This is a genomic window from Arthrobacter sp. Z1-9, assembly GCF_054792695.1.
In genome coordinates, this window is the sequence record NZ_CP096457.1 from 57672 (window position 1) to 173014 (window position 115343).

The 115343-nt window shown below is 62.2% G+C and carries 99 protein-coding genes and 9 pseudogenes (1 of these 108 only partly in view); 57 read left to right on the forward strand and 51 right to left on the reverse strand.

Annotated features, from left to right (window positions below; translation table 11 throughout):
* Window positions 1–218: 218 nt before the first annotated feature.
* Complete coding sequence (locus M1D93_RS20275; RefSeq protein ID WP_461175270.1) at window positions 219–833, forward strand: hypothetical protein; 615 nt, start codon at window positions 219–221, stop codon at window positions 831–833.
* Window positions 834–1368: 535 nt separating this feature from the next.
* Here M1D93_RS20275 and M1D93_RS20280 read toward each other — a convergent pair.
* Complete coding sequence (locus M1D93_RS20280; protein WP_461175271.1) at window positions 1369–3147, reverse strand: hypothetical protein; 1779 nt, start codon at window positions 3145–3147, stop codon at window positions 1369–1371.
* A 309-nt stretch (window positions 3148–3456) separates the two neighbouring features.
* Window positions 3457–4635 carry an ATP-binding protein gene (locus M1D93_RS20285; RefSeq protein WP_461175272.1) on the reverse strand — a complete coding sequence of 393 codons (1179 nt, stop codon included), beginning with the start codon at window positions 4633–4635 and terminating at the stop codon, window positions 3457–3459.
* A gap of 831 nt (window positions 4636–5466) precedes the next feature.
* Between M1D93_RS20285 and M1D93_RS20290 the strand changes: the two genes are divergently transcribed.
* The 3 genes from M1D93_RS20290 to M1D93_RS20300 are packed head-to-tail and all read left to right on the forward strand — an operon-like array spanning window position 5467 to window position 7527.
* Window positions 5467–6159, forward strand: a complete 693-nt coding sequence (locus M1D93_RS20290) for a biotin transporter BioY (RefSeq protein ID WP_461175273.1) — start codon at window positions 5467–5469, stop codon at window positions 6157–6159.
* A gap of 34 nt (window positions 6160–6193) precedes the next feature.
* Window positions 6194–6895, forward strand: a complete 702-nt coding sequence (locus M1D93_RS20295) for an energy-coupling factor ABC transporter ATP-binding protein (RefSeq protein WP_461175274.1) — start codon at window positions 6194–6196, stop codon at window positions 6893–6895.
* Window positions 6892–7527, forward strand: a complete 636-nt coding sequence (locus tag M1D93_RS20300) for an energy-coupling factor transporter transmembrane component T family protein (protein ID WP_461175275.1) — start codon at window positions 6892–6894, stop codon at window positions 7525–7527. Before M1D93_RS20295 ends, M1D93_RS20300 begins: the two co-directional genes overlap by 4 nt.
* Here M1D93_RS20300 and M1D93_RS20305 read toward each other — a convergent pair.
* Together M1D93_RS20305 and M1D93_RS20310 are read right to left on the reverse strand one after the other, a co-directional pair.
* On the reverse strand, window positions 7491–7823 hold the full coding sequence (locus tag M1D93_RS20305; RefSeq protein WP_461175276.1) for a CHY zinc finger protein: 333 nt from the start codon (window positions 7821–7823) through the stop codon (window positions 7491–7493). The two genes, M1D93_RS20300 and M1D93_RS20305, sit on opposite strands and share 37 nt — an antisense overlap.
* A 278-nt stretch (window positions 7824–8101) precedes the next feature.
* The gene (locus tag M1D93_RS20310) at window positions 8102–8887 is read right to left on the reverse strand and encodes an SDR family oxidoreductase (RefSeq protein ID WP_461175277.1); all 786 of its coding nucleotides are present in this window, start codon (window positions 8885–8887) and stop codon (window positions 8102–8104) included.
* An 884-nt stretch (window positions 8888–9771) separates the two neighbouring features.
* Between M1D93_RS20310 and M1D93_RS20315 the strand changes: the two genes are divergently transcribed.
* The 4 genes from M1D93_RS20315 to M1D93_RS20330 all read left to right on the forward strand — a co-directional run bounded on the left by M1D93_RS20315 (window position 9772) and on the right by M1D93_RS20330 (window position 14406).
* Window positions 9772–11037, forward strand: coding sequence for a cytochrome P450 (locus M1D93_RS20315; RefSeq protein WP_461175278.1), 1266 nt, complete (start codon window positions 9772–9774; stop codon window positions 11035–11037).
* 240 nt (window positions 11038–11277) lie between these two features.
* Window positions 11278–12276: a PDR/VanB family oxidoreductase gene (locus M1D93_RS20320; protein ID WP_461175279.1), complete on the forward strand. Its 999-nt coding sequence runs from the start codon at window positions 11278–11280 to the stop codon at window positions 12274–12276.
* Window positions 12277–12784: 508 nt separating this feature from the next.
* The gene (locus tag M1D93_RS20325) at window positions 12785–13531 is read left to right on the forward strand and encodes an NADPH-dependent F420 reductase (protein WP_461175280.1); all 747 of its coding nucleotides are present in this window, start codon (window positions 12785–12787) and stop codon (window positions 13529–13531) included.
* Window positions 13532–13659: 128 nt separating this feature from the next.
* Complete coding sequence (locus M1D93_RS20330; RefSeq protein WP_461175329.1) at window positions 13660–14406, forward strand: glucose 1-dehydrogenase; 747 nt, start codon at window positions 13660–13662, stop codon at window positions 14404–14406.
* Between the two features lie 184 nt (window positions 14407–14590).
* Here the strand turns inward: M1D93_RS20330 and M1D93_RS20335 are convergent, their stop codons facing one another.
* From M1D93_RS20335 to M1D93_RS20345, 3 genes are all read right to left on the reverse strand, one after another.
* Complete coding sequence (locus tag M1D93_RS20335) at window positions 14591–14692, reverse strand: integrase core domain-containing protein (RefSeq protein ID WP_461175330.1); 102 nt, start codon at window positions 14690–14692, stop codon at window positions 14591–14593.
* A complete protein-coding gene (locus tag M1D93_RS20340; RefSeq protein WP_461175281.1) occupies window positions 14686–14982 on the reverse strand; it encodes a hypothetical protein in 297 nt (98 codons plus the stop codon). The genes M1D93_RS20335 and M1D93_RS20340 overlap by 7 nt, the downstream gene beginning before the upstream one ends.
* Window positions 14983–15759: 777 nt before the next feature.
* The gene (locus M1D93_RS20345; protein ID WP_461175282.1) at window positions 15760–16368 is read right to left on the reverse strand and encodes a pyridoxamine 5'-phosphate oxidase family protein; all 609 of its coding nucleotides are present in this window, start codon (window positions 16366–16368) and stop codon (window positions 15760–15762) included.
* A gap of 342 nt (window positions 16369–16710) precedes the next feature.
* Between M1D93_RS20345 and M1D93_RS20350 the strand changes: the two genes are divergently transcribed.
* From M1D93_RS20350 to M1D93_RS20375, 6 genes are all read left to right on the forward strand, one after another.
* The gene (locus M1D93_RS20350) at window positions 16711–17880 is read left to right on the forward strand and encodes a hypothetical protein (protein WP_461175283.1); all 1170 of its coding nucleotides are present in this window, start codon (window positions 16711–16713) and stop codon (window positions 17878–17880) included.
* 345 nt (window positions 17881–18225) lie between these two features.
* Window positions 18226–19395: a sugar ABC transporter substrate-binding protein gene (locus M1D93_RS20355; RefSeq protein ID WP_461175284.1), complete on the forward strand. Its 1170-nt coding sequence runs from the start codon at window positions 18226–18228 to the stop codon at window positions 19393–19395.
* 552 nt (window positions 19396–19947) lie between these two features.
* On the forward strand, window positions 19948–20613 hold the full coding sequence (npdG, locus tag M1D93_RS20360) for an NADPH-dependent F420 reductase (protein ID WP_461175285.1): 666 nt from the start codon (window positions 19948–19950) through the stop codon (window positions 20611–20613).
* A 266-nt stretch (window positions 20614–20879) separates the two neighbouring features.
* Window positions 20880–23258 (forward strand): 7,8-didemethyl-8-hydroxy-5-deazariboflavin synthase CofG, encoded by a 2379-nt coding sequence (gene cofG, locus M1D93_RS20365; protein WP_461175286.1) that lies wholly within the window; start codon window positions 20880–20882, stop codon window positions 23256–23258.
* A complete protein-coding gene (locus tag M1D93_RS20370; protein ID WP_461175287.1) occupies window positions 23255–23737 on the forward strand; it encodes a hypothetical protein in 483 nt (160 codons plus the stop codon). Before cofG ends, M1D93_RS20370 begins: the two co-directional genes overlap by 4 nt.
* Before the next feature lie 47 nt (window positions 23738–23784).
* Entirely contained in the window at window positions 23785–25290 is a 1506-nt protein-coding gene (locus M1D93_RS20375; protein ID WP_461175288.1) for a flavin-containing monooxygenase, read from the forward strand.
* On the opposite strand, the gene cofC is transcribed toward M1D93_RS20375, so the two are convergent.
* The 3 genes from cofC to cofE all read right to left on the reverse strand — a co-directional run bounded on the left by cofC (window position 25271) and on the right by cofE (window position 28158).
* On the reverse strand, window positions 25271–25867 hold the full coding sequence (cofC, locus tag M1D93_RS20380) for a 2-phospho-L-lactate guanylyltransferase (RefSeq protein WP_461175289.1): 597 nt from the start codon (window positions 25865–25867) through the stop codon (window positions 25271–25273). The genes M1D93_RS20375 and cofC overlap by 20 nt on opposite strands.
* Window positions 25868–26269: 402 nt before the next feature.
* Window positions 26270–27301: a 2-phospho-L-lactate transferase gene (gene cofD, locus M1D93_RS20385; protein ID WP_461175290.1), complete on the reverse strand. Its 1032-nt coding sequence runs from the start codon at window positions 27299–27301 to the stop codon at window positions 26270–26272.
* The gene (gene cofE, locus M1D93_RS20390; RefSeq protein ID WP_461175291.1) at window positions 27298–28158 is read right to left on the reverse strand and encodes a coenzyme F420-0:L-glutamate ligase; all 861 of its coding nucleotides are present in this window, start codon (window positions 28156–28158) and stop codon (window positions 27298–27300) included. Before cofE ends, cofD begins: the two co-directional genes overlap by 4 nt.
* A 242-nt stretch (window positions 28159–28400) precedes the next feature.
* Here cofE and M1D93_RS20395 point away from each other — a divergent pair, with 242 nt between their 5' ends.
* The 8 genes from M1D93_RS20395 (at window position 28401) to M1D93_RS20430 (ending at window position 36634) form a co-directional block, all read left to right on the forward strand.
* Window positions 28401–29393 (forward strand): amidohydrolase family protein, encoded by a 993-nt coding sequence (locus tag M1D93_RS20395; protein WP_461175292.1) that lies wholly within the window; start codon window positions 28401–28403, stop codon window positions 29391–29393.
* A 60-nt stretch (window positions 29394–29453) separates the two neighbouring features.
* Window positions 29454–31010 (forward strand): Re/Si-specific NAD(P)(+) transhydrogenase subunit alpha, encoded by a 1557-nt coding sequence (locus M1D93_RS20400; RefSeq protein ID WP_461175293.1) that lies wholly within the window; start codon window positions 29454–29456, stop codon window positions 31008–31010.
* Window positions 31007–32482, forward strand: coding sequence for a Re/Si-specific NAD(P)(+) transhydrogenase subunit beta (gene pntB / locus M1D93_RS20405; RefSeq protein WP_461175294.1), 1476 nt, complete (start codon window positions 31007–31009; stop codon window positions 32480–32482). The genes M1D93_RS20400 and pntB overlap by 4 nt, the downstream gene beginning before the upstream one ends.
* Window positions 32483–33071: 589 nt before the next feature.
* The gene (locus tag M1D93_RS20410) at window positions 33072–33491 is read left to right on the forward strand and encodes an organic hydroperoxide resistance protein (RefSeq protein ID WP_461175295.1); all 420 of its coding nucleotides are present in this window, start codon (window positions 33072–33074) and stop codon (window positions 33489–33491) included.
* Window positions 33492–33933: 442 nt separating this feature from the next.
* Window positions 33934–34986, forward strand: coding sequence for an MBL fold metallo-hydrolase (locus M1D93_RS20415; RefSeq protein WP_461175296.1), 1053 nt, complete (start codon window positions 33934–33936; stop codon window positions 34984–34986).
* A 509-nt stretch (window positions 34987–35495) separates the two neighbouring features.
* A complete protein-coding gene (locus tag M1D93_RS20420; RefSeq protein WP_461175297.1) occupies window positions 35496–35612 on the forward strand; it encodes an ATP-binding protein in 117 nt (38 codons plus the stop codon).
* Between the two features lie 59 nt (window positions 35613–35671).
* The gene (locus tag M1D93_RS20425) at window positions 35672–35902 is read left to right on the forward strand and encodes a hypothetical protein (RefSeq protein ID WP_461175298.1); all 231 of its coding nucleotides are present in this window, start codon (window positions 35672–35674) and stop codon (window positions 35900–35902) included.
* A gap of 297 nt (window positions 35903–36199) precedes the next feature.
* Window positions 36200–36634, forward strand: coding sequence for an acyl-CoA thioesterase (locus M1D93_RS20430; protein WP_461175299.1), 435 nt, complete (start codon window positions 36200–36202; stop codon window positions 36632–36634).
* Window positions 36635–36712: 78 nt separating this feature from the next.
* Here the strand turns inward: M1D93_RS20430 and M1D93_RS20435 are convergent, their stop codons facing one another.
* Complete coding sequence (locus M1D93_RS20435; RefSeq protein WP_461175300.1) at window positions 36713–36865, reverse strand: hypothetical protein; 153 nt, start codon at window positions 36863–36865, stop codon at window positions 36713–36715.
* 248 nt (window positions 36866–37113) lie between these two features.
* Between M1D93_RS20435 and M1D93_RS20440 the strand changes: the two genes are divergently transcribed.
* From M1D93_RS20440 to panD, 8 genes and pseudogenes are all read left to right on the forward strand, one after another.
* Complete coding sequence (locus M1D93_RS20440) at window positions 37114–38628, forward strand: sugar ABC transporter ATP-binding protein (protein WP_461175301.1); 1515 nt, start codon at window positions 37114–37116, stop codon at window positions 38626–38628.
* Entirely contained in the window at window positions 38625–39725 is a 1101-nt protein-coding gene (locus M1D93_RS20445; RefSeq protein ID WP_461175302.1) for an ABC transporter permease, read from the forward strand. Before M1D93_RS20440 ends, M1D93_RS20445 begins: the two co-directional genes overlap by 4 nt.
* Before the next feature lie 332 nt (window positions 39726–40057).
* Window positions 40058–40316, forward strand: a pseudogene (locus M1D93_RS20450) (FCD domain-containing protein); the annotation flags it as partial.
* Window positions 40312–41832, forward strand: coding sequence for an MmgE/PrpD family protein (locus tag M1D93_RS20455; protein WP_461175303.1), 1521 nt, complete (start codon window positions 40312–40314; stop codon window positions 41830–41832). The pseudogene M1D93_RS20450 and the gene M1D93_RS20455, both read left to right, overlap by 5 nt.
* On the forward strand, window positions 41832–42737 hold the full coding sequence (gene prpB, locus M1D93_RS20460; protein ID WP_461175304.1) for a methylisocitrate lyase: 906 nt from the start codon (window positions 41832–41834) through the stop codon (window positions 42735–42737). Before M1D93_RS20455 ends, prpB begins: the two co-directional genes overlap by 1 nt.
* A 27-nt stretch (window positions 42738–42764) precedes the next feature.
* Window positions 42765–43904: a bifunctional 2-methylcitrate synthase/citrate synthase gene (locus M1D93_RS20465; RefSeq protein WP_461175305.1), complete on the forward strand. Its 1140-nt coding sequence runs from the start codon at window positions 42765–42767 to the stop codon at window positions 43902–43904.
* 313 nt (window positions 43905–44217) lie between these two features.
* Entirely contained in the window at window positions 44218–44499 is a 282-nt protein-coding gene (locus tag M1D93_RS20470) for a hypothetical protein (RefSeq protein WP_461175306.1), read from the forward strand.
* A 6-nt stretch (window positions 44500–44505) separates the two neighbouring features.
* Window positions 44506–44949: an aspartate 1-decarboxylase gene (gene panD / locus M1D93_RS20475; RefSeq protein WP_461175307.1), complete on the forward strand. Its 444-nt coding sequence runs from the start codon at window positions 44506–44508 to the stop codon at window positions 44947–44949.
* A 345-nt stretch (window positions 44950–45294) separates the two neighbouring features.
* Here panD and M1D93_RS20480 read toward each other — a convergent pair whose 3' ends face one another.
* From M1D93_RS20480 to M1D93_RS20500, 5 genes and pseudogenes are all read right to left on the reverse strand, one after another.
* Window positions 45295–45780, reverse strand: coding sequence for a zinc-binding dehydrogenase (locus M1D93_RS20480; RefSeq protein WP_461175331.1), 486 nt, complete (start codon window positions 45778–45780; stop codon window positions 45295–45297).
* A gap of 162 nt (window positions 45781–45942) precedes the next feature.
* Window positions 45943–46299 (reverse strand): annotated as a pseudogene (locus M1D93_RS20485) (alcohol dehydrogenase catalytic domain-containing protein); the annotation flags it as partial.
* Between the two features lie 738 nt (window positions 46300–47037).
* Window positions 47038–48192 (reverse strand): serine hydrolase domain-containing protein, encoded by a 1155-nt coding sequence (locus M1D93_RS20490; RefSeq protein WP_461175308.1) that lies wholly within the window; start codon window positions 48190–48192, stop codon window positions 47038–47040.
* A gap of 97 nt (window positions 48193–48289) precedes the next feature.
* Window positions 48290–49027 carry an SDR family NAD(P)-dependent oxidoreductase gene (locus tag M1D93_RS20495; RefSeq protein ID WP_461175309.1) on the reverse strand — a complete coding sequence of 246 codons (738 nt, stop codon included), beginning with the start codon at window positions 49025–49027 and terminating at the stop codon, window positions 48290–48292.
* Window positions 49028–49238: 211 nt separating this feature from the next.
* Complete coding sequence (locus M1D93_RS20500) at window positions 49239–50027, reverse strand: enoyl-CoA hydratase/isomerase family protein (protein ID WP_461175310.1); 789 nt, start codon at window positions 50025–50027, stop codon at window positions 49239–49241.
* A 270-nt stretch (window positions 50028–50297) separates the two neighbouring features.
* Between M1D93_RS20500 and M1D93_RS20505 the strand changes: the two genes are divergently transcribed.
* Together M1D93_RS20505 and M1D93_RS20510 are read left to right on the forward strand one after the other, a co-directional pair.
* Entirely contained in the window at window positions 50298–50687 is a 390-nt protein-coding gene (locus tag M1D93_RS20505) for a nuclear transport factor 2 family protein (RefSeq protein WP_461175311.1), read from the forward strand.
* 384 nt (window positions 50688–51071) lie between these two features.
* A complete protein-coding gene (locus tag M1D93_RS20510) occupies window positions 51072–51722 on the forward strand; it encodes a TetR/AcrR family transcriptional regulator (RefSeq protein WP_461175312.1) in 651 nt (216 codons plus the stop codon).
* Between the two features lie 340 nt (window positions 51723–52062).
* Here the strand turns inward: M1D93_RS20510 and M1D93_RS20515 are convergent.
* The 12 genes and pseudogenes from M1D93_RS20515 to M1D93_RS20570 all read right to left on the reverse strand — a co-directional run bounded on the left by M1D93_RS20515 (window position 52063) and on the right by M1D93_RS20570 (window position 66030).
* Window positions 52063–53166, reverse strand: a pseudogene (locus tag M1D93_RS20515) (IS30 family transposase).
* Between the two features lie 261 nt (window positions 53167–53427).
* Window positions 53428–53595 (reverse strand): annotated as a pseudogene (locus tag M1D93_RS20520) (fatty acid--CoA ligase); the annotation flags it as partial.
* Between the two features lie 364 nt (window positions 53596–53959).
* Window positions 53960–55180, reverse strand: coding sequence for an acetyl-CoA C-acetyltransferase (locus tag M1D93_RS20525; protein ID WP_461175313.1), 1221 nt, complete (start codon window positions 55178–55180; stop codon window positions 53960–53962).
* A 21-nt stretch (window positions 55181–55201) separates the two neighbouring features.
* Window positions 55202–56089, reverse strand: coding sequence for an FAS1-like dehydratase domain-containing protein (locus tag M1D93_RS20530; RefSeq protein WP_461175314.1), 888 nt, complete (start codon window positions 56087–56089; stop codon window positions 55202–55204).
* A gap of 209 nt (window positions 56090–56298) precedes the next feature.
* The gene (fabG, locus tag M1D93_RS20535; RefSeq protein WP_461175315.1) at window positions 56299–57042 is read right to left on the reverse strand and encodes a 3-oxoacyl-ACP reductase FabG; all 744 of its coding nucleotides are present in this window, start codon (window positions 57040–57042) and stop codon (window positions 56299–56301) included.
* A 262-nt stretch (window positions 57043–57304) separates the two neighbouring features.
* Window positions 57305–58159: an HpcH/HpaI aldolase/citrate lyase family protein gene (locus M1D93_RS20540; RefSeq protein ID WP_461175316.1), complete on the reverse strand. Its 855-nt coding sequence runs from the start codon at window positions 58157–58159 to the stop codon at window positions 57305–57307.
* A gap of 1 nt (window position 58160) precedes the next feature.
* Window positions 58161–59342 (reverse strand): CoA transferase, encoded by a 1182-nt coding sequence (locus M1D93_RS20545; protein ID WP_461175317.1) that lies wholly within the window; start codon window positions 59340–59342, stop codon window positions 58161–58163.
* Between the two features lie 62 nt (window positions 59343–59404).
* Entirely contained in the window at window positions 59405–60220 is an 816-nt protein-coding gene (locus M1D93_RS20550) for a CoA-transferase subunit beta (protein ID WP_461175318.1), read from the reverse strand.
* On the reverse strand, window positions 60217–61134 hold the full coding sequence (locus M1D93_RS20555; RefSeq protein ID WP_461175319.1) for a CoA transferase subunit A: 918 nt from the start codon (window positions 61132–61134) through the stop codon (window positions 60217–60219). The genes M1D93_RS20550 and M1D93_RS20555 overlap by 4 nt, the downstream gene beginning before the upstream one ends.
* Before the next feature lie 281 nt (window positions 61135–61415).
* On the reverse strand, window positions 61416–62336 hold the full coding sequence (locus tag M1D93_RS20560) for a LysR family transcriptional regulator (protein WP_461175320.1): 921 nt from the start codon (window positions 62334–62336) through the stop codon (window positions 61416–61418).
* A 1220-nt stretch (window positions 62337–63556) separates the two neighbouring features.
* The gene (locus tag M1D93_RS20565) at window positions 63557–64264 is read right to left on the reverse strand and encodes an acetoacetate decarboxylase family protein (RefSeq protein WP_461175321.1); all 708 of its coding nucleotides are present in this window, start codon (window positions 64262–64264) and stop codon (window positions 63557–63559) included.
* A gap of 53 nt (window positions 64265–64317) precedes the next feature.
* Complete coding sequence (locus tag M1D93_RS20570; RefSeq protein WP_461175322.1) at window positions 64318–66030, reverse strand: flavin-containing monooxygenase; 1713 nt, start codon at window positions 66028–66030, stop codon at window positions 64318–64320.
* Window positions 66031–67102: 1072 nt separating this feature from the next.
* Here M1D93_RS20570 and M1D93_RS20575 point away from each other — a divergent pair.
* The 6 genes and pseudogenes from M1D93_RS20575 to M1D93_RS20600 all read left to right on the forward strand — a co-directional run.
* Window positions 67103–68689 carry a sugar ABC transporter ATP-binding protein gene (locus M1D93_RS20575; protein WP_461175323.1) on the forward strand — a complete coding sequence of 529 codons (1587 nt, stop codon included), beginning with the start codon at window positions 67103–67105 and terminating at the stop codon, window positions 68687–68689.
* Window positions 68690–68732: 43 nt separating this feature from the next.
* A complete protein-coding gene (locus M1D93_RS20580; protein WP_461175324.1) occupies window positions 68733–69737 on the forward strand; it encodes an ABC transporter permease in 1005 nt (334 codons plus the stop codon).
* A 184-nt stretch (window positions 69738–69921) separates the two neighbouring features.
* Window positions 69922–71007: a sugar ABC transporter substrate-binding protein gene (locus M1D93_RS20585; RefSeq protein WP_461175325.1), complete on the forward strand. Its 1086-nt coding sequence runs from the start codon at window positions 69922–69924 to the stop codon at window positions 71005–71007.
* 190 nt (window positions 71008–71197) lie between these two features.
* Window positions 71198–71695 (forward strand): annotated as a pseudogene (locus M1D93_RS20590) (aldehyde dehydrogenase family protein).
* Window positions 71696–71704: 9 nt separating this feature from the next.
* Complete coding sequence (gene ribA, locus M1D93_RS20595; RefSeq protein WP_461175112.1) at window positions 71705–72418, forward strand: GTP cyclohydrolase II; 714 nt, start codon at window positions 71705–71707, stop codon at window positions 72416–72418.
* 536 nt (window positions 72419–72954) lie between these two features.
* A pseudogene (locus tag M1D93_RS20600) lies at window positions 72955–73515 on the forward strand (helix-turn-helix domain-containing protein); the annotation flags it as partial.
* Here the strand turns inward: M1D93_RS20600 and M1D93_RS20605 are convergent.
* The 5 genes from M1D93_RS20605 to M1D93_RS20625 form a co-directional block, all read right to left on the reverse strand.
* Window positions 73512–73841 carry an MBL fold metallo-hydrolase gene (locus M1D93_RS20605; protein WP_461175332.1) on the reverse strand — a complete coding sequence of 110 codons (330 nt, stop codon included), beginning with the start codon at window positions 73839–73841 and terminating at the stop codon, window positions 73512–73514. The pseudogene M1D93_RS20600 and the gene M1D93_RS20605 sit on opposite strands and share 4 nt — an antisense overlap.
* Before the next feature lie 1197 nt (window positions 73842–75038).
* Window positions 75039–75293, reverse strand: a complete 255-nt coding sequence (locus M1D93_RS20610; RefSeq protein ID WP_461175333.1) for an SDR family NAD(P)-dependent oxidoreductase — start codon at window positions 75291–75293, stop codon at window positions 75039–75041.
* A 12-nt stretch (window positions 75294–75305) separates the two neighbouring features.
* Window positions 75306–76490: a thiolase family protein gene (locus M1D93_RS20615; protein ID WP_461175334.1), complete on the reverse strand. Its 1185-nt coding sequence runs from the start codon at window positions 76488–76490 to the stop codon at window positions 75306–75308.
* Between the two features lie 2 nt (window positions 76491–76492).
* Complete coding sequence (locus M1D93_RS20620) at window positions 76493–78202, reverse strand: long-chain-fatty-acid--CoA ligase (RefSeq protein ID WP_461175113.1); 1710 nt, start codon at window positions 78200–78202, stop codon at window positions 76493–76495.
* A 65-nt stretch (window positions 78203–78267) separates the two neighbouring features.
* Entirely contained in the window at window positions 78268–79374 is a 1107-nt protein-coding gene (locus M1D93_RS20625; protein ID WP_461175114.1) for a CaiB/BaiF CoA transferase family protein, read from the reverse strand.
* Window positions 79375–80031: 657 nt separating this feature from the next.
* Between M1D93_RS20625 and M1D93_RS20630 the strand changes: the two genes are divergently transcribed.
* Together M1D93_RS20630 and M1D93_RS20635 are read left to right on the forward strand one after the other, a co-directional pair.
* Complete coding sequence (locus tag M1D93_RS20630) at window positions 80032–80859, forward strand: enoyl-CoA hydratase/isomerase family protein (protein WP_461175115.1); 828 nt, start codon at window positions 80032–80034, stop codon at window positions 80857–80859.
* Window positions 80860–80934: 75 nt separating this feature from the next.
* Window positions 80935–81570, forward strand: coding sequence for a TetR/AcrR family transcriptional regulator (locus tag M1D93_RS20635; RefSeq protein WP_461175116.1), 636 nt, complete (start codon window positions 80935–80937; stop codon window positions 81568–81570).
* 287 nt (window positions 81571–81857) lie between these two features.
* Here the strand turns inward: M1D93_RS20635 and M1D93_RS20640 are convergent, their stop codons facing one another.
* Entirely contained in the window at window positions 81858–82058 is a 201-nt protein-coding gene (locus tag M1D93_RS20640; protein WP_461175117.1) for an SDR family NAD(P)-dependent oxidoreductase, read from the reverse strand.
* 115 nt (window positions 82059–82173) lie between these two features.
* A complete protein-coding gene (locus tag M1D93_RS20645) occupies window positions 82174–82899 on the reverse strand; it encodes a nitroreductase (RefSeq protein WP_461175118.1) in 726 nt (241 codons plus the stop codon).
* Between the two features lie 337 nt (window positions 82900–83236).
* Here M1D93_RS20645 and M1D93_RS20650 point away from each other — a divergent pair, with 337 nt between their 5' ends.
* The 3 genes from M1D93_RS20650 to M1D93_RS20660 all read left to right on the forward strand — a co-directional run bounded on the left by M1D93_RS20650 (window position 83237) and on the right by M1D93_RS20660 (window position 86216).
* Window positions 83237–83890, forward strand: a complete 654-nt coding sequence (locus M1D93_RS20650) for a TetR/AcrR family transcriptional regulator (RefSeq protein WP_461175119.1) — start codon at window positions 83237–83239, stop codon at window positions 83888–83890.
* Window positions 83891–83978: 88 nt separating this feature from the next.
* A complete protein-coding gene (locus tag M1D93_RS20655; RefSeq protein WP_461175335.1) occupies window positions 83979–84743 on the forward strand; it encodes an SDR family NAD(P)-dependent oxidoreductase in 765 nt (254 codons plus the stop codon).
* Window positions 84744–84773: 30 nt separating this feature from the next.
* On the forward strand, window positions 84774–86216 hold the full coding sequence (locus M1D93_RS20660; RefSeq protein WP_461175120.1) for an aldehyde dehydrogenase family protein: 1443 nt from the start codon (window positions 84774–84776) through the stop codon (window positions 86214–86216).
* On the opposite strand, the gene M1D93_RS20665 is transcribed toward M1D93_RS20660, so the two are convergent.
* From M1D93_RS20665 to M1D93_RS20675, 3 genes are all read right to left on the reverse strand, one after another.
* Window positions 86201–87508 carry an ISL3 family transposase gene (locus M1D93_RS20665; RefSeq protein ID WP_461175121.1) on the reverse strand — a complete coding sequence of 436 codons (1308 nt, stop codon included), beginning with the start codon at window positions 87506–87508 and terminating at the stop codon, window positions 86201–86203. The genes M1D93_RS20660 and M1D93_RS20665 overlap by 16 nt on opposite strands.
* Window positions 87509–87824: 316 nt before the next feature.
* Window positions 87825–88154 (reverse strand): integrase core domain-containing protein, encoded by a 330-nt coding sequence (locus tag M1D93_RS20670; RefSeq protein ID WP_461175122.1) that lies wholly within the window; start codon window positions 88152–88154, stop codon window positions 87825–87827.
* Between the two features lie 219 nt (window positions 88155–88373).
* Window positions 88374–88655 (reverse strand): helix-turn-helix domain-containing protein, encoded by a 282-nt coding sequence (locus M1D93_RS20675; RefSeq protein ID WP_461175123.1) that lies wholly within the window; start codon window positions 88653–88655, stop codon window positions 88374–88376.
* 4 nt (window positions 88656–88659) lie between these two features.
* Here M1D93_RS20675 and M1D93_RS20680 point away from each other — a divergent pair, with 4 nt between their 5' ends.
* The gene (locus M1D93_RS20680; protein ID WP_461175124.1) at window positions 88660–88911 is read left to right on the forward strand and encodes an MFS transporter; all 252 of its coding nucleotides are present in this window, start codon (window positions 88660–88662) and stop codon (window positions 88909–88911) included.
* A 212-nt stretch (window positions 88912–89123) separates the two neighbouring features.
* Here the strand turns inward: M1D93_RS20680 and M1D93_RS20685 are convergent, their stop codons facing one another.
* The 7 genes from M1D93_RS20685 to M1D93_RS20715 all read right to left on the reverse strand — a co-directional run bounded on the left by M1D93_RS20685 (window position 89124) and on the right by M1D93_RS20715 (window position 97364).
* A complete protein-coding gene (locus M1D93_RS20685) occupies window positions 89124–90515 on the reverse strand; it encodes a class I adenylate-forming enzyme family protein (RefSeq protein WP_461175125.1) in 1392 nt (463 codons plus the stop codon).
* A 502-nt stretch (window positions 90516–91017) separates the two neighbouring features.
* Window positions 91018–91692, reverse strand: coding sequence for a 3-oxoacid CoA-transferase subunit B (locus M1D93_RS20690; RefSeq protein WP_461175126.1), 675 nt, complete (start codon window positions 91690–91692; stop codon window positions 91018–91020).
* A gap of 1 nt (window position 91693) precedes the next feature.
* Window positions 91694–92377: a 3-oxoacid CoA-transferase subunit A gene (locus tag M1D93_RS20695; RefSeq protein WP_461175127.1), complete on the reverse strand. Its 684-nt coding sequence runs from the start codon at window positions 92375–92377 to the stop codon at window positions 91694–91696.
* A 4-nt stretch (window positions 92378–92381) separates the two neighbouring features.
* Window positions 92382–93596: a thiolase family protein gene (locus M1D93_RS20700; RefSeq protein WP_461175128.1), complete on the reverse strand. Its 1215-nt coding sequence runs from the start codon at window positions 93594–93596 to the stop codon at window positions 92382–92384.
* 349 nt (window positions 93597–93945) lie between these two features.
* The gene (gene accC / locus M1D93_RS20705) at window positions 93946–95319 is read right to left on the reverse strand and encodes an acetyl-CoA carboxylase biotin carboxylase subunit (RefSeq protein ID WP_461175129.1); all 1374 of its coding nucleotides are present in this window, start codon (window positions 95317–95319) and stop codon (window positions 93946–93948) included.
* Window positions 95312–95833 (reverse strand): acetyl-CoA carboxylase biotin carboxyl carrier protein, encoded by a 522-nt coding sequence (gene accB, locus M1D93_RS20710; RefSeq protein WP_461175130.1) that lies wholly within the window; start codon window positions 95831–95833, stop codon window positions 95312–95314. The genes accC and accB overlap by 8 nt, the downstream gene beginning before the upstream one ends.
* Window positions 95823–97364, reverse strand: coding sequence for a pyruvate carboxylase subunit B (locus M1D93_RS20715; protein WP_461175131.1), 1542 nt, complete (start codon window positions 97362–97364; stop codon window positions 95823–95825). Before M1D93_RS20715 ends, accB begins: the two co-directional genes overlap by 11 nt.
* A 159-nt stretch (window positions 97365–97523) precedes the next feature.
* Here M1D93_RS20715 and M1D93_RS20720 point away from each other — a divergent pair, with 159 nt between their 5' ends.
* From M1D93_RS20720 to M1D93_RS20730, 3 genes and pseudogenes are all read left to right on the forward strand, one after another.
* Window positions 97524–98252, forward strand: coding sequence for an IclR family transcriptional regulator (locus M1D93_RS20720; protein ID WP_461175132.1), 729 nt, complete (start codon window positions 97524–97526; stop codon window positions 98250–98252).
* 389 nt (window positions 98253–98641) lie between these two features.
* Window positions 98642–100629: pseudogene (locus tag M1D93_RS20725) on the forward strand (MFS transporter).
* Window positions 100532–101077, forward strand: coding sequence for a TetR/AcrR family transcriptional regulator (locus tag M1D93_RS20730; protein ID WP_461175133.1), 546 nt, complete (start codon window positions 100532–100534; stop codon window positions 101075–101077). Before M1D93_RS20725 ends, M1D93_RS20730 begins: the two are co-directional and overlap by 98 nt.
* Window positions 101078–101457: 380 nt before the next feature.
* On the opposite strand, the gene M1D93_RS20735 is transcribed toward M1D93_RS20730, so the two are convergent.
* Window positions 101458–101850, reverse strand: coding sequence for a MerR family transcriptional regulator (locus tag M1D93_RS20735; RefSeq protein ID WP_461175134.1), 393 nt, complete (start codon window positions 101848–101850; stop codon window positions 101458–101460).
* Window positions 101851–102009: 159 nt separating this feature from the next.
* Here M1D93_RS20735 and M1D93_RS20740 point away from each other — a divergent pair, with 159 nt between their 5' ends.
* The gene (locus M1D93_RS20740) at window positions 102010–102246 is read left to right on the forward strand and encodes a hypothetical protein (RefSeq protein WP_461175339.1); all 237 of its coding nucleotides are present in this window, start codon (window positions 102010–102012) and stop codon (window positions 102244–102246) included.
* Window positions 102134–102814: pseudogene (locus M1D93_RS20745) on the forward strand (LLM class flavin-dependent oxidoreductase); the annotation flags it as partial. The gene M1D93_RS20740 and the pseudogene M1D93_RS20745, both read left to right, overlap by 113 nt.
* Before the next feature lie 89 nt (window positions 102815–102903).
* Here M1D93_RS20745 and M1D93_RS20750 read toward each other — a convergent pair.
* Window positions 102904–103458, reverse strand: coding sequence for a hypothetical protein (locus tag M1D93_RS20750; protein ID WP_461175340.1), 555 nt, complete (start codon window positions 103456–103458; stop codon window positions 102904–102906).
* A 48-nt stretch (window positions 103459–103506) separates the two neighbouring features.
* On the opposite strand from M1D93_RS20750, the gene M1D93_RS20755 reads away from it, so the two are divergent.
* Both M1D93_RS20755 and M1D93_RS20760 read left to right on the forward strand, forming a co-directional pair.
* The gene (locus M1D93_RS20755) at window positions 103507–104703 is read left to right on the forward strand and encodes an MFS transporter (protein ID WP_461175135.1); all 1197 of its coding nucleotides are present in this window, start codon (window positions 103507–103509) and stop codon (window positions 104701–104703) included.
* 152 nt (window positions 104704–104855) lie between these two features.
* Window positions 104856–105289, forward strand: a pseudogene (locus tag M1D93_RS20760) (transposase); the annotation flags it as partial.
* Between the two features lie 686 nt (window positions 105290–105975).
* On the opposite strand, the gene M1D93_RS20765 reads toward M1D93_RS20760, so the two are convergent.
* The gene (locus M1D93_RS20765; protein ID WP_461175136.1) at window positions 105976–107490 is read right to left on the reverse strand and encodes an MFS transporter; all 1515 of its coding nucleotides are present in this window, start codon (window positions 107488–107490) and stop codon (window positions 105976–105978) included.
* A gap of 497 nt (window positions 107491–107987) precedes the next feature.
* On the opposite strand from M1D93_RS20765, the gene M1D93_RS20770 reads away from it, so the two are divergent.
* Window positions 107988–108227: a hypothetical protein gene (locus tag M1D93_RS20770; RefSeq protein WP_461175137.1), complete on the forward strand. Its 240-nt coding sequence runs from the start codon at window positions 107988–107990 to the stop codon at window positions 108225–108227.
* Window positions 108228–108383: 156 nt separating this feature from the next.
* On the opposite strand, the gene M1D93_RS20775 is transcribed toward M1D93_RS20770, so the two are convergent.
* The 3 genes from M1D93_RS20775 to M1D93_RS20785 all read right to left on the reverse strand — a co-directional run bounded on the left by M1D93_RS20775 (window position 108384) and on the right by M1D93_RS20785 (window position 110657).
* Window positions 108384–109142 carry an SDR family NAD(P)-dependent oxidoreductase gene (locus tag M1D93_RS20775; RefSeq protein WP_461175138.1) on the reverse strand — a complete coding sequence of 253 codons (759 nt, stop codon included), beginning with the start codon at window positions 109140–109142 and terminating at the stop codon, window positions 108384–108386.
* Entirely contained in the window at window positions 109143–110246 is a 1104-nt protein-coding gene (locus M1D93_RS20780; RefSeq protein ID WP_461175336.1) for an alcohol dehydrogenase family protein, read from the reverse strand. It lies immediately after the preceding gene.
* A 78-nt stretch (window positions 110247–110324) separates the two neighbouring features.
* Window positions 110325–110657 carry a CBU_0592 family membrane protein gene (locus tag M1D93_RS20785; protein ID WP_461175139.1) on the reverse strand — a complete coding sequence of 111 codons (333 nt, stop codon included), beginning with the start codon at window positions 110655–110657 and terminating at the stop codon, window positions 110325–110327.
* A gap of 178 nt (window positions 110658–110835) precedes the next feature.
* On the opposite strand from M1D93_RS20785, the gene M1D93_RS20790 reads away from it, so the two are divergent.
* The 5 genes from M1D93_RS20790 to M1D93_RS20810 form a co-directional block, all read left to right on the forward strand.
* Window positions 110836–112224, forward strand: a complete 1389-nt coding sequence (locus M1D93_RS20790) for an LLM class flavin-dependent oxidoreductase (RefSeq protein WP_461175337.1) — start codon at window positions 110836–110838, stop codon at window positions 112222–112224.
* Window positions 112221–112751 carry a flavin reductase family protein gene (locus tag M1D93_RS20795; protein WP_461175140.1) on the forward strand — a complete coding sequence of 177 codons (531 nt, stop codon included), beginning with the start codon at window positions 112221–112223 and terminating at the stop codon, window positions 112749–112751. The genes M1D93_RS20790 and M1D93_RS20795 overlap by 4 nt, the downstream gene beginning before the upstream one ends.
* Before the next feature lie 91 nt (window positions 112752–112842).
* A complete protein-coding gene (locus M1D93_RS20800) occupies window positions 112843–113913 on the forward strand; it encodes a quaternary amine ABC transporter ATP-binding protein (RefSeq protein ID WP_461175141.1) in 1071 nt (356 codons plus the stop codon).
* A complete protein-coding gene (locus M1D93_RS20805) occupies window positions 113910–114827 on the forward strand; it encodes an ABC transporter permease (RefSeq protein ID WP_461175142.1) in 918 nt (305 codons plus the stop codon). The genes M1D93_RS20800 and M1D93_RS20805 overlap by 4 nt, the downstream gene beginning before the upstream one ends.
* 27 nt (window positions 114828–114854) lie before the next feature.
* On the forward strand, window positions 114855–115343 hold the 5' portion of the coding sequence (locus tag M1D93_RS20810; RefSeq protein ID WP_461175143.1) for a glycine betaine ABC transporter substrate-binding protein. Its footprint extends 399 nt past the window's final position; 489 of the gene's 888 nt are visible here — the first part of the coding sequence; its start codon is at window positions 114855–114857; its stop codon lies off the right edge, out of view.

Consider the following 115343-nt stretch of genomic DNA (forward strand, 5'->3'; position numbering starts at 1 on the left):
TAGCGGCCAGAACCGTGAAGCTCGCAGGCCAAGGCGGGGGGCCCTCTCTCCTGTTTCAACTCGTCATACTCAAGAGCCGATAATGGAGATTATGTGAACCTAAATCGGTTGATGTTGCATCAGATGCAATATCCAGCTGCTTCAAAGACGCTATTGACGAAAAGCATGCATCGTCCGAAACCACTGACACCATTGGATTGGCTGTCTAAGCTTTGGACATGACACCCTCGCCCGGCCCGGCCTCCGAAGCTGTGAATCAAATCGACTGGTCGTTGTTGTTCACCATCGCAGGCGTGATCGTTGCCATCGTTGCCATCTTCTTCGGAGTGTGGGCAGCCCGTCGGTGGGGAACTAGGCGTAACCTGCTTCAGATTGACTATCGGATTCGCCCCTTGAAGCCCTTCAGCCTTATGACCGACAAGGGCGTGGAGGTCGTTCCGCCAAATCCCCCTATTCAATTCGACGTTGAACTGAAACTCACGAATCTAGGGCCGCAGGACATTCTGCCTGAACACTTTGGTGGCCAAGAGCTACGGTTTAGCGTTTCGCCCGCAAGGCTCATTTCCGACAGAACAATGAGCAACTTGAAATCAGGCGTCCTCGTGCTGGATACAACGGACGCGAAACTGTACCCACTGAGAATTGCAGTCGGACAAAGCTTGTTCTACATGATTCGCACAGCCGATGCTCGCCCGGATCTGTGGGTTGACACGCCTCTCGCAAACGTGAAGGTGCGTCGAAGTCGCCATCGCGATCAGGACGCCTCCCCGATGGGCACCTTCACGTTCCCCGGAGCCAACAGATGGTTGGGCTCCCGCGTTTCGGAGTTCTAAGTAGCAGATCGACGCAACATCAGCCGCCGACATTCCTTGGATCGTTGCGGTAGCTGTTCTTCTCGGAAATCTGGTTGTTCTCGCATGAGTTGAGCGCAGAGGACCTAGACATTCTCGCTGCGGCAATTGACGAAACAGACACCTGAGCCGGCCCAATGGCTTTAGACAGATGCTGCCGAGGCTCCAGTCAGACCAACTTTTGTTGGGGTTGGGTCTGGCTCGGAGGTGGTTACTTTCGACCTGATCCGTAACACGCAGATCAGCCTGCTGACACCCGAATGCAACATGATCTGGGTGTTCGTGGATCGATGGCGCTTACACATCGCGCCTGAACTGCACCTCCACACCATCGGCACGTTGGTGAGCAACTCAAGAAGATCGAGACCCAGCTCGATGACGCGGTAGCCGCAGCCGGGACGGCATCTCCTAGGAAATCGGCAGGGCATTCGGAATCACTCGTCAAGGCGTGCAGAAGCGCTGGTATATAGCAGGTGCCGGGCAGAAGCGAATCCTTCGCCGGCGGGAGAGTGCTGCTTCACTCCATGTGAGCGTTGGGTGCAGGCTCGTCCCCGATTTCCGGGTCTTTGATACCAGGCACGCCCCACGGTCGAAATGGCGGTTGTTCCTCTGCCTGGCCTTTTTCATCCCGCTGGACCCAGATCCGGAATGGCGTATCGTCTATCGGCGCGAGCTTTACCTTCAGGCCGGCACCCTCTCCGCTCTCCAGCAACTTCCATATTCGCTCGCCGTCTATGGCTTTGACACGGGGGTGGTAGACAAATCCCGGGCCCAGGTTGTATTTGTGACCGAGAATCTCCAGGGCAGTGGTCGGTTGGGTCGCGAACACAGTGCTTCCTTCAAGCAGCAGCGGTTTCAAGCCGTCGTCTATTTCTCCATTCAGAGTCATGGACATCGCTTGTCCAAGAGGCATGACGGTTTGGTATCCCTCAAGGAATAGCCGGGCTATCCTGATGCCGATGCGCTCGATGTGTGTGGTTTCGTGGGGAACGGAGAAAGAGACATTGTGCAGCGCTTGCTCAATGACGTAAAGGTCCTCCACTAACTGTCTAGTCCAGTCATCGGTGGACGGCGGGGCATCTTGAACATCGTGTACACCGATTGTCGCCAGACGCCCGCCAGCGGCGTACAACTCGACCTTGCACCCAGAGCGGAAGCTGTCCAGCAATGAGATAGCTCCATGAACATCCCGCACAGAAGCGCCGCTCGGAGAAAAGCTGAGCTTACATTCCGGTGTATCCCCCACGCCGTTCCGAGGTAGCTTGAATGTCATCGTGAGCACATGCATGAGCTCGCACAGAAGCTGCGCTCCACGGGGGCCGTGAGCCGCTCGAAGTATGCGTCCTTCGTATCGCCCCTTAGTGAAGCCAAAGTTGTCGACAATATTCATGGTCAGTGGCTTGTTCTGAGATTTTTCGAGGGCAGCTGGTGACAGGCGCACTCTTTCCAGCGTCATTTGCGGCATGGGGGCCACCCATGCAGGCCCAGTTCGGGTTAGTGAGGCCGCATCTCCAGGCAAGTCAAGGGCTTGCAGGAGGCCGTAGCCCAGTTGCTCCTTCAGTTGCTCAACTACGGCGCTGTGCTCTGGTCCGAAATTAAAGTTCAGTTGGGTATGAATCGGCTCCTTCTCCATGGCATCGGGATGTTTGGGTACGTAGTCCTCGAAGACAACACCGCCTTCTTTGGTGATTGTCGTGTCCCAATACTTGCTTCGGGTGTCGGCGAGTGACATAAGGTCTTCCACCCGCTCCGTTAGGTCCGTGTTACCCACCAAGCCGGCCTTCTCTTGGTTGATCTGTCGAAGTACATCGACGAGCTCATCTCGAAGGAAGGCACGTTCGACTTCTGGGTAGTCAGTCAGCGCCGCGGCCAGCTTTTCCTGTCCCCAGATGTCAACCTCCACCGCCTTGTCGGCCGCAAGTCCGAGAACGAAGTCTCGCTCGTTCTTATGCGGATCAGGAGGCATCACGAGAATCCACTCGCTGGGCGTGTGATTCTTCCACGCTGCTTTGAACGACTTCTCAACCTGAGGGCGGCGCACCTTTCGGAACTCGCCGGTGAAGCCCTCAGGAAAGTACTTCAGCTGGAAAATTTTGGTGACACGGTTTCCCAGCCACACAGCCACATCAATACCGCCATCGCCGCCGGCGCCGCGAAGGACTTCGGCCCGGTGGGGCTTCTTGTCGTACATCTTGAGCAGCAGAACTTCTACAAGTTGGTTGAAATCAACCTCATTGATTTTGGACCAGTTAATCCTGCCTTGGCTAAGTCCCCTGAGCGCCACGTTTGCCTCCATTCAAAGTAAGTCTGCCGCCGTCCCCGCTCCATTGGGCTTACGGACGGCTTGCTGCTTGACAGCGTCTCTTCCTTTCGAGTCGCCTTGACCTCATCTGCCCACCGTGCCTCTAGAGGGGCTGCGGGGCTCTGCTTCCGTGAGCACCTCACTACATGCATGTGCTACACGTCCGCCATTTGCCACGAGGGACGTCACCGACGCAGCCGCCAATATCCCGTATCGAAGCATGGTGCCCTCCTTCTGCCAGCTGGACTTCCCTTCAGGTCAGTTCCGCCACTGAAATTGCCCAACCGCCCCACCAAATCATCGTTAGTCTTCTCCTTGGCGAGCGATAAAGCCCGCCATCCCGGGAACCGTGAACTGGATAGAACCGTATTCGGGCGCATACACGACACCTTTGGCGATGAGCCGGGAACGGATGACCGCAAGCTTGGTTGTTGACTTACCCAGACGATCTGCGATTTCTCCCGTGGAGGACGGACTGTCGCCGTCCTGCGCCATGGCTCGGAGGTAAAGGCGTTCTGCGTTGGTGGCCCGCTGCCACCTTGCTTCGAAGAAGCCGTGGTCCAGGTCGCTGGTGCCAAGGCGTACTGCCATTTGGGCGTCCTCTGCGCTGATGATCTTCCCCGATGCCGCTTCCCACACTGACCGCCCATAGACCTGGAGGAAGAAGGGGTAACCGTTCGCGGCCGACAGCAGCAGTGACAGCGCGTCGGGCGCCAGCGAGGCGCCAAGCCTGCTGATGGGCAAGGCGAGGGCTTCTGAAGCGGCTTCTTCGTTGACCTGGCCGATAGTTCGGTAGAGAAACAGCCTCTCTCCGTACGTTCTGGCTTCAGAAATCTTGCCTGGGAGGTTGGGCAGGCCCGCTCCGATGATGTAGAAGGGCCAGCCGCGCTGCCCCGCTAGGTGCTGGACGGACAGCAGCACGGTCAGCAGCTCCTCATCCAGGTCCTGCATTTCGTCAATGAACAGGCCAAACCCGGCCCTGGCTTTCCGCATGGCCAGCGAAACGTCCTCGACGAGCTCTTCGAGGTCAATATCTAGGTTGCCCGAGTCGGCCCGCCCTTGTTGTTTGGTGGTCACGGATGCCGAAACACCTGCTACTCCCAGACTGGCAGAGATGTTGCCGATGCTGGCCATGGCGTTCTGCAGGAAAGTCCAAGCCGGCTTTCCCCGAAGCCTTCTGGCACCCAATTCCAATTCACGCGCGAGCTTTGCTCGGGTGGCCTTTTTGCCGGCCTCGCCTGGCTGGGCCTCAAGTTGGAGGACCAGCCAGTCGTTGCGACGGGCGTGCTCCGCAAACACGTTGAGCAGGACGGTCTTGCCGACCCCGCGAAGGCCGGAAAGTACCATGCCCCGGTCCCCTACCGTGTTGGACTTCGACCGGGCAACCAATAAATCGAAGGCATCAATCTCGCCATCACGGCCTACCAGCTCAGGTGGGCGGACACCAGAGCCAGGGTTGAAGGGGTTCAGTGCAGGATCCATTCACCCGATGATAGCGAGTTCTAACGACTTATAACAATGGCTGTTATAAGGGGCTATAACTCGTTAGCATGTAGCCACCGGACGGCGGAGCGGCGATAGCAGCTCACAATAGCGACCGTCAGCGAAGCCTCGTGGATGTCGATGTAGGGACTATCCTGCCAGTTCCAGCGTTTGGGACTGACCTATGTCCGGGCTGGCTGCGCGTTCGCTGTGCAATCGCCGGTAAGCGGCGCACGTGGCCGACGTGCTGCCGGCTTGTTTGGCGCGCCGTTCAGTGATTTGAGTGGCTGTTGCAGGCTGCCCGACAGCAACGGAGGGGGCATCAAGTAAGCTATCAGAAAGGCGTTTACTTGAAGCTTCAACTTACCTTCTTACATACCTACATTATCGGCGTTTCAAAACAGGCGGGGGAGTGTCTGTAAAAGGGGTTGTTTCGGGCCATCGTTCGTGGCATTGTTGCCCACATTCCGAGAATTCAGAACTGTTCGGCCTGCGCCGGGTTCGGCGGGGGTTGTCCAGGAAGGCAGGGTCAAAAGGCACAACGGAACCGTCATTTCAGCCACCCATGCGGAGTGTTTGGCGTGGTCAGGATCTGACGGGTCGGCCAAAGCATCCTGATCTCTTCGGAATCGGGAAAACGTCCGGAGTCTTCCAACGGGCCACGCCGCGCGCCATAAGCGGCGCCAACGGGTGATCTGGTCGTAGCCGGAGGCCTTCGTTGGCCCGCCCAACCGTTCATCATATTTTTTGTTGAAGCCCTCCAAAATTCAGCAGTCAAGGGCTTACTAAAGTCTGCTGCAGGAACATTCCAGCAGACGTAAGGATCTATCAATGACGATTCAGGGAAACCTTCCCGCCCCCGAGAACTCCGGAACAACTCCCGGCTCGGGCATGCCAAACAGTCTCATTTTCAGTCAGCCTGCTGAGGTACGTCGTTCCCCCGGACGCACCATGCTGTTGCCGCGTGACCTTGGGCTGATTGCCTTGTTTGCTGCGCTCATTGCAACCTTGGGTTTTGTCGCGGTTCCAGTTGCAGGTCTGGCGGTACCGATCGTCCTGCAGAACTTGGGTGTGTTTCTGGCTGGTGCCATTCTTGGGGCGCGGCGGGGGACGCTGGCCATCGTCGCCTTCTTGGTTTTGGTTGCGGCCGGTCTCCCGCTGCTGTCAGGAGGTCGCGGAGGTGTCGGTGTGTTTATGACGCCATCGCTGGGTTATTTCCTGGGATGGGTCGCAGGCGCTTTCGTCATCGGCTTTTTGACGGAAAGGATCCGTGCCGGGAAACGGTATTTTCCGAGGGTTTTGGTCGCCGTGCTGCTCGGTGGCGTACTGGTCATTGACCTGCTGGGAGCGCTTGTTTCGCCCTTGTTTACAGGCTTGGAACTCGGGGTCACTCTGATTAGCTCGGCGGTGTTCCTTCCAGGTGACATCCTGAAAGCAGTGCTGGCCGCGCTGGTGGCAGCTGCAGTTCACCGCGCCTATCCGGTTCCGGCCGTAGGTATCCGGCGAGGCGAAAGCGGAGCCTAGGGCCCGCAAATAGCACTTGAGAGGATCTGCGCCCTTGATTTCCCTGAAAGACGTCAGCCATGACTTCGACGGATTCGACGTGCTTAGGGAGGTAAGCCTTGACCTTCGCGAACATCGGATTGCCTTCATTGGCGCAAACGGGAGCGGCAAATCCACCCTGGCCCGCACCCTCAACGGCTTGCTGATCCCGCGGCGGGGATCGGTTCTGGTGGACGGTGTGGACACCCGCAAGAACGCTATCCAGGTGCGTCGCAGAGTGGGATTCATGTTCTCGGACGCCAATCACCAGATCATCATGCCCTCTGTTGCCGAGGACGTCGCCCTGGGGCTCCGGGGACAAAAGCTTTCTAAGCTGGAAAAGGCAGATATCGTGGCCGAAGTTCTGGACCGTTACGGGTTGTTGGAACTGTCCAGCCACTCAGCTCACCTCCTGTCCGGAGGACAGAAGCAAATGCTGGCCCTGGCCTCCGTCCTGGTCACCCAACCGGACATTTTGATTTGTGATGAACCAACCACCCTCCTTGATTTGCACAACGTACAGATCTTCCTCGACACCGTCGAAAACCTGAGCCAGCAGGTCATCCTGATGACCCATCACTTGGAAATCATTGAAGATTTCGACCGAGTCATCCTCATGGATCGGGGGCAGGTTCACTTCGATGGCTCACCCCAGGACGCCGTGGCCGCTTACCGACGTCTCATCGGCAATCGTGAAAAGGACCGCATCCGCCGATGATGGGCCTGTACGTCGACGGTGCTTCTGTGCTGCACCGAGCGCCCACCTCCGCCAAATTCCTACTGCTGTTCCTGATTCTCACCGCTGTTTTCCTCGTAGAGAATCTGCATGCGCTAGGAGCGATCCTGCTGTGCAGTCTGCTGGTCTACCCGGCCGCAGGAATTCGGCCTCCACTGGTGTGGGCGGCGGTGCGACCGGTGGTCCCCATCGTGGTGCTAACGGTCGCAGCCCAAATTCTTTTCCATAGTCTGCAGCGCGGGGCAACGTTCGGCATCCGCCTACTTATTGCCATTCTGCTGGCAAGCCTGCTCACATACACCACCCGCAGCAGCGACATGCTCGAATTTTTCGGCAAAATGCTTGGACCGCTGCGATACATCGGCATAAGCCCTTGGCGGGCCAGCCTAGTCCTGTCGCTGACGGTACGCGCGATTCCACTTCTGTCATCGTCTGTCACCACGGCGCGGGAGGCGTTTCTGGCCCGCGGCCAAAAGGCTTACAGCTATGAAATCGTGGTTCCCGTTATCGTCGGGCTCATCCAGACTGCTGAAGCCATCGGCGATGCCATATCGGCCCGAGGCCTCGAAGCCGACACTTACGAGAGCGAAACACTGGACGAGGTGTCAAAATAAAGGTGCGCGTGACTGCTGCAAGCCTCGTTGAACTCCGATGAGCACGACGGGCAGCGGGTGCTTGAACGGTACTCAGCAATGCTCAGCTCTGTCCGGCAGACCCCGCAGAGAATCGCCCGCTCCTGCCATTGATCCTCCGGCCACAGCCTAACCGGGTGGTCCGAACATTCTTCATGACACCGGAAGCAGGGATAGTAATTCCCGCAGCAGTTGAACTTAACGGCGATGATGTCTTTGCGGGTCCGGTAGTGGACGCAGCGCGTCTGCTCGTCGACCGTTTTGCCATGAACCTCCATAAAGTCCTTCCAGTCGTGTGAGGGCGCACAAAGTTTACATGCACCGGCTTTTGACGAATGCCCGGGCGGATGGAACCTGCGCCCATCTTAGTTTCATCGATGCCCTCCTGGACATTGCAGCCCAGGTCCGTGGCCCTTGCCCTCGCCGAGAGCGAAATGGGACCGGCTGCGCTGAGCGCAGCCGGTCCTTCGAAAAGTGGCCGTTCGATGCGCGTGGCTCAGTCCGCTGCGGAGGCGAGCGGAGTGCACGTTGCCACCTCCTGCCCGCGTGGTGACGATCAGATGAGTTCCGGGCGACGCATGCTCTCCGCCCCGCCATCGATGAAGATGATTTGCCCGGTGACGTGGGTGTTTTCCGCGCTGGCAAGCCAGGCAAGGAGCGCAGCGGGGGCGGCAGGCGGTGCTGCTGGTCCGTTCAGAGGCGACGGCACTCCCGCCTCGAGCGAAGCACGGCCCTCAGGCGTCTGCAACACCTCTGCCGTCATGGGCGTTGCGATGATACCGGGAGCGACGACGTTCAGTGCAATTCCGGCACCTGCCCATTCGGGGTCTTTGGCGTGGGTGCGCACCCAATGGGCGATGGCCTTCTTGGACGCGATGTAGGCGGCACTCCCGCCCATAGTATTTTTCACGGCACCGAGGCGTTCCGTCTCGGCAAAAGCTCCTGGCTCGTCATCAGCGAGGAGGAGTTCGTAGAGGCTTTCTTCAACCTCTTCGACAACGGCGAACGATGCCACGACCACCGCCCGCGGAGCATCCGAGCCGGAGAGGAAGGGACGGAGCCCTTCCAGTGTGGCCTTGGCGCCGAAGTAGTTCACTGCGACCGTGACAGAGCTGGCCGCACCGAGTCCAGCTACGGCAATGATGCCGTCGATCTTCCCGCCGGATCGTTCCTCGACCTCACGCACCATCGCGGTGCGCCCGTCGTCAGTGCTGAGATTCGCGATGACATCTGCGTCCTTGATGTCGACGCCGATGACGTTGTGTCCATCAGCTTGGAGTCGTTCTGCGGTGGCCTTGCCAATCCCGGATGCGGCTCCGGTGACCACATAGGTCCTATTCATTGTGTTTCCTCTTGTCTTCGTCGACGTCGGGGCGCAGTGAACGCGCGTTCTCCACCAGAACAGGCGGAGAAGACCAGGAGTCAGTCTATTTCAACGACTCGGGGCTAAATCGCCACCTTCTATTCTCAACGTTGCCACTAGCGTGAGGCTCCAAGTCTTCAGGGGAGGACACATCGCGAATTGGGGAACTATCTGAGAAGAGGGGCGTCCCGGCGCAATGCTTCGCTACGCCCACCGAGAAGCCTCTGTGAGTCCAAAAGCCACCATGGCAGCCCCCGGGAGCCTCCTCCCACCCCACCACAAGAGCAGCGCCAGCGGGTGGAGCCACAGCGAACGCGAGCAGCAACGGCAGAAGGAGGCCATCGCACTCATCTTCGGCAGGAATCGCGAGACCGCGACGTGTACGGGCCCTTGGCACCCGGACACAATAGGTGTTCCAGTTCCAAGGAATTGGGACACTGCCTTAGAACAGGCAGTGGGAGCAACCGCTCAGCTCGTCGGTTCCTTGGTACTCGATAGGGCACCAGAAGAGCCGTTAGAGCCGACCGAGTTGATCCTCTATGGTTTCGCGCACTGTCTCCAGCGCACGGGCATTGAATCCATCTGTAAGTATCGAGAGCCGGTGGAGCCTGACAGCAGAATCTTCAGCACAGCCGCAGGAGGTCGCTCCGGGGTGGACCACTCTTCCGCATGTCAGGCAGTCGGACCGATAGGCGCTCTCCGCCGTCTTGAGGGAATTGAAACCGGCCAGTGCAACCGAGAGGTTGACGTAGCGTTCGCTATACTGTAGGTTATGTGATCTACGTTATATCTTCGCCCTTCGCGCAGTAAGGGTGTCGCGCAGAACCCCAGGTCGGCATCATCTAGGAGGAGGACACGTGCACGTGAGAATTGAGACGCGGGCAGACGGGCGTAAGGTCTGCCCGTTCGACCATCACACGGCCGAGTATGGACAGAACTATCGGGAGATCAACAAGCAGCTCCGTGCCGAAGGGCCGGTGTGGACCGAGAACTATGGCGGGTTCTGGGTCGTCACTGATTACGATACGACCCAGGCAGTGATGCTGGACCCCGAGACCTTCACCATGAACCCCGTGGATGGCGCCAGCCAGTTCGGTCCCATGATCCCGCAGCCTGAGGGGATCCGGGAGATGGGCGAGACCCCGGGCATGTTCTTCTTCGTCGATGGGGAGCGCCATGATGCCCCGCGGGCCGCGTTGGCCAGGCCCTTCTCCAAGCGTCGTGTGGCGGCGAAGAGCGACATGATCATGTCACACGTAGACGGTGTGCTAGATCGGTTCTTGCCGAAAGGTGAGTTCGACATCGTCCACGACGTGAGCATGTCGATCGTGGCGGGAGTTGTCACCACGATGGTGGGACTTGAGCTGCAGGATCCGGCGGCGATCTTCCGCGCTTTAGTCGGCCCGACCGAGCTCACCCGTGACACCTCGGCGACCGGTGATTCCGACCATGTGGTGATGTCGTTGCCAGAGGCCCTCGAGTATGTAGACGAGGTCGTCCAGGCGCGAAAGAAGGACCCGCGTGACGACGTGATTTCGATTCTCCTGCAGGACGGACAGTTCTCAGACGCCGAGGTTCAAGGCATCGTCATGCAGATATTGATGGCCGCCTTGGAGAACCCGCAATCCCTAACGGCGCACACCATGCTCTATCTGGCGGCCCGGCCTGAGCTGCGGGAGCAGCTCCGCACCAACCCGGATCAAATTCCCGACTTCCTCGTGGAGGGAATGCGCAACTTCAACCCGGCCACGACGACGGCACGTACTGCTACACGCGACGTCGATCTCGCCGGAATTCGCATCAGCAAGGGCGATCGGCTCCTTCTGCACATAGCGGCGGCCAATGCCGATCCGGCCAAGTTCGACAACCCCGACGAGTTCGATCCCGAGCGGCGAGGGTATCAGCACCTCTCCTTCGGGGCCGGAGTCCACAACTGCCTCGGCTCCCATGTGGTCATGGCCGTGGTAGCGGCGACGGTGCAGCGACTGCTTGAGCGAGTCGAGGAGTACTCGTTTACTGAGGACGATGTGGCGCGGAATGTGGACAGGAGTAGCAACGACATGTTTGAGACCGCTCGGATGCGCATCGTTGCACTTCGTGAGCACGGCGCGCGACTAGTGGCGTCGTGACCAGCAGCAGTGCGGCTTTCAAGCCAGCGGCAGGTGAAGAGCTCGGTAGTGGGACGACGCGCCTGCTGTGAGTGCGGCTCCTGCATGGAGGGACGCCTGCAAAGAGTAGCCCCAAGGTGTGGCTGGGATGAGCGGGACGTCGAGACACGCGTCGCATCTTTGTTATTCCCCGACAGAGGGAATAACAATCTGGTTCAGACGGCCCTTGAGGGGCTCGATCTTGAGTAGAGGAAGGCAAGAATGACACATCTCGTTCAGCTCGATGTGCAGACCGGGACGTTGACGGCTGAGGTCAAAGAAGCAGAGTTTGATATGGTGGTGGAGAAACGGGCAGATCCCGCCGGAGACGTCGCCACAATCACGCTGAGAGAGGCGCATGGCGCGAACCTTCCCCCATGGCAGCCTGGCGCTCACATCGATGTGCTGGTCCCGGGTATTGGGCCTCGTCAGTACTCCCTGTGCGGAGATCCGTCGGATGGTCGACGATGGCGTATCGGGGTCCTCAACGAGCCAGAGGGGAACGGTGGGTCGCGGTACGTCCATGAGAATCTAGTGGACGGTTCGCCGATCCGAGTTCGGGGTCCTCGCAATCACTTTAGCCTGTTGCCCTCTGAGCACTACCTGTTCATCGCCGGGGGCATCGGGATCACGCCCATACTTCCTATGATCGCCGAAGCCGAGAAGGCAGGCGCGAACTGGCGTTTGATCTATGGAGGCCGACAATTGTCGTCGATGGCTTTCGTGGACGAGCTCGCGTCCTACGGGGACCGGGTCACGCTGTGGCCGCAAGACGAAAAGGGTCTAATCGATCTGGATGGTCTGCTCAGATCGCCCCAGGCCGACACCAAGGTCTACTGCTGCGGCCCAGGACCGCTCCTCGATGCGGTCGAGCAGCGGTGCGCCAGCTGGGCCGCCGGCAGCTTGCACCTCGAGCGGTTCACGGCGAAACCCCTCAAGGAGCCAGCCCGGGCAGAATCTTTCGAGGTCGAGCTTCGAAAGACCGGGATCACCCTCAACGTCCCGCCCGAGCGCAGCGTTCTCGAGATGGTAGAAGAAGCCGGCGTCCACGTCTTGTGGTCGTGTCGTGTTGGCACCTGCGGAACCTGCGAGACCCCTGTTCTGGAGGGGGCACCGGAGCATCGCGACTCGATCCTCGACGAGGACGAGCAAAGCGCGAATGATTGCATGATGATCTGCGTGTCACGCTGCCTGAGCGATCGACTGGTCTTGGACCTCTAGGTGCACTGACTGGCCAAGGGAGATCAGGTTTTCTCGCGACCGTTAAATAAAGTGAGTAGTGGTGCTCGCACACCTAAGTTTTTTGACCGGTCCACGCATTGCAGCAAGGAGCGATGACAGTTGACCACCTAGATGCACTGGAGGCGAACGCTTTGTCTCTGAGCCAAAAGCAGCGATCGATGGCCATTCATGACGATCCGTGCAAGAATGCGCTCCGCAAAAAGTATTGGCGCGCTACGCGCAGGCCAGGCAAAGTGGTCCTGAGATCATCCCGCCAACAGTCAGACTGAGAAGCGAGGACTGCAGGCGCGCAGAGGCAGACATGGACGCACGCACCCGCAGGGTGAGCAGGTCTTCGGCAAGACCATCTCTGCAGTCGATGGTTAAGAGCCTTGTCTGAGTCGTATCGCTTCAGGTGGTCTGGCATCCTGCGTGGCGAGAGCGGCGGTGAGATGCGCCGGGCACCTCCGCCCCTCGTCCTACTCGTACTTATAAAGGAGAGCAACACGTGAACATCGGAATCCTGGGAGTCGGTCACATCGGCACAACGTTGGCTACCAGGCTCAGCGGTGCCGGCCACACGGTCAAAGTCGCAAACTCGAAGGACCCCAAGACCGTCGACACCGCCGTCCTGGCCACGGGCGCACATGCTGTGTGGGCCGCCGAGGCGGCGGTCGACGTCGACGTGCTGATCCTCTCGGTCCCGTTCGATCGACTCCCGCTCATGGCACCGCTCGTGAGCGACCTCCCCTCCTCAACTGTCCTGATCGACACGTCGAACTACTACCCGTCGCGGGACGGCGGTGTGGAGGAGATCAACGGTGGGAAAGTCGAGAGCCTGTGGGCGGTCGAGCAGCTGGATCGCCCACTCGTCAAGGCGTGGAATGCGATCGGTTCGGACTCCCTCGCGCGCTTGCACCGGCCGAAGGGCGCCCCTGACCGGATCGCCATCCCCGTGGCGGGTGACTCGGACAGCGAGCGTGCTATCGCCATGGCTCTGGTCGAGGACACGGGGTTTGACGCCTACGACGCGGGCCCTCTCGCGGACTCATGGCGCCAGCAGCCCGGCACCCCCTGCTACTGCACGGACCTGACCCTCGCCGAGATGCCGGGAGCACTCGCCGCCGCCGAGGCCGATCGTTCACCGAAGCGCCGCGACATCGCGGTCGCGGCGATTATGGAACGCATCGGCGACGGCAGGACCAATCCGGGTGCCGATTACCTGGTGCGACTCAATCGCGCCCTGTACATGTGAGCGAGAGCCTGCCCGGGCCGGGCGTCTGAGCACCTCGTCGACGGCGCGCGCGAGATGCGCCCGTCGCCACCAACACGAAGAACGAAGTCATCACGTCGAAGCCCAGAGGGGCATGAAGGAGATGGAAGATCATGGGTCGTGTCAGCGGCAAAGTCGCACTTGTCTCGGGCGGAGCCCGTGGGATGGGTGCCGCATTCGCGCAACGTCTTGTCGAGGAAGGAGCCCAGGTCGTCATCGGCGACGTCCTCGACGCCGAGGGGGAGGCCACGGCGAGTGAGCTGGGCGCGAACGTGCGATTCATCCACCTCGACGTGACGAGGCCAGAGGACTGGGACGCTGCGGTTGATCTCGCCACGACCGATTTTGGCCGCCTCGACGTCCTGGTCAACAACGCCGGCATCGCGAACTTCGGCACCATCGACGAGTACACCGCGGAGCAGTGGCACCAGGTCATCGGGATCAACCTGACCGGCACCTTCTACGGCATCAAGGCGGCCATCCCTGCGCTCAAGGAATCGGGGATGGGGTCGATCGTGAATATCTCGTCCACGGCAGGACTCATGGGCATGGGGTCATTCGCCGGGTACACGGCCGCGAAGTTCGGGATGCGCGGGCTAACCAAGGCCACCGCTATCGATCTGGGCAAGTACAACATCCGGTCCAACTCGGTCCACCCCGGCAACATCCGCACTCCCATGACGGACGGGCACGACATCGATCAGAGTGGCATTCCGATCGCTCGACTGGGAGAGCCGCTGGAGCTTGCCAACTTGGTCCTGTTCCTGGCTAGCGACGAGTCCAGCTTCTGCACCGGAGCGGAGTTCATCGCCGACGGGGGGCAGCTCGCCGGCGAGTTCCCGCCCGGCAACGTCTAGACGGGGCGTCAGGTGGTCGCGGGCGTCTCAACGGAGCGACGACTGACAGTGTCTTCTCGTCCGGCACATCAGAGTTTTGTAGTCCAAGAAAGCACACCCGACGCCTGCGCTGATTGTAGTACTCGAGAAGTCCGGGTAACAGGCTTGGCGATTGGCTTCTGGGCTATAGGACTTGGAGTAAGGCCTATTCCTCTTGCAGGATGTGATTGAAGCGTTCGAATCTACCGTTGGTTTGAGGGCGGCCAGGTCTGGTGCGTTTGTGCTTGATCCCGAATTCGGTCAGGATAGGGGCAAAGGCGCGGGAGCGGTAGCAGGGCTGTTATCGGTCAGCACCCTCTGGATTTTGATGCCCCGGGCGGTAAACGCGGTGATGGCGTTGCGCATGAACGCCGACAAGGCTTCCTTTGTTTCGTCCGGCAGGATCTCGGAGTACACGAACCGGGAACGGTCATCCACTGCCTGATGCAGGAAGGTGCCTTCGGCGAGGTTCCGGGCCCGGGAGTTCGATTCGCCCTGGACGCGGTCGTGAACGCGGTCCTCCCGTTGGGGATGCTTCCGGTTTCTTGATGTCCACATGAATTATTTCGCCGGGCTAAACAAACATATTCGTACGGGCGTGCGCGGTCCCCCCTGGACGGGTCGGTGAAGCGCAGCGGGGGACACAGTTAGCGGGTCAGGATGCGTGGACCGCGGAGACGTTTACGTGCACGTAGTGCGAGATCCGGGCCGGGCCCCAGCCGGCCGTTCACGCGCAGTCCAAGCACGCGCCGCTCGGTGCGAATCCGGGTCCGGTGCGAGCAGGTCAGCGGTCGTCTCCTCGGTCCTCCAGCCCAGCCTCATCCAGCTCACGCTAGGTGGCGCGGTGGGACCAGCGCGCCACGATCGGTACAGAGACAGCGAATCTCTCCGCGGAACGCGCAAAGGCCAGCCATCAACCATGATGCATGGGGCCAGCTGCAGACGCCCCGCATGAGCCAAAAACGCGTTACGGGGGGACGCGAGGACCTCCTGGTTAGTGTTCGCCCTCGACAAGCACCGCACAACACCCGGAGGTCCTCTTATTGCGTCAAATCAATCCCCGCGTCATCAACCTGCCGGGACTCTACACCACGGCAGCGCAGCGTTCGGTGCAACAGCTGGGCGGTGTAGCTGGCACCGCTATCCTGGTCTCTGCCTACACGGCCGGATCGGGCGCGACGGGGTCCGGTCACTTGACCCTAGAGCAGGCGGTCTCGGTCTCTGAGGCTGCTTCCCGGCGGCGACATTGATCGCCGTAGCGTCACTCGCCGGCTCGCCCTTAGTCGGACGGGCGAGGCGCGCGTTTAGCCCCCACCCCGGGTAGCAGACCCGCTATCACTCCTTATCCATCCAGCCCTTCATGACCTCACCCGTGCTCGTCTCGGGTTTGGTGATCTTGCCGTACTTCTCAGACCACATACCGGTCAGGTCACCGTCCTTCGTGAGCGGCTTCCATGTGACCACAGTGGGCGAGGGGTACTCGAAGGGGATGGACCACAATGCGTACGGCACCTGCTTGATCGAATCGAGGTAGTAGTCGGCTCGCTCTGCGCCCAACTTCCAGGCCTCGTCCTTGGTGATCTCACCACGAGACACCTCCGGCGACAGCATCGAGAACTGCGCCTTCGTCTCGATCTTCCGCTTCGTCTCGATCCATTCCTGCTCGTGCCCGGGCTCGAAGAGTAGCTCCGCCTTGACGTCTTTTATGATGACTCGGCGTCCCGGGGGCTCGAACTCGTCGATGGCGACGGCCACTCGCGGGTCCCGAACGAGGTGGTCGTACCAGACCGACTTACCTCTCGACGCCACGAGGATGGCGGATCCGGTGTAACCGAACACCAACGGGACGACGTACGGCGACCCATCTTCGGTAATCGATGCCAATCGGGCAACAGAGTGTTCATTCAGGAACTGCTCGAGCTCTTCGTGGTCCAAGCGAGGCATGACGTGCTCCAATTCATTCGGCGTGCGCGGCGTGTGTAACTGAGGTCAACTGCGGTCGACCGTGCTCACCATCGAGCGATTTCGACTAGCGAGCGCTAAGTAGTCATATCACGCTAGCCTGTACATCGTGCCGCCGCAAGGGTTGACGCGCAGGGGCCTCAGATTTGCTGGCGAAGAGGTGTTCATTACATGTCCATGTGAGGTTTGTCACGATTGATTATTGACGTAGCGCTCGTTACATCCAATACTCGTACCAGTTCACAAACGTAACTCGACCGTTGGAGCCGGACCATATTCCCGTCGTAGGGCATGCAGTCGGCGCTTCAGAGAAGGAATATGCACATGACCTCGAACCGATCCCAACAGACGTTGCGTCGCCTGCTGCTCGGCGTGACACTGAGCTCCACGATCCTGGCCGCGTCCGCGTGCAGCTCAGCAGACTCGGGCAGCAGTGGCGGCGCGGGCGACCGTGAGCTCTCAACCAGCCAGCAAAAGTGCGTTGATGCAGCCGAGAAGTACTTCGAGGCGCGGGGCGGAGACCTGCCCAAGACTCTGCCCTCCGAGCTGACTCCGTTGAGCAAGACACCGGAGAAGGGTGTGACCATCACTCGCATCTCACCCGCCAACACGCCAATCTCGCTCGAGCTGAACAAAAAACTGATTGATGCCGCTTCAGCGGTTGGATGGGTCGGCAAGGGCCCGACCTACGACGGCTCGGTCGAAGATGCCAACCGCAAGGCACTGGACGCCATCAAGAGTTCGAAGGCCGGCGATGTGGTCGCCCACGACGGCATCCCGCCGTCCGTGCTGCAGGCACCGATCCAGGCCGCCAAGGACGCGGGAGAGCTGTTCATGCTCGGATCTATCACGGACGAGCCGCAGTCTCTGCCAGGCTTTAGTGCCACGTCGCTCGGCGGCACCTTCTGGGCGGGCATGGGGGAGCTGACCGCGTACTCCATCATGCGATCCACCAGTTGTGACGCGCACGTGGCAGCGATCAGCATCCCCTCCCCCGCACAGCAGGATCAGGCGAAGGCGATGAGTGCGACGCTAGAGAAGGAGTGCCCCGACTGCACCATCTCGTACACCGAGATCCCGCTCGGGGACATCGGTGCCCCGGCCGCGACGAACGCCGTCATCTCGAAGCTGCAGTCCGATCCGAAGATCAACTTCGCCTACTTCGTTATCGGCGACCTGACCGCAGGCATCGCTCCGGCACTGAAACAGGCTGGTCTTGATCCGCAGATCGGAGGAGCACTCCCGAACAAGACGAACGTGGCGTCGCTGAAGGCAGGTGCCGACGAGTTCTGGATCGGCCTTCCCACGGAGATGTCAGCCTGGGTCATCCTCGACACTGCGCTGCGGACCATCGACACCGGGAAGCCGGTCGTGGGTCAGTACAGCCCGCTGTCCGTGCTGACTCCCGACAACATCGGCGACAGCGACACCGTGCCCGTCTACCCCGCGGACTACCAGGAGCAGTTCAAGAAGCTGTGGAAGGTCACCGGCTGATCCAGCCCTGCCCGGCCTGCATCACCTGCGGGGCCTACCGCGACCATCGATGGCGGCTTCATAGGCCCCCAGTCAGCTGTATAGCGTATGCGTGATAGGGGGTGCTCAACATCAGTGGTCCGACCGCCTCCATAGGTCGGCGGAGAATCCTTGGGGCCCGTCGGCGATCGAGTGTTGGAGGCGCCGTCATTTCGTTGCACGTGATGCCCCTCACGATTGGCTATTGACTTAGCGCTCGTTACATCCAATACTCGTACCAGTTCACAAACGTAACTCGACCGTTGGAGCCGGACCATATTCCCGTCGTAGGGCATGCAGTCGGCGCTTCAGAGAAGGAATATGCACATGACCTCGAACCGATCCCAACAGACGTTGCGTCGCCTGCTGCTCGGCGTGACACTGAGCTCCACGATCCTGGCCGCGTCCGCGTGCAGCTCAGCAGACTCGGGCAGCAGTGGCGGCGCGGGCGACCGTGAGCTCTCAACCAGCCAGCAAAAGTGCGTTGATGCAGCCGAGAAGTACTTCGAGGCGCGGGGCGGAGACCTGCCCAAGACTCTGCCCTCCGAGCTGACTCCGTTGAGCAAGACACCGGAGAAGGGTGTGACCATCACTCGCATCTCACCCGCCAACACGCCAATCTCGCTCGAGCTGAACAAAAAACTGATTGATGCCGCTTCAGCGGTTGGATGGGTCGGCAAGGGCCCGACCTACGACGGCTCGGTCGAAGATGCCAACCGCAAGGCACTGGACGCCATCAAGAGTTCGAAGGCCGGCGATGTGGTCGCCCACGACGGCATCCCGCCGTCCGTGCTGCAGGCACCGATCCAGGCTGCCAAGGACGCGGGAGAGCTGTTCATGATCGGATCTATCACGGACGAGCCGCAGTCTCTGCCAGGCTTTAGTGCCACGTCGCTCAGCGGCACCTTCTGGGCGGGCATGGGGGAGCTGGCCGCGTACTCCATCATGCGATCCACCAGTTGTGACGCGCACGTGGCAGCGATCAGCATCCCCTCCCCCCCGCAGCAGGATCAGGCGAAGGCGATGAGTGCGACGCTAGAGAAGGAGTGCCCCGACTGCACCATCTCGTACACAGAGATCCCGATCGGGGACATCGGTGCCCCGGCCGCGACGAACGCCGTCATCTCGAAGCTGCAGGCCGATCCGAAGATCAACTTCGCCTACTTCCATCTCGGCGACCTGACCGCAGGCATCGCTCCGGCACTGAAACAGGCTGGTCTTGATCCGCAGATCGGAGGAGCACTCCCGAACAAGACGAACGTGGCGTCGCTGAAGGCAGGTGCCGACGAGTTCTGGATCGGCCTTCCCACGGAGATGTCAGCCTGGGTCATCCTCGACACTGCGCTGCGGACCATCGACACCGGGAAGCCGGTCGTGGGTCAGTACAGCCCGCTGTCCGTGCTGACTCCCGACAACATCGGCGACAGCGACACCGTGCCCGTCTACCCCGCGGACTACCAGGAGCAGTTCAAGAAGCTGTGGAAGGTCACCGGCTGATCCAGCCCTGCCCGGCCTGCGGGCCTACCGTGACCGTCGATGGCGGTTTCGTAGGCCCGCAGCCAGCGTTGCGCGCAGGACTCTCACCCGTGATCAGAGTCTGGCTATAGCGTACGATCGATAAGGACACGGCGAACATCAGTGGTCCGACCGCCTCCATAGGTCGGTGTCTTGCTGGCAGCGCCTGTCAAAGAAACTAACAAGCCTTCTAAACGAGATAAGAGGGAACATGCGCCCACGCTACGTTCTTCCCAAAGGCTTTGCACAGAAGACACCGGTCTCAAAGTCGCCGGATGCACCTCTCTGTGGAGAGGAAGTACCATCCCGGCAAGCGATTGACATCGATGAACTTTACGCATCCCCCTGGCTCGGTCTTCACTACCGGCAGGAGTCGCTGCTCCACCACAGGCACGAGCTGCTTATGTACCAGCTCATGGACTGATGCCCCTTTCGTTCCTGTGAACGCCGCACCGGGTAGCCGCCCGAGTAGGGCCTCCCGGGGTTGCATTTTCCATTCCACGTAAACCCTTTAGTGACTTAGTTAGGAGCATCATGGGGACGTTCAAGATTGCAGTAGTTGGCGGATCCGGACCGCAGGGCAAGGCCTTGGCCTACCGCTTCGCCCACGCAGGGCACACCGTGGTACTCGGTTCCCGCGCAGCCGGGCGCGCCGAAGAGGCGGCGGCCGCCGTCAACGCCAAACTTCAGGGCGTTGGCGTCGTTGGAGCCGCCGAGAATAACGCTGCGCTGCAGGGCGTCGACGTCGTTCTGCTGGCCGTCCCTTACAAGGGCCACGCGGAGCTTGTCGCCTCCCTCGCCGAAAATCTCGCCGGCAAGGTCCTCATCAGCTGTGTCAATCCCTTGGGTTTCGATCAGCGGGGACCCTACGGGCTGGATGTTTCGGAAAGTGCAGCTGAGGAGGCAGCTCGTCTGGCGCCCAATGCAACTGTCGTCGGGGCCTTCCACCACCTGTCCGCGCCGAATCTGTGGGCGTCGGCTGACCTGCTTGATCATGAGGATGTCCTCGTCTGTGGCGATGACCCTGAGGCGAAAGCCGTAGCCATCGAGCTGGCGGCCACCGTTACCGGACGCCCAGGTATCGATGCCGGAGACCTGCGGCTTGCCCGCCAGCTGGAACCGTTAACAGCTGTCCTGATCAGCATCAACAAACGGTACAAGACCCGCTCTGGCGTGCGTATTAGCGGCCTAACTGAGTAAGCGTGAGGACATGGCAGCGACGGACATGCCAACGGCAATGGTAATGCCCCGATCACGTGGACGAACGGTGTCCGCGGTGAAAGTGACGACCCGGGCGATCGGCCGGGCTTCGGTCCAGCCCACCACCCCTGATGTGGTAATGGCTTCCGAACGCTCCGCCCGGGCGGGCCAGTACGCGCAGAATGGTTTGAGCGCGACAGGCACCACCGGGCAACACGCGCAGGTACGTCGCGGGACCAGCGCCGCCATCGTTTTGAAGGAACTTCATGTCTAAGCCGTCCGTTCTGAATCCTGCCCCCATCACTCATGCTCTCGCTCGTCTTGAAGACACGGGTGAGACGGACCTTGCCGGAGCCACGGCGCTCTTCGGAGCTCGAGGCGAGAACCTCGACCGGTTGCTGACCGTTTCGTCGCGGCTCCGCGACGAGGGCCTTGCGCGCGCCTCTCGCGCGGGCATCATCACGTATTCGAAGAAGGTGTTCCTCCCCGTTACGCAGCTATGCCAGGACCGCTGTCACTACTGCGTCTTCGTCGAGACGCCAGGCGGCCTGCTGAAAAAAGGGATCCCCACCTACCTGCCGCCGGAAGAGATCCTTCGCATCGCTCGCGAGGGGGCAGCGCTCGGCTGCAAGGAGGCGCTCTTCACGCTCGGCGACCGCCCCGAGAACCGCTGGCCGGTCGCGCGGCAGTGGCTCCACGACCACGGCTACACCTCCACCCTCGACTACATCGGCGAGATGGCCGAACTCGTGCTCACGGAGACCGGCCTTCTGCCGCATCTCAACCCCGGCGTCATGTCGTTCGCCGAGCTGCAGCGGCTCCGCCCGGTCGCCGCGTCGATGGGCATGATGCTCGAGACCACGGCGACGCGGCTCTGGAGCGAGCGCGGGGGAGTGCACTTCGGGTCCCCGGACAAGGATCCTGCTCTGCGGATGCGGGTGATCGACGACGCCGGCCGCTCCCGGATCCCATTCACCACCGGAGTCCTCCTCGGCATCGGCGAGAACGACGCCGAGCGCGCCGAGGCACTCTTCGCCATCCGGGCGTCCCATGAGCGGTACGGCCAGGTGCAGGAGACCATTGTCCAGAACTTCCGTGCAAAGCCGGGCACCGCGATGCAGAACGAGACCGACCTCGCTCTCGAGGAGTATGCCGCCGCCGTCGCAGTCGCCCGGATTGTCATGGGGCCCGACCACACCATCCAGGCGCCGCCGAACCTCACCGATCTCACCGAACTCCTGCTGCTGGTGCGCGCAGGCATCGATGACTGGGGCGGGGTCAGCCCGCTCACGCCCGACCATGTCAACCCCGAACGGCCCTGGCCCGAGATCCAGACGCTCGCCAAGCTGACGGCGCACGCCGGCTTCACCCTGCGCGAGCGGCTCACGGCGCACCCGGCCTACCTGAAGGATCCAGAAACCTGGCTGGATCCGCGCGTCGCGCCCGCCGTCACCGCTCTGGCTGATCCGGTGTCCCTGCTCGCCGCCGAGAGCACCCGCGTGAGGCCCGCGCCCCCGGCGGCGCGCGGCCCGCGTTGCCGGCCTGCAGACACAGTCGCTGGGATTGCTGCCACCACTGTTCCTACCGCCGACCGCGCCGTGGCCGCCGCACTCACCAGAGCTTCGACCGACCCGGCCGGCCTGACGGACGCTGAATACATCTCCCTCCTTACCGCCCGCGGCAACGCCCTCAAGGCGGTAACGGCACTGGCCGACGAGGTCCGCTCGGCAGCGGTCGGTGACACGCTGACCTACGTCGTCAACCGCAACCTCGACTCGTCGCTCTACAGCAAGAGCCTCACCGACGCCATGGTCCGGCGACTCGTCGAGGAAGCCATCACCCTCGGCGCCACCGAAATCTGCGTCCAGGGCCCGATCGACCAGCGGCTACCGGGCACGGCCTACCTCGACCTGGCTCGAGCCATCCGCACAGCCGGGCCCGACCTCTCACTCCACGCCTACCGCCCCACGGAGGTGCTCGACGGGGCTCATAGGATGGGCGTCAGTGTCGAGGTCTTCCTCGAAGGACTGCGGGAGGCAGGTGTGACGAGCGTTCCCGGTACCGGGGCCCGGATTTTGGACGACGGCGTGCGCGCGCTGCTGAGCGAGTGCACCGATCCGCCGGTCGACGAATGGATCCGGCCCATCAAGGCCGCTCACCGGGCTGGCCTCCGATCGACGGCGACGATCGTTTACGGTCATGTCGAGACGCCCGCCCAGATCGTCGCGCACCTGCGCCGGCTGACCCGGATTCAGGACGAAACCGGTGGCTTCTCGGAGTTCATCGCGATGCCGTATGTGCCGTTCGACGTATCCTCCAGGGTGCGGGTGGCGGCTGGTGAAGGGCCGAGCCTCGAAACCTCGCGGGCACTCCATGCAGTCGCGCGATTGATGCTGCACGGCAGAATCGACCATGTGCAGGCGGCCTGGACAAAGCTCGGCTTCCACGGCGCCGGGGCCGTACTTGCTGGTGGAGCGGACGATTTCGGCGGTCTGCTACTCGACGGTGCCATCTGGCCAGAGGCTGGCGGGGAGGCATACCGTGAGGCAACGCGGGAAGACGTCCAGCGGATCGCCGCCGCTCTCGGTCGCGAGGCGCGGGAACGCACCACAAGCTACACGCTGGTCAAGGGGGATTTTGCGTGACGCTCGTCCACGCCGAGAATCGCACCGGCCTGCAAGAAATCGAAACGGGAGTCGCGCGTCTGCCCGGCAGGTCCCTCGAGCCGGTCGTGATCGACGCCGACCCGGCCGGCCTGGGTCCCACCCTCGTCGCTGCGCTGCCGCTGCTGGCGCGGTGGCGACAAGTATTCACAACGGGCTCGGACGTCTCACCGGACGAACTGCCCGACCGCTTTGCGCTAGTCGCGCCCGGCCGCGAGACTCCCGTCGCTGCTGACATGCGTGTCTCAGCCCTTATCGTGCTGGGTCCGGTTGCGCCGGATGTCCGCTGCCCCGTCCTCGTCATCGCCCCGCCCGGGTCACCAGCGGCTGAGCTAATCACCGCCTATGCGTGCTTCGCCGAGGCTGGCCATCCCGCCGAGCAGGCGCATCTCATCGACTCGTTCCTGCGCGAGCCTCGGCGATACCCGGCCGGCACCACGATCCCGCGAGCCCGGCCGTGACGGAGGCCAACGACACCCAGGCTTTACCCGCGGACGCGTTATTCTCCGTGACCGCCCCCACGAACATCGCCGTCACGGACGCAGCTCCCGCTCTTATCGACACGGTGATCATCGGTGCCGGTTTTGCCGGGCTCGGCGCCGCGATCCGGCTCGCGCGATCCGGTGACCGGTCGTTCGTCGTGGTGGAGCGCGGCGACGACGTCGGCGGCACCTGGCGCGACAATGTATACCCGGGCGTTGCCTGCGACATCCCGTCGCAGCTCTACTCGTTCTCCTTCCGGCCGCGCGCCAACTGGAGCCGTTTCTTCGCCCCGGGCGCCGAGATCCTCGACTACCTGCAGGAGGCCGCCCGCGAGGAGGGCATCCTCCCGCATCTCCACTTCTCGTCCGACGTGTTGGCGCTCGACTGGGACGACACCACCGCGACATGGACGGTCGTCACCACGCGCGACAGCTACCGCTGCCGCTGGGTGGTCGTGGCGACGGGCCGGCTCTCCGAGAAGCGGATGCCCGCAGTGCCGGGGCTCGGCTCGTTCGCGGGCACCTTGATCCACTCGTCAGAATGGCCGCGCGATCTCAACCTGGCAGGCAAGCGTGTCGGGCTCGTCGGCAGCGGCGCGTCGGCCGTGCAGATCCTGCCGCGAATCGCCCCGGTCGCCGACGAGGTCGTTCTCTTCCAGCGTAGCGCCCCGTACGTCGTTCCCCGTGAGGACCGAGCCTATACCGAGGTCGAGAAGACCGGCTGGCTAGACGACCCCGACTCCCTGGCCGGGCTCCGCGCCCGGATGTTCTGGGACTTCGAAGCCGGTTTCGCAGCAAGGCTTGGCGCCACTGGCCACCTCACCGGGCTTCGTGACCGCGCGCGGCGGAACCTCGAGGCGCAGATCCCCGACCCCGCCCTCCGTCGGGCACTCACGCCCGACTACGAGGTCGGGTGCAAGCGGGTCGTGCTCTCCGATGACTACTATCCGGCCCTGATGCGCGAGTCGGTGCGCCTCGAGCCGTCGGCTGTTGCTGGCGTCGAGGGGAACCGGGTCGAGGCCGCATCGGGAGCGGCCTATGACCTAGACGTGCTCATCGCGGCGACCGGATTCCGCTCGACCCGGCCGCCGATCGCGCGCAGGATTCGAGGCCGCGACGGCCGCACCCTCGACGCCGTCTGGTCGAAGGGGATGGTGGCGCACAACTCCACGACCGTGGCTGGCTTTCCGAATCTCTTCATCATCGACGGACCCAACGCCAGCCTCGGCCACAACTCTGCCGTGCACATGATTGAGTCTCAGATTGCGTTCGTTCTCGAGTCCCTCGAGTATTTGCGCCGCCGGAGGGTAGCCGTTTTTGACGTCCGGGCGGAGCGACAGGCCGCCTACGTTGCCGAAATCGACCGCCTGGCGGAGGCCACCGTCTGGCTCACCGGCGGCTGTCGCAGCTGGTACGTCGATGAGCGGAGCCGGCGGCTGACCCTTCTGTGGCCGGACACCGCATCGGCGTTCCGTGAGCGGCTCGCCCGATTTGACCCGGCCGACTACCTGCTCAGCGCGCAGACTGCCTGAGCGTCTCCAGCGCCTCCGCCGTCCGCCGTCCCAGCCTCCCCTCGACCCGCTCGAGATCGGCCCAGGTGTCGACGTCCGAGCGCAGCCCCGAGGTCTCGTCGAGATCGAGCTCGACGTAACCCGCGGCGCCATGCGCAGCACGCGAACCCTCGCCAAAGGCGGGGCGATGCCGCTCCGGGTCGAGGGCGGTGATCAACGTCGTGCCGGTTCCAGCTGAGTCTGCGACGAACGCCATCTCCGCGGCTGACGCGAGGCGCAGGGCGACCTCGAGCTCAGCCGACGCGAGAGCCGGCAGGTCGCCCTGGAGCACGGCGACCCGTCCAGAGCCCGCCACTTCGATGCCGTGAAGGACGGCAGCGGACAGCCCCCGGCCTGGATCCTGCACTGTCTCGGCGCCGAGAGCACGGAAATCGGCCGCAGCGGCGTCGGAGGTGACGACGACGACCCGTCCCACCGGCAGCGCTGCAGCCACCGTGTCGAGGGCGATCGTGCGCGCCAAGCCGGGACCACCCCCGAGACGGGACTTCGCGGCCGCGGTGCCCTTGACCGGCACGACGATGGTCCAGGCGTCAGTCACGTGCCGCTACCCCCGCGTTGTAGCGGGATAGGATCTGCTCCGCAGGACAAGAACAGCCCAAATAATGCTTCAGCCCAGCCATCACAATGCCACGTGCTCGACGGGCATGGTTCAAAGCTATGAACAGGTTTAAAGCAGGCCGCATTGACAGGGATGTTCTCTTGCTCGCCGTTCTGCCGTAACCATGCTGTGAGGAGAATAGGGGTGGGTTCACATCGCTGCGGGCTTGGGCAGGGCTGTCTGCTGACACTAGATCGTCGGGGATGCGACTGGCGGATAAACCGTCAATCGGATTCCGGGGCAGTACGTTAATCCAGTTGTTCGACAGCGGCAGGCCCGGCGATGCCGCGTGCGCCGAACCAGCGCAGTCTTGCTTTGATTGATTGCCCTTGTCCGGAGGTGTCATTGCGAGTCGGCGGCCTGCGACTCTGTCGTGGCCACTGTCGAAGCAGCTTCCAAGGCCGTTGCGGCAAGATCCGCGCTGGTCTGGACGTCGTTCATCCACAGCGGAACAACAACCGGCCGGACCCCCGCACCGGCGATAAGATCGGACAGTTCCGCATCGGCGCTGTCGATCAGCCAGGCATCCAGGATCCCGCCCGCGGAACGGGCACCATAGTGCAGGGCCACTGCATCCGCGCCGGTCCTGACACCGATCGCGGCCAGGCAGGCGTCCGCCATGCCCCGGACGGCAGCACCGGAAATAATGGGTGAGATTCCCAGGACCGGGGCCGGTGTCGCCTGGATGGCTTCCCGGATGCCGGGGACATTCAGAATCGTGCCGATGGACACCACCGGATTCGATGGGGCCAAGATGACGGCGTCGGCACCGGAGATCGCCGCCAGCACCCCCGGCGCCGGGGCTGCCTCTGAGAGCCCGGCCTGGAGAAATTCCCGGGCCGGGCGCTGGGCGCGGTGCCGGACCCACCATTCCTCGAAGTGCACAATCTCCGGTACACCGGTAGTGGGACCGTCCAGCGCCACATGGGTTTCCACTTCTTCATCGCTCATGGGTAGCAGCTCCATCCCGATGTCCCAGCGGGAGGCCAGCCGCCGGGTGACCTGGCTCAACGACAGCCCGGCGCGTAGCAGATGCGAGCGGGTGATGTGGGTGCCCAGGTCCAGATCACCGAGCGTGAACCACGGCCAGCCGACGCCGTAGGCTGCCAGCTCGGCACTGACGCGCTCCGTTTCACCGGCTCGGCCCCAGCCACGCGATTCATCATTGACGCCCGCGAGGGCATACATCACCGAGTCCAGATCGGGACAGACCCGCAGGCCCGTCAGCCACATGTCATCGCCGGTGTTAATGACCGCAGTGATCTCCGCCGTCGTCCCGCCCATTCCATCGGGCATTACCTGGCGCAGATGGTGGCGCAGACCCCGTAGGAACCGCGCCCCGCCCACGCCACCAGCCAGCACCGTTATTCTCATGCGGTAGCACTGGCCTCTGCGCTAATTGCTGATTTAATGGCTGACCTTTGTCCTGCCGCGAAGCCCTCATGGAATCCTTCCAGATGCGCTTCTGCCGATCCTAGACGGAACAGGTCCTCGTCTGCAGGGCGGATCAGGGTCTGCGCCCCGGGTTCCTCCAGCTGCCGCATCAGGTGGTCCATGCCGTGGACTACGGCGACCGGCCGGCGAGAGGTCTTGCCCAGCACCAGGTTCGCCGCACCTGCTATTTCATCCGCCACCGCTGTGATGGTGACATCCATGCGCCTGTGGAAATCATCACGCGTCCCTCGCAAATCATGGGTTACCGCCAATCCGGCGGCCCCGATGGCCAGATCGGTCTGCCCCAGCCGCCATGGGCGGCCCAGCGTGTCGGTGATAATCACCCCCAGGTCGAAACCGAACCGCTGGCGCAACCCCGCGCACAGCGCCCGGGCTGACGCATCCGGGTTCTCCGGCAGGAGCAGCACTGTGCCGTCAGGGGTATTGCTCGCGTCGACGCCCGCGGCGGCGAGCACCAGTCCCAATCTGTTCTGGACAATCCGGGTCACACCGCCGGGGTGTGGTTTGCTGGCGACCAGCCGCACCGTTTCGGCCGTGATGGCATCTTCGCGGCTATCTGCCTGCAGAGAACGTCCTTCGGCCTTTGAAACTATTTTGCTGGTCACTACGACGATGTCCCCGGCGGAAATTTCCGCTTCGACGGCGTTCCCTATCAGCGCCAGGAGGTCATCGCCAGCGGCGACCTCACCAATTCCACCGATCCCAACGACTGTAAACTGCTGGGGCGGCTCTTCAGCCTCGCGCACTCCAAAGCCAGCCAACTTACTTTGATTCATCCCAAATCCCGTCAGACGCAGTCCGGTATTTCGACGATATTGGCTAGCGCTCGATAAGTCAACAGATTGGTCCGGGTCAAGCTGGCACCCGCTATGCAAACCTTGACTGACGTCGAACGTAATGGAAGTATAGCGAGCGTTAGAATGAGTGATGGCAGTCTCATCCGATCCTTGCCAAGTCCCGTCTTGCAACAGGCGGGCAATCAGCAGGCATCTAATCGCACTGGAGGCGAACGCTTTTGATGGAATACTACGCAGCAGGGCCCGTCGAAGAGGTCATTGAACCCGACCTCGAGATAACCGATGCTCATCACCACTTCTTTGTGAAGGGCAAGCACAACTGGGTGCGGGACTACTCGCTGGACGACTATCTGACCGATACCGCTACCGGGCACCGAGTGACTAAGTCCGTCTTCCTCGAGGCACGCGCTTCGTTCAACGGGACCAACTTCGACGAGGTCGAGTACGTCACGCAGTACGCCCGTGAGAGCGAGACCCGCGGCGGCACAGTCGTGTCCGCGATCGTGGGCGACTTCAACCTCCGCCACGGCAGCGCCTCAGGTGAGGCGCTCGACCGTCTGCTCGAGCTGAGCGAAGGGCGGTTCGTCGGAGTTCGCCAGGCTGGCGTGTGGGATGCTTCTTCGGACATCCCGCCCTATCCGACCCTTGTCGAACAAGGCCTCTACGCGAAGCCCGACTTTCGCGCGGGGTTTGCCGAGCTGGTCCGCAGAGACCTGTCGTTCGACGCGTGGCAGTACCACCCGCAGCTGCCTGACGTGATCGCACTCGCTGATGCCTTTCCTGAAGCTCGGATCATCACGGACCATCTCGGCGCACCGATCAAGCTGGGACCGTACGGCGCGGACCGCGACGAGGTCCTCCGGACGTGGAGACGGCACATGAGTGAGCTGGCGAAGCGCGAGAACGTCGTTGTCAAGCTGGGCGGCATCGGTGTGCCGGACCTCGCGGAACGCATCGACGTCACCGGGGACCCCGATGTCGCTCCCACGTCCGAGCAACTGGCCGAGTACTGGGGCCCAGAGATTCTCTGGCTCATCGAGACTTTCGGACCCGATCGATCCATGTTCGAGTCGAACTACCCCGTGGACGGCTACATGGCCTCGTACGACGTCCTATGGAACACGTTCAAGCGTATCGCCGCCGGCGCCAGCCCCGACGAGAAGCAGAAGCTGTTCTCCGGCACCGCGAACCGTACGTATCGGATCGCGAGCTAGCAGAGGAACCGGTGGGCAGTAAATTTCTGCTTGCCCCGGCTGGATGAAAGAGAGAGTTACGTGGCACGTATTGGCGTTGTGGCCGAATTGGGTCGCGAGAGGCGGGTGGCGGCGACGCCCACCACGGTGAAGCAGTTGTTGGGTTTGGGCTACGAGGTTGTGGTCGAAAAGGGTGCGGGGGAGTCCGCGTCGTTCCGTGATGAGGCGTATGCCGAGGCCGGTGCCCTGGTGGTGGGTGCTGATGAGGCTTGGGGATCTGAGGTGGTGCTGCGGATCAACCCGCCGACTGAAGAGGAGATCGGCCGGCTTGCCGAGGGTGCGACGCTGATCGGGATGCTGGCCCCGGGGCTGCGGCCGGAGCTGGTGGAGGCGTTGGCGGCACGTCCCATTACAGCTTTGGCTTTGGATGCGGTGCCGCGGATCTCTCGGGCGCAGTCGATGGACGTGCTCAGTTCGATGGCGAACATTGCCGGGTATCGTGCCGTGATTGAGGCCGCGCATGAGTTCGGCCGGTTTTTCACGGGACAGGTGACCGCGGCGGGCAAGGTCCCGCCGGCGAAGGTCCTCGTTGCCGGCGCCGGTGTCGCCGGCTTGGCCGCGATTGGTGCTGCGAGCAGCCTGGGCGCGATCGTTCGCGCTACTGATCCGCGGCCTGAGGTGGCGGATCAGGTGAAGTCCATTGGTGGTACCTACCTCAAGGTTGAGGTAGAAGAGGAGATGAAGTCCTCTGACGGGTACGCAAAAGCAACGTCCGAGGCATACAACAGGCGTGCAGCCGAAATCTACACAGAGCAGGCGGCTGATGTCGACATCATCATCACCACTGCCCTGATCCCGGGTCGGCCCGCTCCGAAGCTGCTCACGGCCGACGATGTGGCAGCGATGAAATCTGGCAGTGTCATCGTGGATATGGCTGCCGGGCAGGGCGGGAACGTGGAAGGCTCCGTCGCGGGGGAACGGATCGTGACGGATAACGGGGTGGTGATCCTGGGCTACACGGATCTTCCGGCCCGGCTCCCGGCCCAGGCGTCCCAGCTGTACGGGACGAATTTGGTGAATCTGCTCAAGCTCCTGACCCCGGACAAGGACGGTCAGCTTCGGATCGATTTCGACGACGTCGTGCAGCGCTCGGTGACGGTGGTGCGCGAGGGCGAGAAGACCTGGCCACCGCCCCCGGTCCAGGTCTCCGCCGCACCCGCAGTGAAGACCGACGCCGGAACGGCCGCCGAAAGTACGGCGCCGAAGAAGAAACAGGGCCTCAGCACGGCCGGCAAGGCCGGACTCTTCGCCGCGGGGATCGCGGTGCTGTTCGGGATCAACGCTGTTGCCCCTGCGCCGTTGCCGCAGCATTTCACGGTCCTGATGCTCTCGGTCGTGGTCGGGTTCTATGTGATCGGGAAAGTCCACCACGCCCTGCACACGCCGCTGATGTCCGTGACGAATGCGATCTCCGGAATCATCGTCGTCGGGGCCCTGCTGCAGGTGACTTCCGAGAACGTCGTGATGCAGGTGCTCGCCGCCGTCGCGGTGCTGCTGGCCAGCATCAACATCTTCGGCGGCTTCGCCGTCACCCGGCGCATGCTCGCCATGTTCTCGGCCGGGAAGGCACGTTCATGAGCGCCATCACCGCAACAGCAGCAACACTTACGAGGAGCTCTACCGTGTCCGACACCGTCTCCGGTCCGTTGACCGCCGACTCCATTGCGGGGGCGGCCTATATCGTCGCGGCCCTGCTGTTTATCCTCAGCCTGGCCGGGCTGAGCAAGCACGAGAAAGCCCGGGCAGGGGTCGTCTACGGCATCACTGGCATGGTCATCGCCCTCGCCGCCACCATCTGGCTGACCCTGCAGGACGCCTGGGGCACCGGCCACACCCTCACCGGCCTGGGGCTGCTGGTCGCCGCGGTCGCCGTCGGCGGGGCCATCGGACTCTGGCGCGCCCGGGTGGTCGAAATGACCGGCATGCCCGAACTCATCGCCCTGCTGCACAGCTTCGTGGGCCTCGCCGCGGTCCTGGTGGGCTGGAACGGCCACCTCGAAGCCCCCGCGTTGTCTTCAGACCTGATGGCGATCCACCACGCCGAAGTGTTCATCGGCGTGTTCATCGGCGCGGTGACCTTCACCGGCTCAATCGTGGCGTTCCTGAAACTCTCGGCACGGATGAAATCCTCACCCCTGATGCTGCCGGGCAAAAACGGGATCAACCTCGGCGCCCTCGCCGCGTTCATCGCCCTGACCGTCTGGTACGTCAACGACTCCCAGCTCTGGCTCCTCATCGTGGTCACCGTCCTTGCCCTGGGACTGGGCTGGCACCTGGTCGCCTCCATCGGCGGCGGCGACATGCCCGTCGTCGTGTCCATGCTCAACAGCTACTCCGGCTGGGCCGCCGCCGCGGCCGGCTTCCTGCTCAACAACGACCTGCTCATCATCACCGGCGCCCTCGTCGGCTCCTCAGGTGCCTACCTGTCCTACATCATGTGCAAGGCCATGAACCGGTCCTTCATTTCAGTGATCGCCGGCGGCTTCGGCATCGCCGCCCCCGCCAGCAAAGGGGACACTGACCAGGGCGAGCACCGCGAGATCACGGCCGAGGCAACGGCTGAGATGCTGACCAACGCCTCGTCCGTGGTCATCACACCCGGCTACGGCATGGCCGTCGCCCAAGCCCAGTACCCCGTGGCCGAACTCGCCCACCAGCTCCGTGAGAAGGGTGTGAACGTCCGGTTCGGCATCCACCCCGTCGCCGGGCGCCTCCCAGGGCACATGAACGTCCTCCTCGCCGAAGCCAAAGTCCCGTACGACATCGTCCTGGAAATGGATGAAATCAACGACGAGCTCGGCGACACCTCCGTGGTCCTGGTCATCGGGGCCAACGACACCGTCAACCCCGCCGCCGCCGAAGACCCCGGTAGCCCCATCGCGGGCATGCCCGTGCTGCGTGTTTGGGAGGCAGAAAACGTTGTGGTCTTCAAACGCTCCATGGCCGCCGGCTATGCAGGCGTCCAGAACCCCCTGTTCTACCGCGACAACTCCCAAATGCTCTTCGGCGACGCCAAAGCCCGCGTCGAAGACATCCTCAGAGCCTTCTAACCGATAGCGCCCGCGCAGCCTTTTGCTGGTCCCTATAACAACATCCAAGTGGCGCTAGTCCTGGTTACACAGCCGGATCCGTCTGCCGAGGCAGACGACAGAAGAGAGAAAAGAGACGAGACAATGCCCAAACGCCGGGTTCCTCCCAAATACCCTCCGCAGGAGACTCTACGACGCTGTGTGCCGGATCGGACTCCATGCCCAGAAGAGACACCAATACCACGTCAGGCCCTGAACATCGACGAACTGACTGCATCCCCCTGGATTGGTCTTCACTACAGGCACGAATTCTTGCTCCACTACAGGCACGAACTGTTGGAGCTACATCCGAAGGACTAGCTCGGGGCTTCAGATCCGAGGGACAGTCGAGCGCGTGTGATAGGCAGAGCAGAGGCTAGGACTGTTCCGTTTGCCGATAACCGACGTTATGTAAAGCTGCGGTTGAGAAGGGTTGAAAGTGACAGCCAATATCCCGCAAGTTGAAGCGGAAAAGCGCCTCTTAGCTGCGGAAACACGTGTGACTGGCCGGTCGGGCCGCTGGGTAAGTTTACCCAACGCTGAAGATCCCCTTAGAAGTTATGGAGAACAATTGACAGTCATCTATACAGCAGAAGCTCTTGCAACAGGAGCTGGCCGCAATGGACGGGCCCGCACGGACGACGGACGCCTGGACATCCAACTTGCAGCTCCGCATGCCCTCGGCGGTTCCGGGAACGGGAGCAACCCTGAGCAGCTCTTTGCTGCCGGCTATGCCGCCTGTTTCCACTCTGCTCTTCAACACGTGGCCCGGACCGCGAAGACGGACCTGGGCGACTCAAGTGTCGGGGCCAAGGTCGGTCTTGTCCGTGACGGCAAGTCCTTCGCTCTCGAGGTGGATCTTGAAGTCGTCATTCCAACTCTGACGCAGAGTGAGGCCAAGGCCCTGGCCGACAAGGCACACGAGGTCTGCCCCTACAGCAACGCCATCCGCGGAAACATCGAGGTCAACATCTCCGTCTCAGACGACTAGAAACCGGGTCCAGTGGATGTTCCGATCCGAGTCAGGCAAACCGTGGTGAAGTTAGGTGCCTAGGGCACCGACTCCGTCATCACATGCAGCGCCGGAACGCTCATGATTCCTAACCTGTTTCGGAGCACTAACTGAGTTCTATCCTGGCTCTTGATTAGGAATCATCAGAGAAATCGTTACTAGCCCGCAGCCGGAGCGGCCATTGCTGGTATGTGTGCATGCTTGATGTCAAAACTATCCGGATACGCCTCATATATCATCGAAATCAGCGATTCCAGCTCAGCGACCAGGCCCCGTCATTGCTTCTTCCTGCACCCCGAGCCGCTGCCTAGGGCGACCACAGGGCCTCCTGGACGTCTTCCCGCCAGCCATGCCCCGCATAGATACGAGGGTGGGGCTGGTGTGAGGCGCCGCAACCCATTTTGCTGTTTGAGAGGAAACGATGAATCTGCCGCCGATTACCCTGACCGGCCACGTGCAGAAGGAAGCGTGGAGGAACAGGGTGCTGCCGCCCGTGGAGCGGCTTGGTGCGGAGGTGTGGTCCATTCCCGTGCCGTTTCCGGACAACCCCATGCGTTACACCCTCAGTTACTTGCTTCTGGGCGACGGTGACGCGGTCCTGATCGATCCGGGCTGGGACAGCGACGCCGGCATGGAGCATTTGGCGTCCGGCGTGCGGCAGGCCGGCCTGGGCCTGCCCGACCTGACCGGCATAGTCGCCACCCATTATCACTCTGACCATCTGGGGATGGCTGCCCGACTAAGGACAGCCACAGGGGCGTGGGTTGCCCTAGGTGACCGGGAAGTGCGCCGGCTTACCGCCGGTGAGGACCCTGACGTTGTTCTCAACGACGACCGCGAGGAGCTGACGCTCTGGGGCGTGCCGGCGGACCGGCTGGCCGAAGCGGCCCTGGACCGCCCCCATTTCACCCATCTGCAGAACCTCGCCGATCCGGACCTGCGGCTCGCCGACGGCAGTCTGGTGCCCGCCAAGGGCCTGGACCTGCGCGTGGTTACGACTCCCGGGCATTCACCGGGACATATCTGTCTGGTCGATGAGCCGCACGGCCTGATCTTCAGCGGGGACCACGTCCTGCCGCGCATCTCCCCGCACATAGCGCTGGAGCTGCCGGGACCGGCAAACCCGCTGGCGGACTACTACGATTCTCTGGAACTGATCGCGTTCGAGGACGAGATGGAGGTCTGCCCGGCGCACGAGTACCGGTTCCGCGGCATGCAGCGGCGGGTCGCACAGCTGATCCACCACAACCGCGAACGCTCCGCCGAGGTCCTGCGGGTGCTGGAGGCGCACCGACCCGAAAGCGTCTGGGACATCGCCCGGCACCTGACGTGGTCCCGCGGCTGGGAGTCCCTGCAGGCCTTCTCGCTGCGATTGGCGGTTTCCGAAACTGCCAGCCACGTCGTGTACCTGCGCTCCCAGGGCCACCACATCGACATATCCGTCACCGAACCACGCGCGGCTGCGTCCTCATGACGGCAGCCCTAACCCTCCGGGCAAGCTCCCGATTGGAGCCAGCCGCTGGATGAGACCGTTGAGCAACTCTTTTACGGGACGATGACGACGTCCCGGACGTAAGGGTGGAAGTCGTCAGCGACTTTCTGCGAGATGCTGCCCTGATTGGGACTGCCACTCCGAGACCACCACGACGGCGTTCGCGGCAGCATGGCCGTTCGTTCGTTCATCCTTTCGCGATGTCAACGCACAAGAACGCACTCTTGGTTCAGACGTTACGCCTACCGCTACACAGAATGCCACCGACCGCCAAGGTGGAAGGCTAGCTAGTTAGCGATCGATAAACTATGCTGAGGGCACTCTTCCCTGCGCGCAGCCGAAGATATCCACGGACCCCACTCCTGGAGTCACCTCTCGTCCCGTGCCGCGAAGTCCAAGTGGCACATGCCCAACCGTTCTAGTCTGCATCACCCATACGACCGAGAGGAAGCCATTATGGAAACGTTGTACGTCAGTACTACCTCGTGGAGATGAACACGCGCATTCAGGTCGAACACCCCGTGTCGGAGACGATTACGGGCATAGATTTTGACCGGGCTCCAACAGGAAATCGCCGCAGGCAATCCGCTGCCGGTGGCCCAGGATGACATGGTCTCGCATCACCAGGTCGAGGGCCACCTCAACGCAGAGGACCCCAAAAGGGTTCGTGCCGAGCCCCGGCCCAGTCAACGGCTTCCGCGTCACGGGTGGGTTCGAGGTACGGCTCGATGGTCGGCAAACTCATCGCCTGGGACAGGACCGCCAGGAAGCGATCACTCCCGCCATGCGTGCGGTCGAGGAAATGGAGATGGATGGCGTCACTACGATGGCACAGTTCCAGGGCGAGTTCGTTGCCAGCCACGAGTTCCGCAGCGGTGATTTCAACCCGCCTTCGTAGCGCAGTTCCTGGCCGACAAGACGACCTGAAAAGCCCATTGAGGGGCGTACGGCCTTGGTACGGCTTCATCCCGCCGGGATCCCGATGTCGGCGTGAAAAGTGCTCGACCTCACCACAACCCGTCAACCATTGACGAGATGGCTGATCTCGGTGGAGATGCTCCTGATGCATCAACAACACCGAAGCGGAAACGAACTTAGAACACAAACGTTTCCAGACCGAACTTGTCGTACAAGGTTCGACCGGATATTTCCCGGCGTGGGCCCGCCGTCTCGCCTCTAGAACGTAGGAGAACTTATGGAACTTACCGTACCCATGCAGGTGCGATTTTCTGACGTCGACCGCTTCGGCCACATCAACAACGCGGTCTACTTGACTTATATCGAACTCGCACGTCTCCGGATTTTTCAGGATGAGTCGCTCGGGGCTTCGGTGGAAGCTCTCGCGGGCGCAGGTGCCGGTATCGTGATTGGCTATCAGGAGATTGCCTATCGAGCTCCGATCGGGCCGAACGTTGATACTGTCGACGTCGCCGCATGGGTAACACGGGTGGGGCGGTCGAGTTTTGATATCGCCTACAGCGTTCGTGACGGAGAAGTTGAGTGCGCGATTGCTGCAACATCCATTGTGCTCGTTGACGTTTCGACCGGCCGCCCTCGTGCACTTCCGGATCCTGCTAAGGCGGTCCTGGAACATTTCGCCGGGCCGCCGGTCGACGTGCGAGGGCGGTGAGGTCGGGCCCTGCTCCGCAGTGAATCCGCCCGGCGATTCATCCAACGGCGCCCTGCACAGAAGCCCACAAGCTAACGCCTAGGCGTTGATGTGCTGGACTACGCCTTCCGGGACATGGTCGCTTGCTACTCCGTCGTCGCGCTCCCTGGCTTGATTCGGAAGCCCAAGGACGCTCCGCAGGATGATCTGCGTCTCCCGCTCCCGCCCCCGCCCCGTCGGAGCGCTGCCCATGTCCGTGCGACTCCAGTGCCGACATGGCCTGGATGCCGAACGGAGGTCTTGACTTAGCGCTCGTTAGATAGGATATGGTGGGACTGAAGCGGTGAGATGGAAATCACTATGTGTGCCTGTGTCGGTCAACCACTCAGGCCTCGGTAGACCAGCCGGACCGCATCAACGAGGATGCGGGCGGACGCGCTTGTCAGCAGCACCTCCATACAGGTTGTTGACGTGTGAGCCACAGGAACGGATGGGTAGGGATGACAAAGCAAGGACAGGCGCCGCGGCTCGAGCTGCGCAACGTGTCAAAGACCTTTGGCGGTACTCGGGTGTTGAACAATGTCTCGCTCGACATCGCGCCGGGTGAGGTTCACGCCCTGATGGGCCAGAACGGATCAGGGAAATCGACGTTAATCAAGATCCTCGCCGGGTTCCACACGGCTGACGACGGCGCGAGTCTGGTCGTCGACGGGCAGGCCCGGACGCTCGGCAACAGAGATGACGTGCACAGCGCCGGCGTCGAGTTCGTTCATCAGGATCTCGGGTTGGTTCCTGCGCTCTCCGTCGTCGACAACCTCGCTCTGGGCCATGGGTATGCCAGGGGCCTGGGTGGGCGAATCGACTGGCGTCAGCAGTGCAGCGTGACCGAAGATGCCCTGCGGGCGGTCGGCTACGACTTAGATGTCCGCAAGGCCGTCGATGATCTGCAGCCCGTCGAGCGGACCGCCGTCGCCATCGCCCGCGCGCTGCAGAGCTCCGGGGGAGCCATGTCCGTCCTCGTCCTGGACGAACCGACAGCCACGATGCCGAAGGCAGAGGTGGAGCATCTGTTCTCCATCATCGAGGCTGTTCGGCGTCAAGGAGTCGGCGTCCTGTACGTGTCCCACCACCTCGAAGAGGTCTTCGAAATCGCCGACCGGGTCACGGTCCTGGTGGACGGGAACCTGGTGGCGACGAAGGAGATCGCCGATCTCAGTCCGCGGTCGCTGGTGGACCTGATGACGGGCGGCATTGTGGATGATGTCCGCAGACGCGCTGTCGTCACCCCTGGCGACCCGCTGCTGTCTCTGCAGAAGGTGCAGGGCGCGGAGCTCGTCGACTTCGATCTCGAGGTGTCGGCCGGCGAGGTCGTCGGCGTGGCCGGCATCACCGGGTCAGGCCGGGAGGAGCTGTGCTCGATCATCTTCGGTGCCCGTCCCCGTGCTGGACGAGTGACCGTCGAGGGTCGCGAGCTCAAGCCCCTGCGCCCAGACGCGTCTCTGGCCCTTGGCTTGGGGATGGTTCCCGCCAACCGGCTGCGTGACGGCGTGCTCGTCGGCCTCAACGTGCGGGAGAACATCAACCTCACCACCGCCCGGCGGCTGGCGCGACGCGTGCGGATCCGCGGACGGGACGACCGCCGTCAAGCGAACGCGATCACCCAAAAGATGTCCGTGAAGACACCCTCGCTCGACGCCCCGATCGAGGCACTGTCGGGAGGCAACCAGCAGAAGGTCGTCCTCGGCAAGTGGCTCCAGACGGATCCTCGCGTCCTCCTGCTCGACGAGCCGACTCAAGGGGTCGACATCGGCGCCAAGTCAGAAATTCACCACCTGATCGATGCTGCGGCCAGTCAGGGCGTAGGGGTGCTCGTGTGCTCGTCGGACGAAGCCGAGCTCGAGCGGCTGTGCGACCGCGTGGTCATCCTCCGCCACGGTCGTGCGGTGGAACAGCTGCGCGGCGACGAGATTACGACAGCGCGATTGGTGCACACCAGCCTGGGACTCACATCATGACCCTCGACAACCACCAGACAGCAAAGGAACAGTCGGCCATGCCCGAAATCAGCCCGTCCAAGACGTCACTCGAGGACGCGACCAAGGCCAGTCCGCCTCTGGGCGCTCGCAAGGAATCATCGCACGGCCCGCGCCCGCACCTTCTTCAGATCCTGCGCCTGGACCGGTACTCGGGCCTCTACCTGGCCCTGATCCTCGCCGTCGTGTTCTCCCTGATGCTGCCGGAGACATTCGCGACGGTCAGCAACGCGCGCGTCATCGCAGGTAGCGCGGCGATCGCAGGCATCCTGACGCTCGCGGTCACCGTGTCGATGGCGGCCGGCACGTTCGACATCTCGCTCGCGGCCAACATGACGTTCTCCATCTCACTGCTGGGGTCGCTCCTATCTGACCACAACATGGCTTGGCCACTCGCCATCGTCATCACCCTGCTCGCCGGTGCCTTAATCGGTGGCGTGAACGCCTTTATCATCACCCAATTCGAGATTGAATCGATCATCGCGACGCTGGGCATGTCCTCGGTCCTGGCTGCAATGGCCTTTTGGATCGCCGACGGCCAAACCATCCTTCTCGACAATGTCGCCAAGGCCTTCACTGACGCAGGGTCGATGTCGGTAGCCTCCATACCGATCACCGTGTTCTACCTGGCGGCGCTCGCGATAGCCCTGTGGTTCCTGTTGGAGCACACCCCGTTCGGACGGTACCTCTACGCCATTGGATCGAACCCCCAGGCATCTAAGCTCGCCGGGATTAAGGTCAAGCGCATCCAGACGCTGTCGTTGATGCTATCCGGGACACTTGCCGCGTTCGCCGGTGTCGTCCTGACGATGCAGCTGGGGGCGGCCTCGTTTGACGCTGGCACGCCTTATCTGCTGCCCGCCTTCGCTGCCACCTTCCTGGGCTCGACACAGGTGCTCGCCGGACGGTTCAACGTCCGCGGCACGGTGGTTGCGCTGTATCTGCTCGCCATCGCAGTGAAGGGACTGCAGCTCCAGTTCCCGGAGCTTCCCTGGATAAAGAACTTGGTGGAAGGTACAGTTCTGATCGTGGCGGTGTGCATCACCGCGCGTGCGGTCAAGAGGCGTCGGACCCAGTAGGCATACACCGACCGCGGGTGGTCGCGGGCGGTCTGTCGGGGGTCGCCACGCTGGGCCGGATGATCTGTGCACGACCGCCGCCGCTGAACAGGAGACTGCTGGGCTGTCGCAATGCGCACCGGACCTGCCCAGCGGCTGAGGCCCGTCGATTCTCGACCCTTAGGGTCGACGCGACGGTGGCGACCGTACGGCGACGGCGCAGGATCTGACGGGCAGACCGGTGGACGTTCCAATGACGGAGGTCGCGCCCGAGAACCGACGCTGGCACGCGGCGCGTGACGTTGGCGCGTGCAGCCTGCCCCGTCAGTAGGTGTGGGGAATCGACAAGGGTCGCCATCGACTCCTCCATCTCCAACTCCTACCTTGCCCCAGGCAATGCGGACTCTCCAGGTGCACTTCGTGCGGATCCGACGGCTAGCCGCGGAAGACACCGATCGGCTCACACCCGCAGCGGCAGAGCACGCAACCATAGCCGAGGCCATCGCCGGTGAGAAGCCGCGACTGGCAGAAGCGGCCACCACACTCCACTAGCACCGCAGTCTTCCCCACATCGAAGCCACTCACCCCTCACTCTCGAAGGAGCCCCATGGTAAAAAAGCACCACGTCCGCGTGTACAAGAGCGAAGAGAACCTTCCCCGCGAGGACCAGCTGGCCCACAAAATCGCCAGGGTTGCCGCCGACCCTGTGGAGGTCACTGACGACGTCATGGAGATGGTGATCAACCGGATCATCGACAACGCCTCAGTGGCCATCGCCTCGCTGAACCGCGCCCCGATCGTGGCCGCCCGGGCTCAGGCGCTGGCCCATGGCACCAGTATGGGTGGCAAGGGCGCAAAAGTCTTTGGCATCACGGACCGGGTCTCCCCTGAATGGGCGGCCTGGGCCAACGGGGTAGCCGTCCGTGAACTGGACTACCACGACACCTTCCTGGCAGCGGACTACTCCCACCCCGGCGACAACATCCCGCCCATCCTGGCCGTAGCCCAGCACACCAACGCCAGCGGCCGGGACCTGATCCGGGGTATCGCCACGGGGTATGAGATCCAGGTGAACCTGGTGAAGGCGATCTGCCTGCACAAGCACAAGATCGACCACGTGGCCCATCTGGGCCCGTCCGCCGCGGCCGGCATCGGGACCCTGCTGGGCCTGGATGTGGAAACGATCTTCCAGTCAGTTGGCCAGTCTCTTCACACCACCACGGCGACGCGGCAGTCGCGCAAGGGTGAGATCTCCACCTGGAAGGCCCACGCCCCCGCCTTCGCCGGGAAGATGGCGGTCGAGGCCGCGGACCGGGCGATGCGCGGGCAGACGTCCCCCGTGCCGATCTATGAAGGCGAAGACGGGGTGATCGCCTGGCTGCTGGACGGTCCGGACGCGTCCTACCAGGTCCCGCTCCCCACTCCCGGGGAAGCAAAGCGCGCCATTCTGGACACCTACACGAAGGAACACTCCGCCGAGTACCAGGCCCAGGCCTGGATCGACCTCGCCAGGAAACTCAACAAGGAACACCCCGAAGCCACCGACCCGGCCAACGTGAAGTCGGTGCTGATCCGCACCAGCCACCACACCCACTACGTCATCGGCTCCGGCGCCAACGACCCCCAGAAGTACTCCCCCACCGCTTCGAGGGAGACGCTGGACCACTCCATCCCGTACATCTTCGCCGTCGCCCTGCAGGACGGCGCCTGGCACCACGTGGACTCCTACTCCCCCGAACGCGCCGCCCGGCCGGACACCGTGGAGCTGTGGCAGAAAGTCACCACTGAGGAAGATCCGGAATGGACCCGCCGCTACCACTCCCTGGACATCGCCGAGAAGGCCTTCGGCGGGTCCGTGGAAATCACCCTCACTGACGGCACCATCATCACGGACGAGATCGCTGTCGCTGACGCGCATCCCCTCGGTGCCCGGCCGTTCGGACGGGACCAGTACATGCACAAGTTCCGCACCCTCGCCACGGGCATCGTGGAGGAGGCCGAAGTCGAACGGTTCCTCGCCGCCGTCGAACGCCTCCCCGAACTCGGCCCAGGGGAACTCGACCAGCTGAACATCACCGCCGCCCCCGGCATCATCGATCCCAGCGCCGCACCCAAGGGACTCTTCTAATGTTGTACTCCACCACCACCCCCGAACAGAAGCGTATCCGGTTCCGCGAACTCCTCGCCTCCGGGACCATCGCCCAGTTCCCCGGGGCATTCAACCCGCTCTCGGCCCGGCTGATCGAGGAAAAAGGCTTCGCCGGTGTCTACATCTCTGGGGCAGTCCTGGCCAACGACCTCGGCCTGCCGGACATCGGCCTGACCACGCTCACGGAGGTCGCCACCCGGGCCGGGCAGATCGCTCGGATGACCGACCTGCCCGCCATCGTCGACGCCGACACGGGTTTCGGTGAACCGATGAACGTGGCCCGCACGGTCCAGGAAATCGAAAACGCCGGCCTCGCCGGGCTGCACATCGAGGACCAGTTCAACCCGAAACGCTGCGGCCACCTCGATGGCAAAAACGTGGTGGACCTGGAAACTGCCACCAAACGCATCCGGGCTGCAGCAGACGCCCGCCGCGACCCCAACTTCCTCATTATGGCCCGCACCGACATCCGCGCCGTCGAAGGACTCAAAGCCGCACAGGATCGGGCCAAAGCACTGGTGGACGCCGGCGCGGACGCCATCTTCCCCGAAGCCATGGCCACCCTGGAAGAATTCCAGGCCATCCGCGACGCCGTGGACGTGCCCATCCTGGCCAATATGACCGAGTTCGGCAAAAGTGACCTCTTCACCGTGGACCAGCTCCAGGGCGTCGGGGTGAACATGGTGATCTACCCCGTCACCCTGCTCCGCAGTGCCATGGGCGCCGCTGAAAAGGTTTTGAACACACTCAAGAGCTTGGGAACGCAGCAGGTACGCGTACCTGAAATGCTCACCCGGGCCCGCCTCTATGACCTCGTGGACTACGAGGCTTACAACAAATTCGATTCCGGCATCTTCAACTTCCAGATCCCACAGACCCGCTAAACACGGGCTGCAACGAAGGAGTTCAGCATGGCTGACACAACCGAGATCAAAAAAGGCCTCGCCGGCGTCGTGGTGGACTACACCGCCGTCTCAAAGGTCAACCCGGACACGAACTCGCTGCTCTACCGCGGGTACCCGGTCCAAGAACTTGCCGCCAAGCGCAGTTTCGAAGAGGTGGCCTACCTGCTCTGGAATAGCGAACTGCCCACCCCGGACCAGCTCGCGGAATTCACTTCCCGCGAACGGGCCGGCCGTGCACTCGACCCTGCGCTCAAGTCCATTATCGACGCTCTGCCCGCTGACGCCCACCCCATGGATGTGTGCCGCACGGCGGTCTCCGTGCTGGGTGCCCGTCATCCCCTGTCGGAGGACTCTTCGCCGGAAGCCAGTATGGAAAAGGCCGTCGACCTTTGGGCGGCTATGCCGGCGGTAGTGGCGTACGACCAGCGCCGCCGTCACGGGCAGGGTGTCATTGAACCGCGTGACGACCTGGGCTATTCCGCCAACTTCCTCTGGATGACTTTCGGCGAAGATCCTGTGGACGAGGTCATCGAGGCCTTCGACGTCTCGATGATCCTCTATGCCGAGCACTCCTTCAACGCCTCCACCTTTACTGCCCGCGTTGTCACTTCCACCCTTTCTGACCTGCACTCGGCCGTTACCGCTGCCATCGGAGCCCTCAAAGGCCCTCTACACGGCGGGGCCAACGAGGCCGTCATGCATACCTTCGACGAGATCGGCATCCGGTCCGAGGAGTCTCTCGAAGAAGCTGCCTCACGTGCCAAGGTCTGGATGGAAGAGGCGCTGGCGCAGAAGAAAAAGGTCATGGGCTTCGGCCACCGCGTTTACAAGAACGGCGACTCCCGGGTGCCCACCATGAAGGCGGCCCTGGACAAGATGATTGCGCACTACGGCCGGCCCGAACTCCTAGGCCTGTACAACGGGCTGGAATCGGCGATGGATGAGGCCAAGGCCATCAAGCCGAATCTAGACTACCCGGCGGGGCCCACCTACCACCTGATGGGCTTTGACACGGCGACGTTCACGCCCCTGTTCGTGGCGAGCCGCATCACCGGTTGGACCGCGCACATCATGGAGCAGCTGGACTCGAACTCGCTGATCCGGCCGTTGAGCGCGTACAACGGCGTCGGGGAACGTGCCTTGTAAGGCAATAAGCTGCTTCCAAACTTGCGGTGGAGCATCCGACGGTCACCCGGACCGTCAAATATCGCAACGCTATAAGGTGCTCCACCGCAACTCACGCTGTCACCATTGGTCAGTCCTCATTCCTTCACCGAGACGCCGCGCATTGTAGGACAAAATCGGAAGTGGGCCGCATCCACAATGAACAAGATAACGCGATCCCAGGAAGACCGATATTCGCCAAGGACAAACCGCTAACCGTTACTGCTGTATGGGACGTGAACGGCAATCGCCTGGGCCAATTTAATTTAAGCACGTCAGTTGAAGGGAGCCCTCCATGCCTGCATACCGCCACGAGGAATGGAGTCAGTTGGTTGGCGCCTTCGTCGAAGTTCGAAACGACAAGCGGGTTTTGAGATCAGGCTTTGTCGACGATGCGATGGCCGATTCGTCGGCCCTCTGGCTTGCCGCCGACGGAATCGACGGTAGGGCGTTAATAACCAGGGCCGAAGGCTATGAGGTTTGGGTTGAACCTCGGCAGCTAGAGGGCTCACGGGCCTATCGCATGACTTTTTCAGCTTTGAACAGAATAACGACTGAACATGAGGGCGGAGAGTAGTTGGTTATGAATCGGTTGATATTCAAGTCCAAAATTCACAGGGCGACGGTCACCCACGCTGATCTGCACTACGTTGGCTCGGTCACGGTGGACCTGGACCTGCTGGATGCCGCCGACATCCTGCCAGGGGAACTTGTGGCGATCGTGGACGTCACCAATGGGGCACGCCTGGAGACCTACACCATCGCTGGGGAACGTGGCTCGGGCGTAATCGGGATCAACGGCCCCGCCGCGCACCTGATCAATGAGAACGACATCGTCATCCTCATCACCTATGCCCAGATGACCACCGACGAGGCCCGGGCCTACAGCCCAAGGGTGGTCCATGTGGACCGGTACAACAGGATCGCCCTGCTCGGCACCGACCCTGCCGAAGCAGTCTCCCCCGGGCTGACGAGCCCGCCCTTCGCACTGCGCAACTCTCGAGGCATGACCCGTATCCGTCAGTAACAGCTTGTGCGCAGGCGCGTCCGCCGAGTTCGGTTAAGACTCACTGACGATTGGCTAACTGCTGTCGAGGGCGCGAGCGGCAAGGCTCAGTCGAAGGTCTCACGGACCTCACGCCGTCGTGGGAATCTCACGACGGAACAACCTTGGCTAACGAGTGTCACGGCTCTCCCTTCAATCAAGAGGTAGTCGCTCTTCCAAGGAGCACGTGCTACTGGCTTTCGGCTAGCAGCAGGAAGCTTGTGGTCAGACTCTGAATACCATCTTCCCGAAGACGCGTCCGTAAAGCATTGCCTGGAGCCCGTGCTTCGCATCCCGGAAAGGCGTAATGGTGTCTATTGGGCAGGATTAGAAAGTGAGAACCAGTCGGCCTCGGAGACCGCCCCGTTCCAGGAGCCGGTGTGCCTCCGCTGCCTGTTCGGCTGGGAATGTCCGGGCCACTCGGAGAGTGAGCTCCCCTTCCTCCGCTTGCTGGCGAAGCCGCTCCAGCGCCCCGCGGTCCTCGGCAATCTCGCGTACGAGAACAGGCAGGACCCGCAGCTTGCGGCGCCCATCCCCTTCATAACCGCGGACGGTTGCAATTGCCCCGCCGTCCTTCACTGCAGGCAGGACGAGCGCGCCTTGCAGGGATCCATCCGCCAATCCGTCGACGCCGTCGGGAAACTCTTCACGTATGCGAGCAGCCACGTCTGCTCCTCTCCTGACGATAATGTCGGCACCAAGGCCCCGCACCACTTCCTCGTCACGCTCGGAGGCATCCGCAATCACGGTGAGTCCCTCGGCCTTCGCCAACTGGACGACATACCCGCCGAAAGCCCCTGCTGCCCCGGTCACGGCCAGTACTTGTCCAGGTCGCAGCTCCATTCTGTTCAGGGCCAAGCGAGCGGTTAGCCCGTTCATCGGCAAAGTGGATGCGGCGATAGCGCTAACCCCAAGCGGGACTTTGACGACGGAGTTGGCCGACAGCACTTTATCTTCCCGATAGGCACCATGTGGAATGACGACTCCCATCACGGGGTCACCAACAGCTAGATGCTCGACACCGTCGCCTACTTCGCTGACGTCACCTGCGACGTCCATCCCCGGTATCCACGGGAAGGTTTTGTCGGGATAATAGGCCGTGTAGGCTCCGGCCCGGAGCTGCGTGTCACTCGGGTTGACCGCAGCCGCGCGAACGCGAATTCGTACCAGTCCAGGGCCCAAAGGCTCCCGCGGAACTTCAATCAACTGCAGGGCCTCCGGCCCGCCAAACTCATTTACTCCAACTGCTCGCATGTTTAGTCTCCTTTTCGTGGGCCGGCTGGTAGGGGAAGTTTCATGGGCCGAACAAGGAGCACAAGCCCTACGCCTCATAGCGCACCATTGCTTCGACCCCGGGGGTTCCGCTGAGGAAGCACTCCGGGTCTCATCCACTCGTCGAGGTTCTGCAAAGTGTCGTCCAGATAGGTGATTACTCTCGCAACCTCCCGTATGTGGGACTGCTCCCGCGGGCTTTCGCCGGCCCTCGTTCAAGCATCGGCCGCATCGTCTGTGTGCTTCACCACGGCGGCACGAAGAGCCCTCAGCTTGTCCTTGCGCTCGGCAGCCGTCGATCTGGCGCTCGTTCAATGCTGGCGGGACCGTCGCTCGAACAATACGTCGAGCAACCTTTCTTCATGGCAGTAGTCAGGCCCGCGACTCTGGCGGAAGGCACGGCGCCCAGCGCGTCGCGGATGCACGGGCTGACCCAGTGCGAGTATGCATCTGCTCGAGGCCGGCGGATTCTGACGTCGCCTAAACCCTCGATTCTGAAGACCCCTGCAGCATCGGACTGGTCCGGTCCGAGGCCGCCCCGGAGGCGGCTTGCGTAAGGACCTGTGGCGATGAAGGGACCGGCAGGAGTCCTACCGACCGCTGAACAGTCCGTTGGAAGTGGTCGCTGACTACCCGGCCGTAGGGGAAATCCCCACTCCTCACCGTCAAAATCAGCCGATGAGCAAACGGGTGGAACACCTGACTCCCTATCCGCGCGCGCTCTCAGGGGCGGTTCCGAGAGGACCGTGGCGGGAGGCGTGACCCTTTCCGCTGTCGATGATCCCGGCAACCGGAACGTCAGGCAGCCGTCCCTTGGAGGGATCGTTCTGCTGCTTCGAGTAACGCGATTCCTCGCTCGTCGCCAACGATGCTGTTCTGCATTCGATTCATCACGTAGGCGACAGTCATGCTGGAACCGAGATCGTTGGTGACGAAGGATCCGCCCCAGCCACCCCAATAGTAGGTGGACTCGTTCACTGGCAGTGGAAGGCCGCGGGAGCGCTTCGCGAACCCCAGGCCCCACGTGATGTGCGCGCCAATTACCCTGTCCACATTGTCAGCCTGTGTCGCGAATACCGACTCGCACGTCTTGCGGGACAGGAAGCGGCGCCCACCGATTTCTCCGCCGTTCGACAGTAGTCGCTGAACCGTGGCGACTGAACGAGCATTTCCGTGGCCGCCGCCAGAGTTGACCTCCGCGCGACGCCACCAGTCGGTGTTTGCGAACTCGGCTCCGACGTTGGGATTCGTTAGACCACGCACCGCGATGCTGTTCGGGTCCTCAAATCCGGCATGGAGGTCGGTGCGAGGTGGGGGAGGAATGATTGGACTGATTCGGCCGTGATCCGCGTCTGGGACCACGATGTGGAAGTCCGCATCGAGCGGGTCGGCCAACTCTTGGTGGAAGAAGTCAGGGAGGGTTTGCCCAGTCACGCGGCGGACAAGTTCCCCGATGAGGAATCCGTGAGTGTGACCGTGATAACCCGAACCGTCGCCGGGTGTCCACCACGGAGCCTGCTTGGCGAGCAGGGAGGTCATCTTCTCGAAGTCGCTGAAATCTGTCGGGTGAAGCGGTGCATCCCAGCCCGCCAGGCCGGAGGTGTGGCTCAGGACATGCCGCACCAGGATGGCGTCCTTACCTTCGGCAGCGAATTCTGGCCAGTAACGGACTACAGGGGCCTCGAGGTCCAGGTCGCCGCGGTCCACCAGCAACAGTGCTGAAACCAGCGCCATCGTCTTGGTTGTCGACCATGTGTTCGTGATCGTGTTCTGCTCCCACCGAGGTCCGTCCTCGGCTTCGGTGGCGAGCCCACCCCAGAGGTCAACGACAATCTCACCTTCCACCGCGACGGCGACGGAAGCACCGACTTCCAGGCCCTTGTCGAAGTTGGCTTGGAAGGCCGCGCGTACGGGCTCGAACCTTGGATCATTGGTTCCGTGAACTTCAACCATGGCTGCTGAGTCTCCTTCACATTTCCCAGATAGAAAACGTCTGCCCTGTGCTGTTTTCTTTGCCGGAATGGGTAGTTTTAGTTGAGCAGGACGGGTGTCATTGCGACAACCAGCCCCCGTCTACGACGAGATCGGCGCCCGTGGTGAAACCCGACTCCTCGCCAGCGAGGAAGGTGATGGCGTTCGCCACCTCCTCAGCAGTGGCGATACGACGCATGGGTGCGTTGTCCTTCATCCACTGCAGCCGTGCCTCTTGGATCTTTGCGACGCGGTCGAGCGAGGGCGTCTGGACGAAGCCCGGCTGTACCGTGTTGACCCGGATGTTCTCTGGGCCCCACAGGACAGCAGCATTCTTGGTCATGCTGAGCACTGCACCCTTTGCGGCGTGGTAGGCGAACATATCGCCCCTGCCACCGCTCGAACCAAAGATCGAGGCCACGTTGACGATGGAGCCTCCGCCCTGCTTTGCCATCTGTGCTCCGACAGCGCGCATGCCTAGCCATACCCCCATCTGGGTGATCCGGATGACTCGGTTCCAGCCGTCGACGGTCTCATCAGTGACTGTCGCCAAGTTGCCCACTCCGGCGTTGTTAACGAGGATGTCGATGCGTCCCTCGGCTCGCATTACCTGGTCGACTACGTTTGCCCAGCTATGCTCGTCGCTGACATCGTGCGCCAGGAAGTGGTCCGCAGTGTCGAGGACTTCGGGCGACGCGCCGGCAACAGCAACTTCGAGATCAGTCGAAAAGACGCTGTAACCAGCCTTCGACAGTCTGGCAGCCGTAGCGGCGCCGATCCCGCCGCAGCCACCGGTGACAAGCGCTGTTTTCTTCATTCCGTGGTCCTCTCAAACCGCCGGCAACGACCGCGGTGCGTATTCGGCTGCCTCTTGCAGCCGAGACCCAAGTCACACACTGTACAATGTATCGAACGCTAGGTCAAGTCCCCAGTGAGACTTATGTGAAGTCGGGCGTACGGGGGGCGCGAAGGACGTGAAGGCAATCCCGGTCAAAAGGCGTCCTCACTCTCCCGCGGCGTCCGCAGAGTCACTGCTCGGTGGATCCAGGCTTAACAGCAGACAAAAACTGCTCCGACGCGTAGAGCGCCTCGGCGCTTTCAAGCTCTTGCTCAAACACCTTGCGCAGCGTGGACGAGGATTCGGCGACCGTCCGCTTGACCACCCCGTTCGCAATCCTCGACCTGAGCGCGAGAGTGCGAGCCAGTGCCACTGCTGTCGATCGCGCCGAGCCAGGTTCGCACAGCTCGTCCACCAGGCCGAGGCGGTGTGCCTCGGACGCGCCGAGCACCCCGCCCAGGTAGGCCAACCGTCGAGTGGCCGACAACCCGATGCGGCGCTCGAAGCTAAACAGGGCGCCCATGTCGGGAGCCAGGCCGATACGGTCGAAGCCCATCGTGAATCTCGCATCCGACGCGGAGACCACGAAGTCACAGACGGCTGCGAGCGAAACGCCGCCGCCCGCCGCCCCGCCCTCCACGGCCGCGACGACCGGGACAGGTATGGCGTGAATCAATGCAACGATCCGCTGCAACTGCCTGAGGATCGCCACCATTTGCTCTTTGTCGGCGGCCGCCATGCGCGCAACGTCTCCCCCGGCACTGAAATAGCCATCACTGCCTGTCAGGACTATGGCCCGACACTCCCGCCCCTTCGCCAAGGACTCCAAGTGCGCGATCAGCTCCCGTTCGACACCCAGGGACAAGCAGTTGCGCCTACGGGCGTTCTCAATCGCCAGGACCACGACACCATCGTCGCCCTGAAGCAGTAGGCACCCGTCCACCAGCGCTGGCGGCGTAGTGTCGCTGGGATTGCTCATAGCGCCATCATGACGGTCGGCTCGCGGCAAGCGTGAGCGCCTCAATTGTTCTGACTGGCACAGGCATCGACTGGTCCTCCTCCATCACCGGCTCGTCCGTCCGCGTGTGCCTTACGCAACCCGACCGCCCGGCGCCTCATATACTGACGCGCTTGACCTAGCGCTAGATAAACACTAACCTATCAGTGGCGCGAAACGCACGCCCCGATGCGTTGTCCCGCACCAGGTAGCGCTTCGTGTTCATAACTGACAGCACTGGAAGGACGCGGTATGGCCTCCACCTCGATGTCTCAGCTCATCACCTTGTACTCGCGGTACTGCGTCGGAATCGACTCAATGGACAGCGAACTGTTCACGACTTGCTTCACCGAGGACGCGGTGATCGAGAGCTCCGCCGGGACGGTACAAGGACACGACGAGATTAGAAAGTGGATGCGATTGTCCCGCGCCGGCTTGCTACATCAGTTCTCGAACATTGTCTTGATCGAGGAATCAGGACCGAGCGCCGTCTGCCGAGCTGACTGGATAATCATCGACGCAGGCGCGATCATCGCGGTTGGCTCGTATGCAGATGTCGTGCAAACGGACGACAGAGGAGTCTCCCGCTTCCGCAAGCGTTCGATTCAGTACACCTGGCGCAAGGACCAGCCGTCGACGTAGGTCAACCGTTGAGATGATCGTGACTGTATGGGGGGCCAATGTAAAACGTCAATCGCCTACGCCGAGCTGCACTCGAGCCTGCCAGTCTGAGACGCGCGCCAAGGACCACCGAATCCGGCCGTCCGCCGGTGGCGAACTGCCCCGACGTGCTCGTGGAGATCGTGACGCTGCGCGAGCCCTAGGACGTCGACAGGGCGTTGCTCCCCAAAGGCCTTGACCAGATGTCCGTCCTGCCGATGGTGACACCGGCAAAGGAGCAGTCGGCAACCACCGAGATCAGCGGGGACACGGCTCGTGCGCACCGAGCGGATCGACAGGATGCGTAGAGTGCGCGTCGAGCGCGCTCAATAACTCAGGCCGCTTCCAACCAACAGGAGATGCGATATGGCCACCCAAGAAGCAGCCAAGAAGGCGACGTCCGCAGATGCCGCACTTGCTAGTTCGTGGCGTCACTACCCCGATCTGGCTCTCCCCCCCATCCTCGCGGCGGCCCTAGAGGACTTTCACAAGCACGGCTACCACGGTTCGACTGTTCGCGGGATCGCTACGGGTGTCGGGCTGACGATGCCTTCGCTGTACTACCACTACGGCAATAAGGAAGGCATCCTCTTCGCGCTTCTAGGCTTCGCGATGGACGATCTGCTCAAACACCTTGCCATGTGCCTCGAGGACGCCGGGGACGATACGCGGGTCCGGTTCGAGAACTGCGTTACCGCAATCGCGCTGCACAACACTAAGCGACGCGATCTGTCGTCACTGCACGACGAGTTCAGATTCCTCGGGCCCGACCTGCGGCCACAGTACGTCGCGAAACGGAGCATCGTCCGAGAGACCCTGATCGGTTTACTGAAGGACGGGATCGAGGAAGGCATCTTTCTCGACGAAGACCCTTACTTCACTTCGCGGGTTCTATTAGGTACGCTCAGCGGCATCCTCGACTGGTACAGGCCTTCAGGTCCACTGTCTGCTAACGACATCGCCGCGCGCTACGCGCGGGACGCGCTACGCGTGGTGTCGCATGGAGAGTCGACCTGATCGATCAACACAGACCCGCAGGGTTAGACGTTCGGAACGAGTGCTCGACGTGCCACGGTTCGTGCTACGCCCGTATGGCCTCCCGGCTGCATCAGCCGAGCGGGATGCTGATTACGTCGCCCTTTACCCGATAAGGCGCCGCGCCGGACAGGGCGGCCTCGTCGAGACGTCCGAAACTAGATCACGGGCTGGTCTTGTTGATCTTCTAACGCAGGAGCCTCTTGTCGTAGTGCCGGGCGTCGTCCTGGCAGTCGAGCCACACGTCCCGCTAGGAGTGTCAGCGATGGTCGAAAAGTGAGCCATTTCGCGGGCGGCGGAGTTCAGCGGTCGTTGCAACAATTTATGGTTCGGTCGCCGGTGAAGTCAGTCTAGCCAGGTGCTCTATGGGACTCTGCCAACCCAGGATTTCGCGTGGTCTGCGGTTGAGTTCAGCGGCGACCTTGGTGAGGTGTTCGGGGCTGTGGACGCCGAGGTCTGTTCCTTTCGGGAAGTACTGCCGGAGCAGGCCATTAGTGTTCTCGTTTGAGCCGCGCTGCCAGGGGCTCGCGGGATCACAGAAATAGACCGGAATCAGCGTCTGCCGCGTAAAACTCTGGTGGCAAGCCATTTCAGTCCTCTGATCCCAGGTCAAAGAATGGCGCAGGTGCGGCGGGAGCGGGGTCATCGAATCAGCTAGCCAGGTGCACGAGGATGATGAAGCGAGTGGTCCGTTCGACCAGTGTGGCGATGGCCGAGTGACCGCCCTTCCCAATTATTAGATCGCCCTCCCAATGCCCCGGTACTAGTCTGCCGATTACTTCCGCGGGCCTGTCCCGGATCATCACCATGTCCGGGAAACGCCTGGTCCGGTGCTCCTTTCGGCGGCGCGGCCGGCGGCCAGTCCGACCGCTGCGCAGCGAGACAGCAGGGTCCACGGCCAAATCCAGGCTTCCACGCCCATAGACAGCTTGATAAACAGTCTCGGGCACGACGTGCATCTCGTGTTGTCCAGGGAAATTAGCGCGTAGACGGTTGCTGATCTGGCGGGGACTCCAGCGTTGCTTCAGATGTTCACGCACGAACTCCTGCAGTGCCGGGTTGGCCGCGATCTTCCCGGTCCGCTGGCGGCTCCGTCTACGTTCGGCGCTGCGCTGGGCCGTCCGCGGACGGTAGTTGCCAGAGGGCTCGTGAATATTCCGGCGAATCTCTCTGCTCAAGTTGAAGGACTGCGCCCGAGTTCCGTTGCGATAGCGCGAATGCTCCGCCCGGCATGCAGGAGGTCCGCGATCGTGATCCGTTCGGACTCGGAGAGAAATCGGGCAGAAATCGCGGCTGGTCTTAGACGCGAGATAGGAGCGATCTTTTTGACGTCGCCGGACTTCAGAACAACTGAGTGGCCGTGCCGCCATCGAGTGCCGGAACTACGGCTGATTCCGACGATTCGGCACGCTTCGGAATTGCCCATTCCCTGTTTCATCAGCTGATCATAGTGAGCCCGTGCAGCGTTCTTTGGAGGGGCACCCCGTGACTTTCGTGGTCGTTTCATATCTGCCAATTGCAACTCCTAAAAGCTCAGGTGTTGCAACGACCACTAGACGCCAAGCCGTCACTATGGCTCACTTTTCGACCGTCACCGACAAGGAGATCTCGTAAGCCTGTCTCGGTGGCAGGCGTCCTGAGTACGACGAATGCCACCGCACGCTCACCTCACTGCTCGTCCGGTACTCCCTACTACTGCGACCTCCCGCGCTGCAGAGTGGGGCCATAAGCTCGTTCTCAGGTCTTGTGAGGAGATCCACTCACTTCCCGACTTGATGACATCTTTCGAATGATCCGTGATGCGTAGGTAATCGAAGCTGTCAATGGTGCCGATATCGCCGGTACGCAGCCAACCACGTGAATGGCCGCCGCCGTCGGCGCCGGTAGGTGGAATCGCTCGGCGCGTCGCGGCCACCGTGGCCCTGGGGAAGATCTCCGTCATGCCCACCCGCGATCATGGCCGCCGAACAGCTCACCCTACCGGGCCCCCGCTCGTACTTCGGAGGCCCGGTCTGATCACAGCCTCCGGTCCATCGTTTCCCGCGAAACCCCGAGCTGCCTGGCCAGCTCGCTTTTGGAAATCCTCTGCGTCCCTACTGGTGGCGACTCTGTGCCCACGACGAATGTAGGATCACCTTCCATGATGCTCAGGTGTCCTTACCGTCGATACCGGAGGTACCCAACTAGGTCACATGTTCACAACGTGCCCAAGAGTTCACCTAAGCAATCCGCTCAAAGATCGCGGCCAGTCCCTGGCCGCCCCCGATGCACATGGTCTCCAGCCCGTACCGGCCCTCTCGGCGGTGCAGCTCGCGCGCCAGCGTACCGAGCATTCTGACCCCTGTAGCGCCGACCGGATGACCCAACGAGATCCCCGAACCATGCGGGTTGGTCCGCTCCTGATCTTCATCGGTGAAGTTCCACTCCCGCATAACCGCAAGTGCCTGAGACGCGAAGGCCTCATTCAGCTCGATGACGTCCATGTCGGCAAGTCCGAGTCCCAACCGGTCGAGAGCCGCTTGGGTCGCCGGCACTGGGCCGATGCCCATCACATGGGGCGGGACGCCTGCGACAGCCCAGCTGACCATGCGCACCAGCGGGCGGAGATTGAGCTTTTCAGCGCGCTCCATCGTGGTCACCAAGCACATCGATGCCGCATCGTTCTGTCCTGAAGCGTTGCCAGCGGTCACGGTCGACTCGGGGTCCTTGTCGAACAGAATCGGCTTCAACGTGGCGAGCGACTCCATTGTCGTGCCAGCCCGTGGGTGCTCGTCCGTGTCGATAACCACCTCACCCTTACGGGTGCGCACCGTGACCGGAATGATCTCCTCGGACAAGACCCCGGAACGCTGGGCGGCGACGGCGCGCTCATGTGAGCTCACCGCAAGTCGGTCCTGCTCCTCCCGGGTGATGGAGTACTCCCGCCGCAGGTTTTCGGCGGTCTCCAGGACCCCATCCGCCATCGGGTACAGGCGGCCACCGGCAGTTTCGCGACCGCGCACGAGCCCATCGTGCATGGTCACGCCCGTGCGCGCTCCCCCCCAGCGCATGTCAGTGGAGTAGAACGATGCGTTGCTCATGCTTTCCGTTCCGCCCGCCACTACCACGCTGTTGGCACCAGTCTGGACCTGCATAATGGCGTTGATGACGGCTTGTAGACCCGATCCGCAGCGGCGATCGACGTGCTGACCCGCCACGCTAAACGGAAGTCCGGCATCAAGCGCGACGATCCGCCCAATGGCCGGCGCTTCACTGTTCGCATTGGCGTGGCCGAGGATGACGTCGTTGATCTCGGCCGGGTCGATCCCGGTACGATCGATTAGCCCTTGGAGCGCCGCGACGCCGAGTTCGGGGGCGGTCACGTCCCTGAACATGCCGCCGTAGCGTCCGATGGGCGTACGAACGGGCTCGCAGATTACAACGTCTGGGACGTTTTTCATAGTAATTCCTTTCAAACGAGATCAAGCCGAGGCGGTTTGGGTTGAGAGCGTGACAAGGTCAACGCCCTCTCGCCGCAAGACTGCGTCTCGGTGATCAGCAGTGGTGGTAAGTGAGATGAGGGCTTCCTCCCCGCAAAACAGCGGGCTCATGTTCCGGTGCTGCAGCTGGCGCGGCGTCGCGCCGGGGCCCTCGAGGCGCAGCGCTTCGGCTAGCAGCAGTGTGGAGAACGGACCGTGCACGACGAGTCCGGCATAGCCTTCAGTTTCGGTCGCGTAAGGCCAGTCGTAGTGAATGCGGTGTGAATTTGCCGTCACTGCGCTGAACCGCATGAGCAGGGTGGGATCAGTGACGATACCCCATCCATGAGCGGTTCTGCGCAGCGGCGGCCCTACGGGCGCGGTCACCGTGGCAGGCACGGAACCGCGATGCTGAGGAGTGCGTGGCCCAGGTTCGATGAATACGAGGTTCTGCTTCTCCTCGAGACAGATGCTGTTGTCGGCACCCCGGAAGACGTGGCTGACGCACACCATCGTGAAGTCCCCGTTACGACCGCGCTTGGCGGCAATGGAGTCAACGATCGCCTCGTGCGTTAGCACCTCGCCCACGCGGACTGGACGGGTGATTGTGACCGAGCCGCCTGCGAACATGCGCCGAAATCCCTGCATCAACGGGAGCAGTCCGCCACGACGAGGATGCCCGTCTGTATCGAGCTCGGACGAATGCGGCCACGACGGCAGTGCGACCCAGTGCCAAAGCGGTGGGAGCTCATCTCCTGCGCGGGGGATCGGCGCACCGGAATCGAGCAAGGATGCAAAGGCACGGACCCGACCTGGATCCACGAGTTCCTCGGTCAGCACCGTACGAGGCTTCCAGCCCGCGTCCGCTCCTAAGGTCGATTCACGGCTCACTGATACCGATCCTTCGATACGCCGACGATATCCGCACCGAGCAGTCGTGCATCGAGCACAACTATGGCGGCAGGATTGGGGATTAGGCCACGCATGGTCCAAACCATGCCTCGCGACCTACGCCCGAAACCAATACGACTTGTGACTACCATTCGATCCTCATAACACTTGCATAGTTTGCGTTTCAAACAATCCGTCGTCCTAAGCTGTTACATGAATCGGCCGCCCGAAATCTCTGCGACCGTACCTGTCATGTAAGACGACAGGTCCGATGCGTAGAACAGGGCGACGGAAGCCACCTCCGCTGGCTCTCCCGCACGTCCCATCGGGATTTCGGCCATCTTCTGATCCCACGCACTCCGAGGCATTGCCTCGGTCATTGCAGAGCGAATCAGACCCGGCTGTAACACGTTGACACGGACACCGTGGTGGGCCACCTCTTTGGCAGCAGCCTTCGAGAGGCCGATGATTCCTGCCTTAGCTGCCGAATAGTTCGTTTGACCGACCATGCCGACCTTGCCGGATATCGAGGAGATGTTGATGATGGACCCAGATCCCGCTTCCCTCATCCGCGCAGCAGCCGAACGGGTACCGTTCCAGCACCCCTTGAGGTGTACGGCGATCACCTGGTCGAACTGCTCCTCAGTCATGGTGCGCATCGTGGCGTCCCGAGTGATCCCAGCGTTGTTGACCACGATGTCGAGCGAGCCGAACGTGGTCACCGCGAAGTCCAGCGCCGCGTCGATACGGGAGGCATCGACCACATCGCACGAGATACCCGCGGCGCGCTCGGGTCCGCCTAGCCTGGTTGCGGCCTCTTCAGCAGCGTGTCCGTCCAAATCAGCAAGTACCACGCGGGCACCAGCGTTGATGAAGGACTCGGCTATCGCCAGCCCGATTCCTTGGGCGCCGCCGGTGATGACGGCTGTCTTACCTTCCAGCAGGTCAATCATGTAGTTCCCCTTCTCGCCGTAGGTCCTTCGTGTACCGAGCCACCGTGCAGTGATCGAATTCCGCTGGATCTCAACGTCATACCAGTGTGAGATCCGTAACCGCCATGCACGCGGATCGAGTCAAGAGCCCGCTCTAAAATACGCTCGCCCCAGGACTCTCGATGCTGGCCGGAGGCAAGCTGCAAATCTTGGGCGCTAGGATGAGCACGCTGTCGCTCGGATCGAGTGAGCGCGATCCAGGTCTTGCGAGTGTTGAGAGACGTCATTGGCCACCTCCCGCCGGAGTCGACGTGCTTGGTTGAGTGACAGGGACACGTGAGGCGAGAATTCGGGCGGCGCGATCGATCACGGGCCGATCTACCATCTGGCCATCGACCAACAACACTCCTACAGCGGCGGTCGACGTGGCCTCCATTATCCGTCGCGCCCAGGCCAACTCCTGCTCGGTAGGTGCGAAGACGGTTGCTGCGGGTGTCACCTGTGCAGGATGGACACATAACTTCCCCTTGAAGCCGAGGGTGGCCGCCCGTCGCACGTCAGCTATCAGTTTGTTCGTGTTGCGAACATCGCTGGTGACGCCGTCCACTGGACCATTGAGCTTGGCTGCCGCCGACGCAAGGACCACCCCTGCGCGCGCGGCAGCCATGGCGCTTTCGTCTTCGGGGTCGACGCCAAGTTCCGCCGCCAGGTCGAACGTTCCGAGGGCTAATCGCTTGACGCCCGGCACTTCTGCGATCTGAGCGGCACGTAGGACGCCCCGAGCGGTCTCGATCAACGCGACAACTTCGGTGCCGGGCCAGCTTGCAGCGATGGCCCCAACGCGTTCGGGGTCCTCACTTTTGGGCACCATGAGGATGACGGGTAAGCCGGTGAGTGCAGCGAGGTCCGCCTCGTGCCAAGGAGTTCCAAAGGCATTGATGCGGACGGCGGACGAGCCGTTGGTTGAGGATAGCCAGCGGACGACGTGGCGGCGTGCTTCCTCCTTGTCGCGTGTCGCAACCGCGTCCTCGAGGTCCAAGACCACGACGTCTGCCCCGGCGGCTGCTCCTTTGGAAAAGCGGTCGGGACGATCGCCGGGCACGAACAGAAATGTTTGGGCATGGGCTGCCGTCGTCATGTTAGGTGGTCCTTAGGGCGGCGGGAACAGCGGTGGTAGACACGACTCCGCGCTCGAACAAGTCGTCGATCTTGGCTGAATCGAGGTCGAGATATTCGCGCAGCACCTCGCGCGTGTGCTCTCCGACTCGCGGAGCAGGTGCCGGCGCACCGCGTTCCCGGTCGATGGAAACCGGCGAGCCAGGAGCGAGGACCGCGCCGATCCCCGGTTGCTCGACCGTGGCGAACATGGGATGGCTTCGCAGCATCGCGCCATCATCCGCCACCATCTCGTCGAATGACTTGTAAGCCGACCATAGGATCCGGGTCGAGGCCAAGGTGCTTTGCACTTCGCTGGCGGTGTGCCGGCCGAACCACTCTGAGACGAGGCCGGCGAGCACTTCACGGTGACGAAACCGGTCACCCTCGTCCCAGAAGTCAGCTTTCAGAGCCTCCCCCAGTCCATCGAAAACAGCGCCGAGACCCATGACCTTTCGAAGATCCGACCACTGCCGGGAAGTCAACGTCACCAGCATGAACCGCGCACCGTCCTTGGACGTGAAATCCCTCCCGAACCCACCATAGATATAGTTGCCGTCTGCGCGCCGTCCGGAACCAGGGTTGAGCATCGCATCGGCAAGATAGCCGAGGTGCCCGGCTGCGGACAGCCCCACGTCCTCGAGTGCGACACGCACCTCACTACCCATGCCGGAGTGTGACCGTCGCCGTTCTGCCGCCATGAGTCCGATGGCGAGGTACAGGCCGGCCGTGAGGTCCCAGGCTGGAAGCGGGTTGTTGATGGGACTGGCATGCTCGGCCGGACCGGTAATCAGTGAGAACCCGGTCGCTGCTTGGACCGTGTAGTCCACCGCCGACCCGCCGTCCGTGGTGCCCGTCAGCAGCACTGAGATCATGTCGGGGCGCCTCTGCGACAGCGCCGCATGTGTCAGTTCGGGCCAACGCTCGGTGTTGGTAAGGAGGATGCCTGCGTCAGCCGCGAGATCTGCCACGAGACTCCGTCCCTCCACCGAACTGAAATCGATCTCGATCGCCTGCTTCCCCGGATTTAGCCCATTCCAGTAGAGGCTGAGGCCGTCCTGGGTGACCGGCCACCGCGAGCGGTCGGGAGCCCCGCCCAGCGGTTCGACCCGAATTACGTCGGCGCCGAGCTGCTGGAGCGTCAGCCCGCACAAGGGCGAAGCCACGAAACTTGATACCTCTATCACGCGTAACCCAGCCAAGGGGCCGCTGCTCGGGTTCCTGAAGTTCATCGCAGGTAGAGCCGCACGGTGTCGATCTCATCGCGCAGCAATCGCACATCCTCGACCGTCGGCCGCTCTGTTTCGCGCACGTCGGGCGCAACTGCTATGTCCCAGCCCGTCGATGACTTGACCTCCTGGAGAGACACTCCAGGATGGACTTCGCTCACTTCGAGCTCGCCAAACTTGTGCCTCCGACGAAGCACCGCAAGCGGCGTAATTACCGTGGAAACCCCGAAGCCGGGCGGCACCATGCGCGGGTCCTCCTCTCGTGCCCGCACCGGACTCGGCGAAGTGCAGAAGTCGAGCACCTCCGGAAACGCATTCGGATCGTGGCGACGAAGCACCACGATGCATTCGCCGGCATTCGGCACGATGTCGGCCGCACCACCCGACCCGGGAAGCCGAACTGACGGCCTCCGCCAGTCTCCGATGAAGCTGGTGTTCAGGCTGCCCCAGCGGTCTACCTGGGCCGCTCCCAGAAACCCCACGTCGACGTTGCCGCCCTGGAGTACGTAACCAAAGAGGACAGGCATGCTCACTACCGATTCAGCGCCCGTGACCAGGACGGAATCGGCGATCCCTTCGGCAAGTGCCGCGGGGTGGGCCCCACAGACTCCGGACTCGTAGACCTGTTCGACGTCCGGGTTGACGGTTCGCATCGCGAGGTTGATCGCCAGGGTCGGCAGCCCTACGCCGGCAAACACGCGCCGCTTGCCGATGAGTTGCCTGGCGGCCACGGTTGCCAAAAACTCCGTGCTCGACGTGGAGACATCGGCATAGGCACTTTCCGGGGTGCTAGCCAGCGTGACTTGCCCTGTCATGAGAAGCTCCTCTCAGAGTCGTGGAAAGCCAGATCCGACCACCGCGGGTCTCCGACCTTGGCGAGGTAAGCTGCCCGGTCGGGGACCTCGTGCACCCACTCGATGAGCCATTCGCTCAACGCCTCGCGATCCTTGCTGATGGGTGTCCACTCGCGATAGAAGGCGTTGTCGCGACGGTAGTGACCTTGAGCGTAGGAAGGATGAGCCCCGCCAGGCACCTCGACGACGGCATCTACGGCATGGGCCGGCAGCAGCGTCAGATTGGGCGTCGCCCGGATGATGTCATCGTCGACGATTTCCTCAACCGTCACGATCACCCGCTTAGCTGCGAATGCTGCTTCTTGATTCGCACCCACGATGCCCCACATCTGCACATTTCCTGCCCGGTCGGCGCGCTGCGCGTGGATGATCGTAACGTCGGGCTTCAACGCGGGCACCACATAGACGTCGGGTCCGCCGTACGGGTCTGCGACCTTTCGGATCTGAGGAGTCAGTTTCGGTAGGTCGCTGCCGGCGTACGACTTCAGCGGGAAGAATGGAAGGTTGGCCGCCCCCGCTTGATAACGGCACACCATGCCGTAGTGGCTGTACTCCTCGACATCGAGCGGCGCTGGGTCTTCCAACTCAATCCGTCGGCGAATCTCGTGAAGTGACCCGGCCGATCCACTCGCAAAGAACGAAGCCACGAGTCGTCGAACGCACCCAGCTGCTATCATCTGCTCGTACACCAGATCCGGTGTCATGCGGCAGACAGTGAGATCACGACGACCTTGCCGGATGATCTCGTGAGCGGCAGCGAAGGGGATCAGATGACCCATCCCCTCGAGCGCCAGGGTCATTCCGTCCTGAACGTACGTGGCAACCGCCGTCGGGAGGTCTACGACCTTGGTAAACGCGGTCATCGACGTGCTCATATGTCGGCTCCTAGGGGGTACGGGGTGTTGCTCCTAAGTCCTCATCATGGGGTCGAGCGCGCTGAGAAATCCAATACTTGTTCAGCAAGGGTTTGTTGCCTAAATCAGTATGAATGTGTCGAGTTTAGGCGGTCATGCTTCTAAAGTAGGGTCTTGGAACAACCCAAGAATCAGGTTCCCACTCTCGGTTCGCCAACTGGAAACCAATGCAGTTGCGCTCTGCCTGTCCGCCAGCCGTCGCTCGCCATGAGTCGAGTGCCCCCAGGCACGCGGAATCGCTGTTAGTCGTTGCTCTTTCCGCCCGGCACCCAAGGTGTGGGTAGAGCCTCTTCGGAAGCCCGCAGCACGGCCAACAGAGCGGGATTCTGGTCATCTTTGCGCCATACGAGCCGCTGGTAGGTCGCCCGATCTCCCTCTTTCAGCGCGATCACCGATATGTCTGTTTGAACGACGCCGGCGACGGCGGTGTCATGAGTGATGGTGACCCCCACTCCTGCTGCCACCATCGCGAGAACTGTGTGGGTGTCGGGGCCCGTTTGTACGATCTGCGGTGAGTAGCCGGCGGCCTTGACCATCTGCATCATCGCCTCCCGAGCACTCGACCCCGGATTCGCAGGGAGCACTACAAATGGCTCGCCCTCGAGGTCTGCTATCGACACCCGCTTGCGTCCGGCGAGGCGGTGCGACACCGGCACCACAACCACGTAGTGCTCCACGGCGATCAGCCGGTCGCTCACCCCTTCCGGGCGTGTCTGCCAGCGAGAGAAAACGAGGTCCAGATCGCCGCCCAAGAGCGAGCGGATCCCTTCATGATGGTACGTCGTATTGCGCAAGGAGAGCTCGATGCCCGGGTGGAGCTCGCGGACCAACCGCCCAAGCCTCCCTACCAGCGGGTGTGATGAGGGACCAGCGAAGCCGACCCGCACCAGACCCGTCTCACCTCGTCCTGCCGACCGCACCGCACGTCGCGCAGCTCGAACACCTTCGAGTACGTCCATCGCCGGGCGTACGAGTGCATTCCCTGCGGTAGTCAATTGCACGCTCCGAGTTGTGCGATCGAACAGGCTCGATCCAAGCTCGCGCTCAAGCTGCTTGATCATTCGGCTCAAGGGCGGCTGAGCCATGTGGAGACGATCAGCCGCTCTGGCGAAATGCAACTCGTCCGCGACAGCGAGAAAGGCCTCGAGGTGATGCAGTTCCATCGCTCAATTATTGCGCAGAACTACAACAAGTTGAAGCGATTGCGTGGCAGGCGAGTAAGGAACATCAGGGACAACTACGTACCCTCCGCTCGGCCGGGGTTTCATAGGGGTGGCGTTCGTGCGCGGTATGTTTAAGCGAACGAAGATGCTTCTGAGCTGGGCAACAGTGTTGTTGACGCACTTTTGTACCCAGATTGTCGGAGTTTTCATGTCCCTTGCGGTCCGTCAAGACGGGCAGCAGTTGGTCTCCCATGCCGGGCTGATCGTGGTGACGTCCTTTGTTGACGCATTCCGACCAGCAGGGAAAGCTCATCGGGGAGAAAATCCTGGTGCGCACCGACAGCGCCGGGGCATCCGGAAATTCCTGCACCACCTCCCCCTCATTAGGCGTGCAGTTCGGTGTCTCCTATCCGGTCCCGTTGATGAAAGCCAATGTGTTGCATGGATCAAACTCTAAGCAGTGGTGGTAGCCGTTACCGGACCAAGACGGCAGTGACCGCACCAACGCGTGGGTCGGTGATGCCAACGACGTGGGACTAACTACTACCCGCCGACGTTAGCTGAACCTGTACCTGCGTGCCGAGCCCCCGCAACCCGGTTTCAAGCGACCTTGCTGGACTGTGGACGGGCACAGGGCCCCGGCCTTCATAAGGAACTCTCCGCGTTGGTATGGACAAGCCCTAGACGCCCGGAAACCGGCCCCGGGCCCGGTTTGAAATGGATCAAGACCCTGAAAAACACCGGGCTCGAGAGTGCTGCCGTTCTGCGACGTTCACGCCAGCCTGGCCTGAACCCACATCGACGCTTGCCGATGAACCTGCTCTCCCGACTGCAACTAACGGCCCTGCCAACCGGACACAAAGCCCGGGCTGGGAAGGAAACGGTGTCGGTACCGGCTATTCCCAACCGCCGGGAGATTCATCATCCGGGCCCTGCGGACCCGGATGATGATCGGTGGCAAAGGCCTGCACGCCGGCACAATCATCACATTCCAAATAGCCATTGCCAGCCTGAATACCCGCCTCGGGCAACCGGACCGACGCCTGGCTGAGACGCACCCGGCCGGCCCCTTCAATTGCGAGCACAACCCATTCGAAGACGGGGGAATCGATGCCGGTCCAGTGACAACGGGGCCCACTGCCGCGCCGAAAACCAAAGAATCAACCGGCACGAGAATCAAACAGGAACCTGACGGAACCCCTCCCCATGAAACATCCTGGCTAGAACTCCTCGAGGATGTATGCTCCGGTCAGCGCCGCTTGGCCACCGATGTTGTAAGTGGACTCCACGACCTCGAAGACCGGGAGGATTGACCAGTCGTCACCCGGATCACCGCCAACCAGCTCGAGCACGGCGTCTCCGCTCCAGAACGTCATGTCGTCCGGATCTGCGGGCTCACTGCGTCCCCCAAGCAGAACGTTCGGCTTGGTAGCTTCTTCCCACGGCGGCCGACGGGCGATTGACGTCGAAGCTGTGAAGGGCTTAACCGGGGGGTCGATTCGTCGCTCCATGCTGAACGAGAGCCGAACGAAGTCCCGGCCGTGACGACCTGCCACGATGTTCAGGACATCTCCAGACCACTCCATGCTTGCATCGCCGGTCTGAAGAGGGTGTCCCCACATTTCACGCCCTGCCGCCGTACCGGAGAAGGTCGTCTTCATTCCAGTCAGCCGGTGCAACACAGGCTCTCCACGATATTGAGCAATCATCCCCAGGTAGACGCCGGTGTACGGACCGAACGTGCTTCGTGCGTGGTGAACTGCATATACCGTTGCCAGCGCAGGCCCGTCCGGCATCTCCATCATCGGAGGTAGCAGTGACTCGAGCACGTCGTGATCGGTCCGAAACACGACGAAGACCTCTTCGCCCTTGTCGTAGTGCCACGGTAGATCGTGGTAGGCCCGCCCAATTCGCTTGTGCTTTTCCACTTCGTAACTCGCTCCTTCACTCAGGCAGTCGCCTACATCGGGAAGAACCCACGTCAGGTTCGAAGACTCATCTGCTCAGCATCTGCACGCGCAGCGTCAGTAGCATCGTCGGCATTCTCCGATTCCTGCGCCAGATCATCGAAAATGATCCCGCGATAACCATCCTCTGCAATTTCGCGGGCCTTCCGCCTGTACTGAGGAGCCGGCCCCGGGTATAACAGGAAGTGACGGGGCTTCCCAGGAATATTGGACCCTAGGTACCAAGCGTTTTCCGCCGCAATCGTAGCGCGGTCATCCCCATCACTCGCGGCCTTATTGATGTGATCGGTCCACGCGTCCGCAGCTTCTTCGGTCGCCTCGAAGTAGCGGGCCGCCTGCTCCTCAGTGTAGGCGAGCAGATCGTTGATCCACCGGACCTGAACCGCCGTGGAAGGCGGCACGTTGCCCGATACCACGTGGACACTTCCGGGCATCAGCAGGTTGGGGAACCCTGGCACGAGCATGCCGAGCAACGTTCGCGGCATGTCGCTCCACGCATCAGCCAAAGAGATCCCGTTGCGCCCGCGGATGTTCATCCCGAGAAGCGACCCCGTACCCGCATCGAACCCGGTGGCGAAGACGATGATGTCGAATTGGTGAAGATCGCCAGACCGTGTCTGCACTCCCTTCTCGGTATAGGTGATGATTGGATCAGCGCGCAGGTCATGCAGACTTACGTTGTCGCGGTTGAACGCCTCGTAGAAGCCTGCCACGAAGGGCGGCCGCTTGCCGCCATATCCGTGGTCCTTCGGCAGAAGGAGATCTGCCACCGCCGGGTCGTGAACGATGGACCTGACCTTCTCACTGATAAACGCGGTCCAGAGAGCATTGGCCCGAGGGTCAGTCTCCGTGCCTTTGAAGTTGTCCGAAACCTTGCGAAGGCCCGGCGAGTTCCACAGGTCCTCGTACTTTTTGAGGCGCTCTTCTTCACTGACCTCGAATGCGCTCCTCGGGTCAGGATCGTGCGGAAGGCCCATGTCATCCTTCTGCATCTTCGCGTAGATCTCTGAATAGCTCGCCTTTATCTCGGCCATCTCGTCAGCGGAGATCGGCCGGTTGTTGAGCGGTGTCGACCAGTTCGCGGTGCGCTGGAAGACGGTCAGCGACTCGGCCTCATCAACCAGGAAAGGAACGATCTGCACGCCACTGGAGCCTGTGCCCATCACTGCGACCTTCTTGCCCTTGAAGTCCACGGGAGTCTGCGGCCACCTGCCGGTGTGGTATACCTCGCCCCCGAATAGCTCGCGGTTCGGGATGTCGGGCATGAACGGCGTCGAAAGATTTCCGGTCGCCGCTATGAGGTACTTCGTATGGACTATCTTGCCGGTGCTCATGGTGACCACCCAAATCGCCTGGTCTTCATCGAACACGGCGCTGACGACTCGCGAGCTGAAGTTGATCAATTTGCGCAGATCAAACCTGTCGATTACATGGTTCATGTAACTTTCAATGTCGGGCTGTGCCGCAAACAACTCCGGCCAGTCCCAGTCTTGTAGCAGCTCCTTGTCGAAGAAGTAGCCGTAGGAGTAGCTCTCCGAGTCGAATCGTGCGCCTGGGTACCGATTCCAAAACCATACGCCGCCGACACCCGGCGCCTCTTCGTACATCTCGACGGCAAGGCCCATCTTGTTGAGCCAGTAGAGTTGGTGGATGCCCGTGATTCCGGCACCCACGACGACCGCGTCCAGCACCTTTGGCCGGGTTTTCAATTGATCTACGCTTGACATTGCGTACGTCCCTTCTGCTTCTGTAATCGCCGATCGCGTCGTCCCTGACTTCGTCGATCCAGCCTCCGCGTCCGCTTCTCGTTGAGTGCACCGCCGTCGAGGCCTCACCAGTTTGCACCGGCGGCAGCAGCCTGACAGTTATCGAGCGCTAAGTCAATAGCTTACCTCCGTCGCCCGCGCGCGAAGACGTCGCATCGTCGCCCTCAGCGATGCCTTGGGCGGACCGCCCCGACCGCGGTGCTTCATGCTAATTACTTCGCAAAATCCAAGTCCTACCTCGCGTAGCAGTCCTTCCGCGAAGCAGATCAGCTGACGGGCGGCGGATCTCCCTGCCAGAGGGGTTGGGCAGTCGTACGCCGCGATCGGACTTGATGTCGATTACGAGGGTCCGGGTCTTATCGACCCCCAGGGTGATCAGCCTTCGTCGGCATGAGTCCAGATGCTTGGCGACGCCCGCCGTTGCGTGGTCTAGCCAGTGACGGACGCGACCATGTCCAGGATCAGGCCCTTCTCCTTCTTCGAGGCCTGACGGTAGGCCTGCGCGACTTCCTGATGACCTGACCTCCACCCCAGATGCCCGCTTCTCGGCTCTCGACAGAACCGGCTTGCGATCGCACGTTTCGATTGCAACCGATCTCATAGTGGCCGGAGCCAAGGTGGTGCTGTTGGATTCGGTAATGCTACCGTCTTTGTTCTTTCATTGTATTAATTCCCTTGCGCTTGACAGCTCTTGTGTCGCCTGTCACTATTTCTGCACAGGTAATGCTCTTCCATAGAATGGAAGAGCGAGTCAAGCTAAGAGGGAATGCATGACAACGAGGTCTGTTGACCTAGCGCTCGATAAGGATTAGCGTGTGTCTTGGGCCACAGAGCGACGCGCGCTTGGCGTCCACGCAAAATCAATGACGATATAGCGACTGACAGGGGAAACCATGCCTCACGACTCTGCGATCCGGCTCACGTGCCCCACAGGCCTAATGCGCGCACCGCGGGTAGCCAGGTCTTCCCATAACGCTGCCTGCTTGGGTGTGGCCGAGACACGTGTTGCGGGACTGCACCTTTGGCAGGAAGCATGAAATCGGTGGAGCCGACCAGTACGCCCGCCACCCTGGCGCCTGCCCTCGAGGTTCGCGGGATCAGCAAAACATTCGGTGGTAACCGGGCTTTGATCGATGTGGACCTTAAGGTCCGCTCCGGTGAGATCCATGCGCTGGTGGGTCAGAACGGAAGCGGGAAATCGACGATCGTCAAGATCCTTGGGGGTTATCACGCGCCCGATGCGGGTACCGCCTTGGTTGGAGGCCAACCGTTCACCCTTGGGTCTGCGATTAATGCCGGTCAAGCCGGGCTGCGCTTCGTCCACCAAGATCTGGGGCTGATCGAGGATCTAACAGTGGCCGACAATTTCCACCTCGACTCGGCAAAGGGTGGCTGGGCGCGGAGCCTATCCAGGACTGCCGAAAGAAAGGTGACGGGCGAGGCGCTGAGCAACTTCGGGTACGACATCGATCCGAGTTGCACAGTCGCCAGCCTCACCGCCGCCGAGCGAACGGCGGTAGCGATAGTCAGAGCGATCTCCGGCGACGGTGGCAGTCCTCACCTCCTCATCCTCGACGAGCCGACTGCATCATTGCCTAACGCGGATGCCGAGATCATGTTCGGCGCACTGAGAAGGCTGGCGGCCCGAGGCAGGTCGATCCTCTTCATCTCCCACCACTTCGACGAGATCCTGAATATCGCCGACCGCGTCACGATCCTTCGCGACGGTCGCAATGTGGCGACCCGTGATGTCGCTGGCCTTGATAGCGCAGAACTCGCACGCCTCATGCTCGGCCGCACTCTCGTCGCAGGAGTGACTGACGGTATGGAGTCCGCACGATCGCGAATGTCGGACGCGTCGGTGACGCTTTCAGTTACTGCTCTGCGGACGGGGAGCGTGCGTGGGATCAACTTCACGGTGCGCCGAGGTGAGATCTTGGGGTTTGCCGGGCTGACCGGGTCGGGCCGAGAAGAAGTGGCGCCGGCGCTGGCCGGGCAGATCGACAGACTCGGTGCGGTCGAGGTCAACGGGAGGACAATCGCCCCCGGGAAGGCGCGCGCCGCAATCAGTGCGGGAGTGCAATATCTCCCTTCCGAGCGGCGACGAGATGGTCTCTTCCTGGAAGCCACCGTTCGAGAGAACATCCTCATCTCGGACCTCGACTCAGTAAGCCGATTCAAACGACTGCAACGCAGGCTTGAGCGTGCGGAGGCAGGTCGGTGGGTAAAAGCTCTGGACGTGCGCCCTGCTGAGATCGAGATGAAGGTTAGCGAACTCTCTGGCGGAAACCAGCAAAAGGTGGTCCTGGGGCGGCTGCTGCGGATGAACCCCACCCTTCTGGTCCTTGACGAACCTACTCAAGGGGTGGACCTAGGTGCCAAGCTGGCGATTCATGAGTTGATCGAGAAGGTCGCAGCGGATGGCGTCGCGGTAGTCCTGTGTACCTCCGACGAGGATGAGCTGGCGAATCTGTCGCACCGCGTGATGGTGATGCGGAAGGGCGGGATTGGCGCGGTGCTCGAAGGTGGGGCCATCAGTAGGGAACGCCTTGAGGAAGAACAATTGTCAGTGCCGTCGATCGGCACGCGAAACTCGTCCGGATGGGATAGGTCCGCGTGAAATGAAGAAGTCTATGCTACTGCAAGTCTTGAGCCCCCGGCGCGTGAGCGTGCTCTACCTCTTGGCGGCAATCATCATCACCTTTGGGATCATCAGTCCCAATCTATTCCTCTCGATGCTGACCTTTCAGGCGGTGGCGTCCAGCCAGGCGATCGGGACGATGCTCGCGCTGGCAGCGCTCCTGCCGTTGGTCGTGGGAGAGTTCGATATCACCGTCGGCGTCAACATGGCGCTGGGCGTTGCCATCGTCACTTGGCAGAGCGCTCTGCACCCCGAGGGCAGCCTGCCCGCCATCTGCATCGTGGCCGTCGTCGTCTGCACACTGGCGGGACTGGTCAACGGCGTGCTGGTCGTCAAGTTGAATGTCAGTTCCTTCATCGCAACGCTTGCGATGAGTCAGGTGCTTGCAGCCATCGCGCTCAAAATTTCCAACAACCAGCAGCTGCGCGGCGACTTCAGCGAAGGCTTCTCCAACTTCGGACAGGCCCGGTGGCTGGGGGTACCCGCGCCACTGTACTGCGCCATGGGTATTGCAGTCATCCTGTGGTACTTGCTGGAGAGGACGAAGCTGGGCCGGCACATGTTTGCGACCGGCATGAATCGCGAAGCGGCACGACTGTCAGGCGTACGAACCGATGCCATGGTCTTGGGGTCGTTCGTTGCCTCGGGTTTCATCGCAGGACTCGCCGGCATCGTGTACGCCGCGCAAGTTGGCATATTCGCCAACACCATCGGGATGGCTTTGATCTTCCCGGCATTCGCCGCGATCTTCCTAGGTGCCACTCAGTTCAACCGCAGACCAAACGTCTGGGGCACGATTCTGGCGATCCTGACGTTGGCCATCGGCGCACAGGGCTTGCAACTTACGTTGCTCGAAGGCGGATTCTGGATCACGCCAATGTTCAACGGCATCGCCCTCGTCCTCGCAGTCATCTTCGGTGCTCGACAGATCAAACGCGCGAAGCAGGACCGGCCGACCGCTCCCTCGGACAGGGCAGATGGGGAACCAGCCACGGGCGGTGTCACACAGCGGGCGTCTCGGTCGTGACTCGCGACTGTGAGGACACCTGTCCCGTTCCTTAGTTGAGCGTTCTATCGCCGGACCGCTGCCAGTCTACGCACGTCACCCAAGCAGGCATTAATTGTCGTCAAGAAAGGGCACTACTTTGCTAGATATACGAAAACGTCTCCGTTCGTGTCGACTAGGCGTCCTCGCGTGCCTTGCCGCCCTGATGGTCGTCACCGCGTGTGGCGCAGGATCGCCCGACACAGGGTCGTCGAGCGGCAACACGAAGGACACCGAGGCGGCGAAGGCCGCGGCCGAACGCCTCGAACCTCTGCTGCGTCCTGTCACTGAGATCGCGCTCACTGAGTCTCTGACCGCCACGCCCGCGGCAGGGAAGGTGGCGTACCTGGTGTACCCCGCTAACCCGACCACCATAGGGCTCGTCGAGCCCTTTAATGAAGCAGTGCAGGCGCTGGGCTGGACCCCCAGGGTGATCGGGTTCGAGTCGAGCGATCCTCAGGGGGCGGTCAACGGCATCAGGCAGGCCGTCCAAGCTGGCGCCGACTATATCGTCGAGGTCTTGGGGGATATCCCTGCGATTAAGCCAGGACTCGACGTGGCGAAGGCTGCGGGAGTGCCGGTCGTCCTCTACTCCGGGACTGGCGAGGCGGATGCCGCAACGAACGGAGTCCACGGGATGCTGGGCACGCCTGAGGGTGCGTTGGCGACCCTGCTGCCGCCCATCGACTGGGTGATTGCTGACAGTGAGGGGTCCGCGAGCGTTCTCATGGTCGGTCTTCCCGAGGCCGAGATCGTTAGGGTAAGCACCGAGCTGGCCGTCGGGCACCTGAACGAGACATGCAGCAACTGCACGGTCCAGCAGTTGGGAGTCTCTTTTTCGCAGATGGGAGCAGGCGGCCTGGCAGATCTCGTGGTTGCCGAGCTGCGGAAGCACCCGGACATCAAGTATGTCGTCGCTGCCCTCGCGCCCGCAGCCAACGGTCTGCGTCAGGCACTCGATGCAGCAGGTATGAATGATGTGCAGATCGCGGTGCCCAACATCACGGAGGATCAGCTCGACGGGCTGCGGGATGGTGAGTACACCATCGGCACAATCAACGGTTTGGGCGAAGTCTCTTGGCTGGCTGCGGACATGTTGGCTCGGATCGACCTGGGCATGGAGTTCGATCTTGAGGATTACGCAGCCTCACCCTTCCAGACCTTTGACCGGACGACCATTGGTGACGTGGAGAGCTGGACCGGCACCAAGAACTATGAAGATCAGTACCGCGCCCTGTGGGGCAAGAACTAGCTTCATCGCCACGTTCGCTCAGTTCTCGAACCATGTGGAAGGAAGCTGTGATGGAGGCCCAGTCAACTTTAGGGATGCCCATGCTGATCAACGGACAACTTGTCTCCGGTGAGGCGGCGTTGCTCGATGTTGTTGTTCCCGGCGAAGGGGGCCGTGATCGCCCACGTGCCGGACGCGACCGACTCCCAAGCTGGATGAGGCAGTGAAGGCGGCGCAAGAAGCCTTTCTCGTCTGGCGCCGAGCAGAAGTTGAGCGTCGCCGAGATGTTGGGCGGCTCCTCGGCAAGACCCTTCTGGACCATGTCGACGAGCTGGCAACGCTACTGACGACGGAACAAGGTAAGCACTTGGCTGCGCACCTGCGCCGAAAGTTCCCGCACGTCCTAGTGGTGCGAGGTGCTGGCGAGGCTTGACGTGCGCGGACACAGACCGACGAGACCGACACTCACACGATGATCACGCGACGAGTGCCTCTTGGAGTGGTCGCGGCTATCGTGCCCCCGAACTTCCCTGTGAGCCTGGCCATGGACTTGACCTCAACGCATAAAACGGCTGAAGGGCCGGGTCCAGCGATTCGGCCCTTCAGCGTCCGGGCAGCAGACGTCGTGGTGCCCGTGTCACATTACCGAGGACTTACCCGCCCCCCAAGTGGGGCGAGCAACTCACAACTGGTTCCGTTAGTGAAATGAGGAAGGGCTATGTCAGCTTTGGAAGCAAGGGCTACCGTAACGACGGAGCGCGGCGCTCATCCCGTCTACGGCGGTCCGGTAGTGGACCTGCCCACACGGTTCGGAGTCTTTCGGGCTCAGGCGTGGATCGATGAGGTAACCGGGGTCGAACATCTTGCCGTCAGCTCGCCCGTTCCATCCGTGGAGGGAGCAGCACCCCTTGTAAGGCTGCACTCGGAATGCCTTACCGGTGATGTTTTTGGCTCATACCGTTGCGACTGCGGCGAGCAGCTCGACTATGCATTGGAGGTGATCAGCCGGTGCGGCGGGACGTTGCTGTATCTTCGCGGGCAGGAGGGGCGGGGCATCGGTCTCGCCAACAAGATCAAGGCCTACGCGCTTCAGGAAGCCGGTTTCGACACGGTGGAGGCCAATGAACAACTGGGCCTGCCGGTAGACGCGCGGTGCTACGTCGCTGCTGCTCAGATCTTGATGCAAATGGGCTTGCGGGAGGTGCGGCTCCTCAGCAATAACCCCGACAAACGGAAGCGACTCAACCAGGCCGGGCTTTTCGTCACCGGGATGGTGCCTGCAGAGGTTCCTTTCCGAGATCAGAATATCCATTACCTGCAGACCAAACGAGAGCGGATGGACCACCGATTAAATCTCGGAAGCGAACCCGTTTCACCAGCAGTATTTGCGTCAAACGGAGGGGCCGGGGACCTGCAGTTCAAGGCACAGTAACTAGGGGCAACCGTCTGCGGAATCGTTCCGGGCCCGGTGTCAGCAGGCCGGACGACGCTACCTTTCAGGCTGTCCGCTTTTCATGGCGCAACCTGTTGGACGCGATGCTCATCTTGCATACAGAGTGACTTAAGGCGAACAACAAGACTTGCTGGTGCTGGGGCCCTGTGACATTTTGCGCCGCCCACGTTAGGACCCGTTCAGCCTAAAAGTGGGGAGCCGGTCGCCTTCCGCGCCGGCAAGCCTCCTACGTCGTGTTCAACGCCTGAGCCACGCAGATACTGTAAGTGCACCGCCGGTTTCGCTCAGCGCGAGCCTCAGCTCAAGACCGCCCAGTAATGGGAATCTTTTGGACCACTGCAGGCGCGCGGCGATGCTCCAAACGGTAGAGTGCTGCTGCCTCTCGATAAGCGCGAGGACTTCGCTAGATGTATTGACCACGGAGGTTAGGAACATGCGGCGTGGTTAGGTGACAAAAAGAAGACCTCCGAGTGGAGTGGGGCTTGTCTAGAGTCCGAACCACAAGGAGGTCTTCAATGTCCCATGCTAACGCGCTTCTGACGCCCAAGGGACGGCTCCGGCTGGCCCGGTGCATCGTCGATGACGGGTGGCCGCTGCGCCGTGCTGCTGAGCGGTTCCAGGTGTCGGTGACGACCGCAGCGCGGTGGGCGGCCCGTTACCGGGAGCAGGGGAACACGGGATGGGTGACCGTTCCAGCCGGCCCATCAACTCCCCGCGGCGGACCTCCATGCGGCGGGAACAGCGGATCGTCGCGATCAGGATCAACCGCCGCTGGGGACCGGCACGGATCGGCTATCTGCTGGGCATTCACCCCTCCACCGTGCACCGTGTGCTGTCCAGGTTTGGGCTGGCGAGGCTGTCGTGGCTGGACCGGGCCACGGGCCGGGTGATCCGCCGCTACGAGCACCACAGCCCCGGGGACCTGGTCCACGTCGACATCAAGAAACTTGGCCGGATCCCCGAAGGCGACCGACACCGCAGCGTCGGCAGGGCCCGCCGGTAACCGGAACAAGACCGGCACCGCGGCGAACCGGAGACCGGGTCACGCGTTCCTGCACAACGCCGTCGATGACTACTGGTCAATACAGCTAGACCTTACCAGGGCCAGGGACCTCAACTCACGCGCACGGGCGGTGAGGCCACGAAAGCGGTATTCGTGTGCCGGCAGTACTTCGAAGTCTTCATCCTCTTCGATGCGGTCGAGAGATTCAGGGCAGCTGCGCAACGGATCAGGATCGCCTCGCATTTCAAGCGACACATTGGCTGTTATTCTCGGAAGAACGTGGTCGCCGCTCAAAAATACCTTGCGCCTTTCATCTCGCAGGCAGATGTGGCCGGGAGTGTGCCCGGGGTTTCCACCACCGTCAGATCGCCTCCGGAAATGGGACCGGGTCCCCGTCACCTACAGGTAGATCTGCGCTGGCAAGCCGCTTCAGATGCATCAAGCCATCGACATTCAGCGCCACTTCCTGGACATGGACTACGGGCACGTCCCACACACGCATACGCGAACGATCGGCAGCTGCTTCTTCCCATGCATAATCAAAGGCAGAGATATACCGACGATGATCGCGGCGAGCTGCCCGGAATGCGCGGCAGCAATGTCCGCCAGCTCACCCGCCCATGCTTGGACGGATTCGGGGAAGGCTGATGCCGCTTGCCGGAGGCCGGGGTGCGCGTCGGTGAGCTCATCGCAGATGTGGTTCCCGCGGGCTAACAAAATTGGGAGAGCACCGCCGAGAATTGAGATGTGGGAGGTTTGAGAAGAGCGGTCGGACTGCGGGAGCGGGAGAGGGGAGTGCGTCGTCGAGCCTCGAAGCGATAGACCACGTGCCCCTGGCCCTCGTGGGCCGCCGTCGGCCCTAGAGGCACCGCCGTCTCGCAGGATGGGCCGAACTCATGACCAGGCCCACCGAGCGTTTGAAGCGCGTCGGCAGCTCCTGGATGGGACTGGGACCGCTCGAACTAACGGTGCCGAAAAGTGGGCGGCCGCTTATTCAAGGAAGGCATCCATGACCTCCTTCTGATCATCGGTGGCGAATCGAGATTGGAACACCCGCCGCTGAAGGCGATGGCCTTGCGCGGCCTGTCCAAGGTCCGCCTCGCCGGGCCTCAACACGCCGTCGCCTGCCACAAGTCGCAAACCGCTAACAGAGTTTGCTTAGCCACGCGTCCAGAAATCAGCTAGACCAATCGCCTCGTTGAGTGAGAGCACCGTGTATCCGCCGTCGATTTCGTAATGGCGCCCGTGATGAACGAGGCATCGTCGGAGGGGAGGAAGCGAATGAGCTTGGCGACTTGGTAAGGCCGACCACGGCGTGCCTGGTGGCCATACATCTGATTTGCCGGGCTTGCGACGGCCCCATGCAACCGATGAGAGTTGACGATCACCCCGCTCCCGCTGCGACTATCGCAGGGAGCTGATGGGGATCTGGTAGCGCATGCCGTAGGCGACGCCTTTAAGGTTAGCGTCGACGACCCTGTCCCAGTCATCAAGATCCATCTCGCCCGTCGATGCGGTTCTGCTGCCGACACCTCTGCGTTGTTCACCGCATAGTTCAGGGTCCCGTATGCCTTGAGGGCAAAGTCGGAAACCTTCCTACTGGCGTCGGCTACTGCAGTGTGGCCCTAGACCAACTTTCGCTTCACCGCCGACGGCTCGGATACCCTCGACCACACTTTGCGAAGCATCCAATTCGAAGCCGGCGACGACCACATTGAGTCCGAGTGATCCGAGCTCATTCGATGTTTCCTTACCGATGCCGGAACCGCCACCGGCGACGACCGCTACCTTGCCCCCAAATGCCGTTCGGTACTCCTTCCCGATTGGTTCAGGGGACGGACGGCCGCATATTCTCCATCTACGTCATCCTTGTGAGAGACGCTCCAGGATTGTGACGTTGGCGAGGCCACCGGCCTCACATACGGCCTGCAGGCCGAAACGACCGCCGGTGTCTTCAAGGTGATGCAGCATCGTCGTCAGAATCCGGGTACCCGAGGCGCCGAGCGGATGTCCCAGCGCGATCGCCCCGCCACGCGGATTAAGCTTGTCAGGATCGGCATGGAACTCGGCGGCCCACGCCAAGGGAACCGACGCGAATGCTTCATTGACTTCATACGTATCGAAGTCACTGATCTGCATACCCGTGCGCTCAAGGACATGCCTCGTCGCCTCGATAGGTCCAGTCAGCATGATCTCCGGATCGGAACCTCGAACGGCGAAGGCGTGGAAGCGGGCGCGCGCCCGTAGCCCAAGACTCTCAGCGCGCTCTGCCGACATGATCAGGACCGCGGAAGCACCGTCAGTCAGCGGAGACGCGTTCCCTGCCGTGATACTCCAATCGATCTCTGGATAACGCGCAGAGAAATGTTCGCTCTGGAACGCTGACGGAAGCCCGGCGAGTGCATCGACCGTGGTCGTTGCCCGTATCGTTTCGTCGCGAACATGGACCTCTCCGTCCGAGACCTCCACAGGAACAATCTCACGAGCGAACTGAAACTTCTCCGTCGCATGAGCAGCTCGCTCGTGAGAGCGTGCTGCGAAGGCGTCCAGGTCACGCCGGCTCAAGCCCCATCGCGAAGCCATGAGCTCGGCGCCAATTCCCTGTGGGGGCAGGCTGGTGAACTTCGATGCCAGCGGCCCATGCGGGTCACCGCCCTGTGTGTTCGAATACATCGGGATCCGGCTCATCGATTCGACGCCACACGCAATTGCTACGTCATAGGCACCAGCCATGACGCCCTGCGCAGCGAAGTGCGCGGCTTGCTGGCTGGACCCACACTGTCGATCTACCGTCGTGCCTGGCACGTGTATCGGAAGGCCCGCGGCAAGAGCGGCACTACGAGCGATGTTTAGGGACTGGTCACCGATCTGGCTCACGCAGCCAGCAATGACGTCGTCGATGGTCGTCGCGTCAATTCCAGTGCGTTCAACCAGTGCGGAAATGACGGTCGCTAGCATGTCGACGGGATGCACGCCAGATAGCGCCCCGCCTTGTTTTCCCTTGCCCGATGCGGTTCGCACCGCATCGACAATCACCGCGTCGCGCATGTTCATTTCTCTCCCTCGGTGATGGCGGCCTCTCCTGAGAAACGCGCCCGGAGTTCCCTCTTATTGTGCTTTCCAGTGGTAGTCCGCGGAATCTCCTCGATCCGCTCGAAGTGCTCGGGCACCCACCACTTCGGTACTTTATCGGCGAGGAACTCGCGCAATGCCTCGGTATCGAGATCATCCGACGCGACGATGAAGGCGTGAGGTCTTTCCATCCAGCGCGGATCCGAGCGGGCCACGACGGCAACCTCATGAATATCTGGGTGATCCAGGAGGGCTTGCTCAAGATCGACCGAAGAGATCCATTCGCCGCCGGACTTGATCACGTCCTTCGACCTGTCCAACAGGGTGATCCAACCCTCACGATCCACGGTTGAGATATCGCCCGTGCGCAGCCAACCGTCGTGAAACTTGTCCGCCGCCTGCTCGTCACTCAAGCCGTAGTAGTGAGACGATACCATCGGTCCGCGAACCTCGAGTTCACCCCGCGACTTCCCGTCGTGAGGAAGCACCGCACCGTCCTCGGCAACGATCCGGACCTCGTAGAAAGGGCTCACCCGCCCACCCTTGACCCGTTTCGCCAGAAGCTCCTCCTCACTTGCTCGTGGATCTACGTAAGTGACGGCCGCACCGGGGAACGTCTCAGTCATCCCCCATCCGGAAACGACATCGACGTCAAAGTCGTCCCTCATCCGCACGATGAGGTCTCGCGGCACCTGGCTACCGCCGAGAAATAGCTTGCGAACAGAGGCCAGTACCTGAGTGGTGTTGCTGCCCTTCTCTGGACCCGAGTCCAGATACCGGATCAGGTCCATCCAGATGGTCGGGACACCGGCCGACCACGTCACCTCGTGCGCCGAAATCATCCGGGCGAGACTGGCCGGTTGCAGATACCGGCTGGGCATAATGAGATCGGCACCCGTGACGATGGCAATGAACGGCAGACCCCACCCCACCGCGTGGAACATCGACACCGTGGCAAGGACGACATCGTGTCCGTGGATGCCTACGACGTCGCCCCCGGCCATCGTGAGCGCATGGAGCACAATGGACCGATGCGAGTACAGCACGCCCTTTGGATCCCCTGTCGTGCCCGACGTGTAACAGAGCGCGGCGCCGCAGCGCTCGTCAAGCGCCGGGAACGCGTACCCTTGAGCGTCTTCCTCGATGATGTCCGCGTACCGGATTACCGGCAGGTCAGCTGCGGGGATCTCGCCGTCGCCGATGACCACGATGAATTCAACCGACGGCATCAGCGGCAGCAATGGGAAGATCTGTGCGCTGAGCGAGTCATCGACAATGAGTACGCGGTCCCGCGCGTGGCGCACCGTCCACACTATCTGGTCGTCGTGCAGGCGCAGGTTGATCGTGTGCAGCACGACGCCCATGCCCATTATGCCTAGGTAGGTCTCCATGTGCTCGGCGTTGTTCCACGCGAACGATGCGATGTGATCCCCACGGCGGATCCCGCGGCGATCGAGCGCCGCCGCCAGACGCTCACACCGGTCCGCCGTTTCCGCGAAGGTCTGAGAGTCGGACTCACCGTCGGCATCTCGGACCGAAACGATCCGGCTGTCAGGATGCACGTTCCGCATGCGCCACAGGAAATGGGTCGTTGTCAGAGGAAAGTCCATCATTAGACCCGGTGAAGCCGTCATCGCCATCTCGCTGCCCTCAATCGTTTCTTCGTACCCCACGATTGCCGTCTCCATTCTTTTACTCATTATGATCTCGTCGTCGCAGCATGTCCGACTCAGAGCTTCTGCGCCTCTCGCTGTCACCCGCGGAGAGTGACTCCGGCTTGGCGCGCCGCACGCTGTGCCATCATTTCTTCGATCTCCGCCTCATCGAAGTCGAGGTTCTGCAACGTTGCCCTGGTGTGACGCCCGGGAGCGACACAGGTCGGCGCCGCGAGGTCAGCATGGCGTGAGAATCGCGGCGCGGGAGCCGGGTGTGTCATTCCATGCACCTGCGAATAAACCGCTCGCGAGGCGAGATGCGGCTCAGAATGTACGTCGGCGGACCGGATCACGGGCGTGACGCAAGCGTCTACTCCGGTAAAAGCCTCCATCCAACTCGCCAGCGGTGCGCCCGCGAACGCCTGCGCGATGAGGTCCCGAGTTTGCGGCCAGTGCGAACGATCGTGCTGCGAGAGCCCATGGAGAGCATCGCCCAATCCGAGCGTCTCGATCAATCTGTTGTAAAACTTCGGCTCAATTGCCCCGACTGCAATCCACTCGTTATCCCGCGTGCGGTACACCCCGTAGAACGGCGCGCCTCCATCGAAGATATTGCCCCCGGCGCTGTCGTCGTCCCACATTCCGTGATGACGCATGGCGTGCAGCATACCCGTGAAGAGCGCTGTTCCGTCCACGATCGCTGTATCGACCACCTGCCCCTGCCCCGTACGCTGAGCCTCGTACACTGCGGCCAGCACACCGAACGCGAGGAGTAGGCCGCCGGCGCCGAAGTCACCCAGAACGTTCAACGGAGCCACTGGAGTGCCGTCTGACGCAACGGTAGCGGCGAGCATGCCGCTCACGGCCAGATAATTGATGTCGTGACCTGCGGTCGCCGCCCTCGGCCCGTCTTGGCCCCACCCCGTCACCCGTCCAATGACGAGCCTGGGGTTGCGCGCGCTCAATGCCTCGGGTGCGAAACCGAGCCGCTCAAGCACCCCGGGGCGAAACCCCTCGAGCAGCACATCAGCCCGGTCGATGAGGCGCTGCGCGGCTGCAGCACCGCTCGAAGTCGTGAGGTCGAGCGCGACCGAACGTCTTCCCCGCGTGAGGACAGCATGTGCCTCCACATTGATGTCACGCACATCCACGTTGGTGACTCGCTCCACGCGGGTAACGCTTGCTCCAAGATCGGACAGCAGCATGCCCCCGAACGGGCTCGGCCCGATGCCTCCGAGTTCGACTACTTCCAGCCCCACGAGCGGGCCGCGAGCCGTCAAACCCATACCGTCCTTCGCTTCCCGGCATGTTCGAACCTGCGGTCGTCGCCACCTCCGCTGTCACGGCCGGCCGCGTCGAGCGAACGTGGTCCTCTTCTCGCCATTGCCAGCGCCCCTGCCTCAACGTCGAACTTACTGAACGCTAGCTAATATAGGCCCAAACGACTCGTGGACGCAAGGATTCTTACCTACAGAGATCGCAGGCAGTTGATTCCGCCGAACACGTATCTTGGTGGCAAGGGCGAATTTTCCAAAGCCACTTGCCTGCCGCGAAAATGCGGACGACGCGGGCGCGCGTAGTTCCAAGGTCATCGATACAGCAATGGGGAGTCCAGAACTTGAGAAGTCCCTGGGCTAGACACATCTCACTGGGGTGTAGCGACGCTGAGTCCGCGATCCCGCTGCCGCGAGGGAAGGCGGCACGATGCTTGGCATTTGTTCCCGCGTGGCGCCATCTTGGCCGGTGGAATCGCTGATCGGACATACCTCTAATAGCTCTCGACATCACAAAGCGCCGCGCATAATGGCTCGGATCCACGTATCGCGATATAGTGAACGCTATCTAAACAGGAAGGTGAGGCCATGACTACTATCCCGACTACACGGACCGTCGACCCCGTCGTCCTCAGTGAGACAATTGATCGAATCGCCGTGATCCGCATCAATCGGCCAAATGCACACAACGCGGTCAATTCCGCGGTGTCTTCGGCTCTCGGAACAGCTCTCGCCGCCGCGAATGCGGACGACAGTATTCGTGTCGTGGTGCTTACCGGGGCGGGCAGCTCCTTTTGTGCGGGCGCGGACCTGAAGGAGCTAGCGCGCGGACTCCGCGCCAGCAGCGTCCACTCCCCCGAACATCCTGACTGGCACTTTGGCGGGATAGTTCGCCAGTGGTGCAACAAGCCGACTATTGCAGCCGTCAACGGACACGCGATGGGCGGCGGTCTCGAGATCGCTCTCGCCTGCGATCTCGTCGTCGCGTCGAATCAGGCGCGATTCGCCTTCCCGGAGACAAGCTGGGGCCTCTATGCGGCGGCAGGCGGTGCCGTACGTCTGCATGAATTCGTGGGCTTGCGCCGGTCGCTGGAAATGCTCCTTACGGCCGAGCCGATCGACGCGAGTACAGCGCTGTCGTGGGGACTCATCAACCGTGCCGTCGAGGCCGAGAACGTCCTCGACGAGGCACTGAGCCTCGCGCGACGCATCGCGGCGAACGGACCGAACGCCGTGCGATTGACGAAAAAGACCGCGTATCGCGCTGCGACGGACGGGTCCGTCTGGAACGAAGATTGGACGGGCGAGAGTGCATGGGACGCAAATGAGGAGACGACGGCGGCCGTCTTTCCCAGCGACGAAGGCATTGAGGGCATGGCGGCGTTCGCTGAGAAGCGGCCCCCTCGGTGGCGGTAGGACTTGCTCAGCGCGCCCCTGATAACGTAGGTTCAGCGCCCACACTGGCGCTGGAGATGCAGATGGAGAGTCTAGATGGGCGAGACTGGGACAAGTACGGACCTTTCGGGCACGCCGCGGGCAGCCGACTGGCGTTCGTATCCCAGCCCGATTCTCCCCACCATCCTGAAAGCGGCCCTGGTGGAGTTTCAGCAACACGGCTACCACGGCACGACAGTGAGGAATATCGCGACCGGCGCCGGCCTCACCATGCCCGCTCTTTACTACCACTACGGAAACAAGGAAGGCATCCTCTTCGCCCTGCTCGAAATTGCCTTGGATGACTTTCAGGTGCAAAGCGAGATGTGCCTCGAGGAGGCCGGAGGCGATCCGCGGGTGGGGTTCGAGAACTACATCACGGTTCTGGCGCTGCATAACTCGAATCGACGGGACCTAGCGTCACTGCACGCCGAGTCGCGGTTTCTTGGGCCGGAATTGCGTGCGCGATATCTCTCTAGGCGCGCTAACGTCGAGAATACCCTTGAGAAGCTTCTCGCCGCGGGGGTCTCCGACGGAATCTTCGATCCCAGCGACACGCGGTTTACGGCACGCCAGCTACTTGGAATGACGAATGGAATCCTCGACTGGTACTCTCCTGGCGGCCCCCTCTCAGCACTGGAAATCGCCGAGCGCTACCGGCAGGCTGCTGTACGCATGGTAGCCAAGGTATAGCGATCCGCCGCCAAGAATTCTCTCGGCACCTTGGAGATTCGCGGGGTGCTAAAGCGGATTAGCAGGAACGAGTCCTGCGGTCTCGCCACCGGCGGCGATGAACTCTGCTCCCGTCGAGGAGCTAAATTCATCGCTGGCAAGCACAGGAGAAGGTTCGCCACTTCGAGCGGCTCAACCAAGCGGGCCATCGCAACCGCACTCTAGTCGATTTCGTTGCCTTCGGTCCTTGGGGTTTCGAGTGTCACCGGGGTGGACTGAGTTCACTCGAATTCCGTGTCGTTCGAGATCTAATCCCGCCTCCTTGGTGGGCCCCGGCCCCGGATCACGACCCTCTCAGCCGTGTACCGGGAACGACGCGGCACTCCATTGAGACCCGCGGCCGACGGGACATTAATGATCAGCCCTCCGCCGGATTCCTTGAGTGCAGGGAGTGCTGTCTTGATCCGTAGGAAAGTTTCCGTGAAGTGATCGCGATCACTCAGTTCCACTGACCCAGCGAATACTTATCGATCGGGACGAAGTTGATGGTGCCGGCGTTGTTCCAGGATGTCGAGACCACCGAATTTTGGGAGGGTCGTCGCAACTGCAGCGTCCCAGCTCGTGCTAATCGCGAAAGGTCACCATCCTACTCAACGACTCCCTTTCAGTCCGGAACCTGTTCGCTGGATGCGCCCTATCGGGACGCCCGAAAGCGATCGCGAACAAGATCATTCGGTCCTGGGAAATCGCCAACGCCTCACGAAGAAGAGGTGCCTCCGCAGCGATCGAAGCCTGCGCGATCGTTCCCACCCCGCGGGCCTGCGCCGAGAGCATGAAGCTCTGGGCAAAGAGTCCACAATCGATGGCCGCATAGACGCCGAGATGCACCGGCGCCGACATGATGACCACGTGGGGCGCGCCGAAGAACTCAAAATTCTGCCTCGCTTGCTCACGAGACGCCTCGCGGTCACCGCGCGCCACGCCGACGGACTCATACAACGCCCAGCCGGACTTTCTACGGCGGTCTCGATAAACGCCTTCATATGACGCAGGAAAGGGGATGTCAGGACGCGGCTCGTCGATCACCGCGTCCTCTGAAAGCCTCGCACGCAGCCGTTCGAGCGCGTCGCCCGACACCAGGTCGAGGTGCCATGGCTGAGTGTTGCACCACGATGGGGTGTGCGCGGCCGCGGTGAGGATCGCCGTGACAACATCGGGTTCGAGCTGCTCCGGGAGGAATGCCCGACAACTCCAGCGTTCAGCGAGCAGAGCATCGAGGGTCGAAGCGACGTCGATATCTGTCACTTGCAGCGTTTCCGAAGACGGCGATGTGCCGGTATTGGAGGTCATGGTCATCGTCCTGTTCCCGCCGAGCCCACTAGCTCAACATCGTCTCCAGGGGGCCAGATCAGTAGGTGTCCCAGTGGCGCACCTCCGCCACCGCTTTGCGCAGCCTCGGCTCGGCCGTAGGCGACAGCAATGCCCGAACCGAGGCCAAAGGATGGCATGAGAACAATGCTCCAGTGCGACACATCAGCTCCTTCGTTGAGGTTCTGTTGTTGTTTAAACAGTCAACTCTGACTGTTATTAACTACGATATGAGAATCTGGCATAGAGCGCAACGACCCTGCACCGCAGATCGATCGCCACAATGCTTACTCGACACTGACCAGAAGGAGGCACTTCGATGGCAGACGCGGACCAGTCCCCGCTGCGCCACCGCGCCGTCCAGGAACGAAGCGTGAAGACCAGGACGCAGATCCTCAATGCGGCGATTACCGTCCTTACCACCGATGGGTATGCAGGGGCGACAACCACCCGCATCCAAGAAGCGGCAGGGGTGAGCCGCGGGAGGCTCCTCCACCACTTTCCCTCCCGGAACGAGCTGCTCGTCGCTGCGGTTCAACGGCTCGCCACCACGCGAATGGGCCTCCTGCAGCAACGATCGATCTGGCCCGATAGGCCCGCCGATCGCCTTGACGCCGCAATTGAGGCGATGTGGGAGACCCACCAGCAAAGTTACTTCTGGGCCTCCACCGAACTGTGGATCGCCGCTCGCCACGATGAGCAGCTGCTCGCCGTCCTGCTTCCGGGCGAACGCGCACTCGGACAGGTAATTCAGGACACTGTCCGCTCATTTTTCGGCCCGCAGCTGTCCGCGCTTCCGAACTACCAGGCGCTGGCCAATCTCCTACTGACGAGCATGCGCGGCACAGCCCTGACCTACGCCTTGACGGGGGCCCCAGCGGCAACGGAACCCGCCGTCGACGAGTGGAAGCAAGTAGCGCGTTGCCTCCTCGGCATCACACCGAGCAGCGCCTCCTCCTTACCAGCGCCTTGACCAGCTCGGCCTCTGGGGCTACCGTATGAACATAAACAGTCACTCGTGACTGTATTTCTTAATGGTGTAAGGCAGAGAGGCTAGGATGATCGACATTGCGGGATCTAGTGCGATCGTGACCGGGGGCGCGTCTGGCCTCGGGCTGAACGCAACGCGCCAACTTCATCAGGCAGGAGCTCACGTCACAATCCTCGATATGTCAGAGGAGGCGGGGCATGGCGTCGTCGACGAGCTCGGCACGCGCGTCGACTTCGTTCAGGGCGATGTCACAGACGAGGGATCGGTGAGCCAAGCCGTGCAGCGCGCTGCTGAGCGCGGCCCCGTGCGCATCCTCGTGAACTGCGCGGGGGTCGGCACCCCGGGGCTGGTTTTGCGCAAGGGCGTCCCCGCCCCCCTGGAGGACTTCACACGCGTCGTGCGCATCAATCTCATTGGCACGTTCAACGCGATCCGTCTCACCGTGCCGGCTATGCTCCAGGCCGATCCGATCGGCGAAGAGCGTGGCGTCATCATTAACACGGCGTCCGTCGCGGCATTCGATGGCCAGATCGGTCAGGCGGCATATGCGGCATCAAAGGCTGGCGTGGCCGGCCTGACGCTTCCCCTCGCGCGCGAATTCGCGCGTTCACAAATCCGCGTGGCGACCATCGCGCCCGGAATCTTCGAGACGCCGATGCTCATGAACGATCTGACGGAGGAGTATCGCGCAAGGCTCGGCGAGCAGGTACCCCATCCGTCCCGTCTGGGCCGCCCCGACGAGTACGGCGCCCTCGTCATGCACATTATCGAGAACGCCATGTTGAACGGTGAGACCATCCGTCTCGATGGCGCCATTCGCATGGCCCCGCGCTGACCCTTAGGGCAACGAATCAAAGGAATAGACATGATGGTGAATTTTACCGACGCGCCGCTGGCACCGAAGCTGCTCATCGACGGAGAGCTGGTCGACGGCGACCGCCCGCCGATCGAGATCCTTAATCCCGCTGACGAGAGCGTGTTCGCGCACTCCCCGAGCGGATCACCCGAGCAGCTATCGGCAGCCATCGAGGCAGCCCGCACCGCATTCCCGGCGTGGCGGGACACCCCGGTCGAGCAACGCCGGTCCGCACTTCAGAAGATCTCCGCCCTGATCCAGGACCATCAGGAGGAGCTCGCGATGCTCCTCACCTCCGAGCAAGGCAAGCGTCTCAGCGAGGCTAGGTCAGAGATCGGACGTGCCTGCCTATGGTTCAAGGAGATGGCCGAGCTCGAAGTCCCCTGGGATGTGGTCGTCGAGGAAGACGACGATCGCGTCGTCCGCGAGCGTCGTGTCCCGCTCGGTGTCGTCGCTGCGCTGTCGCCCTGGAACTTTCCCGTGACCCTCGCGATGTGGAAGGTCGCCCCGGCGCTTCTCACCGGCAACACGGTGGTGCTGAAGCCGTCTCCGTATACGCCGGTCACCAACCTTCGGATCGCCGAGCTCATCCAGCCGGTATTACCACGCGGCGTCCTCAACGTCGTCGCCGGCGATCACGACCTCGGGCCGCAGCTGACGAGTGACCCACGCATCGACCGAATCGTCTTCACTGGCTCGACGAACACCGGAAGTGCCGTCATGCGCTCCGCAGCTGAGTCCCTGGCGAGCGTCACGCTAGAACTCGGCGGCAATGACGCCGCAATCGTCATGCCTGACGTCGACATCGAAAGCACCGCCCAAAAGGTCTTCTGGATGTGCTTCACCAATAACGCGCAGTACTGCCTCGCTGCCAAGCGCGTGTACATCCACGAAAGCATCTACGAGACCTTCGCCGCCCGTGTGGTGGAGTATGCACGGCAGTTGCGCACCGGAAACGGCCTCGACCCCGACATCGACCTCGGTCCGGTGGCGCACCGCGACCAATACGACCGTGTCTGTGCCCTTATCGACCGTGTCTCGGCAGAAGGGCATTCGTTCCTCCTACGAGGCGAGATTCCCGAGGGGAAAGGCTTTTACATTGCCCCGTCGATCGTCGACAATCCACCTGACGACTCTGAGGTTGTTGCGGAGGAGTCATTCGGTCCCATCGTCCCATTCCTCAAGTTCTCCGACGTGGACGAGGTCATCGACCGCGTGAACGCGTCTCCGTACGGCCTGGGCGGATCCGTCTGGTCGGCCGACCTCAAGGTTGCGAGCGACATAGCGCAGCGGATCGACTCGGGCATCGTATGGATCAACGAGACACAACGACTCACACCGGATTTCCCACTGAGCGGGCACAAGAGGTCCGGCGTCGGCGTAGAGAACGGGCTTGATGGGGTTCTGGAGTACACCAACGTGCAGATCATCTCGGCCTACCGCGGCTCCTGAAGGCGGCGACATGAGCCGTTCCGCCCTCGCCGCACTGACTCCCGGCACCGTAATCGTAAGCTTGGAAGTTTCGATTTCCCCGTACGAGTTCCTGAGCAGCGCGCTTCGGTGGGGCCGTTGGAGGCGCCGGAGGTGTCGAAGTAGGCCAGGATTGCGGCCTTCCATTGCTTGAGTGTCCTGCCGAGGCGGGCGACTTCCGGGATGGGGCAGGTCGGGAACGAGGAGATCACGTCGGTCACGAGTTCCCGTCCGCGGGCCGGAGGGGCGTGGTAGATGTTGCGGAGCTTTTGATAGCACTGCCAGGCGAGGGTGACTTCCTGGTCCGGGTCCCCGAGCGTGAGTTTGGCATCGAGCCTGGCGGCTTGTTTGTCGGTGAGATGTTCGGCGCCGATCTGCAGGGTCCTGCGGATCCCGTAGAGCGGGTCTCCCTTACGTCCCCGGTGTCCGAGGGTGTCTTGCTGGACCCTTCGGCGGACTTCATCGACCATCGCGGAGCCGAGTTTGACGACGTGGAAAGCGTCCAGGACGGTGATGGCTTCGGGGAGTTCGTCGCGGATCGCGTTCGCGTACCCGCGAAACGGGTCCAGTGCGGCGGTCTTGATCCCCGCGGTGAACTCAGGACCGCGGGTTTTGAGCCAGTCCGCGTAGGCCTTACCGGACCGGCCCGGAACGAGGTCCAGCAACCGTGCATGCACCATACCGTTCTCGTCGCGGGTGTGGTCCACGATCCCGGTGACCATCCCGGTGCCGGGCGGACCTGTGTGGGACCAGACATGCTCATCCACGCCGAGCGCGTCCACACCTGCCAGCCTGCTGGTTGCTGAGATCCGCCCGGTGGCCTCACTCTTCACCGCGTCCCAGACCGTGTGCCAGGAGACGCCGAGCTGGTGGGCCAAGGCCGAGACCGAGGTATCGAAACGCTGCAGCGCGTCCGTCGCCCAGGCCGCAGCGCGGGCAGTGAGTTTCGCCCTCGGACCGGCCAGTTCATGATCCTCCGTAAATGTCGTTCTCGGGCAGTCGAGGTCCGGGCAGCGCCAGACACGCTTGGCCCACAACAGCATCACGGGCTTGCCGAAACATGGGATGTCGTGAAGCCGAACCCGCCGGCGTCCATGGCCTACCGCAACGACTCCGCAGTCCGGACAACCGATGACGTCCTCGCCGGTCTCGACGCCCAGGACCACACCCTTTCCGGTCGGCGTTACAGTGCTGACGTGGATGCCCTCGACACCGAGCAGCGCATCCGCACGCGTGCACCACCGGCCACCGGAACAGGACATAGAGTTATTCATGTCGGGGTCTCTTTGGTTATTGGTTTGCTTGGTCGCTACCAATTCAAAGAGGCCCTGGCCTCATTCCTCCCGCACCACGCCGCACCACAAGCCGCCGCAACTACGCCGTCAGCCTCAGGCCGCCCTAACCATGCTCATCTGCGAAGGGCCTGTTAAGGAGACTTACCAGCCTGACAGACGCTGTTGCTCTCGATTTCGGCGGGAAGTCCAGACGGACGCGCTCTGGGCCCCGCTGAGCGCTCGGCCGTCTGCTTGAATTGCACAGAGTCTGATTCTGACAGAGGCCGCGGAGCCACATGTGCAAGCCTAGTTGTACTCAGCCAGTAATTGGTTGCACCTGCTGATGGGTGGTTTGCCTCCGAGGCTGCTGTGGGTCCGGTGGTTGTTGTAGAAGTTTAGCCATGGCCCCAGCGAAGCGCTCGACGCCGCCCTGCCGCACGTTCGTCTGCAAGGCCTCGGTGCGTGCCTGATTGAACATGAATGGTTGACGGTAGGCCCAGCCTTCTTGCAGGGTGCCGTTGAAGCGTTCTGCCTTGCCGTTTTGCCAGGGATGGCGGGGTTTGATCAGGATGTGTTTGGCGTCCAGGACGGCCAGCGCGTGCTGGAAATCGCGGGAGAGCCGGTAGGCGAAGGCCTTGTCGGTCATGACGCGTTTACGTGTGCACCTTGGGCTGCCATGGCCGCTGCGGCTCTGGTGAGGAACCCTGCGCAGGTTGGCCCTTTTTCGTCGGGCAGGACTTCGGCGTAGGCAAAGCGGGTGTCCGCCAGCCCCCTCCGTCAGAGATCCTGCCGATTTTCTTGACATCGACGTGGATCGTCTCCCCTGGGCGTCGCGTTCGTAGCGCCGGTCGGTGGCGCGGGAAGCTCAGATCGCTCCCCGGTCACCAGGTCCAAGTCCCCCAGGCGTGGCATGCCCCGCACGGGCCAGAATCCGGGAGACCGTCCGGGCGCTGGTGCCACAGCACAAAACAGCTCCGTCGGCCCCTCGCGGTGCTCCACCCGCTGGGTCAGGACATCGCCAACGACTTCCACCGGGGTGGCTATGCGGGTATGACTTTGGTCTGGAGCTGCGGTCCTGAAGACCGTCCAAGCCGTGGGCCCGGTACCGGCTGATCCAGCGGTGGGCACAGGTCCGCGAGACGCCCATTTCCTTGGCTACATGGGCAACATGCCCGTTCGACGAGGATAAGCTGGTCCTCAAACAGGTCCGCCTCGAAGCCGGCGCCAAGGGTGAACTGGCCGAAGTACGCCAGCTCGCCGAAATGGAAGCACAGAGCAGGAGCGGCGGAATCGGCTCGCTCAGGAACCCCAGGGGCATGCGAACCATCCTTGTGGGCATTGGCCTCGCCGTAGCCCAGCAGCTCACCGGCATCAACTCAATCATGTACTACGGTAAGCAGTAGTCACACAGTCTGGATTCGAAGCCAGCAAGCATTGTTAGCCAACATAGCGCCGGATGTCATCTCCGTCTGGGAGGCGTCGCCCACATGCCGATGATGGTGCGGGTCAAACGCCGGAAGCTACTGCTCACTGGGTTCGATCTGACGACAACCATGCACCTCCTCATCGTGTTTTTCATGCCTGGAAGCTCTCCTTGTGCGGCAGATACACAGTTCTACCGCAGTTGAATGAGTCGCGCGTCGTTGTTCATAATCCACTCCAGAAACATCTTGCGGTCTACTTTTCCTCTGTCTGTCAGGGGTAGCTGGCTTAGTAAGTAGTAGTGCAACGGCCTCTTGTCTTTGCTTAGGAGTGCCTCCAGGGCCGAATTGAGGGTCGTTGCGGTGAGCCCTCCACAGGAGGGCACGACTCCGGCCACCACGCGGTGGCCGCGCAGGTCATCGGGCATGCCGACGGCCACGGCAGTCTCTACACCGGGGATGGAGGACAGGGCGAGTTCGACCTCATGCGGGTAAATGTTTTTGCCCGCAGCATTGATCATGTCCGCGCTCCGTCCGAGTATGTGCAATTCGCCGTTCTGAAGGTAGCCCTGATCCCCCACAGTGAAGTGGCCGTCCAGGCAACGGAGGGCTTTCCCGTCATCGCCCCAGAGGTACCCCTGACACACCAAGGGGCTATTGACGCTGATGTTTCCCGGGGTGCTCTCCGGCAAGCGCCGCCCAAGGTCGTCGAGGATCTCGACTTCCACGGCGGGGAAGGGCCGACCTATGGCGGTGCCCGCGGTATCCAGCGGCGCCCCTTTTGGGAGGCCACGGCCTGAGACGAAGCCAAGTTCGGCGGCGCCGTAGTACTCGAAGATCGTGGCGTTCGGCGCCCAGCGCCTGGCGGCTTCCAGTGTTCGGGCATCCAGCTTGGATCCGGCGCAGATGATTGTCCTGATTGCGGAAGCGTCCACTGATGCCATGAGTCCCCGCTCGCTCAGAAGCCGGAGCATCGTTGGGACGAGAACCAGTCTGGTGATCCCTTCGTGCGTGATCACGGCGTGTGCATCTCCGACATCGAAGCCGCGCAGGGTATGGAACTCGGTACCGGCGTAGAGGCACTCGGAGAGCGCGTAAAGGTTCAGGCTTGCCGATAGCGGACCTGGGGCAAACGTCTTGTCGTCCAGTCGAAGGCCGAAAAAGTCGATGGACGCGTCAAAAGAGGCCTGCCAGGACCGGCGGGAGCGTGTAAAGGCCTTTGGTGTGGAAGTCGTGCCAGCGGTAAAACCGATGAGGAAGGTTGAGTCGGGGTCGCCGTCTTCCAGCTCAATACCCGCGCTCCATGACGGGGAGGGGAGCCTTCGGATAATCTCTTCCCTGGCCTGGGGCGTCCAAGCGGGATCGAGAACGGCAATCTTCCGTTCCCCGGCTATTCCCGCGCAGTAAAGGGCAGCAAACTCGGCCCTGTTGGGTTCGGACAAAACGTACATGTCCGGAGTGGAGGGAAGGAGCTCCGCGGCTGCTCCACGAAGCTCAGACCAGCTGAAACCGCGGCCGCCGACAGCGATGGCCGTGTCGTCTGGGCGGAGGTCCGCCCACATCCGAATTCTGTTTAGGAATGGCACGGTTCACGTCCTGTTGATGGTTTGGCTTTCTCTGCCGAGTTGCAGACGGCAAGCACCTGCTGGTGCCGTTCCGTCGAGGGCCCCAGCTATGGCTGGTCTTTTCTGGCGGCGTTGGTCAAGCGCGATAAGCGGGTTGCCCTAATCGAGCAGCGGCTGCCCATTTGTCCCTAGACTGCGCAAGGACATCAGCGTGAGCTGCCGGGGTCAATTGTCATCATGTCAGCTATCTGGGTGGAAGCGGACAGCGTCGCACTAGATGCTCGTGAATATCCACTAGCCTTCTTTCACCGATGTCTGTGCGAATCCATGCCACCCCCAACTCCGGCGCCGTCTCTTGTATCACGCCCCTGCACTGGATGACGTTCTTCCAATCGAAAACCTCTACCGATTCCCCTGGAGCGAGTGAATGGAAAGGAATAATCCCGGTCGGCGTGTTTACGTTCATGGCTTTTGTATCCTTGCTTGCCTGGAATGCTTTCCTCCTGGGGGTCTAGAGGAACGCCTAGTAATTCACGACAGTCTTGAGCGGCACGGGTACCAGTTCCTGGAGTTCTTCGAGGGTGCAGCCGAAGGTTTCGCGGACTTGGACGCCGTCGGGGCCGGTGAGGAACACGGCCTTGTCCGTGTAGACGCGGGTCACGCAGCCGACGCCGGTGAGCGGGTAGGTGCAGGATTCGACGATCTTGGAGGCACCTTCGCGGGTGAGCAGGGTCATCATCACGAACACGTCCTTGGCGCCGGTGGCCAGATCCATGGCACCGCCGACCGCGGGAATGGCACCGGGAGCGCCGGTGTGCCAGTTGGCCAGGTCACCGGTGGCGGAAACCTGAAAGGCGCCCAGCACGCAGATGTCCAGGTGCCCGCCGCGCATCATCGCGAAGGAATCGGCGTGGTGGAAGTACGCTGCCCCGGGGAGCTCGGTGACGGGGATCTTGCCGGCGTTGATGAGGTCACCGTCGATCTCGTCACCCTTGGCCTCCGGTCCCATGCCGAGCATCCCGTTCTCGGTATGGAGCGTGATGTCCTGATCCGCGGTGAGGTAGTTGGACACCAGGGTGGGCTGGCCGATGCCGAGGTTCACGAAGGATCCGGGGGCGATGTCGCGGGCCACCAGGCGGGCGAGGTCGTCGCGACCCAGCGGTGTGGCGGAGGTTTGGATGGACGTTGCGGTGCTCATGTCAGGCCGCCTTCTCGGTGGTGCCCGCCGGGATGCGGACAATGGTGTTGACGTAGATGCCGGGGGTGACGACGTTTTCCGGGTCCAGCGACCCGGTGGGGACGATTTCGGACACCTGCACGATGGTCTGCTTCGCTGCGGCGGCCATGATGGGACCGAAATTCCGGGCCGTCTTGCGGTAGACCAGATTGCCTTTGCCGTCGGCCTTGAGTGCTTTGATCAGGGCGACGTCGGCGTGGATGGGCGTTTCGAAGACCTGGCCGCGGCCGTCGATGATCCGGGTTTCCTTGCCCTCGGCGAGCATGGTGCCGTACCCGGTGGGGGTGAAGAACCCGCCGATCCCGGCCCCGGCGGCACGGATCCGCTCGGCCAGGTTGCCCTGCGGCACGAGTTCGAGCTCGATCTCGCCGGCCTTGTACTTGGCGTCGAAGTGCCAGGAGTCGGACTGCCGCGGGAACGAGCAGATCATTTTCCGCACCCGGCCTTCCTTGATCAGCAGCGCCAGGCCCTGGTCGCCCTGCCCGGCGTTGTTGTTCACCACGGTGAGGTCCTTCGCGCCGCAGTCCATCAGCGCGTCGATCAGCTCGAACGGCTGCCCGGCGTTGCCGAACCCGCCGATCATCACCGTGGAACCGTCCTTGATCCCGGCCACGGCCTCCTGGACCGAATCAACAAAGTTCAACATTCGCCTACGCCTTTCGAGCAGTTACATTTTCGAGCACAACAGCCAAACCCTGCCCCACCCCGATGCAGATCGCCGCGACACCCCAGCGCTCACCCGACGCCTGCAGGGACCGGGCGAGGGTGCCCAGGATCCGGGTGCCGGAAGCGCCCAGCGGGTGGCCCATCGCGATGGCGCCGCCGTGCCGGTTCACGATGGCGGGGTCGATGCCCCAGGCGTTGATGCACGCCAGGGACTGCGCGGCGAACGCTTCGTTAAGTTCGACGGCGCCCACCTGGTCCCAGCCGATGCCCGCCTTCGCGAGGGCCTTGTTCGCCGCCTCCACCGGCGCGAACCCGAAATATTGCGGATCGTTGCCGTGCGCACCGCGGCCCGCAATGCGGGCCATAGGCTCCAGCCCCAGCAGCCCGGCCGCACCCTCGGATCCGATCCAGGCCGCGGAGGCGCCGTCGGACAACGGGGAAGCGTTGCCGGCGGTGACCGTGCCGCCCACTTCGGCGCCCTCGGGCTCATTGCGGAACACCGTCTTCAGGGCAGCCAGCTTCTCAGCTGTGGAGCCGGGGCGGATTCCCTCGTCCCGCACCAGGTCCGTGCCGGGGACCGGCGCGACGAGGTTGTCGTAGAAGCCCTCGTCCCAGGCGGCGGCGGACAGGTTGTGCGAGTTCGCGGCGAACTCGTCCTGCGCCTGCCGGGTCACGCCGTACTTCTCGCGGAGCCTTTCGGTGGCCTCGCCCAGGGAGATGGTCCACTCCTTCGGCATAGCCTTGTTCACCAGTCGCCACCCAAGGGTGGTCGAGGCCAGGGTCATGTCCCCGGCCGGGTAGGGCTTTTCGGTCTTGGGCAGCACCCACGGCGCACGGGACATCGACTCGGCACCGCCCACGAGCACCAGGTCGGCGTCGCCGGCATTGATCTGGCGGGAGGCAATAATCGCCGCATCCAAGGACGAGCCGCACAGCCGGTTGACCGTCGTGCCGGGAATCGACACCGGAAGCCCGGCCAACAGCGTCCCCATCCGGGCGATGTTGCGGTTCTCCTCACCGGCGCCGTTGGCATTGCCGAACACCACCTCATCGATCCGCTCCGGATCCAGACCCGGCGCCCGCTTCACGGACTCCCTGATCACGTGCGCGGCGAGATCATCCGGGCGCACGGCGGCAAGGCCGGAGCCGAACTTGCCGAACGGGGTGCGCACGGCGTCGTACACAAAAGCCTGATTCATGGTGTTGTATCCATTTCTTGGAAGAACTGCTGGGCTGTTTTAAGGCGGTGTCGGCGGGGGGACACCGCCTGAGAGGCCATTTCTGAGGGCCGCACGGATGCGCGCATGGCCAGCTCATCCGAGTGCCCGTGTGCCACCATCGCGGTGATGTGCCTATTCCTCATCACCTCCTGCGCCCAGCGCTTCATTGTCAGTCCGCATCCGCTTGGCACACCGCCAGGACGATGTCCAGGGCCCGCTGCTGGTCCTGGCACGCGCTGGTTGCTAGACCTGAGTCCATTGCTGGGGGCGTGCGAACAGGCGGCCAGGACCGGCGGCGGGGCGAGAGCGTGAGGGACTCAGAGTGTCCCTATACTCCTGCGGTGGCGTGTGTTGACGATAGGAGTTCGGCGACGAATGCGGTGTTGAAGTCTCCGCTCCGGAATTTCTCGGTCTCGAGGATCTGCTTGTGGAAGGGCGCCGTGGTGGTGATGCCGTCAACGACGAGTTCGTCGAGGGCGCGGATGGTCCGTGCGATGGCTTCGTCGCGGTCTTTGCCCCAGCAGATGAGCTTGCCGATCATTGAGTCATAGAACGGCGGGATTGCGTAGCCCGTCTCGATATGGGTGTCCATCCGGATCCCGAAGCCGCCAGGTGCACGGAAGTTCGCGACCGTCCCTGGCCGCGGTGCGAAGTTGTTGTCCGGGTCCTCGGCGTTGATGCGGCATTCGATGGCGTGGCCGGTGATGACGATGTCGTCCTGCCTCAAACTGAGCGGGATGCCGCCGGCGATCTGCAACTGAAGTTTGATGAGGTCGATCCCGGAAACCATTTCCGAAACGGGATGCTCTACCTGGATACGGGTGTTCATCTCGATGAAGTAGTACTTACGCTCGATGTTGTCGAAGACGAACTCTACTGTCCCGGCGTTGGTGTACCCCACTTCCCTGCAGAGTGCGACCGCTGCATCTGCGAGGCCCTGCCTGAGCTGGGCATCCAAGACCGGCGAGGGTGATTCTTCAATGAGCTTTTGATTGCGCCGCTGTGCGGTGCAGTCACGTTCACCGAGATGCAGAACAGTGGTGCCGTCAGAGATGACCTGGATCTCGATGTGACGGATGTCGGTGAGGTACCGCTCGATGTACACCGACGCGTCACCGAACGCGACCTCGGCTTCCGACATGATCTCGCGCAGATCGTTCTCGAGCGTTTCGGCAGCCTCGACGACCCGCATGCCGCGGCCGCCGCCGCCTGCCGCCGCTTTTATCAGAAGCGGGTAGCCGACCTCGCTGGCGACGGCAAGGGCTTCGTTGTACTCAGCGATCGCGCCGACCGAACCGGGGACTGTCGGTACCCCGGCCCGGCGGGCGATCTTCTTGGCTTCGATCTTGTCGCCCATGCGACGGATGATGTCCGCTGCGGGGCCGACGAACCCGACGTTTTCCGCTTCGCACAGCGCAACGAAGTCAGCGTTCTCAGACAGGAATCCGTACCCGGGATGGATGGCATCAGCCTTGTAGGCCTGCGCCGCTGAGATGACGGCGTGCATGTTGCGATAGCTTGACTTGGCCTGCGCGGGCCCGATGCACACTGCCTGGTCTGCCAGCTTCACCGACAGCGAGCCGGCATCTGCTTCGGAATAGGCAACGATGCTCCGGATACCAAGCTCCTTGCAGGCCCGGACCACGCGCAACGCGATCTCGCCGCGGTTGGCGATCAGGACACTTCTCAACGGTTCAGGCATCGCGGGTGATCACCATCAGCGGCTGACCGTACTCGACTGCCTGCTCGTTGTTGACCAGGATCTTCGTCACGGTACCTTCGACGCGCGCCTCGATGTTGTTCATCAGCTTCATCACCTCGACGATGCCCAGCACCGTCGATGCACTGACGGTGTCTCCCACCTTGACGAAGGCGGGCTCCCCTGGCTTGGGTGACGCGTAAAAGACTCCGACCATGGGCGCCTTGATCAGTACCTCGTTGGCCCCCAGTTCGTCAGCGGACGCCGGTTCAGTCACTACGCGGCCGGCCACAGGCGCCGGTGCCGGTGCTGGTGCTGGTGCGGGAGTGGAGGTGGTTTCCGGCGCGGGCGTCACGGCCTGCGGGGCGGCCGGGCGGTCGTTTGAGGACTGCCGATCGCGGGAGAGGAAAAGCTCCACGTCGCCGTGTTTGATCGAGAGCTGGCGCACGTCCGGTGTCAGGTTCGCCCAGTCGACGATGTCCCGAAGTTCTTTGATATCGAGCGGGTTAAGCGACATCTTCACAATTTCCTTTTTCCAGTCGTATGTTCAGGTTCCCGGCAGTCAGCGACTGAGTGCCGGATTCGGTTGAGTCGTAGAGCGCCTTGACCAGGCCCAGGATGGGCCCGTATACCTCTTCCGGGTTTCCCCCGGATGCCACAACTCGTTTCATCTCATCGACCTGGCTCCCCGCGAACATCGCGCGCAGGAGCAGGAAATCGATGGATTCATCCGGGTGCCGATCCCGCAATGCGGGCAACATCGGCTCAATGGCCGGCGGCTCCAACGGGATGTCCGATGCCCCATTGGCAATGACTTTCTCGAGCACTTCGGGATCGATGGGGGCAAGAAGTGTTCCGTAGTAGCCCAGGGCGTATTTCTTGATCTCGTTCGGAACCACGGAGTACCGCTCACCCGAGATCACGTTCATCACCGCCTGTGTTCCCACGAACTGCGCAAACGGCGTGATCATGATCGGGTAGGCCAGCTCCCCGCGCACCCGCGCCACCTCGAGCAGCAATTCGTCGTACCGGTCGGCCAGACCTGCCGTCTCCAGCTGCGACCGGAAGTTCGACAGCATCCCGCCCGGGGTCTGGTGCATGTAATGCAGACCGTTGTACTCGATCGGAACACCGACGGGCTTGTCCTCCGCCGCGGCGATATCAACGATTTTTGAGCTGATCGCGTCGATCCGCTCATCGTCTACGTTGACCACGTACCCGAGTGCGCGGAGGTCACGCACGATGCCCTGCGTCGACGGTTGCCCATTGCCTGCTGAAAGCGGCGCGATAGAGGTATGCAATGCATCCGCGCCCAGTTCCACCGCCTCCAGGCAAACCAGGGGGGCGAGTCCTGTCAGGGAATGGGTATGCACCTCCAGCGACCGGTCGCCCATGACGTTCTTCAGCGCAGGAACGAGCGTGCGGATACGATCCGGCGTCAGCAGGCCAGCGGCATCCTTGAGCATGATGGCGTCGACGTCCGCCTTCTCAATCAGTTCGATCGCCTTCTTAACGAAGAGCTCGTCCGTATGTACAGGGCTCTCGGAGAACGACACTGCGCCGAAGGTCGATGCCCCCAGCTCCTTGGCTCGGAGCAGGCCGGGTGCGATGTTGTCTACGTCGTTGAGCCCGTCAAAGGAACCGATAACACGGAAACCGTTTGCATACAGCCGCTCCACCCACGCCGCGATCACATCGTCGGCGAGGAAGTCGAACGCGGCAATGTTCTTCGACCGGATCAGCGCCCGGAACGTTGTGTTCGGGGCGTGCTGGTGCGCAAGCCGGACCCGCTCCCACGGGTCCTCCTTCAGATAGCGGACCGCGACGTCGAACTGGATCGGCGCGACCAGGTCAACCTGCGCGAAGCCGGCTTCATCGAAATCCTTCGCCATAGAAATGATGTGCTCGGTCCGCATCCTGGTGGCCCATAGCGACTGGTGCGCGTCGCGCAGAGTCGTATCAATGATCTTGATCTCGCGCCGACTTCCCGCAGGCCGGCCCCCGAGACTCATTACCGACGCAATCGACGGTGGTGTACTGGTCGACATCGCTCTCCTTGTGTCAAGATAGTGAAAGTAGATTTCAAAATCTGCCACACTATGTGCTGGCCAGCCGGGCAAAGTCAAGTGTTTTTTGAGGTAAACGGAATGGGTGGAGCAAGGGATGCAGCGTCGATGAGCGAAGTGGAACACTCAAAACAACGGCAGGTGATCCAATCCGTCGCGCGGGCCTCGCGCATCCTGCTCGCAGTCGCGCGGTCGGAGCATGGACTCACCGCGACCGAGGTTGCGTCGGTCGTTGGCCTCTCCATGCCCACGGCCTACCATTTGCTTGCAACACTTGAGGAAGAAAAGCTGCTGACTAAGGAGTCGGGCAAGCGCTACTCCCTCGGCCTCGGCGCCATGGACATCGCCAACTCCCCCAGCCTGCGCGTACGCGTCGACGCCAAACACAGGCAGGCCCTCAGGCGACTCGCCGAAACCACCCGCGAAACGGCATATCTCACCAGCTGGTTCCGTGGGGAGATCCGCATCCTCGCCATGGTCGAAGGATCACAGGCCGTTCGAGTCGCCGGCCTCGAAGTGGGATTCACCGGTGATGTGCACGCACGAGCAAGCGCCAAGGTACTCCTAGCCTTCGCCGACGAGGAACAGCGCTCATCGATCCTGGATAACCTGGACTACACCCGATTTACGCCGATGACGGTGAGCGACCGAGCCGGCCTCGAAGCCCAGATGGCAGAAATACGGCGCACCGGTATCCTTTATGACCGCGGCGAGTACCGGGAGGACGTTCGCTCATTAAGCGCCCCGATCCGTAGTGACGGACGTGTCGTCGCCGCCCTGGCAGTGACAGTTCCGTCCAGCCGCTACGAGCGAACCGAGTCCGCGCTGGTTACGGCCCTCCTGTCAGCAGTCACGCTTGCGGAGCAGTAGGCCCGACGCTATGACATCCACCCAGATGCCCGGCACCCCCTAAGCCAAATCCGAGAAAGCCCTCCCACCGCCCACACCCGGCGACAATTCGCATGGCTTATCCACCGCTACTGCTGCTAAGGGAGCTACTCCACCGCTCCCTCGAAACCCAGCCGTGGATAACCCGAATTGACACCTGCTGTGGACGGGTCTGAGTCAGCGGAGCTGAGCTTGTCAGCGCCGAGTCAGGTTGACGGAATATCCGGTATCGGTGGTGACGAAAATCAGGGAGGTGAGACGGCAAAAGGGAGCGAGTGTAAACATTAAGTAATTGCCGACGGAAGTGAACGGTGGTTCACACATAGAGGGTAAACATGCGTTCACCCTCTCCGCGCCCCTGAAAGCAGCCCATGCCGCGCTCCTCCGCTCCCGAACCGCGACGACGTCCGTCCCCGTCCGCGATCACTGTAGTCCTGGCTCTCAGCGGCACGCTTGTGGCGCTGATGCAATCGTTGGTTGTTCCGCTTCTTCCGGATTTCCCCGGGATCCCGGGCGTAATGGGCGACGACGCCTCCTGGCTGGTGACCGCCACCCTCCTCTCCAGTGCCGTGGCTACCCCCACCGTCTCCCGCAGCGCGGACATGTACGGCAAACGCACAATGGTGGTCGTGTGCCTAGGCATCGTGGTGGTTGGATCCGTGCTGGCAGCACTCGGCGGATCCTTCCTGTGGCTGCTCATCGGCCGCACCCTTCAAGGCTTCGCATCTGCCCTGATTCCGGTGGCATCAGCATCGTGCGCGACGAACTGCCCAAGGAGAAGATGGGCTCCGCCATGGCGCTGATGAGCGCCACCCTGGGCATCGGCAGCGCCATGGGCCTTCCGCTGGCCGGGGTGCTGTACGAGAACCTGGGCTGGGCCTCGATCTTCTGGGTTTCCACCGCCGCCGGCGTGCTGCTGCTCTTGGCTGTGCTGTGGTTGGCCCGGAATCCAAAGTCCGCACGCCCGGAAGCTTCCACTGCGCAGGGGCGCTGGTACTGTCCGCCGCCCTCGCAGCCCTGCTGCTGGCAATCTCCAAAGGCGGCTCGTGGGGCTGGGGCCGCGAATCAGTCCTGCTGCTGTTCCTCACCGCGGTCATCCTGCTGGCCGTCTGGGTGCCCTATGAACTGAAGGTCCGCCAGCCGATGGTTGACCTGCGGAGCTCCGCGCCGCCCCGTGCTGCTGACCAACCTGGCCTCGCTGCTGATCGGCTTTGCGATGTTCGCCAACATGCTGCTCACCACCCAGCAGCTCCAACTGCCGGCCATCATCGGGTACGGCTTCGAACTGAACGTGATTACTGCAGGGCTCTGCATGGTCCCGTCCTTGCTGGCCATGGTGCCCCCGGCCATGAGCGCAGTCTTGCCGCCGAAGGGTGTTCTTCTTCGACTCCATCGCCTGGGTCATCATCGGTTCAACCGTGGTGGGCGTCGGCACGGCCATTGCCTACGCCGCCATGCCCACTCTGATCATGGCGCCGTTCCCGTCACCGATACGGCGTCCGCGAACGGCCTGAACAGCCTGGTCCGCGCCATCGGCACCTCGACCTCCAGCGCGGCCATCGCCGCCGTCTTCACCGCGGTAACCCTCACCGTCGCCAATACCCGCCTCCCGTCATTCGACGCATTCAAGGACATTTTCTGGATGGCCGCACTGGCCTCGGCAGCCTCGATGCTTGCCGCGGTCTTCATCCCACGCGCCGCCGGGGTCCGCCGCCCGCCGGTTACCGACGTCGGCGCCGCCGATCTCGTGGTGCAGGGACGCGTCCTTGCACCCGACCACCGCCCACTCACTCCCGCCGTCGTCACCGTCCTCCAGACCGACGGCGAGCCGGTGGACTGGAGCCGGGTGGACACGGAGGGCAACTACTGCGTTGCGCTGCCCGGCACCGGGAAGTACCTTATGGTAGCGAACGCCGCCGGCTGGGCCCCCATGGCCAAGGTCTTTGAGTTCGACGGCCGCACCCTGAAGCAGAACTTCCTGCTGCGCGAGCAGCTGCAATTGCGCGGAACAGTCACGGCAGGCTCAGCGCCACTGGCTGTCCCAATACTGACACTTCTAGGAGCCAGCGGCGGCCACGTCGGCGCAACCACGACCGACGCCGATGGCAGGCATGCCCTTCCGCTACCAGTCGTCGGCCACTATGTAGTAGCCATGCTTGATCCGGCCACCCAGGATGCCGCGGCACAAAAGGTCATCGTGGACATCCAGTCGGTCACCTTGGACTTGGCTTATCGGCGCGCAAAATGTATGCCGTGGGAGCGTGAGCAGCCCCAGCCACGACGCCATCCTCCGCGCAGCAGGCCGCCTGTTCGGGACGCGCGGCTACCGTGCCGCCACAGTGCGGGACGTCGCCGCTGAGGCCGGCGTTTCAGCCGCCCTCATCATGAAACTGTTCCTCTCCAGGGAAAAGCTCTACGCAGCTGTGCGGCCCCACGAATCCCAACTAGCCGAACTGGATGTCCCGGCGGCGGAACTCGGCAGAGCGCTTGTGTTCCGGGTGCTGATGCGCCGGGAACGCGGTACGCGGGAGCCGTGGGCCGCCATACCCTTCGCCGTGCTGGACTCCCCTAACCCCGAGGCTGCACGAATAGAAATCCGCGAAAGCTACCTCGGCGCCATCGCCCAGCTGATCGGGGACGCCAACCCGGACCGCAGCTTCGCATCCACGGTGACCGCCCTGATGACCGGGTTCGGTGAAGCGGTCCGCACGCTCGGGCTCTTCGACGGCTGGGACTTCGACGAAGTGATGGCACACTACGGGGCGATCGTCCAGTCTCAGATGGACGCATGCACAGCAGCCGACTAAACTCCCAAACCTTCCACATCTACCACCGTTGAGAAGGCCGTCGACTGCGTTGTGGCGGTATTCCGTCCAGGGCCCTGCGGTTCTCGACTCTAAACGCGGCCCAGCTCGATGGGGACCGGCTATCGCCGAAGCTGGACGATGCGGTAGCTGTCTAGTCAGATCGAGCCGTTCAGCACGAAACCAAAATTGGCAGATTGGCACTGAAGGTGCTGCAGGTTTAGGTCCACTAGGCGATTTGACGAAGAGCATCGACTTCAGGAGGACCGTGACGCCATAAAAACCATCACCTGTTACCGGATGGCCGTCGCCGCGGTCCTCGCCCTTGGAGCAGTTATTGGCTCACTGTTCGTCCGCAAGGCCCGTCCCACTCCAAACGAGAGCTAGCTGGCCTTGGACGTCTGGCGTGGAGAGGCGGCGGCACGGTCGATTGCTTCGATGTACTGGGTGATCGAGTCCCGGTTGTGGATGAGGAAGTCGATCTTCTCCGTCATGCGGTCCCGTTCCGTTACCAGGAGCTCCCGCAGCCCGGGTTCGGCGTTCTTTACGACGATGGTCTGCGGCTGGTTCAGGCAGGGCAGGATGTTCGAGATGATCCGCGTCGGGATCCCGGAATCGACCAGCCCGCGAATCTTCTTCACCCGATCGACCAGGTAGTCGTCATAGATCCGGTACCCGTTATCCAGGCGACGCGGGGACATCAGGCCCTGCTCCTCGTAGTACCGCAGCATCCGGGCAGGAATCCCCGTCTTATTCGCCAACTCACCGATACGCATAAACCCTCCCTAAGCTCGTCTCAACGATTCGACCTTCACACTAATGGCAATGTTGAGACTGGACAAATCAAGGACATCGCTCCCCTTGCACTTGATAGGCCCCATATCTGGCAGCGACTCAGTCACATGCCAAGCACACACAGCAGTACGAGGAGAATCATGCCCAAGCCACGCATGATCCTGGGGATACACCTGGGCAACGGATACGGATCGCAAAGTTCCGCTTGGTGCGCCCCAGGCGTGGATCTGGCCAACTACACGAGCTTCGACGCGCACGTCCGCTATGCGCAGGCCGCCGAACGGGGAAAGTTTGCTTTCCTGTTCCTTCCAGACCATCCCAGCCTGCAGGCTGACGTGGACCAAGAGACACCCGGAATCACCTCGAGCCCACGATGACCCTCGCGGCAATTGCTCGGGCACAGAACGGATCGGTCTCGTCGCCACAGGTTCCACGACCTTCAATGAGCCATTCAACCTCGCCCGCCAATTTAAGGCTCTCGACGTTATGAGTCACGGCCGCGCCGGATGGAACGCCGTCACGACCAGCGATCCAGCCTCTGCAGCGAACTTCGGACAAGCTGTCGCACCCCGGCCCCAGCGATACCAGCGCGCCCACGAAACCATCCAGATCACCCAGGCCCTCTGGGGAAGCTGTCAGCAAGACGCCTGGATCAAGGACCAGCACACCGGTCACTTCGCCGACCCCGACAAAAATCCAACCCATCAACATGCAGGGCAAGCACGTCGCTTCCCGCGGGCCACTGCCATCCCGCCCTCCGAACAGGGACAGCCCGTCATTTTCTCGGCCGGAGTAGGCGGCAACGGACTCGAACTGGCAGGACGCTACGCCAATTTTGTCATCGGCGCCACGTTCACCATCGGCCATGCTCGTAAGCAACGCCAGGCCTACCGTGACGCCGCCCGCAGGGCAGGACGGAACCTGGCCGAGATCAAGTTCTTCGCCGGAGTCATGCCTGCGATCGGCAAGACCAAGCTCGCCGTCCTGGACCGGCGCGTCCAGTTCGGTGAGCTCACAGCAGCATCCCGCGTCCCCTACCTCGGCTCGATGCTGAACCTGCAGCTCGACGACCCCCTCACACCCGCCCAACTGGCCGTCGCGACCTCGAGTCCTTTCGACCCCCGCTCGTCACGGGCCTGGAGGTCGCACGGGAAGGATAAACTCTCCGCGACATCCTCGCCCACGGTGTCATCGACTACCACCCCACCCCCATCGGCGAGGCATCGGTCACCGCGGATCACATGCAGGAATGGTTTGAAGCCCGTGCCTGCGACGGGTTCTGGGTGTCCATCGACGTCAATGAGGACGGGATCGATACATTCGTCGACGAGGTCGTCCCCGTCCTTCAGGACCGAGGCATCTACCACCGCGACTATGACGGCGCCACACTCCGCGAACACCTCGACGGCTCCTGCCCAATACGGGCTCGACCCACCCCTCACCGACCCCACCGCATGACGACCCCACCGGATGACGACCCCAGCACACCCACCAGCAGCAGCATTGATCAAGTGCTGTTTCGTGATATTTGAGAGTTTCGCGAGCTCTCCGATTCGCGTTTTGTGCACCCTTCGGTTGAAGTTGGTCAACGTCACATTTGACCTTCACATTAGTGTCAACCATTTACGATAACGTTCATGACCTTAGTACAGCGCACCCCCGAACGGACACGCCCACCGCGGCGTCTCCCGCTCTGGAGCCTGCTCGCCCTGACGGCGAGCGGTTTCCTGACCGTCATGCTGGAGACTATGCCTGCCGGCATCCTCCCCGAAATAAGCCAGGGACTCGGGGTGAGTGAATCCGCTGCCGGTCAGTTCGTCTCGGTCTACGCGATCGGTTCCATTGTCGGGGCGATCCCCATCATCGGCGCCACGATGGGCTGGTCCCGCCGCAGCCTGCTGGTTGGCGCACTCACTGGATACGTCCTGACGAGCCTGTTTGTCGCTGTGTCGTCGAGCTTCGCACTCACACTGGGGGCCCGCTTCATCGCCGGTGTCTGTGCTGGTGTGTTGTGGGGCATCATCGCCGGCGTCGCGGGCCGTCTCGTGAGCGCAGACCAGCGCGGTCGCGCTTTGACGATCGCGCTTGCAGGCACCCCAATCGCACTGGCCGTCGGTACACCGGCCGGCACGCTGCTAACAGGCCTGATCGGGTGGCGGTTCACCTTCGTCGCGATGGCGGCCTTCGCCGCTGTCCTCATCGGGTGGGTGCTGGCGGTTCTGCCCGTCCTGCCCGGCCAGGAAAAAGGCGAGCGGACCCCAATTCGGCGCGTGTTCACCCTTCCGGGCCTGGTGCCTGTACTGGTTACCGCGGTCCTCTACGTCACCGCGCACAACCTCCTCTACACGTACATAGCGTCCTTCCTTGCCCCTGTTAATATGGGCGGGGCTGTCAGTGCGGTCCTGATGGTCTTCGGTGTCTCATCACTGATAAGCCTGGCAATCACCGGTACCCTAATTGACCGGCACCTGCGCACCCTCATGATCATCAGCATCGCCTTGTTCGCCGTCGCCATGCTTGTCCTGGGGCTCATCTCCGGCTCCCCCGTCGCCGTGTACGCCAGTGCTGCTGCGTGGGGCCTGGCATTCGGCGGCGCCGCGAGCGTCCTGCAGACTGCGATGATGAACGTCGCCGGCACCGCCGTGGACGCAGCCCAGGGTGTGATGGTCACCGGCTGGAACATCGGCATCGCCGGCGGCGGCATCATCGGAGCCGCACTCCTCACCTCGCTGGGACCACCATCCCTTGCCTGGGCGACACTTGCGCTGCTCGTGATCGCCCTCATCATCGTGACCGGCGGCCGCCGACACGCGTTTCCGCCCTCACGCCGCTGATTGACCTGTTCAATGAGGCCACCAATGCTCAGAGTAGTCATGACTAAAGTACTGCCGCAGGACACACGATTGATTACTTCTCGGGCAGTTAGTTCCTAGGGCGTGTCTCCTAAATCAAGGGTTCGCTGTGGTTGTAGTGCTTGAGGGGTGTCAAGATCCATCACGCTTGCGACGGGAGGGGTCGGCCGCTGGCGATGATTGTCGGACCGGGCCAGGCCGGAGACTCGCCGATGTCCCCCGTAGTGATGGAGGCAGTGCGGGTCCCTCGTCTTAGCGGCGGCCGTGCCAGAAGCCGGCCGGACGCCGTTTTGGGCGACAAAGCGTACTCATCCCGAGCAAATCGTCGCTGCTGCGTAGCCGGCGGATCAAGACCGTCATCCCCGAGCCCTCCGACCAGATCGAGAACCGCAAACGCCGCGGTTCACGGGGCGGACCCCCCGTGAACTTCGACTCCGGCACCTACAAGGGCCGAAACACTGTCGAAAGGTCCTTCAGCCTCTTCAAACAGTGGCGCGCCATAGCCACCCGCTACGACACACTCGCATTGACCTACCGCGCGGGCGTCGTCCTCTGGCTACGACGATAAGGAGACACGCCCTAGGCGATGGCCCATTGACCATTGGCTGTTGCTTCACTACTCAGATTGTCAGGCTTTTGCACACCCAAAGCTGACACAAGGCGCCTTGCCTGCTCCTAGGGACAACCCGAATTGACCTAGGTTTTGAACGAGAAGTCAGGCCCGCCTGCCCGCCGGGGACAATTTGTCATAGGTTATCCACCGCTACTGCTGCCAGGGAGATACCCCAACGGCTCCTACTTCCAGCCGTGGATAACCTTAGATTGACCCCAGCCATGGACCGATCAGAGTCGTCACCAATTCCGGCCGGCGTGATCAACAAGCACGGGTTTGCCCGCCAAGGCAGGTGACGAAATATCCGTTATCGGCCTTAGAAAACAGTCGGGGGAGAGGCTTGAAATAGGCCTCTGTTACCTTCCGATGAGGGCCCTGTGGCCTGCGGGCGGGACTGAAGGCGCGTCTGCGTCGATGCTGTAGATGGTTTCGAAGATGTCGGTAATCCTGGTGATGTCCTCCAGCTTGATGTTGATAAACGCCGACCGTTTTTTCAGGTGCTGGACAAGCTCGGGGCTGTGGCCACATCAGCTGGTCAAGGTACGTCCCGAATGGTCGCCCGCTTGCCCTGGTGTAGTTTGACAGAACTTTATGGCAGTCCCGCGAAGGCGGGACTGCCATAGGTCAAGGGCGGGAGTAAGTCAGCGAGCCTCAACCTGCTCCTGCGAGGCGCGCGCGGGGGTAAGCAGCATGGTTGCGGTGTCAATGCGTTCATTAGTGTCCTGCCCCTCCGCCAATGCCTCAGCTTCGCGGCGGGTGGACACGACCGGTACCGAGCCGAGGAGTGGCCGGGAAGCAGACTCGCGCATCTTCAGCAGTGCAAAGAGGGCGACGACGGAGAAGAACATGATGTAGAAGGCAGGCGCGTACGAGTTTCCGGTGACTTCAACGAGGACCTGGCTCACCAGCGGGGTGGTGCCGCCAAAGATGGAGATAGCGAGGTTGTGCGTAACGCCTACACAGCCAAAGCGGGAGGCCGTGGGGAACAATTCGGACATTACTGCACCTGTCAGTGCGAGGAAGCAGGCGCTGGGCAGCGAGACGAGGAACAGTGCAAGATACAGGGACCACAGCGTCCCTGCTTGCATCAGGGAGAATGCCGGCAGCAGCAGGACAAGGTTGCCGATGGTCGCCATGGCGTAGATTGGGCGACGACCGATCCGGTCCGATAGGCGGGCCACGAGTGGAATCATGACGGCCAGCAGCACCAGCACGACCACGGCGGCGATGGCGGTCTGCACGGCATCTGAGCCCACTTCCGTTTCCAGGTAAGTGGGCATGTAGCTCGTGAGCATGTAAGCGGAAGTGCCGTCGGCGGCCACGAGTGCACAGCCGATCAGAATCTGGGGCCAGTAGTGCTTCAGGATGTTTGGCAGGTTGTGCCTGACGAACATGGGGCTGATGTCTTCACGCTCGGACTTCTCGTGGGCGACTTCAAAGCTGGGTGATTCCGGAATGCGGCGGCGCAGTGAAATGGCCAGAATGCCCAGGGGCAGTGCGATCAGGAAGGGGATGCGCCACCCGCCTTCACGCATTGCTGCCTCGCCCCAGAGTGAGGTCGTGATGGCGGTTGTGGCGGCCACGACGCCAGCACCGGCTGCGAAGCCCAGCATTGATCCGGAGTTCAGGAGCGAGGTCATGAAGCCGCGGCTGCGGTCAGGGGAAAATTCAGCGATGTAGGTCGCCGCCCCGGAGTACTCGCCCCCGGTGGAGAAGCCCTGCAGCATTTTCAACAGGTAGAGCGGGAGGATTACCCATAGCCCGACCTGACCGGCGGTAGGCAGCAGCCCGATGAGGGTGGTGCCGGCGGCCATGAGGGCCATCGTGAAGAAGAGCACCTTGCGGCGTCCGATCTTGTCGCCCAGCGGGCCCAGGATCATTCCGCCGAGGGGCCGCACCACGAAGGAGACGGCGAAGCCCAGAAGCGTGACGAGCAGCCCCATCCTTTCGTCCATGCCCTCGGTGAACACGGAGGTCATGGTGAGTGCGAGGTATCCGTAGATACCTATGTCGTACCACTCGATGAAGTTGCCGACTCCGGCCCCGATGTGAGCTTTACGGAGTTCGCCTTTGTCGACGACGATGCAGTCATCTGCCTTCAGGCGACGCGTCGTCCCCGACAGGGCCGGAGGTTGTTGTCTCGGATTATGGGACATCTTTGTCTTTCTGTCGTGATGGGAAACGGAGCCGGTCATCACTTGGACGTTCTAACCGTGCCGATGACAGGTGCCTGCGGCTGGCCGCGCCAGGCTTGCAGAGCTCGCGGCTGCGAATGTTCCGCATACGTTCACTGAATGAACGCAGCATCTACTTGTTGAACACCAAGGGTAGAGTGGTGCAGGACACACGGTCAAGTTTTATGCGCTCCCCCATGCTGCCCCTCGAGCCAACCCGGCTTTTCCAGAAGGCCCCCGGAGCACTCCACGCTTCATCACCTCGGTTCAGCCACCACTGCCTTCAGCCGGCGGCCCGCTCAGGTTCCCAAGGGGTGCTGCGCCATGCGCCACGCTGCCAGGCCACGCCCCTAGAGGCCATTGCCGCCTTGCGCTCGGATGTGACTCATGGCATAATCGTTCCTATGTTCAGAAAATGAACGCGCTGTTCAATTGTACGAGTCAATGTCCGCCCGGATTGCTTCAGAGAGGAAGCCATCATGACCATCACCCACGGCGTTTTGTCACTTTCTTTTGTCCGCAATCGCGGCCAGCGCGTCACGTCCCCGACCACCCGCCAGGTGGCGGCGCCGGCAGCTCCTGCAGCCACGGGCGGCCTTACCTGCGCTCCCTGGGAGGGCCTTTACCTGGAGACTGCGGAGGCGCACGACTTTCAGGAGTCTCCGGTACCCAACCCGGAGCTGGAGCGCTTTCTGTACACCCTTATGTACGGTGAATAACGTCGGCGGGGAGGGCTGTCTGGTGGTCGACAGCAGCTGCGAAACCTTCCCTGAGGCGGGAGAGTGCTTTTTCTGCACGGGACCCGAAACCGACTGACCGGCATCAAGCCCCGGAGCCCTTCGTTTCGCAACGCGGAGGGCTCCGGCACCAATCCGTCAGGACGGCAGAGGAAGTTTCGCCGTTCTGCCCCCATCGAGCACAATGACCTCACCGGTCAGGAACGTCGATCTGTCGCTGCCCAGAAAGACGGCAAGATCTCCCACGTCTTCAGGCCGTCCTATCCGCCCGGCCGGATGGAGCCTGTTGAGTGATTCCCGGGCGGCAGCCGGGTCCGGAAGCGATGACAGATAGATGTCGCTGAGTTCCGAAGCTATCCAGCCCGGCGCGATGGCATTGCACCTAATGTTGTCCTCCCCCAGGTCCACTGCCATGGCCCGAGTCATCCCATGTATGCCCGCTTTAGATGCGCAGTACATGGTGTGCCCGGGGTTCGCTGCCAACCCTTCAATGGAGCCGATGTTGATAATGCTCCCTCCGCCCCGTGCCCGCATATGAGGCAAAACGGACTGCGTCAGGAACAAAGGCGCCCTGAGGTTGATGGCCAACATCAGTTCCCATTCTTCGGGCCGGATAGCTGACACGGCGCGCTCGAGCATGATCCCGGCATTGTTGACCAGGATGTCCACACCCCCAAAGGTGTCCACCGTCCTTTCCACCACTTCAGCCGCGGCAGAAGCCTTGGCCAGGTCAGCCTGCACGCCAAGCACATTGGGGTTCCGGTCAAGGTCGGGCTCCAGTGGCCGGCGCTGGACGACGGCGACCCTTGCTCCTTCTTCCAGGTACCGGTCCACAATGCCACGGCCGATCCCCTGGCCTCCTCCGGTGACAAGGGCGATTTTGCCTTCGAGTTCCATTCATTGTCCCTTCTGTTGCTTTTGCAGGTCGGTGGCGGGCGGTGGAATCAGGACCAGCTTTCCGGTGTGCTTCTTGGTCAGAAATTCTCTTTGAGCCTGCGCGATGTCCCGCAGGGGGTAAATGCCGGAGACTACGGGGCGTATCTCGTTGCGTTCGATGTACCCGATGAGGTTTTCGAAAACTTCATCGTCCTGGAAAGTGCACCCCAGCAGGGAAAGGTCCTTCAGGTAGATGACGCGCAAATCCACGTCAGCAATCGGGCCAGCGATGGCACCTGCGATCGCGTAACGGCCGCCTGGGCGCAGCAGTTCCAGCCGTTGCCCTGTTCGGGACCCGCCCACCACGTCAATGACTGCATCGATGGAGTTTCGTCCCAGCACGCTGACGGGATCAGCGTCGCGATCCAGCGTCAGATGGGCGCCTTCGGCGAGAACCTGGGCAGCTTTTCCCGGGGAGCAGACAGCAAAAACCGTGGCACCGCGGCGTTTAGCGAGCTGGACAGCCGCCAGGCCCACTCCCCCGGACGCTCCGGTTATCAATACCCGCTCTGCACCCACATCAGCGCGGTGCAGCATGTTCTCGGCTGTCGAGTAGGCACACGGAACAGCGGCAAGTTCTGCGTCGGACCAGTCGCAGTGGACGGTGTGGGTCTCTTTCGACGGCGCCACCGTGAACTGGGCGAATCCACCGTCGCAGTCTCCGCCGAGTGTCCAGCATTCGTACGGCCGGTAGTCGACGTAGCTGCGGAGCATGTTGCGGACTACGACGCGTTCACCGATCCGGCCCGCGGGGACGCCATCGCCGACGGCAACTATCCGGCCGCAAACATCTGCGCCCTGAATCCTGGGAAAGGACAGTTCCTGACCTGACCAGGCAGCATCGGCAGCTTCCATGTCAGCAAAACCTTCCATGCCTCCTTCGCCGGTGCCGATGGAAACAGTCTTTGAATACCAGCCGGTCCGGGTGTTGATATCGGTGTTGTTCACACCGGCTGCCGCCACCTCGATAAGCACTTCCCCCGGCCGGGGAAGCGGCACCGGGACGTCCGTCCGGTACACGAGACGGTCCAGACCCCCGTGCCCGGTCAGTACTGCGGCGGCCATAACGTCAGGCTGCACAAAGACTCCTTATCGCGGACCAGGGACAACACTGTGGAAGGCCCTGGAAATTCATTAACCTGCTCATAGCTTCTTCTTCACCCTTGTGTCCTGCCCGGTACTAACCAGGGCTTCAAGGGAAACTTCCGGGGCTCCTCCGGTTATGGTCGTTCGGTTCCGCCTTGCCCGCTGAAAACGTGCGAAGGCCACCGCTGCGATCGCTCCCCATGCGACATTGAGCGCTACCGACGGCCAGGCGCCGTGATAGGCCCCGTTGACCAGCAGGGCAGCAGATCCGGCAACGTTGCACAACTGGAACAGCCGCCCGTTGCCAAGCCAACCCAGCGAAAAGGCTCCATAGCCCACCAGGACGATCAGGGCCCCGAACCAGCCACTCAGCTCAGCCCACAGCGTCATACCCGTACTCCCCCTGAAACAGTTGCCTGCGCATTCAGCCTCCCGGCGCTTTCCCTTTTTATGACGTGTTCACCCGCGCCTGTTGACGGTGTGACCTCGACCACTCTATTCTTTTGTTCATTAGGTAATCAAGATGTTCAGTTGCTGAACGTAAAGAAAGTTCGACTTTATGAACCAGATGAGACTGTTCGCCTTTGACTTCGCCGGTCCAGCACACCTGTCGGCAGGACTGTGGCGCCATCCCTTGGACCGCGGGACTGAATACAAGTCGGTCCAGTACTGGATCAATTACGCCCGGATGCTCGAGGAGGCCTGCTTTGACGGCATCTTCTTCGCTGACAACGTCGGGTACCACGATGTGTACCGCGGCAACGTTGACGCAGCTTTGAAGGACGCCGCCCAGATCCCGGCGAACGATCCTGCGTTTGCTATTCCCGCTATGGCGGCGGCCACGCAGCACCTCGGCTTCGGCGTGACGTCTACGACTGCCTACGATCACCCGTACTCGCTGGCACGGAAGTTTGCCACCCTTGACCACCTGACCGACGGGCGCATTGGGTGGAACGTGGTGACCTCCTATGCCGACAGTGCCGCCAGGAATCTGGGCAACGGGGCACAGCGGGCCCACGACGACAGGTACGAGGTCGCAGAAGAGTTCATCGACGTTGCCCTCAAACTCTGGGAAGCGTCATGGGAAGAACGCTCCGCGGTCGTCGACGCAGACTCGTCAACCTACATCGACCCCGAAAGGGTCCACCCCATCGAGCATGCGGGCAAGCACTTCACAGTACCGGGCATCTTCCTGTGTGAACCCTCCCCCCAGCGGACCCCGGTGATCTTCCAGGCCGGCGGCTCCAGCCGTGGGGTGGCGCTGGCAGCAGCCACAGCAGAGGCCGTCTTCATGAACGCCACATCCAAAGCGGGGCTGAAGAAGCAGGTCGATGCACTGCGGCAGCAGGCCGCAGCGGCAGGCCGGAACCCTGCGCATATCGCGGTCCTTCAGATGATCACCGTCATCAGCGCCCCCACGGACGCCGAGGCCCGGGAAAAGTACGAGGACTACCGCAAGCTGGTCTCCTATGAAGGAGCCATGGCCCGGTACAGCGGATGGAGCGGCCTGGACATGTCCACCTTCGATCCTGATGTTCCCTTGCGGCATGTCAAGACCAACGCCGGCCAGACCATGGTGGATATCTTCTCCAAGATGGATCCTGAGAAGGAGTGGACACCGCGGGACATCGCGGAGTACATCGGCATCGGCGGAACAGCGCCGGTGATTGTGGGCGGACCGGAAACAGTAGCGGACGAACTTGCTTCTTGGATGGAGGAAACCGGGATCGACGGCTTCAACGTCGCCCATGCCGTCAAGTACCAGGACATCAAGGACTTCACCGATTTCGTTGTTCCTGAGCTGCAGCGCCGGGGAACCATGCGCACGGGCTACGAAGGCTCCACGCTCCGCGAAAACCTCTTCGGCGCCGGCCAGTCCCGCCTGGCCGGTGACCATCCCGGAGCCGCTTACCGCGACTCCTTCTCCTCACAAGCACTCACCGGAGACCGCAAATGACCGCCTTAGCAACCGCACCCGCCCCCGCCATCAGCCCCGCCGATTACCGCCAGGTCTTCGGGCTCCTTCCCACCGGGGTCGTGGCCATTACCGGCCATGCCGCAGACGGCAGGCCCATGGGCTTCGTTGTCGGGACTTTCCAGTCACTTTCCCTGGAACCGGCACTGGTCACCTTCTGTGTGGACAAGTCCTCCAGTACCTGGCCAACCCTGCGGTCCCTGGGCCGGTTCACCGCCAACATCCTCTCCACCGGGCAACTCAGCGTCTGCAAGGCCCTCTCCCGCAAAGGGCAGGACAAATTCCAGGGCATCGACTACGAGGAAAGCGCCCTCGGCACGCCACGGATCCTGGACTCCACAGCCTGGATCGACTGCGAAGTGCTCTCCGAAGTAGTCGCCGGGGACCACTACATGATCGTCGGAGCAGTCAAGGCCATGGAAACCGGATCCGGTGATGCGCTCCTGTTCCGGGGCGGGAAATTCGGAGAGTACAACCTCTGGCCCTCTCCCCCGCCCGCTAACGCCTAATCAACCCATTCCGCCCAGACAAAGAAGTCGGAGCAATCAAGTGAACGCCATGCACCTGGAAGTACCGAGACAAGACCATCGCAAGGAAGCCATGAATCCAGAAGAGTCCTTCATCAAGGTGGAGCACCTCACCAAGATCTTCTACCCCGCCAAAAGCAAGTCCGTGCTGCGCAGGAACTCGCCGAAACAGACCGGTTTCAAGGCCGTTAACGACGTCTCCTTTGACGTGAAGCGCGGAGAGATCTTCGTCATCATGGGCCTGTCCGGTTCCGGCAAGTCGACGATTATCCGTATGCTCAACAGGCTCATCGACAACACCGAAGGCTCCATGGTGATCGACGGCAAGAATGTAGGAGCACTTGATCCGTCCGGGCTCCGCGCCTTCCGGAACGAGACCATCAACATGGTCTTCCAGCACTTCGGCCTGTTTCCCCACCAGTCATTGCTGGACAACGTGGCATTCGGCCTCAAAGTGCGTGGAGTCGACAAAAAGTTGCGTGAAGCGAAGGCCACCGAAGCCTTGAAGCTTGTGGGTCTCGGGGACCGAACGCACGCCCTGCCCGATCAGCTCAGCGGCGGCATGCGGCAGCGTGTCGGTTTGGCGCGTGCCTTGGCTACAGATGCGGAGATCCTGCTGATGGACGAACCGTTCAGTGCCCTGGACCCGTTGATCCGCCAGGACATGCAGCAGCTGCTGATAGAACTGCAGCGCAACTTCAAGAAGACCATCGTTTTTGTCACCCACGATTTGGACGAGGCCATGTATCTCGGGGACCAGATCATGGTGATGAAGGAAGGCCGGATGATTCAGCGCGGGACCGCGCTGGACTTGCTGGAAACCCCCGCGGATCCCTACATCGAAAAATTCGTGGCAGAAGTGAACCGCAGCAAGGTCCTCCACGCCGGCATGCTCGCTGAGCCCTTCACGGGCGCGGACCGCGAAGACGGGTGCAGCACCGGGGCAAGGCCCGTGGACGCCACGGCCAACGGGCATGCGGCGGTCAAGCATGTCACCGGCGAAACCATCATCGCCGATCTGCTCCCGGTGTTCGCCGCCGGATGCGACCGGCTCCACGTCACTGACGAACAAGGCCTGGTCATCGGCCAACTCACTGCGAACAAAGTCTTCGCCGCACTCTCCCCGAAGGAGTCTGTCAAATGAATCTTGATGTCGGAGGGTGGTTCGAATCCCTCATTGACTGGTTCCTCGCGAACCTTGGCTGGTTCTTCGACGGCGTCGCCTGGCTGACCAGCCAGATCGTCGGCGGCGTCGAGTTCGGCCTGGTTGCCCTGCACCCGCTGGTCATCATCGCCCTGCTCACCGCCCTGGCCGCCTTCATGACCCGCAGCGTCGGAATCACGATCTTCTCCGCCGTGGCCTTCCTGCTCATCCTCTCCATGGGGTTGTGGCTTGAAACGATGGCCAGCCTGTCCATTGTGCTCGTTTCGGTCGCGGCCGCCCTCCTGATCGGAATTCCCCTGGGGATCTGGGCAGCGTTGAGCTCCCCGGTCAGCGCTGTCATGCGGCCCATCCTGGACCTCATGCAGGCAATGCCCGTTTTCGTATACCTCATCCCGGCCGTGTTCTTCTTCGGCGTCGGAACCGTGCCCGGCATCGCAGCCACCATCGTGTTCTCCATCCCCCCTGCGGTCCGACTGACCGAGCTCGGCATCCGTCAGCTGGATCATGAACTCCTCGAAGCGGCCCAGGCCTTCGGTGCCAAGAAGAGCCTGATTCTCGGTGACGTCCAGCTTCCCCTGGCCTTCCCGTCCATCATGGTCGGCGTCAACCAGGTCATCATGCTCGCCCTGTCCATGGTCGTCGTCGCCGGCCTTGTCGGGGCAGGCGGACTCGGTGGTGTCGTGGTCCAGGGCGTCGCGCAGCTGGACACAGCCCGCGGCTTCGAAGGCGGCCTCGCCGTCGTCATCCTCGCCGTCTACCTCGACCGCGTCACAGGCGGTGCAAGTGCCTTGGCAGGCGTCCTGCGCAAGAGCAGCCGCCTCCGGAAAGAACGGGCAGTCGCCAAAGCTGCCACCCCCCGCGTCAATGCCGATGCAACCCCAGCAGTTCAATAACCATTCATCCTCACTAGGAGACCAGCATTGAAAACCCTGCTCAAAACCACCCTCGCTTTCGCTGCGATCGCCGTCAGTGTCAGCGCCTGCTCCGGAGTCACCCCCGGCGGAGGCGGAGGCGGCGACGCCGACAAGACTGTCAACTTCGCCACCGTCCCGGGCTTCGACGACACCGTCGCCGTCACCGGCCTCTGGTCAGCCCTGCTTGAAGAGAAGGGCTACACGGTCAAGACCACCAGCGTAGACCTCGCTGCCGGGTTCTCAGGCATCGCCCGCGGTGACCTGGACGGCTACCTCAACGCCTGGCTGCCCACCACCCACCAGGCGTACATCGACAAGTACAAAGAGGACCTCGTCATCCTCGACGAGCCCTACTACGACAAAGACGAACTCGTCCTGGCCGTCCCGGAATTCGTCGAAGAAAACACCATCAGCGACCTCGCCCAGAACGCTGCAAAATACGACTCGAAAATCATCGGGATCGAAGCCGGCTCCGGCGAGATGAAGATTCTGCCT

Excerpts from the sequence above, each read along its gene's own strand:
- M1D93_RS20275 (WP_461175270.1), top strand. The coding sequence starts at position 219 with ATGACACCCTCGCCCGGCCCGGCCTCCGAAGCTGTGAATCAAATCGAC.
- M1D93_RS20280 (WP_461175271.1), bottom strand. The coding sequence starts at position 3,147 with ATGGAGGCAAACGTGGCGCTCAGGGGACTTAGCCAAGGCAGGATTAAC.
- M1D93_RS20285 (WP_461175272.1), bottom strand. The coding sequence starts at position 4,635 with ATGGATCCTGCACTGAACCCCTTCAACCCTGGCTCTGGTGTCCGCCCA.
- M1D93_RS20290 (WP_461175273.1), top strand. The coding sequence starts at position 5,467 with ATGACGATTCAGGGAAACCTTCCCGCCCCCGAGAACTCCGGAACAACT.
- M1D93_RS20300 (WP_461175275.1), top strand. The coding sequence starts at position 6,892 with ATGATGGGCCTGTACGTCGACGGTGCTTCTGTGCTGCACCGAGCGCCC.
- M1D93_RS20305 (WP_461175276.1), bottom strand. The coding sequence starts at position 7,823 with ATGGAGGTTCATGGCAAAACGGTCGACGAGCAGACGCGCTGCGTCCAC.
- M1D93_RS20310 (WP_461175277.1), bottom strand. The coding sequence starts at position 8,887 with ATGAATAGGACCTATGTGGTCACCGGAGCCGCATCCGGGATTGGCAAG.
- M1D93_RS20320 (WP_461175279.1), top strand. The coding sequence starts at position 11,278 with ATGACACATCTCGTTCAGCTCGATGTGCAGACCGGGACGTTGACGGCT.
- M1D93_RS20340 (WP_461175281.1), bottom strand. The coding sequence starts at position 14,982 with ATGTGGACATCAAGAAACCGGAAGCATCCCCAACGGGAGGACCGCGTT.
- M1D93_RS20345 (WP_461175282.1), bottom strand. The coding sequence starts at position 16,368 with ATGCCTCGCTTGGACCACGAAGAGCTCGAGCAGTTCCTGAATGAACAC.
- M1D93_RS20350 (WP_461175283.1), top strand. The coding sequence starts at position 16,711 with ATGACCTCGAACCGATCCCAACAGACGTTGCGTCGCCTGCTGCTCGGC.
- M1D93_RS20355 (WP_461175284.1), top strand. The coding sequence starts at position 18,226 with ATGACCTCGAACCGATCCCAACAGACGTTGCGTCGCCTGCTGCTCGGC.
- npdG (WP_461175285.1), top strand. The coding sequence starts at position 19,948 with ATGGGGACGTTCAAGATTGCAGTAGTTGGCGGATCCGGACCGCAGGGC.
- cofG (WP_461175286.1), top strand. The coding sequence starts at position 20,880 with ATGTCTAAGCCGTCCGTTCTGAATCCTGCCCCCATCACTCATGCTCTC.
- cofD (WP_461175290.1), bottom strand. The coding sequence starts at position 27,301 with ATGAGAATAACGGTGCTGGCTGGTGGCGTGGGCGGGGCGCGGTTCCTA.
- cofE (WP_461175291.1), bottom strand. The coding sequence starts at position 28,158 with ATGAATCAAAGTAAGTTGGCTGGCTTTGGAGTGCGCGAGGCTGAAGAG.
- M1D93_RS20395 (WP_461175292.1), top strand. The coding sequence starts at position 28,401 with ATGGAATACTACGCAGCAGGGCCCGTCGAAGAGGTCATTGAACCCGAC.
- pntB (WP_461175294.1), top strand. The coding sequence starts at position 31,007 with ATGAGCGCCATCACCGCAACAGCAGCAACACTTACGAGGAGCTCTACC.
- M1D93_RS20415 (WP_461175296.1), top strand. The coding sequence starts at position 33,934 with ATGAATCTGCCGCCGATTACCCTGACCGGCCACGTGCAGAAGGAAGCG.
- M1D93_RS20420 (WP_461175297.1), top strand. The coding sequence starts at position 35,496 with ATGAACACGCGCATTCAGGTCGAACACCCCGTGTCGGAGACGATTACG.
- M1D93_RS20430 (WP_461175299.1), top strand. The coding sequence starts at position 36,200 with ATGGAACTTACCGTACCCATGCAGGTGCGATTTTCTGACGTCGACCGC.
- M1D93_RS20435 (WP_461175300.1), bottom strand. The coding sequence starts at position 36,865 with ATGGGCAGCGCTCCGACGGGGCGGGGGCGGGAGCGGGAGACGCAGATC.
- M1D93_RS20440 (WP_461175301.1), top strand. The coding sequence starts at position 37,114 with ATGACAAAGCAAGGACAGGCGCCGCGGCTCGAGCTGCGCAACGTGTCA.
- M1D93_RS20445 (WP_461175302.1), top strand. The coding sequence starts at position 38,625 with ATGACCCTCGACAACCACCAGACAGCAAAGGAACAGTCGGCCATGCCC.
- M1D93_RS20455 (WP_461175303.1), top strand. The coding sequence starts at position 40,312 with ATGGTAAAAAAGCACCACGTCCGCGTGTACAAGAGCGAAGAGAACCTT.
- prpB (WP_461175304.1), top strand. The coding sequence starts at position 41,832 with ATGTTGTACTCCACCACCACCCCCGAACAGAAGCGTATCCGGTTCCGC.
- M1D93_RS20465 (WP_461175305.1), top strand. The coding sequence starts at position 42,765 with ATGGCTGACACAACCGAGATCAAAAAAGGCCTCGCCGGCGTCGTGGTG.
- M1D93_RS20470 (WP_461175306.1), top strand. The coding sequence starts at position 44,218 with ATGCCTGCATACCGCCACGAGGAATGGAGTCAGTTGGTTGGCGCCTTC.
- panD (WP_461175307.1), top strand. The coding sequence starts at position 44,506 with ATGAATCGGTTGATATTCAAGTCCAAAATTCACAGGGCGACGGTCACC.
- M1D93_RS20490 (WP_461175308.1), bottom strand. The coding sequence starts at position 48,192 with ATGGTTGAAGTTCACGGAACCAATGATCCAAGGTTCGAGCCCGTACGC.
- M1D93_RS20495 (WP_461175309.1), bottom strand. The coding sequence starts at position 49,027 with ATGAAGAAAACAGCGCTTGTCACCGGTGGCTGCGGCGGGATCGGCGCC.
- M1D93_RS20500 (WP_461175310.1), bottom strand. The coding sequence starts at position 50,027 with ATGAGCAATCCCAGCGACACTACGCCGCCAGCGCTGGTGGACGGGTGC.
- M1D93_RS20505 (WP_461175311.1), top strand. The coding sequence starts at position 50,298 with ATGGCCTCCACCTCGATGTCTCAGCTCATCACCTTGTACTCGCGGTAC.
- M1D93_RS20510 (WP_461175312.1), top strand. The coding sequence starts at position 51,072 with ATGGCCACCCAAGAAGCAGCCAAGAAGGCGACGTCCGCAGATGCCGCA.
- M1D93_RS20525 (WP_461175313.1), bottom strand. The coding sequence starts at position 55,180 with ATGAAAAACGTCCCAGACGTTGTAATCTGCGAGCCCGTTCGTACGCCC.
- fabG (WP_461175315.1), bottom strand. The coding sequence starts at position 57,042 with ATGATTGACCTGCTGGAAGGTAAGACAGCCGTCATCACCGGCGGCGCC.
- M1D93_RS20540 (WP_461175316.1), bottom strand. The coding sequence starts at position 58,159 with ATGACGACGGCAGCCCATGCCCAAACATTTCTGTTCGTGCCCGGCGAT.
- M1D93_RS20550 (WP_461175318.1), bottom strand. The coding sequence starts at position 60,220 with ATGACAGGGCAAGTCACGCTGGCTAGCACCCCGGAAAGTGCCTATGCC.
- M1D93_RS20555 (WP_461175319.1), bottom strand. The coding sequence starts at position 61,134 with ATGAGCACGTCGATGACCGCGTTTACCAAGGTCGTAGACCTCCCGACG.
- M1D93_RS20560 (WP_461175320.1), bottom strand. The coding sequence starts at position 62,336 with ATGGAACTGCATCACCTCGAGGCCTTTCTCGCTGTCGCGGACGAGTTG.
- M1D93_RS20570 (WP_461175322.1), bottom strand. The coding sequence starts at position 66,030 with ATGTCAAGCGTAGATCAATTGAAAACCCGGCCAAAGGTGCTGGACGCG.
- M1D93_RS20575 (WP_461175323.1), top strand. The coding sequence starts at position 67,103 with ATGAAATCGGTGGAGCCGACCAGTACGCCCGCCACCCTGGCGCCTGCC.
- M1D93_RS20585 (WP_461175325.1), top strand. The coding sequence starts at position 69,922 with ATGGTCGTCACCGCGTGTGGCGCAGGATCGCCCGACACAGGGTCGTCG.
- ribA (WP_461175112.1), top strand. The coding sequence starts at position 71,705 with ATGTCAGCTTTGGAAGCAAGGGCTACCGTAACGACGGAGCGCGGCGCT.
- M1D93_RS20615 (WP_461175334.1), bottom strand. The coding sequence starts at position 76,490 with ATGCGCGACGCGGTGATTGTCGATGCGGTGCGAACCGCATCGGGCAAG.
- M1D93_RS20620 (WP_461175113.1), bottom strand. The coding sequence starts at position 78,202 with ATGGAGACGGCAATCGTGGGGTACGAAGAAACGATTGAGGGCAGCGAG.
- M1D93_RS20625 (WP_461175114.1), bottom strand. The coding sequence starts at position 79,374 with ATGCTGCTGTCCGATCTTGGAGCAAGCGTTACCCGCGTGGAGCGAGTC.
- M1D93_RS20630 (WP_461175115.1), top strand. The coding sequence starts at position 80,032 with ATGACTACTATCCCGACTACACGGACCGTCGACCCCGTCGTCCTCAGT.
- M1D93_RS20635 (WP_461175116.1), top strand. The coding sequence starts at position 80,935 with ATGGGCGAGACTGGGACAAGTACGGACCTTTCGGGCACGCCGCGGGCA.
- M1D93_RS20645 (WP_461175118.1), bottom strand. The coding sequence starts at position 82,899 with ATGACCTCCAATACCGGCACATCGCCGTCTTCGGAAACGCTGCAAGTG.
- M1D93_RS20650 (WP_461175119.1), top strand. The coding sequence starts at position 83,237 with ATGGCAGACGCGGACCAGTCCCCGCTGCGCCACCGCGCCGTCCAGGAA.
- M1D93_RS20660 (WP_461175120.1), top strand. The coding sequence starts at position 84,774 with ATGATGGTGAATTTTACCGACGCGCCGCTGGCACCGAAGCTGCTCATC.
- M1D93_RS20665 (WP_461175121.1), bottom strand. The coding sequence starts at position 87,508 with ATGAATAACTCTATGTCCTGTTCCGGTGGCCGGTGGTGCACGCGTGCG.
- M1D93_RS20670 (WP_461175122.1), bottom strand. The coding sequence starts at position 88,154 with ATGACCGACAAGGCCTTCGCCTACCGGCTCTCCCGCGATTTCCAGCAC.
- M1D93_RS20675 (WP_461175123.1), bottom strand. The coding sequence starts at position 88,655 with ATGGGCGTCTCGCGGACCTGTGCCCACCGCTGGATCAGCCGGTACCGG.
- M1D93_RS20690 (WP_461175126.1), bottom strand. The coding sequence starts at position 91,692 with ATGAGCACCGCAACGTCCATCCAAACCTCCGCCACACCGCTGGGTCGC.
- M1D93_RS20695 (WP_461175127.1), bottom strand. The coding sequence starts at position 92,377 with ATGTTGAACTTTGTTGATTCGGTCCAGGAGGCCGTGGCCGGGATCAAG.
- M1D93_RS20700 (WP_461175128.1), bottom strand. The coding sequence starts at position 93,596 with ATGAATCAGGCTTTTGTGTACGACGCCGTGCGCACCCCGTTCGGCAAG.
- accC (WP_461175129.1), bottom strand. The coding sequence starts at position 95,319 with ATGCCTGAACCGTTGAGAAGTGTCCTGATCGCCAACCGCGGCGAGATC.
- accB (WP_461175130.1), bottom strand. The coding sequence starts at position 95,833 with ATGTCGCTTAACCCGCTCGATATCAAAGAACTTCGGGACATCGTCGAC.
- M1D93_RS20715 (WP_461175131.1), bottom strand. The coding sequence starts at position 97,364 with ATGTCGACCAGTACACCACCGTCGATTGCGTCGGTAATGAGTCTCGGG.
- M1D93_RS20735 (WP_461175134.1), bottom strand. The coding sequence starts at position 101,850 with ATGCGTATCGGTGAGTTGGCGAATAAGACGGGGATTCCTGCCCGGATG.
- M1D93_RS20740 (WP_461175339.1), top strand. The coding sequence starts at position 102,010 with ATGCCCAAGCCACGCATGATCCTGGGGATACACCTGGGCAACGGATAC.
- M1D93_RS20755 (WP_461175135.1), top strand. The coding sequence starts at position 103,507 with ATGACCTTAGTACAGCGCACCCCCGAACGGACACGCCCACCGCGGCGT.
- M1D93_RS20765 (WP_461175136.1), bottom strand. The coding sequence starts at position 107,490 with ATGTCCCATAATCCGAGACAACAACCTCCGGCCCTGTCGGGGACGACG.
- M1D93_RS20770 (WP_461175137.1), top strand. The coding sequence starts at position 107,988 with ATGACCATCACCCACGGCGTTTTGTCACTTTCTTTTGTCCGCAATCGC.
- M1D93_RS20775 (WP_461175138.1), bottom strand. The coding sequence starts at position 109,142 with ATGGAACTCGAAGGCAAAATCGCCCTTGTCACCGGAGGAGGCCAGGGG.
- M1D93_RS20780 (WP_461175336.1), bottom strand. The coding sequence starts at position 110,246 with ATGGCCGCCGCAGTACTGACCGGGCACGGGGGTCTGGACCGTCTCGTG.
- M1D93_RS20785 (WP_461175139.1), bottom strand. The coding sequence starts at position 110,657 with ATGACGCTGTGGGCTGAGCTGAGTGGCTGGTTCGGGGCCCTGATCGTC.
- M1D93_RS20790 (WP_461175337.1), top strand. The coding sequence starts at position 110,836 with ATGAGACTGTTCGCCTTTGACTTCGCCGGTCCAGCACACCTGTCGGCA.
- M1D93_RS20795 (WP_461175140.1), top strand. The coding sequence starts at position 112,221 with ATGACCGCCTTAGCAACCGCACCCGCCCCCGCCATCAGCCCCGCCGAT.
- M1D93_RS20800 (WP_461175141.1), top strand. The coding sequence starts at position 112,843 with ATGAATCCAGAAGAGTCCTTCATCAAGGTGGAGCACCTCACCAAGATC.
- M1D93_RS20805 (WP_461175142.1), top strand. The coding sequence starts at position 113,910 with ATGAATCTTGATGTCGGAGGGTGGTTCGAATCCCTCATTGACTGGTTC.